General features: G+C 72.5%; 92 protein-coding genes, 3 tRNA genes and 2 pseudogenes (1 of these 97 running past the window's edge). 44 read left to right on the top strand and 53 right to left on the bottom strand.

Annotated features, from left to right (window positions below):
• The 5 genes from mreC to ACFY0D_RS19470 form a co-directional block, all read right to left on the bottom strand.
• A protein-coding gene (mreC, locus tag ACFY0D_RS19490; protein ID WP_301371167.1) for a rod shape-determining protein MreC crosses the window boundary here: on the bottom strand, positions 1-32 show its 5' end (the start). The gene continues 916 nt to the left of window position 1, outside the view; only the first 32 of its 948 coding nucleotides appear in the window; the start codon lies at positions 30-32; its stop codon lies off the left edge, out of view.
• 133 nt (positions 33-165) lie between these two features.
• A complete protein-coding gene (locus ACFY0D_RS19485; protein WP_008738981.1) occupies positions 166-1185 on the bottom strand; it encodes a rod shape-determining protein in 1020 nt (339 codons plus the stop codon).
• Positions 1186-1481: 296 nt separating this feature from the next.
• On the bottom strand, positions 1482-1892 hold the full coding sequence (gene ndk / locus ACFY0D_RS19480) for a nucleoside-diphosphate kinase (protein ID WP_390799431.1): 411 nt from the start codon (positions 1890-1892) through the stop codon (positions 1482-1484).
• A 64-nt stretch (positions 1893-1956) separates the two neighbouring features.
• Positions 1957-2325 (bottom strand): DUF4233 domain-containing protein, encoded by a 369-nt coding sequence (locus ACFY0D_RS19475; RefSeq protein ID WP_390799430.1) that lies wholly within the window; start codon positions 2323-2325, stop codon positions 1957-1959.
• Between the two features lie 3 nt (positions 2326-2328).
• Complete coding sequence (locus ACFY0D_RS19470) at positions 2329-3867, bottom strand: bifunctional folylpolyglutamate synthase/dihydrofolate synthase (protein WP_390799429.1); 1539 nt, start codon at positions 3865-3867, stop codon at positions 2329-2331.
• 116 nt (positions 3868-3983) lie between these two features.
• On the opposite strand from ACFY0D_RS19470, the gene ACFY0D_RS19465 reads away from it, so the two are divergent.
• The gene (locus ACFY0D_RS19465) at positions 3984-5033 is read left to right on the top strand and encodes a rod shape-determining protein (RefSeq protein WP_390799428.1); all 1050 of its coding nucleotides are present in this window, start codon (positions 3984-3986) and stop codon (positions 5031-5033) included.
• Here the strand turns inward: ACFY0D_RS19465 and ACFY0D_RS19460 are convergent.
• Together ACFY0D_RS19460 and ACFY0D_RS19455 are read right to left on the bottom strand one after the other, a co-directional pair.
• Positions 5030-6178 carry a sensor histidine kinase gene (locus ACFY0D_RS19460; RefSeq protein WP_390799427.1) on the bottom strand — a complete coding sequence of 383 codons (1149 nt, stop codon included), beginning with the start codon at positions 6176-6178 and terminating at the stop codon, positions 5030-5032. The genes ACFY0D_RS19465 and ACFY0D_RS19460 overlap by 4 nt on opposite strands.
• 183 nt (positions 6179-6361) lie before the next feature.
• Positions 6362-8983 carry a valine--tRNA ligase gene (locus ACFY0D_RS19455; RefSeq protein ID WP_390799426.1) on the bottom strand — a complete coding sequence of 874 codons (2622 nt, stop codon included), beginning with the start codon at positions 8981-8983 and terminating at the stop codon, positions 6362-6364.
• 127 nt (positions 8984-9110) lie between these two features.
• On the opposite strand from ACFY0D_RS19455, the gene ACFY0D_RS19450 reads away from it, so the two are divergent.
• Entirely contained in the window at positions 9111-10046 is a 936-nt protein-coding gene (locus ACFY0D_RS19450) for a hypothetical protein (RefSeq protein WP_390799425.1), read from the top strand.
• 75 nt (positions 10047-10121) lie between these two features.
• Here the strand turns inward: ACFY0D_RS19450 and clpX are convergent, their stop codons facing one another.
• The 5 genes from clpX to ACFY0D_RS19425 all read right to left on the bottom strand — a co-directional run bounded on the left by clpX (position 10122) and on the right by ACFY0D_RS19425 (position 14809).
• Complete coding sequence (gene clpX / locus ACFY0D_RS19445) at positions 10122-11408, bottom strand: ATP-dependent Clp protease ATP-binding subunit ClpX (RefSeq protein WP_301371147.1); 1287 nt, start codon at positions 11406-11408, stop codon at positions 10122-10124.
• A 153-nt stretch (positions 11409-11561) separates the two neighbouring features.
• Positions 11562-12230 (bottom strand): ATP-dependent Clp protease proteolytic subunit, encoded by a 669-nt coding sequence (locus ACFY0D_RS19440; RefSeq protein ID WP_390799424.1) that lies wholly within the window; start codon positions 12228-12230, stop codon positions 11562-11564.
• A 55-nt stretch (positions 12231-12285) separates the two neighbouring features.
• Positions 12286-12903, bottom strand: a complete 618-nt coding sequence (locus tag ACFY0D_RS19435; RefSeq protein ID WP_390799423.1) for an ATP-dependent Clp protease proteolytic subunit — start codon at positions 12901-12903, stop codon at positions 12286-12288.
• A 276-nt stretch (positions 12904-13179) separates the two neighbouring features.
• Positions 13180-14568: a trigger factor gene (tig, locus tag ACFY0D_RS19430; protein WP_390799422.1), complete on the bottom strand. Its 1389-nt coding sequence runs from the start codon at positions 14566-14568 to the stop codon at positions 13180-13182.
• A gap of 164 nt (positions 14569-14732) precedes the next feature.
• A tRNA-Pro gene (locus ACFY0D_RS19425) sits at positions 14733-14809 on the bottom strand.
• Positions 14810-14977: 168 nt separating this feature from the next.
• Here ACFY0D_RS19425 and ACFY0D_RS19420 point away from each other — a divergent pair.
• A tRNA-Gly gene (locus ACFY0D_RS19420) sits at positions 14978-15048 on the top strand.
• Between the two features lie 150 nt (positions 15049-15198).
• The gene (locus ACFY0D_RS19415) at positions 15199-15327 is read left to right on the top strand and encodes a hypothetical protein (RefSeq protein WP_390799421.1); all 129 of its coding nucleotides are present in this window, start codon (positions 15199-15201) and stop codon (positions 15325-15327) included.
• A gap of 342 nt (positions 15328-15669) precedes the next feature.
• On the opposite strand, the gene ACFY0D_RS19410 is transcribed toward ACFY0D_RS19415, so the two are convergent.
• The 3 genes from ACFY0D_RS19410 to ACFY0D_RS19400 form a co-directional block, all read right to left on the bottom strand.
• On the bottom strand, positions 15670-15864 hold the full coding sequence (locus ACFY0D_RS19410; protein WP_030008564.1) for a membrane protein: 195 nt from the start codon (positions 15862-15864) through the stop codon (positions 15670-15672).
• Positions 15865-16040: 176 nt separating this feature from the next.
• Entirely contained in the window at positions 16041-16496 is a 456-nt protein-coding gene (locus ACFY0D_RS19405; RefSeq protein WP_390799420.1) for an HD domain-containing protein, read from the bottom strand.
• Positions 16493-17881 carry a pyridoxal phosphate-dependent decarboxylase family protein gene (locus ACFY0D_RS19400; protein WP_390799419.1) on the bottom strand — a complete coding sequence of 463 codons (1389 nt, stop codon included), beginning with the start codon at positions 17879-17881 and terminating at the stop codon, positions 16493-16495. Before ACFY0D_RS19400 ends, ACFY0D_RS19405 begins: the two co-directional genes overlap by 4 nt.
• A 134-nt stretch (positions 17882-18015) precedes the next feature.
• Between ACFY0D_RS19400 and ACFY0D_RS19395 the strand changes: the two genes are divergently transcribed.
• Entirely contained in the window at positions 18016-18153 is a 138-nt protein-coding gene (locus ACFY0D_RS19395) for a hypothetical protein (RefSeq protein ID WP_390799418.1), read from the top strand.
• A gap of 42 nt (positions 18154-18195) precedes the next feature.
• Here ACFY0D_RS19395 and ACFY0D_RS19390 read toward each other — a convergent pair whose 3' ends face one another.
• Together ACFY0D_RS19390 and ACFY0D_RS19385 are read right to left on the bottom strand one after the other, a co-directional pair.
• Entirely contained in the window at positions 18196-19041 is an 846-nt protein-coding gene (locus ACFY0D_RS19390) for an ABC transporter ATP-binding protein (RefSeq protein ID WP_390799417.1), read from the bottom strand.
• A 115-nt stretch (positions 19042-19156) separates the two neighbouring features.
• On the bottom strand, positions 19157-20299 hold the full coding sequence (locus ACFY0D_RS19385) for a PP2C family protein-serine/threonine phosphatase (RefSeq protein WP_390799416.1): 1143 nt from the start codon (positions 20297-20299) through the stop codon (positions 19157-19159).
• A 117-nt stretch (positions 20300-20416) separates the two neighbouring features.
• On the opposite strand from ACFY0D_RS19385, the gene ACFY0D_RS19380 reads away from it, so the two are divergent.
• A complete protein-coding gene (locus ACFY0D_RS19380; protein WP_390799415.1) occupies positions 20417-21652 on the top strand; it encodes a GNAT family N-acetyltransferase in 1236 nt (411 codons plus the stop codon).
• A gap of 67 nt (positions 21653-21719) precedes the next feature.
• Here the strand turns inward: ACFY0D_RS19380 and ACFY0D_RS19375 are convergent, their stop codons facing one another.
• Positions 21720-22526, bottom strand: a complete 807-nt coding sequence (locus tag ACFY0D_RS19375) for an Fpg/Nei family DNA glycosylase (RefSeq protein WP_390799414.1) — start codon at positions 22524-22526, stop codon at positions 21720-21722.
• A gap of 70 nt (positions 22527-22596) precedes the next feature.
• On the bottom strand, positions 22597-23082 hold the full coding sequence (locus ACFY0D_RS19370) for a ribose-5-phosphate isomerase (protein ID WP_030010996.1): 486 nt from the start codon (positions 23080-23082) through the stop codon (positions 22597-22599).
• Positions 23083-23301: 219 nt separating this feature from the next.
• Between ACFY0D_RS19370 and ACFY0D_RS19365 the strand changes: the two genes are divergently transcribed.
• Positions 23302-24735 (top strand): amino acid permease, encoded by a 1434-nt coding sequence (locus ACFY0D_RS19365; RefSeq protein ID WP_390799413.1) that lies wholly within the window; start codon positions 23302-23304, stop codon positions 24733-24735.
• Positions 24736-24810: 75 nt separating this feature from the next.
• On the opposite strand, the gene ACFY0D_RS19360 is transcribed toward ACFY0D_RS19365, so the two are convergent.
• Complete coding sequence (locus tag ACFY0D_RS19360) at positions 24811-25395, bottom strand: biotin transporter BioY (RefSeq protein ID WP_383575724.1); 585 nt, start codon at positions 25393-25395, stop codon at positions 24811-24813.
• A 286-nt stretch (positions 25396-25681) separates the two neighbouring features.
• Here ACFY0D_RS19360 and ACFY0D_RS19355 point away from each other — a divergent pair, with 286 nt between their 5' ends.
• Positions 25682-27079 (top strand): amino acid permease, encoded by a 1398-nt coding sequence (locus ACFY0D_RS19355; RefSeq protein ID WP_390799412.1) that lies wholly within the window; start codon positions 25682-25684, stop codon positions 27077-27079.
• 54 nt (positions 27080-27133) lie between these two features.
• Here the strand turns inward: ACFY0D_RS19355 and ACFY0D_RS19350 are convergent, their stop codons facing one another.
• Positions 27134-27916: an SDR family NAD(P)-dependent oxidoreductase gene (locus ACFY0D_RS19350; protein WP_390799411.1), complete on the bottom strand. Its 783-nt coding sequence runs from the start codon at positions 27914-27916 to the stop codon at positions 27134-27136.
• 193 nt (positions 27917-28109) lie between these two features.
• Between ACFY0D_RS19350 and ACFY0D_RS19345 the strand changes: the two genes are divergently transcribed.
• Both ACFY0D_RS19345 and ACFY0D_RS19340 read left to right on the top strand, forming a co-directional pair.
• Positions 28110-29519: an amino acid permease gene (locus ACFY0D_RS19345; protein ID WP_390799410.1), complete on the top strand. Its 1410-nt coding sequence runs from the start codon at positions 28110-28112 to the stop codon at positions 29517-29519.
• A gap of 185 nt (positions 29520-29704) precedes the next feature.
• On the top strand, positions 29705-30361 hold the full coding sequence (locus tag ACFY0D_RS19340) for a superoxide dismutase (protein WP_390799409.1): 657 nt from the start codon (positions 29705-29707) through the stop codon (positions 30359-30361).
• A 126-nt stretch (positions 30362-30487) separates the two neighbouring features.
• Here the strand turns inward: ACFY0D_RS19340 and ACFY0D_RS19335 are convergent, their stop codons facing one another.
• Positions 30488-31132, bottom strand: coding sequence for a DsbA family protein (locus tag ACFY0D_RS19335; RefSeq protein ID WP_390799408.1), 645 nt, complete (start codon positions 31130-31132; stop codon positions 30488-30490).
• A gap of 139 nt (positions 31133-31271) precedes the next feature.
• Here ACFY0D_RS19335 and pepN (ACFY0D_RS19330) point away from each other — a divergent pair, with 139 nt between their 5' ends.
• Both pepN (ACFY0D_RS19330) and ACFY0D_RS19325 read left to right on the top strand, forming a co-directional pair.
• Positions 31272-33827 carry an aminopeptidase N gene (pepN, locus tag ACFY0D_RS19330; protein WP_390799407.1) on the top strand — a complete coding sequence of 852 codons (2556 nt, stop codon included), beginning with the start codon at positions 31272-31274 and terminating at the stop codon, positions 33825-33827.
• A 237-nt stretch (positions 33828-34064) separates the two neighbouring features.
• Entirely contained in the window at positions 34065-35027 is a 963-nt protein-coding gene (locus ACFY0D_RS19325) for a hypothetical protein (RefSeq protein WP_390799406.1), read from the top strand.
• Here the strand turns inward: ACFY0D_RS19325 and ACFY0D_RS19320 are convergent.
• Positions 35003-35890 (bottom strand): pyridoxamine 5'-phosphate oxidase family protein, encoded by an 888-nt coding sequence (locus ACFY0D_RS19320; RefSeq protein ID WP_390799405.1) that lies wholly within the window; start codon positions 35888-35890, stop codon positions 35003-35005. The genes ACFY0D_RS19325 and ACFY0D_RS19320 overlap by 25 nt on opposite strands.
• 30 nt (positions 35891-35920) lie before the next feature.
• Positions 35921-36379 (bottom strand): VOC family protein, encoded by a 459-nt coding sequence (locus ACFY0D_RS19315; protein WP_390799404.1) that lies wholly within the window; start codon positions 36377-36379, stop codon positions 35921-35923.
• Between the two features lie 135 nt (positions 36380-36514).
• On the opposite strand from ACFY0D_RS19315, the gene ACFY0D_RS19310 reads away from it, so the two are divergent.
• The 5 genes and pseudogenes from ACFY0D_RS19310 to pepN (ACFY0D_RS19290) all read left to right on the top strand — a co-directional run bounded on the left by ACFY0D_RS19310 (position 36515) and on the right by pepN (ACFY0D_RS19290) (position 45421).
• On the top strand, positions 36515-37075 hold the full coding sequence (locus tag ACFY0D_RS19310; protein ID WP_390799403.1) for a CGNR zinc finger domain-containing protein: 561 nt from the start codon (positions 36515-36517) through the stop codon (positions 37073-37075).
• Between the two features lie 273 nt (positions 37076-37348).
• Positions 37349-40672, top strand: a complete 3324-nt coding sequence (locus ACFY0D_RS19305) for a S8 family serine peptidase (protein ID WP_390799402.1) — start codon at positions 37349-37351, stop codon at positions 40670-40672.
• 403 nt (positions 40673-41075) lie between these two features.
• Positions 41076-41336, top strand: a pseudogene (locus tag ACFY0D_RS19300) (zinc ribbon domain-containing protein); the annotation flags it as partial.
• A 323-nt stretch (positions 41337-41659) separates the two neighbouring features.
• Positions 41660-42688, top strand: coding sequence for an aspartate-semialdehyde dehydrogenase (locus ACFY0D_RS19295; RefSeq protein ID WP_390799401.1), 1029 nt, complete (start codon positions 41660-41662; stop codon positions 42686-42688).
• A gap of 141 nt (positions 42689-42829) precedes the next feature.
• Positions 42830-45421, top strand: a complete 2592-nt coding sequence (gene pepN, locus ACFY0D_RS19290) for an aminopeptidase N (protein WP_390799400.1) — start codon at positions 42830-42832, stop codon at positions 45419-45421.
• A gap of 140 nt (positions 45422-45561) precedes the next feature.
• Here the strand turns inward: pepN (ACFY0D_RS19290) and ACFY0D_RS19285 are convergent, their stop codons facing one another.
• The 4 genes from ACFY0D_RS19285 to ACFY0D_RS19270 all read right to left on the bottom strand — a co-directional run bounded on the left by ACFY0D_RS19285 (position 45562) and on the right by ACFY0D_RS19270 (position 49801).
• Positions 45562-46464, bottom strand: a complete 903-nt coding sequence (locus tag ACFY0D_RS19285) for a LysR family transcriptional regulator (RefSeq protein ID WP_390799399.1) — start codon at positions 46462-46464, stop codon at positions 45562-45564.
• Positions 46465-46474: 10 nt separating this feature from the next.
• The gene (locus ACFY0D_RS19280; RefSeq protein ID WP_390799398.1) at positions 46475-47395 is read right to left on the bottom strand and encodes a DMT family transporter; all 921 of its coding nucleotides are present in this window, start codon (positions 47393-47395) and stop codon (positions 46475-46477) included.
• Between the two features lie 50 nt (positions 47396-47445).
• Positions 47446-48378: an EamA family transporter gene (locus ACFY0D_RS19275; RefSeq protein WP_390799397.1), complete on the bottom strand. Its 933-nt coding sequence runs from the start codon at positions 48376-48378 to the stop codon at positions 47446-47448.
• A gap of 103 nt (positions 48379-48481) precedes the next feature.
• The gene (locus tag ACFY0D_RS19270) at positions 48482-49801 is read right to left on the bottom strand and encodes an MFS transporter (protein WP_390799396.1); all 1320 of its coding nucleotides are present in this window, start codon (positions 49799-49801) and stop codon (positions 48482-48484) included.
• Between the two features lie 117 nt (positions 49802-49918).
• On the opposite strand from ACFY0D_RS19270, the gene ACFY0D_RS19265 reads away from it, so the two are divergent.
• Entirely contained in the window at positions 49919-50410 is a 492-nt protein-coding gene (locus ACFY0D_RS19265; RefSeq protein WP_382544416.1) for a MarR family winged helix-turn-helix transcriptional regulator, read from the top strand.
• 145 nt (positions 50411-50555) lie between these two features.
• Here ACFY0D_RS19265 and ACFY0D_RS19260 read toward each other — a convergent pair whose 3' ends face one another.
• Together ACFY0D_RS19260 and ACFY0D_RS19255 are read right to left on the bottom strand one after the other, a co-directional pair.
• Positions 50556-50798, bottom strand: coding sequence for a hypothetical protein (locus tag ACFY0D_RS19260; RefSeq protein ID WP_390799395.1), 243 nt, complete (start codon positions 50796-50798; stop codon positions 50556-50558).
• A 20-nt stretch (positions 50799-50818) separates the two neighbouring features.
• Positions 50819-52846, bottom strand: coding sequence for a 4-alpha-glucanotransferase (locus ACFY0D_RS19255; RefSeq protein WP_390799394.1), 2028 nt, complete (start codon positions 52844-52846; stop codon positions 50819-50821).
• A gap of 214 nt (positions 52847-53060) precedes the next feature.
• On the opposite strand from ACFY0D_RS19255, the gene ACFY0D_RS19250 reads away from it, so the two are divergent.
• A complete protein-coding gene (locus ACFY0D_RS19250) occupies positions 53061-56063 on the top strand; it encodes a beta-N-acetylglucosaminidase domain-containing protein (RefSeq protein ID WP_390799393.1) in 3003 nt (1000 codons plus the stop codon).
• Positions 56064-56298: 235 nt separating this feature from the next.
• Here ACFY0D_RS19250 and ACFY0D_RS19245 read toward each other — a convergent pair whose 3' ends face one another.
• Positions 56299-56835 carry an HNH endonuclease gene (locus tag ACFY0D_RS19245; RefSeq protein WP_373041730.1) on the bottom strand — a complete coding sequence of 179 codons (537 nt, stop codon included), beginning with the start codon at positions 56833-56835 and terminating at the stop codon, positions 56299-56301.
• A 285-nt stretch (positions 56836-57120) separates the two neighbouring features.
• On the opposite strand from ACFY0D_RS19245, the gene ACFY0D_RS19240 reads away from it, so the two are divergent.
• The 14 genes from ACFY0D_RS19240 to ACFY0D_RS19175 all read left to right on the top strand — a co-directional run bounded on the left by ACFY0D_RS19240 (position 57121) and on the right by ACFY0D_RS19175 (position 76141).
• Positions 57121-58203 (top strand): mechanosensitive ion channel family protein, encoded by a 1083-nt coding sequence (locus ACFY0D_RS19240; protein ID WP_390799392.1) that lies wholly within the window; start codon positions 57121-57123, stop codon positions 58201-58203.
• A gap of 173 nt (positions 58204-58376) precedes the next feature.
• Positions 58377-59606: an ROK family protein gene (locus ACFY0D_RS19235; protein WP_390799391.1), complete on the top strand. Its 1230-nt coding sequence runs from the start codon at positions 58377-58379 to the stop codon at positions 59604-59606.
• A gap of 161 nt (positions 59607-59767) precedes the next feature.
• Positions 59768-61102, top strand: a complete 1335-nt coding sequence (locus tag ACFY0D_RS19230) for an ABC transporter substrate-binding protein (RefSeq protein WP_390799390.1) — start codon at positions 59768-59770, stop codon at positions 61100-61102.
• A 4-nt stretch (positions 61103-61106) separates the two neighbouring features.
• Entirely contained in the window at positions 61107-62051 is a 945-nt protein-coding gene (locus ACFY0D_RS19225) for a carbohydrate ABC transporter permease (RefSeq protein ID WP_390799389.1), read from the top strand.
• Positions 62048-62902, top strand: coding sequence for a carbohydrate ABC transporter permease (locus tag ACFY0D_RS19220; protein WP_390799388.1), 855 nt, complete (start codon positions 62048-62050; stop codon positions 62900-62902). Before ACFY0D_RS19225 ends, ACFY0D_RS19220 begins: the two co-directional genes overlap by 4 nt.
• Before the next feature lie 5 nt (positions 62903-62907).
• Positions 62908-64173, top strand: coding sequence for a 6-phospho-beta-glucosidase (locus ACFY0D_RS19215; protein ID WP_390799387.1), 1266 nt, complete (start codon positions 62908-62910; stop codon positions 64171-64173).
• Positions 64164-65153: an N-acetylglucosamine kinase gene (locus ACFY0D_RS19210; protein WP_390799386.1), complete on the top strand. Its 990-nt coding sequence runs from the start codon at positions 64164-64166 to the stop codon at positions 65151-65153. The genes ACFY0D_RS19215 and ACFY0D_RS19210 overlap by 10 nt, the downstream gene beginning before the upstream one ends.
• A gap of 207 nt (positions 65154-65360) precedes the next feature.
• Entirely contained in the window at positions 65361-66770 is a 1410-nt protein-coding gene (locus ACFY0D_RS19205; RefSeq protein WP_390799385.1) for a hypothetical protein, read from the top strand.
• Positions 66771-66949: 179 nt separating this feature from the next.
• Entirely contained in the window at positions 66950-67900 is a 951-nt protein-coding gene (locus tag ACFY0D_RS19200; RefSeq protein WP_390799574.1) for a glutamate ABC transporter substrate-binding protein, read from the top strand.
• Between the two features lie 110 nt (positions 67901-68010).
• Positions 68011-69300: a hypothetical protein gene (locus tag ACFY0D_RS19195; protein WP_390799384.1), complete on the top strand. Its 1290-nt coding sequence runs from the start codon at positions 68011-68013 to the stop codon at positions 69298-69300.
• Positions 69297-72125 carry a tetratricopeptide repeat protein gene (locus tag ACFY0D_RS19190; protein ID WP_390799383.1) on the top strand — a complete coding sequence of 943 codons (2829 nt, stop codon included), beginning with the start codon at positions 69297-69299 and terminating at the stop codon, positions 72123-72125. The genes ACFY0D_RS19195 and ACFY0D_RS19190 overlap by 4 nt, the downstream gene beginning before the upstream one ends.
• A gap of 3 nt (positions 72126-72128) precedes the next feature.
• Positions 72129-73652 carry a protein phosphatase 2C domain-containing protein gene (locus ACFY0D_RS19185; protein WP_390799382.1) on the top strand — a complete coding sequence of 508 codons (1524 nt, stop codon included), beginning with the start codon at positions 72129-72131 and terminating at the stop codon, positions 73650-73652.
• Between the two features lie 60 nt (positions 73653-73712).
• The gene (locus tag ACFY0D_RS19180) at positions 73713-75047 is read left to right on the top strand and encodes a VWA domain-containing protein (RefSeq protein WP_390799381.1); all 1335 of its coding nucleotides are present in this window, start codon (positions 73713-73715) and stop codon (positions 75045-75047) included.
• 47 nt (positions 75048-75094) lie between these two features.
• On the top strand, positions 75095-76141 hold the full coding sequence (locus ACFY0D_RS19175; protein WP_390799380.1) for an FHA domain-containing protein: 1047 nt from the start codon (positions 75095-75097) through the stop codon (positions 76139-76141).
• A 1-nt stretch (position 76142) separates the two neighbouring features.
• Here the strand turns inward: ACFY0D_RS19175 and ACFY0D_RS19170 are convergent, their stop codons facing one another.
• The gene (locus ACFY0D_RS19170; protein WP_390799379.1) at positions 76143-77132 is read right to left on the bottom strand and encodes a methyltransferase domain-containing protein; all 990 of its coding nucleotides are present in this window, start codon (positions 77130-77132) and stop codon (positions 76143-76145) included.
• A 134-nt stretch (positions 77133-77266) separates the two neighbouring features.
• On the opposite strand from ACFY0D_RS19170, the gene ACFY0D_RS19165 reads away from it, so the two are divergent.
• Entirely contained in the window at positions 77267-77671 is a 405-nt protein-coding gene (locus ACFY0D_RS19165) for a globin (RefSeq protein WP_390799378.1), read from the top strand.
• Between the two features lie 78 nt (positions 77672-77749).
• On the opposite strand, the gene ACFY0D_RS19160 is transcribed toward ACFY0D_RS19165, so the two are convergent.
• Genes ACFY0D_RS19160 through ettA form a run of 3 tightly spaced genes read right to left on the bottom strand, consistent with a single transcriptional unit; the run spans position 77750 to position 80623 of the window.
• Positions 77750-78475, bottom strand: coding sequence for a hypothetical protein (locus tag ACFY0D_RS19160; RefSeq protein ID WP_390799377.1), 726 nt, complete (start codon positions 78473-78475; stop codon positions 77750-77752).
• A complete protein-coding gene (locus tag ACFY0D_RS19155; protein ID WP_351161461.1) occupies positions 78472-78948 on the bottom strand; it encodes a thioesterase family protein in 477 nt (158 codons plus the stop codon). The genes ACFY0D_RS19160 and ACFY0D_RS19155 overlap by 4 nt, the downstream gene beginning before the upstream one ends.
• A 10-nt stretch (positions 78949-78958) precedes the next feature.
• Positions 78959-80623 (bottom strand): energy-dependent translational throttle protein EttA, encoded by a 1665-nt coding sequence (gene ettA, locus ACFY0D_RS19150; RefSeq protein WP_351161459.1) that lies wholly within the window; start codon positions 80621-80623, stop codon positions 78959-78961.
• A gap of 536 nt (positions 80624-81159) precedes the next feature.
• Between ettA and ACFY0D_RS19145 the strand changes: the two genes are divergently transcribed.
• Positions 81160-81726, top strand: coding sequence for a hypothetical protein (locus tag ACFY0D_RS19145; protein WP_390799376.1), 567 nt, complete (start codon positions 81160-81162; stop codon positions 81724-81726).
• 4 nt (positions 81727-81730) lie between these two features.
• Here the strand turns inward: ACFY0D_RS19145 and ACFY0D_RS19140 are convergent, their stop codons facing one another.
• The 5 genes from ACFY0D_RS19140 to ACFY0D_RS19120 all read right to left on the bottom strand — a co-directional run bounded on the left by ACFY0D_RS19140 (position 81731) and on the right by ACFY0D_RS19120 (position 88694).
• On the bottom strand, positions 81731-83206 hold the full coding sequence (locus ACFY0D_RS19140; protein WP_390799375.1) for a bifunctional phosphatase PAP2/diacylglycerol kinase family protein: 1476 nt from the start codon (positions 83204-83206) through the stop codon (positions 81731-81733).
• Positions 83207-83319: 113 nt separating this feature from the next.
• Entirely contained in the window at positions 83320-84471 is a 1152-nt protein-coding gene (locus tag ACFY0D_RS19135; RefSeq protein ID WP_390799374.1) for a thioester domain-containing protein, read from the bottom strand.
• 227 nt (positions 84472-84698) lie between these two features.
• The gene (locus ACFY0D_RS19130) at positions 84699-85106 is read right to left on the bottom strand and encodes a single-stranded DNA-binding protein (RefSeq protein WP_390799373.1); all 408 of its coding nucleotides are present in this window, start codon (positions 85104-85106) and stop codon (positions 84699-84701) included.
• 122 nt (positions 85107-85228) lie between these two features.
• The gene (locus tag ACFY0D_RS19125) at positions 85229-87073 is read right to left on the bottom strand and encodes a GTPase (protein ID WP_390799372.1); all 1845 of its coding nucleotides are present in this window, start codon (positions 87071-87073) and stop codon (positions 85229-85231) included.
• 4 nt (positions 87074-87077) lie between these two features.
• A complete protein-coding gene (locus tag ACFY0D_RS19120; RefSeq protein ID WP_390799371.1) occupies positions 87078-88694 on the bottom strand; it encodes a dynamin family protein in 1617 nt (538 codons plus the stop codon).
• Positions 88695-89026: 332 nt separating this feature from the next.
• On the opposite strand from ACFY0D_RS19120, the gene ACFY0D_RS19115 reads away from it, so the two are divergent.
• A tRNA-Arg gene (locus ACFY0D_RS19115) sits at positions 89027-89099 on the top strand.
• 91 nt (positions 89100-89190) lie between these two features.
• On the opposite strand, the gene ACFY0D_RS19110 is transcribed toward ACFY0D_RS19115, so the two are convergent.
• Positions 89191-89838, bottom strand: coding sequence for a TetR/AcrR family transcriptional regulator (locus ACFY0D_RS19110; protein ID WP_390799370.1), 648 nt, complete (start codon positions 89836-89838; stop codon positions 89191-89193).
• A gap of 239 nt (positions 89839-90077) precedes the next feature.
• Here ACFY0D_RS19110 and ACFY0D_RS19105 point away from each other — a divergent pair.
• The 3 genes and pseudogenes from ACFY0D_RS19105 to ACFY0D_RS19095 form a co-directional block, all read left to right on the top strand.
• Positions 90078-90836 (top strand): annotated as a pseudogene (locus ACFY0D_RS19105) (serine hydrolase domain-containing protein); the annotation flags it as partial.
• Positions 90837-90966: 130 nt separating this feature from the next.
• Entirely contained in the window at positions 90967-92250 is a 1284-nt protein-coding gene (locus ACFY0D_RS19100; protein WP_390799369.1) for a phosphoribosyltransferase family protein, read from the top strand.
• A 95-nt stretch (positions 92251-92345) separates the two neighbouring features.
• The gene (locus ACFY0D_RS19095; protein WP_390799368.1) at positions 92346-93467 is read left to right on the top strand and encodes a sulfite oxidase; all 1122 of its coding nucleotides are present in this window, start codon (positions 92346-92348) and stop codon (positions 93465-93467) included.
• 39 nt (positions 93468-93506) lie between these two features.
• On the opposite strand, the gene ACFY0D_RS19090 is transcribed toward ACFY0D_RS19095, so the two are convergent.
• The 11 genes from ACFY0D_RS19090 to ACFY0D_RS19040 all read right to left on the bottom strand — a co-directional run bounded on the left by ACFY0D_RS19090 (position 93507) and on the right by ACFY0D_RS19040 (position 108409).
• Positions 93507-94322, bottom strand: coding sequence for a phosphate ABC transporter ATP-binding protein (locus tag ACFY0D_RS19090; protein ID WP_390799367.1), 816 nt, complete (start codon positions 94320-94322; stop codon positions 93507-93509).
• Between the two features lie 11 nt (positions 94323-94333).
• Complete coding sequence (locus tag ACFY0D_RS19085) at positions 94334-95245, bottom strand: sortase (RefSeq protein WP_390799366.1); 912 nt, start codon at positions 95243-95245, stop codon at positions 94334-94336.
• Positions 95246-95325: 80 nt separating this feature from the next.
• Positions 95326-97320, bottom strand: coding sequence for a WxL protein peptidoglycan domain-containing protein (locus ACFY0D_RS19080; protein WP_390799365.1), 1995 nt, complete (start codon positions 97318-97320; stop codon positions 95326-95328).
• Positions 97321-97456: 136 nt separating this feature from the next.
• Positions 97457-99031: an Ig-like domain repeat protein gene (locus tag ACFY0D_RS19075; RefSeq protein WP_390799364.1), complete on the bottom strand. Its 1575-nt coding sequence runs from the start codon at positions 99029-99031 to the stop codon at positions 97457-97459.
• Between the two features lie 107 nt (positions 99032-99138).
• Positions 99139-100134, bottom strand: a complete 996-nt coding sequence (locus ACFY0D_RS19070) for a hypothetical protein (protein WP_390799363.1) — start codon at positions 100132-100134, stop codon at positions 99139-99141.
• Positions 100135-100234: 100 nt separating this feature from the next.
• Positions 100235-102922 (bottom strand): hypothetical protein, encoded by a 2688-nt coding sequence (locus ACFY0D_RS19065; RefSeq protein WP_390799362.1) that lies wholly within the window; start codon positions 102920-102922, stop codon positions 100235-100237.
• Positions 102923-102927: 5 nt separating this feature from the next.
• Positions 102928-104667, bottom strand: coding sequence for a phosphate ABC transporter substrate-binding protein PstS (locus tag ACFY0D_RS19060; RefSeq protein WP_390799361.1), 1740 nt, complete (start codon positions 104665-104667; stop codon positions 102928-102930).
• 71 nt (positions 104668-104738) lie between these two features.
• Complete coding sequence (gene pstA, locus ACFY0D_RS19055) at positions 104739-106157, bottom strand: phosphate ABC transporter permease PstA (protein ID WP_390799360.1); 1419 nt, start codon at positions 106155-106157, stop codon at positions 104739-104741.
• Positions 106154-107182, bottom strand: coding sequence for a phosphate ABC transporter permease subunit PstC (gene pstC / locus ACFY0D_RS19050; RefSeq protein ID WP_390799359.1), 1029 nt, complete (start codon positions 107180-107182; stop codon positions 106154-106156). The genes pstA and pstC overlap by 4 nt, the downstream gene beginning before the upstream one ends.
• Positions 107179-107670, bottom strand: coding sequence for a hypothetical protein (locus tag ACFY0D_RS19045; RefSeq protein ID WP_390799358.1), 492 nt, complete (start codon positions 107668-107670; stop codon positions 107179-107181). The genes pstC and ACFY0D_RS19045 overlap by 4 nt, the downstream gene beginning before the upstream one ends.
• A 274-nt stretch (positions 107671-107944) precedes the next feature.
• Positions 107945-108409 carry a phospholipase gene (locus ACFY0D_RS19040; protein WP_390799357.1) on the bottom strand — a complete coding sequence of 155 codons (465 nt, stop codon included), beginning with the start codon at positions 108407-108409 and terminating at the stop codon, positions 107945-107947.
• Between the two features lie 191 nt (positions 108410-108600).
• Between ACFY0D_RS19040 and ACFY0D_RS19035 the strand changes: the two genes are divergently transcribed.
• Entirely contained in the window at positions 108601-109125 is a 525-nt protein-coding gene (locus ACFY0D_RS19035) for a hypothetical protein (RefSeq protein WP_390799356.1), read from the top strand.
• Between the two features lie 95 nt (positions 109126-109220).
• Here ACFY0D_RS19035 and ACFY0D_RS19030 read toward each other — a convergent pair whose 3' ends face one another.
• On the bottom strand, positions 109221-109991 hold the full coding sequence (locus tag ACFY0D_RS19030) for an alpha/beta fold hydrolase (RefSeq protein WP_390799355.1): 771 nt from the start codon (positions 109989-109991) through the stop codon (positions 109221-109223).
• 114 nt (positions 109992-110105) lie between these two features.
• Between ACFY0D_RS19030 and ACFY0D_RS19025 the strand changes: the two genes are divergently transcribed.
• The 4 genes from ACFY0D_RS19025 (at position 110106) to ACFY0D_RS19010 (ending at position 115185) form a co-directional block, all read left to right on the top strand.
• Complete coding sequence (locus ACFY0D_RS19025; RefSeq protein WP_390799573.1) at positions 110106-110549, top strand: GNAT family N-acetyltransferase; 444 nt, start codon at positions 110106-110108, stop codon at positions 110547-110549.
• 156 nt (positions 110550-110705) lie between these two features.
• The gene (locus tag ACFY0D_RS19020; protein ID WP_390799354.1) at positions 110706-112343 is read left to right on the top strand and encodes a serine/threonine-protein kinase; all 1638 of its coding nucleotides are present in this window, start codon (positions 110706-110708) and stop codon (positions 112341-112343) included.
• 131 nt (positions 112344-112474) lie between these two features.
• On the top strand, positions 112475-113677 hold the full coding sequence (locus tag ACFY0D_RS19015; protein WP_390799353.1) for a S8 family peptidase: 1203 nt from the start codon (positions 112475-112477) through the stop codon (positions 113675-113677).
• A 212-nt stretch (positions 113678-113889) separates the two neighbouring features.
• On the top strand, positions 113890-115185 hold the full coding sequence (locus tag ACFY0D_RS19010) for a hypothetical protein (RefSeq protein WP_301371030.1): 1296 nt from the start codon (positions 113890-113892) through the stop codon (positions 115183-115185).
• The last annotated feature ends 158 nt before the right edge of the window (positions 115186-115343 follow it).

The following is a 115343-nucleotide window of genomic DNA, read 5'->3' as shown; positions in this document are numbered from 1 at the left end:
AGGAGCAGCCGGCTTTCTCGTGTGTCCCTCACGTGCGGCGGCCGTGCCTTCCTCGTCGGATTTCTCTTTTGCCTGTATATCAACGATCCGCCGCACGGGCCCGGTAGCACCCGTACGGCGGATCCTTGTGTTCCGCATGGCCCCTCCGGCAGGGAGGGGCATCTGTCAGCGACGGGGCTGGGCGTCCAGGACCTGCTGGAGGGCCTCGAACTCCTCGACGCACTTGCCGGAGCCGAGCGCGACGGAGTCGAGGGGGTCCTCCGCGATGTGGATCGGCATGCCGGTCTCCCGGCGCAGCCGCTCGTCGAGGCCGCGCAGCAGGGCGCCGCCGCCGGTCAGGACGATGCCGCGGTCCATGATGTCGCCGGAGAGCTCCGGCGGGCACTTGTCGAGCGTGGTCTTGACCGCGTCGACGATGGCGTTGACCGGCTCCTCGATGGCCTTGCGCACCTCGGCGGCCGAGATGACGACCGTCTTGGGCAGACCGGAGACCAGGTCGCGCCCGCGGATCTCGGTGTGCTCGTCCTTGTCGAGGTCGTAGGCCGACCCGATGGTGATCTTGATCTGCTCGGCCGTGCGCTCACCCAGGAGGAGCGAGTACTCCTTCTTGATGTGCTGGATGATCGCGTTGTCGAGCTCGTCGCCGGCCACCCGGATGGACTGTGCCGTGACGATTCCGCCGAGGGAGATGACGGCGACCTCGGTGGTGCCGCCGCCGATGTCCACGACCATGTTGCCGGTGGCCTCGTGGACGGGCAGGCCCGAGCCGATGGCGGCGGCCATGGGCTCTTCGATGATGTGCACCTGGCGGGCGCCGGCCTGCGTGGACGCCTCGATGACGGCGCGTCGCTCCACTCCCGTGATGCCGGAGGGAACGCAGACCACCACGCGCGGTCGGGCCAGGTAGCGGCGCTTGTGGATCTTGAGGATGAAGTACCGGAGCATGCGCTCGGTGATCTCGAAGTCGGCGATGACGCCGTCCTTGAGGGGCCGTACGGCGACGATGTTGCCGGGCGTGCGCCCGATCATCTTCTTCGCCTCCGAGCCGACCGCCAGGATGCCACCGGTGTTCGTGTTGATGGCGACCACGGACGGCTCGTTCAGGACGATCCCCCGGCCCCTCACGTACACCAGCGTGTTGGCGGTCCCGAGGTCGATCGCCATGTCACGGCCGATGAACGACATTTTGTTCCCCTTGTTCCCCATGAGGAGCGTCTGGCCTTCCAGTTGATAGCGGCTGCTGTCAGGTCGGCGAGGTGGGTGTGTGGGTGGAGGCCCCATCGTAGTGCCGCAAGTACGAAGACCGCGCGACGGGACTCCGGCAATCCCGCCGGAATGGATACCCGCCCCCTCAGTGGTGACGACGTGTCCTGCCCAGGCGTTCCCGCTTCGGCCCGGAAATACCGGAGGGCGACCGAAATTACTTCGGTCGCCCCAGGTCATGAGCGCTATTCGGCTGATGTTCCGTCAGGAAAGCGTGCTCAGAGCGCCGGGAAGAACAGCTTCAGCTCACGTTCGGCGGACTCCTCGGAGTCCGAGGCGTGGATCAGGTTCTCACGCGTGATCGCGCCGAAATCACCCCGGATGGAGCCCGGCGCTGCGGCGATCGGGTCAGTGGGTCCGGCCAGCTGGCGGACGCCCTCGATCACCCGCTCGCCTTCGACCACCAGGGCGACGATCGGGCCGCTCGCCATGAAGCCCATGAGGGGCTCGTAGAACGGCTTGCCCTTGTGCTCGCCGTAGTGCGCCTCCAGGGTCTCCTGGTCCAGCGTACGCAGCTCCAGCGCGGGGATGGTCCAGCCGGCCTTCCGCTCGATGCGGCCGATGATCTCGCCGACCAGACCACGACGAACGGCGTCGGGCTTGAGCAGGACGAGGGTGCGCTGGGTCATGTTGCGGCTCCTTGCGGCAAACGGGTGCGGTAGGGCGAATCTACAGGGCCGATCAGGGGACCCGTCACGCAGCGTCAGGCGCCCCGGGGGCCGCCTGCGCCTCCTGAGCGGCCGCCCAGCGCGCCTTGATCGTGTCGATCTTGCGGCCGTAGTGCACGGAGCACCACCACAGTCCGGCGAACACGGCGCCGAGGAAGAACATCGTGGGTACGACGAACCCGCTCACGATCAGGCCGATCTGCAGGGCCCAGCCCAGCTGGACGGCCCCGGGACGCGACAGCATCCCGCACAGCAGCACCGACAGCAGCATGGTGACCCCGCACACCGTCCAGACCGCGGCCTGGGTCAGATCGGGGTCCTTCATCGCCACCAGCCCCGCGAAGCCGATCACGAAGAACTCGCCGATCAGCGTGCTCGCACACAGCGTGCGCATCCCTCAGCCCCTCTTCAGCAGCAGGCGGGCCTCGCCCACCGTGATCACGGAACCGGTCACCAGGACCCCGGCCCCACCGTATTCGGCCTCTTCCTCCGCCAGGGTGATCGCCGCCTCCAGGGCGTCGTCCAGCCGCGGCTCCACCTGCACCCGGTCCGCGCCGAAGACCTCGACCGCGACGCCCGCCAGCTCGTCCGCGCCCAGCGCCCGGTGGCTGGAGTTCTCCGTCACCACCACCTCCGCGAAGATCGGCTCGAAGGCCTCCAGCACCCCGCGGACGTCCTTGCCCTCGCTCGCGGCCACGACCCCGATCAGCCGGCTGAAGCCGAAGGACTCGGTGACCGCCTCCGCGGTGGCCACCGCGCCCGCCGGGTTGTGCGCCGCGTCCAGGACCACCGTCGGGCTGCGCCGCACGACCTCCATGCGGCCCGGCGAGGACACCGAGGCGAAGGCCTTGCGCACGGTGTCCAGGTCCAGGACCCGGGCGTGCTCCTGGCCGATCCCGAAGAAGGCCTCGACGGCGGCCAGCGCCACCGCCGCGTTGTGCGCCATGTGCGCGCCGTACAGCGGCAGGAAGATGCCGTCGTACTCGCCGCCCACACCGCGCAGCGTCAGCTGCTGGCCGCCGACCGCGACCTCGCGCGAGACGACGCCGAACTCCATGCCCTCGCGGGCCACCGTGGCGTCCACCTCGACGGCCTTCTTCAGCAGCACCTGCGCCGCGTCCACCGGCTGCTGGGCCAGGATCACGGTCGCGTCCTGCTTGACGATGCCGCCCTTCTCCACGGCGATCTCACCGGGCGTGGAGCCGAGCCGGTCGGTGTGGTCCAGGCTGATCGGGGTGACCACGGCGACGGACGCGTCGATGACGTTGGTCGCGTCCCAGCTGCCGCCCATGCCGACCTCGACCACGGCCACGTCCACCGGGGCGTCCGCGAAGGCCGCGTAGGCCATCCCGGTGAGCACCTCGAAGAAGGACAGCCGGTACTCCTCGGAGGCGTCGACCATCTCCACGTACGGCTTGATGTCGTGGTACGTCTCGACGAACCGCTCGGCGGTGATCGGCGCCCCGTCGAGGCTGATCCGCTCGGTGATCGACTGCACGTGCGGGCTGGTGTAGCGCCCGGTGCGCAGCTCGAAGGCGTTCAGCAGGGCCTCGATCATGCGGGCCGTGCTCGTCTTGCCGTTGGTGCCGGTGATGTGGATGGACGGGTACGCGCGCTGTGGCTCGCCCAGCACGTCCATCAGCGCCGCGATCCGCGACACCGAGGGCTCCAGCTTGGTCTCGCCCCAGCGGGTGGCGAGCTCCTGCTCCACCTCCAGCAACGCCTTGGCGGCCTCCGGGTCGACGGGCCTGGCGGGTACCGGGTCGCCCTGGGGCGGTCCGGCCTGGGCGCGCAGGGTGCGGCTACCGGCCTCGATCACCGCCAGGTCGGGGTCGCGGTCGGACTCTTCCGCCACGATCTGGTCGAACTCGTCGAAGGTTCCGGCGAGGTCGTCGTTGTCGTCGCGGTCGTGGCTCTCGGGCTGCTGGTCACTCACAGGGCCAGTCTACGGACGGGGACCCGGGGGACTTTCGGCCCGGCCGTTTCGGGACCTCCGGCGCCCGGAGCGACCGGATCGTTATGCAAGCCTTGCGGCAGGAGATAGGGGAATAAATGCCGCAGGCCAGCAGCAAAAAGACAGCATCCAGCCGCGACATAGGGATCGACCTGGGCACCGCCAACACCCTCGTCTACGCACGGGGGCACGGGATCGTCCTCAATGAGCCGTCCGTGGTCGCCGTGAAGGCGGGCACCACCACCGCCCTGGCCGTCGGTACGGACGCCAAGGAGACCATCGGCCGCACCCCCGGCTCCATCACCGCGATCCGCCCGCTCAGGGGCGGTGTGATCTGCGACTACGAGGCCGCTGAGGAGATGATCCGGCACTTCGTCCGCAAGGCCGTACCGGGTCGGCGGCCCCGCACCCGGATGGTGATCTGCGTGCCCTCCGGCGTCACCCCGGTCGAGCGGCGGGCGATCGTCCAGGCGTCCACCCGGGCCGGAGCCAAGGTCGTGCACCTGATCGAGGAGCCGATGGCCGCGGCGATCGGCGCCGGGCTGCCCGTGGCCGAACCCCGCGGCTCCATGGTCGTGGACATCGGCGGCGGCACCTCCGAGGTCGCCGTCATCTCCCTGGGCGGCATCGTCACGTCCAGGTCGCTGCGCGTCGGCGGGGACCGGCTCGACGCGGCGGTCATGGACCACGTACGCAAGGAACACGCGCTGCTCATCGGGGAGCGCACCGCCGAGGACGTCAAGCTCGGCATCGGATCGGCCTGGCCGGTCCCGGACCGGCCGGAGCTGGAGACGCGCACCTTCACCGTGCGCGGCCGCGAGAAGGTCGGCGGCATGCCCAAGGCCCTCCGGCTGACCGCCCGGGACGTCCGGGCCGCGCTCGACGAGCCGGTCGAGGCGATCATCGCCGCCGTGCGCACCACCCTGGAGGAGTGCCCGCCGGAGCTGTCCGGTGACGTGATGGAGCACGGCATCGTGCTGACCGGCGGCGGCGCGCTGCTGCCCGGCCTGGACCTGCGGATGGCTTCCGCCACGGGCATCCCGGTCTTCGTCGCGGACAACCCGCTGGACTGCGTGGCGCTGGGCTCCGGCCGGTGCGTGGAGGACCTGGACACCCTGGGCGGCCTGCCGGCCTCGGCGCGGGGCTAACCCCGCGGGAGGGTGGCGACCACCTCGTACGAGTCCCGCGTGCGCCTCGCCGTCAGGGTCCCGCCCAGGCTGCGTACGCGCTCGGACATGCTCGCCGTGCCCGAGCCCGCCGAGACGGGGGCCCGGCCCGGGGTCCGGGCCGGCAGCGCGTTGCTGACCGCTATCCGCAGCCGCGGGCCGTCCGCCGTGATCGACACGTCGATGGTCTCCCCGTGCGCGTGCTTGGCGGCATTGGTCAGACACTCCTGCACCACCCGGTAGACCGCCGCCTGCCGCAGCGGGGAGAGCCCGTGCACGTCCCGGTCCATGGCGAGCCGGACGGGCGAACCGGCCCGCCCGCTCTCCTCGGCGAGCGCCGGCAGCCCGTCCACGCCCGGGGTCGAGGCCCGCTCCCCGCGCTGCACGATGATCTCGTTGAGCACCAGATGGGCCCGCCGCGCGGTGTCGGCGAGCTCCTCGAAGTCCGGCCCGTACGCCGTCTCGCGCGCCCGCATCGACAGCACCTCGGAGCGGACCGTGAGCAGGGTCAGCTCGCGCCCGACGAAGTCGTGGACGTCGCGGGCCACGGAGGTGCGCTCCTGCTGGACGGCGTGGAGCACGGCGGACTCGGCCCGCCGTGCCGTCAGCTCCCCCACCAGGTCGTGCCGGTAGGCGGCGATGCCCACCGCGGAGGCGAGCACCCCGATGGGCACGACCACGCTCAGGAACCCGCTGAGGGTCTGCCCCGCGGGCTCGGGCCAGCCCGGCAGGACGAACATGACCAGCGCGAAGGCGACGTAGCCGAGCGTGGCGAGGATCCCGGCCCGGCGCCCGCGGTACCGGCCCACCGAGTAGAGGGCGAACTGGATCAGGGTGAGCTCGTGCAGCCACCCGATGAAGAGCAGCGCGGCCAGGTACGAGATCCAGGGCTGCCGGCGGCGCACCAGCAGGGTGGTGCAGCCGAGGGCGAGGACGACGGCGGCGGTGGGCCCGGTCAGCGAGTTGTCGGCCGCGGCGAGACCCGGGAGGTCGAGGGCCATCAGGCCGAGGCAGCCGAGTGCGGTGAGCACGTCCACGGCCCGCGGCGACCCGGCCCAGCTCTCGGTGAGCCGGCGGCCGGAAGCCACCAGCCGGTCGAAGGCCGGGACGACGGGCTTGACGCGCATGCCCTCCATCATCCGTGGTCAGCGCTTCGGTTCGGATCACCCAGAACTGAAAACGGAGTGATTTAGGGCACTTCGGACAGTCGTCCGCCGTGACACCGGCCCCCGCACGGGGAAGGGATACGGCGAAGGCCCCCGCGTCGACCGACGGTGCGGGGGCCTTCTCCCATGCGTACGTACCGGGTGCTAGGCGGCCGGCAGGCCGTCCAGCTGCGCCTGGAGCCGGGCGATGTCCGCCTCGGCCTTGGCGAGCCGGCCCTTGATCTTGTCCACGACGTTGTCCGGGGCCTTGGCGATGAACGCCTCGTTCCCGAGCTTCGCCTCGGCCTGCTGCTTCTCCTTCTCCGCGGCGCCCAGGTCCTTCGTCAGGCGCTTGCGCTCGGCCGCCACGTCGATGGTGCCCGACAGGTCGAGCGCGACGGTGCCGCCGGCGACCGGGAGGGTCGCGGTGGCGCTGAAGGAGTCGCCCTCCGGCTGGAGGCGCAGCAGCTGCCGGATGGCCGCCTCGTGCGCGCCCAGCGCGGTGGCGCCCAGCTCCAGACGGGCCGGAACCTTCTGGCCGTCCTGCAGACCCTGCTCCTTGCGGAAGCGGCGGACCTCGGTGATCACCGACTGGACGGAGGCGATCTCCGCCTCGGCGGCCTCGTCGCGGAAGCCGCTGTCCTTCGGCCAGTCGGCGATGACGAGGGACTCGCCGCCGGTCAGCGTGGTCCACAGCGTCTCGGTGACGAAGGGGACGACCGGGTGCAGCAGCCGCAGCATGACGTCGATGACCTCGCCGAGGACCCGGCCGGAGACCTTGGCCTGCTCGCCGCCCGCGAAGAAGGTCGTCTTGGACAGCTCGACGTACCAGTCGAAGACCTCGTCCCACGCGAAGTGGTAGAGCGCCTCGCTGAGCTTCGAGAACTGGTAGTCCTCGTAGTAGGCGTCGACCTGCGCGACCGTCTTGTTCAGCCGGGACAGGATCCAGCGGTCGGTGGCCGACAGCCGCTCGACGGGCGGCAGCTCGCCCTCGATCGTGGCGCCGTTCATCAGCGCGAAGCGGGTGGCGTTCCAGATCTTGTTGGCGAACTTGCTGGACGCCTGGACCCAGTCCTCGCCGATCGGGACGTCCGCGCCCGGGTTGGCGCCCTTGGCCAGGGTGAAGCGGACGGCGTCGGAGCCGTACTTGTCCATCCAGTCCAGCGGGTCGACCGCGTTCGGGTTCGACTTCGACATCTTCTTGCCGAACTCGTCGCGGACCAGGCCGGTCAGCGCGATGGTGTGGAACGGGGCCACGCCGTCCATGGCGTACAGGCCGAACATCATCATCCGGGCGACCCAGAAGAAGATGATGTCGTGGCCGGTGAGCAGGACGTCGGTGGCGTAGAACTTCTCCAGGTCCGGGGTCCGCTCCGGCCAGCCGAGGGTGGAGAAGGGCCACAGACCGGAGGAGAACCAGGTGTCCAGGACGTCGGGGTCCTGCCGCCAGCCCTCGCCGGCGGGCGGCTGCTCGTCGGGTCCGACGCAGACGACCTGGCCCTCGGGGCCGTACCAGATCGGGATGCGGTGGCCCCACCACAGCTGGCGCGAGATGCACCAGTCGTGCATGTTGTCGACCCAGTCGAAGTAGCGCTTCGACATGTCCTCGGGGTGGATCTTGACGCGGCCGTCGCGGACGGCGTCGCCGGCCGCCTGGGCCAGCGGGCCGACCTTGACCCACCACTGCATCGACAGGCGCGGCTCGACGGTGGTCTTGCAGCGCGAGCAGTGCCCGACGGAGTGCATGTACGGGCGCTTCTCGGCGACGATGCGGCCCTGCTCGCGCAGTGCGCCGACGATCGCCGAACGGGCCTCGAAACGGTCCAGGCCGAGGAAGGGGCCGTGGACGGTGATCACGCCGTGCTCGTCCATGACCGTCAGCGACTGCAGGTCGTGGCGCTGGCCGATCGCGAAGTCGTTCGGGTCGTGCGCCGGGGTCACCTTGACGGCGCCGGTGCCGAACTCCGGGTCGACGTGCGTGTCCGCGACGACCGGGATCGTGCGGTCGGTCAGCGGCAGCTTGATCTGCTTGCCGATGAGGTGGGCGTAGCGCTCGTCGTCGGGGTGGACGGCGACCGCCGTGTCACCGAGCATCGTCTCGGCGCGGGTGGTGGCGACGACCAGGCTGTCCTCGCCCTCGCCGTAGCGGATGGAGACGAGCTCACCGGCGTCGTCCTGGTACTCCACCTCGATGTCGGAGATGGCGGTCAGACAGCGCGGGCACCAGTTGATGATGCGCTCGGCACGGTAGATGAGTTCGTCGTCGTAGAGCCGCTTGAAGATCGTCTGGACGGCCTTGGACAGGCCCTCGTCCATGGTGAAGCGCTCACGCGACCAGTCGACGCCGTCGCCGAGGCGGCGCATCTGGCCGAGGATCTTGCCGCCGTACTCTTCCTTCCACTTCCAGACCCGGTCGGTGAACTCCTCGCGGCCCAGGTCGTGGCGGGACTTGCCCTCCTCGGCGAGCTGCTGCTCGACCTTGTTCTGGGTGGCGATACCGGCGTGGTCCATCCCGGGCAGCCAGAGCGACTCGTAGCCCTGCATCCGCTTGCGGCGGGTCAGGGCGTCCATGAGCGTGTGCTGGAAGGCGTGCCCCAGGTGCAGGGAGCCGGTGACGTTCGGGGGCGGAATGACGATCGTGTACGCAGGCTTCTCGCTCTTGGCGTCCGCCTCGAAGTAACCGCGCTCTACCCAGCGCTCGTAGAGCTTCCCTTCTACCTCGGCCGGCGCGTACGTGGTCGGCAGTTCGGAGGTGGGGCTGCTGGGTGTCTGCGTGTTCTCGGTCACGGGGCACAGTTTAGAGCGGTAACAGTCCAGTCATGAAACCGGTATTCCCGGGGCCCGGCGCCCTGCCCGCCGCCGGCTTCCGTCAGGATGTGTGAAACGAATAAGCAACCTCATTGGGGGACGCGGGATGAGCTACAACCAGCCAGGGCCCTACGGGCAGCAGCCCCAGCAGCCGGGACCGTACGGGCAGCAGCCCCCGCCGCCGCCGGGGCCGTACGGCCAGCCCGCCCCCCAGCCCAACCCCTACGGCCAGCCCGCGGCCCCGCAGCCGGGCTACGGCTATCCGCAGCAGCCGGGTGTCCCCCCGCAGGGCTACCCCCAGCAGCCCCCGACGCCGGCGTACGGCCACCCGCAGCAGCAGGCCCCGTACGGCGGCCAGCCCCCGAAGAAGTCCAAGGCCGGTGTGATCATCGGCGCGGTCGTCGCGGTCGCGGTGATCGCGGGCGGCGGCTGGTACCTCCTGGGCGGCGGCGCGGGCGGCAACATCTCCGCGGACACCAAGGGCTACAAGCTGGTCGCCCCGGAGTCGGTGGACGACTTCAAGAAGGACTCGAAGTACAAGGAGAAGCCCTTCACCGACGAGGACAAGAAGGAGACCGAGGCAGCGGGCGTCAAGAATCCGACCCAGGTGGGCATGGACTACCTGGCCGGCGACCCGAAGAACCCGCTGACGGCCAAGGGCCTCAAATTCTCGGGCGTCTACGGCGAGATCGCCGACCCGGAGAAGTCGGTGGACGGCTACTTCGCGAAGCTCCGGGTGGAGGCCGCCAAGGACGGCAAGTCCGACGTGCAGCTCGTCGGCAGCCCGAAGACGATGTCCCCGGCCAACTTCAAGGGCGCCGTCATGAAGTGCCAGGACATCAAGTTCGTCTCGAAGGACGCGACCGCCAAGGGGCCCAAGGAGGCCACGCTCCCCTTCTGCGTCTGGGGTGACTACAGCACCCTGAGCATGATCAGCGCCTCGGACGTGGCCTCCATCCTGGCGGGCAAGCCCGGTTACACCCAGGAGCAGGCCGCCGAGCTGGCCGCGAAGCTCTACAACACCGCCCGCGTCAAGAAGTAACGGCGCGCACGGCACACGCAGAAGGGGCGCCCCGGCCGGGGCGCCCCTTCTGCGTACGGCTTGTCCGCGTGTCGGCTACGCCGACTTCTCGTGCGGGCCCTGGTCCTTCGGGACGATCCGGGGGACCAGCGTCGGGTTGACGTTGGAGCGGACCACGTCCGAGGTGATGACCACGCGGGCCACGTCCTTGCGGGACGGGACCTCGTACATCACCGACATCAGGACCTCTTCCATGATGGCGCGCAGGCCGCGCGCGCCCGTCTGGCGGAGGATCGCCTGGTCCGCGATGGCCTCCAGCGCCTCGCGCTCGAAGTCCAGCTCCACACCGTCGAGTTCGAACAGCCGCTGGTACTGCTTCACCAGCGCGTTGCGCGGCTCGATCAGGATCTGGAGCAGGGCCTCACGGTCCAGGTTGTGCACGGAGGTCAGCACGGGGAGGCGGCCGATGAACTCGGGGATCATCCCGAACTTCACCAGGTCCTCCGGCATGACCTCCTGGAACTGGTCGCTGGCCTCGATCTCGCGCTTCGAGCGGATCGTCGCCCCGAAGCCGATGCCCTTGGCACCCGCACGCGACTCGATGATCTTCTCCAGGCCGGCGAAGGCGCCGCCCACGATGAAGAGCACGTTCGTCGTGTCGATCTGGATGAACTCCTGGTGCGGGTGCTTCCGGCCGCCCTGCGGCGGTACGGAGGCGGTCGTGCCTTCCAGGATCTTCAGGAGGGCCTGCTGCACGCCCTCGCCGCTCACGTCGCGCGTGATCGACGGGTTCTCGCTCTTGCGGGCCACCTTGTCGATCTCGTCGATGTAGATGATCCCGGTCTCGGCCTTCTTGACGTCGTAGTCGGCGGCCTGGATCAGCTTCAGCAGGATGTTCTCGACGTCCTCGCCGACGTACCCGGCCTCCGTCAGCGCCGTCGCGTCGGCGATGGCGAAGGGGACGTTCAGCATGCGGGCGAGGGTCTGCGCGAGCAGCGTCTTGCCCGAGCCCGTGGGGCCCAGCAGCAGGATGTTGGACTTCGCGAGCTCGATCGCGTCGTCCCGGCCCTGCGCGCCGCCGTTCTCGCCGGCCTGCACCCGCTTGTAGTGGTTGTAGACCGCTACCGAGAGGGCCTTCTTCGCCGGCTCCTGGCCGACGACGTAGCTCTCCAGGAACTCGTAGATCTCACGGGGCTTGGGGAGTTCCTCCCACCGGACCTCGGAGGTCTCCGCGAGCTCCTCTTCGATGATCTCGTTGCAGAGGTCGATGCACTCGTCGCAGATGTACACACCGGGTCCTGCGATGAGCTTCTTCACCTGCTTCTGGCTCTTTCCGCAGAACGAGCACTTGAGCAGATCGCCGCCGTCACCGATGCGTGCCACGAGGTGCTTCCCCTTCGCCTGGGAGACGCCTGGTTCAGCGCTCCTGGTGCCTCATATCCGACGGTACCTTGCCGGGGGCCCCGTGCGGGGCCCCCTTGACGTGGTTCACATCGCCGAATCCGACGACGTGCTCACGCCAACTGGTGGCAAGGATCAGGTCTTGCTGCTCTTACGGGTGGAGATGATCTGGTCGATCAGCCCGTATGCGAGCGCGTCCTCGGCCGTGAGGATCTTGTCGCGCTCGATGTCGTCGCGGATCTTCTCGATCGGCGTCGTCGAGTGCTTGGCCAGCATGGTCTCCAGCTGGTCACGCATGCGCAGGATCTCGTTGGCCGCGATCTCCAGGTCGGAGAGCTGCTCGCGGCCGGTGCCACCGGAGGGCTGGTGGATCAGCACGCGGGCGTTCGGCAGGGCCATGCGCTTGCCGGGGGTACCGGCGGCCAGCAGGACCGCGGCGGCGGAGGCCGCCTGGCCCATGCAGACCGTCTGGATGTCCGGCTTCACGAACTGCATCGTGTCGTAGATCGCCGTCAGCGCGGTGAAGGAGCCACCGGGGCTGTTGATGTAGATGGAGATGTCGCGGTCCGGGTCCATCGACTCAAGGCACAGCAGCTGCGCCATGACGTCGTTGGCGGACGCGTCGTCGATCTGCACGCCGAGGAAGATCACGCGCTCCTCGAAGAGCTTCGCGTACGGGTCGTACTCGCGCACGCCCTGCGAGGTGCGCTCGACGAAGCGCGGGATGACGTAGCGATTGTCCACCTGCGGGCCGGTGTAGAGGCCGCTCGCGGAGAAGTTGTTCTGCATCTGGGTGTTCACCATCCTGGTGGCGTTCTGCGGGCTGTCGGCTGACGGGTACTGACGGTGGGAGCCTGGATCAGGCCCCGGTGCCGCCGCCGCCCGGCGCGTTGGACGCGGCCGAGATGATCTCGTCGATGAGGCCGTAGTCCCTGGCCTCCTCGGCCGTGAACCAGCGGTCACGGTCACCGTCGCGGATGATCGCCTCGACGGTCTGGCCCGAGTGGAACGCGGTGATCTCGGCCATCCGCTGCTTGGTGCGCAGCAGGTACTGGGCCTGGATCTTGATGTCCGACGCGGTGCCGCCGATGCCGGCGGAGCCCTGGTGCATCAGGATGTCGGTGTTCGGCAGGGCGAAGCGCTTGCCCTTGGCGCCACCGGTGAGCAGGAACTGCCCCATCGAGGCGGCCATGCCCATACCGATGGTGACGACGTCGTTCGGGATGAACTGCATGGTGTCGTAGACGGCCATACCGGCCGTCACGGAGCCACCGGGGCTGTTGATGTAGAGGTAGATGTCCTTCTCCGGCTCGGCGGCCAGGAGCAGGAGCTGCGCGGTGATCTTGTTGGCGATGTCGTCGTCGACCTGCTGGCCGAGGAAGATGATCCGCTCGCCGAGCAGCCGGTTGTAGACATGGTCGCCGAGGCCGCCACCGATGGACGGCTCACCCGCGGCGTAAGGCTTCAGATTCGTCACGTATCCACCTGCTCGTCTCCGACGGCCATGTGCCGTCTCAGCGTCTCGTTCTGGGGTCCGGTCCGGCCGGAGCGGACGAGTCCGCCGGCGCCCGGGTACTCACGTGCCCTCGTATTCATGGACCCTAACGCGCAGGTAGGACAACGCCATCCCGCTTCCCGAACTGTTCGCTCGGAGCGCAAGGTCGGGGGGCCTTACGAGGCCCATGCCGAAGGGCCCGGACACGACTGTGTCCGGGCCCTTCGGGGCACTGCTCAGTGGGCTTCGCCCGGGGTGTTACTTGGCCTCTTCGGCCTTGACCTCGTCGTCACCGTCGACGGCGGCCTCGACGGTCTCGGCGGCCTGCTCCTCGTCCTCGTCGGACAGGTCCACGACCTCACCGTTGGTGTCGACGACCTTGGCGGCCTCGACGACGACCGCGAGGGCCTTGCCGCGGGCGACCTCGCCGACCAGCATCGGAACCTGGCCACCCTCGACCACGGCCTGGGCGAACTGGTCGGGGGACATGCCGGAGGACTGGGCGCGGCGCATGAGGTGCTCGGTGAGCTCCTCCTGGTTGACGCCCAGCTTCTCCTTGTTGACCAGCGCGTCGAGGACGAACTGGGTCTTGATGCCCTTGATCGCCTGCTCGGAGGTCTCGGCGTCGAACTCCTCGACCGTCTTGCCCTGGAACTCCAGGTACTTCTCGATGGTCAGACCCATCTGGCCGAGCTGGTGGTGCTCCAGGTTGTGCTTGCGGGTCTGGACCTCGTCCGCGAGCAGCTTCTCGGGGATCGGGACCTCGACGAGCTCCAGCAGCTTCTCCAGGACGCGCTCCTGGGCCTGCGTGGCCTGGTCGTACTGCTTCATGTTCTCGAGGCGCTTGCGGCTGTCCGCCTTGAGGTCCTCGATGGTGTCGAACTCGCTCGCGAGCTGCGCGAACTCGTCGTCCAGTGCCGGGAGCTCCTTGGCGGAGACCTTGGTGACCTTGACGGTGACCTCGGCGTCCTTGCCCTCGGCGGAGCCGCCCTTCAGCTGCGAGGTGAAGGTGGCCTCGCCGCCGGCCTCCAGGCCGGTGACGGCCTCGTCGATGCCCTCAAGGAGCTCGCCCGAGCCGATGGTGTAGGAGACGTCGGAGGCGACGCCGTCGGGCAGCACCTCGCCGTCGACCTTGGCCTCAAGGTCGATGGTGACGACGTCACCCTCGGCGGCGGCGCGCTCGACGTCCGTGGTGGACGCGAAGCGGCCGCGCAGCTGCTCGACGGACTTCTCGACGTCCTCGTCGGAGACCTCGATGGCGTCGACCTCGACCTCGATGCCGGAGAAGTCCGGGATCTCGATCTCGGGACGGACGTCGACCTCGGCGGTGAAGGCGAGGACCTCGCCGTCCTTCAGCTCGGTGATGTCCACGTCGGGCTGACCCAGCGGGTTCAGGTCGGCCTCGTTGACGGCCTCGGTGTAGAACTTCGGGAGCGCGTCGTTGACGGCCTCCTCCAGCACCGCACCGCGGCCGAAGCGCTGGTCGATGACGCGGGCCGGGATCTTGCCCTTACGGAAGCCCTTCACCGTGACCTGCTGGTTGATCTTCTTGTACGCCGCGTCGAGGCTGTCCTTGAGCTCCTCGAAGGGCACCTCAACAGTGAGCCGAACCCGAGTCGGGTTCAGGGTCTCCACGGCGCTCTTCACGGTTCGGTCTCCTTGTGGCTGACTGCTGGGGATTCTGCCGTCGCGCTGTGATTCAGCGGTTCGGCGGACTTCGGCCCGGTACATCAGACACACGGGCACGCAGCTTGCATAGTAACCGCAAGCGGCAATCAGCCCACAACGCGATCTTGTGGAGACACTGCTGATGGTCGGGGTGGCCGGATTCGAACCGACGACCTTCCGCTCCCAAAGCGGACGCGCTACCAAGCTGCGCCACACCCCGTCGGTGCGACACGTAGGGTACATGCCTGGAGACACTCTGATGCGCGGGGTTTCCCGAGGTATTTCGGGCGGACCTCCGCCACGGCGCCGAATGTGGTGTGCACCGACCGGGAGCGACCCGCTAGGATGCTGTCCGTGCCAAGGTCCCCGGACCTGCGGCGCGCGCGTTGCGGGTGTAGCTCAATGGTAGAGCACTAGTCTTCCAAACTAGCTACGCGGGTTCGATTCCCGTCACCCGCTCTGAAGTACGAAGGGCCAGGTCAGAGGAGGTTTCCTCCACCTGGCCCTTCGTCATTCCCGGGGATCCGGAAGGCGGCCCTGGTGCACAACGTCGCCATGGGTGCGCGGCGAGAATCCCGGTGGAGGTTCCGGCACAGGCAGACGCGCCCCATGGCCTGGACCTGGAGGGTGGCGGGCCCGGCCGGCCAGGCATGGATCCTGGCGACGCTTGCCGAGAACGGGCTGGAGTGGACCCCACCTCCGCTGCTCCCCGGCCTGCCCGGTGACATCCCCGCCTGACATCGACGACACATCTGACGGCGGGATACGTGCACAGCGCTCTCCGGTCGCCATGGCGAAGGCATCGACGAGGCGTCGGTGACTGATCGCGCGTGGCACGATCGAGCGATGTTGACCGAAGAGGACGACGCGGGGCTCACGCCCTGGACGCGGCAGCGAAGAGGTCGGTGACGCGGCTCGGGACCATGACGCCCGACGACCGTCCCCGTGCACTCGCGTCCCGGAAGGACCTCATAGCAGCCGTCTTCCAAACCAGCTACGCGGGTTCGATTCCCCCGGTCCGCCTTCCGCCGAGCGGTCAACTGCGCGCGGCAGCAGGTGCTTCGGCGCGCCCGGAGGGGGTCAGAGCTTGATGTTCGCGATCATCGTCGCGAGGGAGTTCAGGAAGCGGTTCACGTCGTCCGCGATCGAGCTGGACGCGAGGAAGAAGCCGAAGAGCGCCGCGACGATGGCGGGGCCCGTCTTGATGTGGTTGCCGCGGATCAGCACCACCAGGATGACCGCCAACAGAACCACCACTGACAGCGAAATGGCCACTACTGATCACACCTTCGGTCGTCCCCTGGTCGGCCCGGGGCGCACGGCCAGGCACACCCCCACATGGACCATCCTCCCACCAACGGGCCTCGGCTATACGCCCCGTGACGAATAGCCGTGGTTCCGTTTCCGCCAACCACATGTGCGACAGGAATATTTCGGGCGCGGGGCACGCGTCACGGGGTGGTGAGGCCGAGGAGGGAACGGATATTCGCATACTTTACGGACAGCCTCTCGCGCGTGGGACCGTCCAGCACGGAGAGGCGTACGGGGTCCGCGTTGTGCGCGAGGTCGGCTTCCTTGACGAGCAGGGCGCCCGGGGTGGCCAGGATGCGGGCCGCGTACTGCTCGACCCTTTCGTCCGGGCGCTTGGTGACCGCGAGGACCATGTCCTTCACCGTCTGCGGGAGGGCCGCCGAATCCAGCCAGGTGAGGCTGAGGGCCTCGTCCTCGATGGCGTCGTGGAGCCAGGCCGCCGCCTGCTGTTCGGCGCTGCCGCCGCGCAGCCGCACGCCCTCGGCCACGGCCGCCAGGTGTTCGGCGTACGGCCGGCCGGCCTTGTCGGTCTGGCCCTCGTGCGCGCTGCGCGCCAGGGACTCGACCTCGATCAGAGTCAGGGGGCTGTTCGTCATGCGATCTCCCTTGCTGCCGCGCCGAGGGCCTCCGCTGCCCGGCGTACGTCCGCCTGCGTGGTACGCCAGTTGGAGAACGCGGCGCGCAGGGCTGCGGTTCCCTCGTAGACGGTGGGAGTGACGAACACCTCGGCGGCCACCGCCTCCCGCAGGGCGGCGAGGCGCTCCGGGGCGGGGGCCTCGGCGAGGGTGAAGCAGACGACGTTCAGGCGGACCGGGGCGAGGAGGGTGAAGGCGGGGTCCTCCTCCAGGGCGGCGCCGAGCGCGCGGGCGCAGGCGATGTCGCGTTCGACGATCTCCCGGTGGCCCTGGCGGCCGTACGCGCGGAGCGTGAACCAGGCGGCGAGGGCGCGCAGCCGGTGGGAGTTCTCGGGGGTGAGGTGGACGAGGTCGGGGTGGTCGCCGAGGGGGCCGAGGTAGGCGGCGGAGTTCTGGAAGACGCGGGCCTGCAGGTCGCGCCGGCGGGTGAACTGGACGGCGCTGTCGTAGGGGACGTTGAGCCATTTGTGCAGGTCGACGCAGACGGAGTCGGAGGCGTCGAGGCCTTCGGCGAGGTGCGCGTGCTCCGGGGAGAGGGCGGCGAAGGCTCCGAACGCGGCGTCGGTGTGGAGCCAGAAGTCGTGGCGCTCGCGCAGGGCTTCGATCGCCCGGAGGTCGTCGAAGTCGACGGTGTTGACGGTGCCCGCGTTGGCGACGACCACGGCGGGTCCGGGCGTGTCGGCCAGTGCCCGCTCCAGGGCGGCGGGGTCGACGGCCTCGCGGCCGGGCAGGGTGGGCACCCGGACCAGGGAGTTGCGGCCGAGGCCCAGGACCGAGAGGGCCTTGGCGATCGAGGAGTGCGGGGCGCCGGAGAGCACGCGGACCGGGCCGAGGGCCGCGGCGCCGTCCTCGGCCGGGCAGACGCCGAGGCGTTCGCCGAGCCATTCGCGGGCGATGGCGAGGCCGGTGGTGTTGGACATGGTGGCGCCGGAGACGAAGGTGCCGGAGTGGGCGGCGGTCAGGCCGAAGAGGTCGCGGAGCCAGCCGACGGTCTCGCGTTCGAGGTCCTGGCCGCCGCCGTCGAGGGCGGAGTTGGAGTTCTGGTCGTGGACGGCGGTGAGCCAGTCCCCGGCGAGGGCGGCGGGGGTGGCGCCTCCCGTGACGAAGCCCAGGTAGCGCGGTCCCGCGGAGGCCGACAGGCGCGGCTCCCAGCGGTCATGGAAGGCGGCGAGGGCGGCGTCCGTGCCGGTGGCGTGCTCCGGGAGGGGCTCGGGGTCGTACGGCTTTCCGGCGGGCGGTACGACGGGACGCGCGTCCAGGGAGGCGAGCGCGTCGGCGGCGGCGCCGCGGGTGGCGTCGAGGAGTTCGGGGAGCCGGGCCAGGTCGGCGGCGAGCGTGCGGTCCATGGGGGCACGGTAGGCCCGGGCGGGTGCCGTGCGGGCGGGCCAATCCGGGGCGAGTGGCCCGCCCCGGCCCCGCCCGGTCCCGCCCCGGTCCCGCGGCCGACCGTCGTGGGCTCGACGGATGATCACGAACCGACGTGACCGCGCCGCCGGTGGAGGGCTGGGTGCTGGAGGTGACGCCGAAGCCGGGCGCGCCCCGGCTGGGCCTGCGCCTGACCCGGCCCGTTGACCTCGGGAACACCGGGCAGCTGGGGGCCGGTCCCTGGAAGCGGTGACCCTGCGACCGTTGCGGATCAGCGGGTCAGCGGATCGGTTGATCAGGCGGCTGCCCCCGTGTACGCCCGGGCCGGGGCGGTGAGTGCGGTCATCCGGGCCGCGACGGCCGCCGCGGAGCTGCGCGGCAGCCGGTCCGCGATCAGGCCGTCGGCGAGGAAGAGCACCTGGTCGGCGTGGGCGGCGGCGGCCGGGTCGTGGGTGACCATGACGACGGTGGCGCGCAGGGAGTCGACGGCGTCCCGGAGCAGCCCGAGGACCTCCGCCGCGGTGGTGGTGTCGAGCGCGCCGGTGGGTTCGTCGGCGAAGACCACGTCGGGCCGGGTGACGAGGGCCCGGGCGATGGCCACGCGCTGCTGCTGGCCGCCGGAGAGCTCGGCCGGGCGGCGGCCGCCCTTGCCCTCCAGGCCGACGCGGGCGAGCAGCTCGGCGGCGTGGGTCCGGCCCTCGTGCGCGGAGCGGCCGCCGGCCAGCCGCATCGGGAGCAGTACGTTCTGCTCGACGGTGAGGGACGGCAGCAGGTTGAAGGCCTGGAAGACGAAGCCGAGGCGGCTGCGGCGGAGTTCGGTGAGCTCGTTCTCGTTCATCGCGGTGATCTCGGTGCCGCCGAGCCGGACGGATCCCTCGGTGGGCAGGTCGAGTCCGGCGGCGCACTGCAGGAAGGTCGATTTGCCGGAGCCGGAAGGTCCCATGACGGCGGTGAAGCTGCCGCGCGGCAGGCTGAGGTCGATCCCGCGCAGCGCGTGCACGGTGGAGCCCCCGCGCCCGTAGGCCCGCCGTACGCCGCGCAGCTCGACGGCGGCCGTGGTGTCGTACCCGTATCCGTCCTCCGAGGTCTGCCCGTGCTGCCCTTGCTGCCCGCGCTGCCGCTCGCTCCGTCGGAGCCTCATGGTGTGCCGCCTCTCGCCGCCGTCCTGATCGTGGCTCCGACGCTACGGATCATGGTGGGCCGGCGGCCATGACGCCGCCCGGCGGACCGGTGGTGGGGCAGACCCCACCCCGTGGTCAGGCGGAGCGGCGGATGAGCAGCAGTGCGCGGTCGTCGTTGACGTCCTTGGCGACCTTCTCGATCAGGTGCCAGGCCGCGCCGTCCCATCCGGCGGCGACGTAGCGGTCGGCCTCGCCGGTGAGGCGGTCGATGCCCTCGCTGATCTCCCGGTCGGAGGTCTCGACGAGGCCGTCGGTGAAGAGCATCAGGACGTCGCCGGGGCGCAGGTTGCCGCGGGCGGGGGTGAATTCGGCGCCGTCGTAGACGCCGAGGAGCGGGCCCTCGCCTGACTTCTCCTGCCAGCGGCCGGTGCCCGCCGAGAGCTGGAGGGCGGGGAGGTGGCCGGCCGAGAGGAGTTCGTAGTCGCCGGTCTCCAGGTCCAGGACGAGGTGGATGGAGGTGGCGAAGCCCTCGTCCCAGTCCTGGCGGAGCAGGTAGCCGTTGGCGGCGGGCAGGAAGCCGTGGGCGGGCAGCGCGCCGAGCAGTCCGCCGAAGGCGCCGGAGAGCAGCAGGGCCCGGGAGCCGGCCTCCATGCCCTTGCCGGAGACGTCGGTCAGGACGATCTCCAGGGTCCGGCCGCCGTTGGTGCGGGCCGCGACCACGAAGTCGCCGGAGAAGGACTGGCCGCCGGCCGGGCGCAGGGCCATCTCGCGGTGCCAGCCGCGCGGCAGGGCGGGCAGTTTGCTCTGCACGCGGATGCGTTCGCGCAGGTCGAAGAGCATGGTGCCGCCGCGCCGCCAGGGCACGCCGACGCGGCTGCGGAACTGGGCGATGACCAGGCCGAAGAACCCGCACGCCGCGACCACCAACACGGTGCCGGGGGTGACGCGGGCCGGGCCCTGGGTATAGGGGCCGAGTACGAGGGCCTCGACGATCAGTGCGGCCGCGGAGGCGGCGTACAGGGCGAGGAGGCTGGCGGGGCGCAGCAGCAGGCCGCCGGCCACGATCGGCAGGACGAGCGCCGACGGCGAGAACCAGACGGGCAGCATCAGCGTGCCGCAGGCGATGGCGGGGATGGTGAGCAGCAGGCCGCCGAAGGCGAGCCAGTCGGAGGCGTCGCCGCGGAAGTAGTCGACGGCTGATTTGCGCAGGGCTGTGCGGCCCCGGTGCGACAGCATGCGCATCCGGGCCATGAGGGATTCCACGCGTGCTCCGGCCATTGATTCGGGACCTTATCCATCCTGGCTGTGGATGCGCAGGGGTACCCCCGGACCGAGGGTCCACAGGCGCCCGAAAACGGGTCGACTGGGCCGGAATGCCCTGATAGGGATGGCCACATGACTCTGGAGATGCGCGCATTGAAGGCTGATGAGTGGGATGTCTGGTACGACCACCTGGAACTGGCATTCGGGGGCGTGCCCGAGTCCCCCGAGGAGCGGGAGCTCTACAGGTCGCTGACGGAGGCCGACCGCTCGCTGGGCGTCTGGGACGGCGACACCTGCGTCGGCGCGGCCGGCTCGTACACCTTCCGGCTCTCCGTGCCGGGCGGGGCGGCCGTCCCGGCGGCCGGCGTCACGATGGTGGGGGTCTCCCCCACCCACCGTCGGCGCGGGGTGCTCACCTCCTTGATGCGGCGCCAGCTCGACGACATCCGGGCGGGTGACGAACCGCTCGCCGTGCTGACGGCCTCGGATCCGGCGATCTACGGGCGCTTCGGCTACGGCACGGCGACGTACGCCCTGGCGGTCGACATCGACACGACCCGCGTACGGCTGTCCGTGCCGCCGGGTACGGACGGGGTGCGGCTGCGCCTCGTGGACCCGCGGCGGGCGCTGGCCGACTGCGAGCGGGTCTACGCGGCGCTGGTCCCCACCCGGCCGGGCATGCCGGCGCGGCAGCCGGGCTGGGAGCGGCTGCCGCTGCTGGACCCGGATGCGATGCGCGGCGGCGGGTCACCGCTGAAGTGCGTGGTCGCCGAGCGGGAGGACGGCGAGGTGGTCGGGTACGCCCGCTACCGGGTCAAGCCCGACTGGGACCCGACGGGTTCGGACGGCAAGGTCGAGGTGCGCGATCTCGACGCACTGGATCCGGCGGCGTGCGCGGCGCTGTGGCGCTACCTGTTCTCCATCGACCTGACCTGGACGGTACGGGCGCAGCGGCGGCCGGTGGACGACCCGGTGCTGCACCTGGTCAGCGACGTCCGGCGGTCGCGGCCGCGGACGCGGGACTCGCTGCACGTACGGCTGGTGGACCTGGCGGCGGCGCTGGAGGCGCGGGCGTACGGGGCGCCGGTGGACGTGGTCCTGGAGGTCCGGGACGCGTTCTGCCCCTGGAACGAGGGGCGGTGGCGGCTGGTCGTGGACGCCGAGGGCGCCGCGCGCTGTACCCGGACCGCGGAGCCGGCGGACCTGGAGCTGTCGGTCCGGGAGCTGGGATCGGCGTACCTGGGCGGGATCACCCTCACCTCACTGGCCGGGGCCGGGCTGGTGCGCGAGCTGCGCCCGGGGGCGCTGACACCGGCCTCGCGCGCCTTCGCCGGGGACGTGGCGCCCTGGCTGCCGCACGGCTTCTAGAGGCGGGGCGACGAACCGGGCGGCAGCCAGGGGCGACGAAGCGCGGCGGCGGAGCGGGGCGGCCGCGTCAGCGGGACTGGCAGCCGGGGCACCAGAAGAGGTTGCGGGCGGCGAGGTCGGCGGTGCGGATCTCGCCGGCGCAGATGTGGCAGGGCATGTTCGCCCGCCGGTAGACGTACACCTCGCCGCCGTGGTCGTCGACGCGCGGCGGCCGGCCCATGGCCTCGGGCAGGTGCTCGTCGCGGACGGTGTCGATGCGGTTGTTGCGCACGCCCTCGCGCATCAGGGCGACCAGGTCGGTCCACATGGCGTCCCACTCACCGCGGGTGAGGTCCCGGCCCAGGCGGTACGGGTCGATGCCGTGCCGGAAGAGGACCTCGGCGCGGTAGACGTTGCCGATGCCCGCGACGATCTTCTGGTCCATGAGCAGGGCGGCGACGGTGGTGCGGGAGCGGGAGATCCGGGCCCAGGCCCGGTCGGGGTCGTCGTCGGCGCGCAGCGGGTCCGGGCCGAGCCGGTCGTGTATCGCCTTCTTCTCGCCCTCGCCGATGAGTGCGCAGGCGGTGGGGCCGCGCAGGTCGGCGTAGTGGTCCTCGTTCAGCAGGCGCAGCCGGACCGTGTCCGTGGCGGGCGGGGCCGGGGCGGGGCCGAAGCCGAGCTTGCCGAACAGGCCGAGGTGGATGTGGATCCAGGCGTCGCCGAGTTCCAGGAAGAGGTGCTTGCCGTGCGCCTCGGCGCCGTCCAGCTCGCGCCCGTCGAGCACGGCCGCGCTCTGCTCGAAGCGGCCCTGGGGGCTGCTGACGCGGACCGGCCGGCCCGCGAACCGCTCGGCGTGGTCCTGGGCGAGGCGGTGGATCGTATGCCCCTCGGGCACGGCGGAGCTCCTCGGAAAGAGAAACCGGCCGTACCGCCCCCGGAAGGGGGAGGCACGGCCGGAAGCGGGATCAGCCCTGCGGGTGGTGGGCCGGGATCGGGGGGAGCTCGCCGGTGGTCTCGTACGCGGAGAGCATGTCGATGCGGCGGGTGTGGCGCTCCTCGTCGGAGTACGGGGTCGCCAGGAAGGCCTCGATGAAGCTGACGGCCTCGTCCTGCGTGTGCATCCGGCCACCGACGGAGATGACGTTGGCGTTGTTGTGCTCACGGCCGAGCTGGGCGGTCTGGACGCTCCAGGCCAGGATGGCGCGGACGCCCTTGACCTTGTTCGCGGCGATCTGCTCGCCGTTGCCGGAGCCGCCGATCACGATGCCGAGGCTGCCGGCGTCGGCGGCGGTCTTCTCCGCGGCGCGGAGGCAGAACGGCGGGTAGTCGTCCACCGCGTCGTAGATGTGGGGCCCACAGTCGACGGGCTCGTGGCCGTTGTTCTTGAGCCAGTCCACCAGGTGGTTCTTGAGCTCAAAGCCGGCATGGTCGGATCCGAGGTACACGCGCATGGGACGAGTGTGGCACGAGGAGGCCCGACAGCCCGCAGCGGGTGTCGCGTAAATCACTTCTAAAGCTCAAGTAAACCCAAAGAACGCAGATGGGACAGGGCGGGGGCCTCCCTCTGGACGTTCACACCAAGGCAACGATCCGGATTGAGGCCTTCCGTCCTGCGTTCATCTCAGGTTTGAATGCCGGGGCTCGCAACCCGAGAACCTAAGGATCCGTCCATGAGCTCCACGACGACCCTTCAGAAGGAAGGCGGCCCCACCGGCAACCCCGGTGACGGCCAGCCCTCCGACGGTCTGAAGGCCGGTCTCAAGAACCGCCACCTGTCCATGATCGCCATCGGCGGCGTCATCGGCGCCGGCCTCTTCGTCGGTTCCGGTGGCGGCATCGCCAAGGCCGGCCCCGCCATCCTGATCTCCTACGCGCTGGTCGGCGCGATGGTGGTCTTCGTGATGCGGATGCTGGGCGAGATGGCCGCCGCCAGCCCGAACTCGGGCTCCTTCTCGGCCTACGCCGACCGCGCGCTCGGCCGCTGGGCGGGCTTCTCCATCGGCTGGCTCTACTGGTTCTTCTGGGTCGTCGTGCTCGCGGTGGAGGCCACCGCCGGTGCCGCCATCCTGGAGAGCTGGATCCCGGCCGTCCCGCAGTGGGCCTGGGCGCTGATCGTGATGGCGGTCCTGACCGCCACCAACCTCGGCTCGGTCGCCTCCTACGGTGAGTTCGAGTTCTGGTTCGCGGGCATCAAGGTCGTCGCCATCGGCGCGTTCGTCATCGTCGGCATGCTGGCCGTGTTCGGCGTGCTGCCGGGCTCGGACAACCCGGGCGCGGGCTTCGCACACCTCACCGACGCCGGCGGGTTCTTCCCCAACGGCTACGGCGCCGTCCTGACCGGTGTGCTGATGGTCGTCTTCTCCTTCATGGGCAGCGAGATCGTCACCCTGGCGGCCGGCGAGTCGGAGAACCCCCGCAAGGCGGTCACCCGGGCCACCAACTCCGTCATCTGGCGGATCGGCGTCTTCTACCTCGGCTCGATCTTCATCGTGCTGACCCTGCTCCCGTGGAACGACAAGTCGATCACCGAGAAGGGCTCGTACGTCGCCGCCCTGGACTCGATCGGCATCGCGCACGCCGGCACGATCATGGAGGTCATCGTCCTGACCGCCGTGCTGTCCTGCCTGAACTCGGGCCTCTACACCGCCTCCCGCATGGCCTTCTCGCTCGGTGAGCGCGGCGACGCCCCCAAGGCGTTCGCCAAGGTCAACAAGAACGGTGTGCCGGTCGCCGCGATCCTGGGCTCCACGGTCTTCGGCTTCGTCGCCGTCTACTTCAACTACGCCTTCAAGGACACGGTCTTCAACTTCCTCCTCAACTCCTCGGGTGCCATCGCGCTCTTCGTCTGGCTGGTGATCTGCTTCACCCAGCTGAAGATGCGCGGGATCCTGGTCCGCGAGGCCCCGGAGAAGCTGACCGTGAAGATGTGGCTCTTCCCGTGGCTGACCTGGGCCACCGCCGCCCTGATCATGTTCGTGATCGGCTACATGTTCGTGGACGACGCCAACCGCGAGGTCGTCACCCTGTCCACCCTCGTCGCCGGCCTCGTCGTGCTCGTCGGTGTGGTCCTGGACTTCCGCCGCAAGCGGGCCCTGCAGGGCTGACCGCTCGTGCACGTACGCCGGAGCCCGGCCCGCCTTCGGAAGGCGGGCCGGGCTCCGGCGCGTATCGGGGGCCGCTCAGCCGCGGCGGCCGGCCAGCTTCCAGGCGGCCGGCAGGGCGCCCATGGCCAGCGCGGCCTTGAGCGCGTCGCCGATCAGGAACGGGACCACGCCCTTCGCGACGGCCACGCCGAGGGACATCCCGGTGGCGGCCATCAGGTACGGCACGCCCACCGCGTAGATCACGGCCGAACCCAGCACCATCAGGCCGGCCGTGCGCAGGACCGAGCGGTCGCCGCCGCGCCGCGCGAGGGCGCCGACGACGGTGGCGGCGAGCAGCATGCCGAGCACGTAGCCGAAGGAAGCGCCGCCCGCGCCGGAGGTCCCGCCCGCGAACCACGGCACGCCCGCCATGCCGACGAGCGCGTACAGCGCCAGCGAGAGGAAGCCGCGGCGGGCACCGAACGCGGTACCGACGAGCAGCGCGGCGAAGGTCTGGCCGGTGACGGGGACCGGGGAGCCGGGAACGGGAACCGCGATCTGGGCGGCCAGCCCGGTGAGCGCGGCGCCGCCGACGACGAGCGCGATGTCGCGGACGCGGCTCGCGGGCAGCAGATCGGCGAGGACGGCGCCGGGCCGGAGGGAGACGGAGGCAGTGCTCATCGGGAGGCTCCACGGGGTGGGGGTGGCAGGACGATCACCGACGCTAGTGCGCGCTCCCCCGCCGCCCCACCGCCGCCCGGGACAAAGCCGCACTCCCCGCTTTGGTGGGGATTTCACAAACCCGATGCCCCACACCCGAGTCGGCGTGATCCTCATCACGAGGAACATCGGACAGCACGTCCGTTTTGCACGAAAGACCGCCGCTCAGCGAGACTGTAGGATCCCGCCAATTCTGACGCGGGGCTCCCACCGCCACTGGGCCCGAACGAGAGTACGAGCACCCTTCATGCGTGAGCGCCTGGAAGAAGCACCTCCCTCCACGGGCGACCTGCCCGCGGAACCCCTCAGCCACAGCCTCAAGCAGCGCCACCTGACCATGCTGGGCCTCGGCGGCGTCATCGGCGCCGGGCTCTTCGTCGGCTCCGGCGCCGGCATCGGCATCGCCGGTCCCGCGATCATCTGCTCCTATCTGCTCGCGGGCGTGCTCGCGATGCTGGTGATGCGGGCGCTGGGCGAGATGTCGGCCGCGATGCCCGCCTCGGGCTCGTTCTCCGTGTACGCGGAGCGGGCGCTCGGGCGCTGGGCCGGCTTCTCGGCGGGCTGGCTGTACTGGTTCCTGCTGGTCGTGGTGCTGGCCGTGGAGGCCACCGGCGCGGCGAAGATCGCGAACGGCTGGGTGCCCTCGGTCGACCAGTGGGTCTGGGTGCTGCTGTTCATGGTGGTCTTCACCGTGACCAACCTGGCCGCCGTGAAGAACTTCGGCGAGTTCGAGTTCTGGTTCGCCGCGCTCAAGGTCGGCGCGATCGTGCTCTTCCTGATCCTCGGCACCCTCGCGGTCTTCGGTCTGCTCCCGGACACGGAACCGGTCGGCATGGCCAACCTCACGGGCAAGGGCGGCTTCTTCCCCGAGGGCTTCGGCGGAGTGGTCGCGGGCATGCTCGCCGTCATCTTCGCCTTCGGCGGCCTGGAGGTCGTCACCATCGCCGCCGCCGAGTCGGACGACCCGGCGCGGTCGGTGTCCCGGGCGGTGCGCAGCGCGGTGTGGCGCATCCTCTTCTTCTACGTCGGCTCGATGGTGGTCATCGTGACCCTGCTGCCGTGGGACTCGCTGAAGCCGGGCGAGAGCCCCTACGTCGCGGTGCTCGACTCGATCGGCATCCCGGCGGCCGGCCAGATCATGAACATCGTGGTGTTCGTGGCGCTGCTGTCGGCGCTGAACGCGAACCTGTACGGGTCCTCGCGCATGGTGTTCTCGCTGGCCGAGCGCCGGGAGGCGCCGCAGGCGCTGCTGAAGGTCTCGCGCGGCGGGGTGCCGCGCCGGGCGGTGTTCGCCTCGGTGGCCTTCGGCTTCGTGTCGGTGGTGCTCAACCTGCTGTGGCCGGACACGATCTTCCTGTACATGCTCAACGCGGTCGGCGCGGTGCTGCTGTTCGTGTGGGCGCTGATCGCCGTCTCGCAGCTGAAGCTGCGCCGCCGGATCGAGCGGGACATGCCCGAGCGGCTGACCCTGCCGATGTGGCTGTTCCCGTACGCGACCTGGGCGGCGCTGCTCGGCATGGCGGCGGTGCTGGTCCTGATGCTGTTCGACGATTCCGCGCGGCCCCAGCTGCTGTGGTCCTCGGGTGCGGCCGCGCTGGTGCTCGCCGTGGCGGGGATCCGCGAGCTGAGGGCCCGCAAGGCCTGACGGGAGAGCCGGAGAAGGGGCCCTCCGTGCCGCGGCACGGAGGGCCCGCTCTTCTCAGGTGCGCAGGTAGGAGGCCCCGTTGACATCGAGGACCGTGCCCGAGCTCCAGGCCGCCTCGGGGGAGGCCAGGTAGAGCACGGCGGAGGCGATCTCGTCCGGGTCCGCGACGCGGCCGAAGGGGCTCTGCGCCCGGATGCCGGCACCCTCGGGCCCCTCCAGCCGGCCGGCGACCCGCTCGGTCGCGACGAAGCCGGGTGCGACGGAGGCGACGGCGATGCCGTGCGGGGCGAGGGACACGGCGAGGGACTGGCCCAGGGCGTGGACCGCGGCCTTGGTCGCGCCGTAGGCGGGGTGGTCGGGCTCGCCCCGGAAGGCGCCGCGCGAGCCGATGTTGACGATGCGTCCCTCGCGTCCCGCTTCGATCATGCGGCGTGCGACGCAGTAGCTCAGGTTGGCGGAGCCGAAGAGGTTCACGTCGGCGGTCCGCCGCCAGGCCTCCTGCCAGCCCTCGTACGAGGTGTCCGGCAGCGGGTGGGGGACCATGACGGCGGCGTTGTTGACCAGGACGTCCACGCCGCCGAGCGCTTCCTCCGCCTCGGCCGCCAGGGCCTCGACGCGGGCCGGGTCACCGAGGTCCGCAGCGACCAGTACGTGCCCCTCCCCCTCCAGCGAGGCGAGGGTCTCCTCCGCGTCCGCCCGCCGGGCGGAGCAGTGGACGGCGACCCGGTCGCCCTGCCGGGCGAAGGCGGCCGCGATCGCCCGGCCGATCCCCCGGGAGGCGCCGGTGACGAGTACGCCCCGGCCGGTGCTGCGAAGTCCTGTCACGGTCCGGCCCATCGACTGCCCCCTCGATCCGGTACGTCCGCCGTATCCGGTGCATCCGGTGCATCCGGTGCTTCCGGTGCTTCCGGTGCTTCCGACGGCTGCGGCGTCGCCGTGAGCGTACGGGGATGATCACGAACCGTGAAGCCGTCGTCCGAATATCGGACAGCAAACGTCCGGCGATCGGACACTCGGCAGACTGGCGCAAATGAGCCAGAGCACCCTCACACCCCCCGAAGCACCGCAGACCGGCGCCGGATCACCCCTCGGCAACGGACTCAAGCAGCGCCACCTCTCGATGATCGCCCTCGGCGGTGTCATCGGCGCCGGACTCTTCGTCGGCTCGGGCGCCGGCATCGCCGCCGCCGGTCCCTCGATCGTGCTCGCGTACGCCGCGTCCGGGCTGCTCGTGATGTTCGTGATGCGGATGCTCGGCGAGATGTCCGCCGCCAACCCCGCCTCGGGCTCCTTCTCCGTGCACGCGGAGCGGGCGATCGGCCCCTGGGCCGGATTCACCGCCGGCTGGATGTTCTGGACCCTGCTCTGCGTGGGCGTGGCCATCGAGGCCATCGGCGCGGCGCACATCATGACCGGCTGGTTCCCGGGCACCCCCTCCTGGATGTGGGTGCTGGTCTTCATGGCGGTGTTCTGCGGCTCCAACCTCGCCGCCGTCTCGAACTTCGGCGAGTTCGAGTTCTGGTTCGCCGCCCTCAAGATCGGCGCGATCGCGCTCTTCCTTGGCCTGGGCGTGCTGGCCGTGCTCGGTCTGCTGCCCGGCACCGACTCCCCCGGCTCCGCCAACCTGCTGCACGACGGCGGCTTCCTGCCCCATGGTGTGGACGGCCTGCTGGTCGGACTGCTGGCCTCCGTCGTCGCGTACGGCGGACTGGAGACGGTGACCATCGCGGCCGCCGAGTCCGAGGACCCGGTCAGGGGCGTGGCCAAGGCCGTGCGGACCACCATGTGGCGGATCGCGATCGTCTACGTGGGCTCCATGCTGGTCATCGTCACCCTCCTGCCGTGGAACGACCCGGCCGTCACGGCGGACGGCCCGTACGCCGCGACCCTCGACCGCCTGGGCATCCCGGCCGCCGGCGAGATCATGAACGTGGTCATCCTGATCGCCCTGATGTCCGCGATGAACGCCAACATCTACGGCTCCTCGCGCATGGCCTACTCCCTCGTCTCCCGCGGCCAGGGCCCCAAGGCGCTGGGCAAGGTCGGCGGCGGGGTGCCGCGCCGGGCGGTCCTCGCCTCCTGCGGCTTCGGCTTCGTCACCGTGCTGCTGTCCTACTGGTACCCGGACACCCTGTTCGCCTGGCTGCTGAACATGGTGGGCGGGGTCATCCTGATCGTCTGGGGCTTCATCGCCGTCTCGCAGTTCGTGCTGCGCCGCCGGCTGGAGCGCGAGGCCCCCGGGAAGCTGGTCGTGAAGATGTGGGGCTTCCCCTATCTGACCTGGGTGGCGCTGGCCGGGGTGGCCGGGGTCCTGGTGCTGATGGCCCTGGGCGAGGACACGCGGGTCCAGGTGGTCTTCACCGGCGGGCTGACCGTCGCCCTCGCGGCGACCGGCTACGTCATGCAACGCCGGGCCGCGGCGGCGCGCACAGCGGCGTAACACCCGCACCGAACGGCACGTCAGGGGCCGGGCCCATGCGATCGCATGGGCCCGGCCTCCGGCGTTCCGGAGGTCCCGACAAGAGAGGCAACCCTTACGTGAGGAGAGGAATAGATACTGCTAGCGTGCAGTTGCGCATTAATTGCAATAAGCGATTGGCACGCTGAGGGGACCGGATAACACGCATGGCCATCTACACGCTTCCTGAGCTTCCGTACGACTACGCGGCGCTGGAGCCGGTGATCAACCCGCAGATCGTCGAGCTGCACCACGACAAGCACCACGCGGCCTACGTCACGGGCGCCAACAACACGCTGGAGCAGCTGGCGGAGGCGCGCGACAAGGAGAACTGGGGCGCCCTCAACGGCTTGGAGAAGAACCTCGCGTTCCACCTCTCCGGCCACATCCTGCACAGCATCTACTGGCACAACATGGCCAGCCCGAAGACCGGCGAGGGCGGCGGCGAGCCCACCGCGGCCGACGGCCTGGGCGACCTGGCCGACGCGATCACCGAGTCCTTCGGCTCCTTCGCGAAGTTCAAGAAGCAGCTGACCTTCGCGTCCTCCGCCACCCAGGGCTCCGGCTGGGGCGTGCTCGCGTACGAGCCGGTCAGCGGCCGCCTGGTCGTCGAGCAGGTCTACGACCACCAGGGCAACGTGGGCGTCGCCAGCACGCCGATCCTGGTCTTCGACGCCTGGGAGCACGCCTTCTACCTTCAGTACAAGAACCAGAAGGTGGACTTCATCGAGGCGATGTGGAATGTCGTCAACTGGCAGGACGTGTCCAAGCGCTACGCCGACGCCAAGGCGAACACCCCGCTGCTGATCCCCGCCAAGGGCTGATCGCAGCGCCACCAGCCCGTCCGCCTCGTGATCGTCTTCTCAGCCTTCACCGGCGGGCGTGTCGAACGGAAGACCCCCGTGAGGACGTGACTCACGGGGGTCTTCTGTGTGGTGCGCCGGCCGGTCCTACTCGAAGGACGGGCCCTGGGTACGGGTGCGCTTGATCTCGTAGAAGCCCGGGGTCGAGGCGACGAGCAGGGTGCCGTCCCAGAGCCGGGCGGCCGCGTCGCCGCGCGGGGTCGGGGTGACGACCGGACCGAAGAAGGCCACATCGCCCTCGGCGCCCGGAACGGAGATCACCGGGGTGCCGACCTCCTGGCCCACCCGGTCTATCCCGTCGTTGTGCGAGGCCCTCAGCACCTCGTCGTACTCGTCCGAGTCGGCGTACGCGAGCAGCTCGGCCGGCAGGCCGACCTCGGCCAGCGCCTCGGCTATCACCTCGCGGGTCGGGCCCTTCTCGTCGTTGTGGATGCGGGTGCCGAGCGCGGTGTAGAGCTTGCCGGTGACTTCCTCACCGTGCTTCTGCTGGGCAGCTGTCACCACGCGCACCGGGGCCCAGCCCTTGGGGCCGAGCAGCTCGCGGTAGGTCTCGGGCAGCTCGTCGAGCTTGTTCTCGTTGAGCACCGCGAGGCTCATCACGTGCCAGCGGACCTCGACGTCGCGGACCTTCTCGACCTCGACCATCCAGCGGGACGTCATCCAGGCCCAAGGGCAGAGCGGGTCGAACCAGAAGTCGACCGGGGTCTTCTCGCGCACCTGGGTGTCGGTCATGTCTCTCCTCAGTCTCGGCATGGGGCACAAAAGGGCATCACTGGGCTCACGTTCCCCGTCACCAACCAGTACCGGGTGGCGCGCATTCCCTCGTGCGAGGATTCGACACAAGAACGCGATCACGCACGAAGGAGTGCACGTGCCCGGAGAGAATCTGTCCCGCGACGAGGCCCGCGAGCGGGCCGAGCTGCTGTCCGTCGACGGGTACGAGGTGGTCCTCGACATCCGGTCCGCGGTGGACGAGGCCGAACCGGCCGAGGGTCCGCGGACCTTCCGCTCGGTGACGACGATCCGCTTCCGGGCGGCGGGTGAGCGCGCTTCCACCTTCGCGGACCTGATCGCACCCTCGGTGAACGCCGTGACCCTGAACGGGCGCGCGCTGGACGTGGCCGCCGTCTTCGACGGCGCCCGGATCTCCCTCGACGGCCTGGCCGCCGAGAACGTCCTCGTGGTGGACGCGAACTGCGCGTACAGCCGGACCGGCGAGGGCCTGCACCGCTTCGTGGACCCGGAGGACGGCGAGGTCTACCTCTACACCCAGTACGAGCCGGCCGACGCGCGGCGGGTGTACGCGAACTTCGAGCAGCCCGACCTGAAGGCTCCCTACCGCGTCGAGGTGACGGCTCCCGAGGGCTGGCAGGTGTGGAGCAACGGCGCGGAGGAGTCCCGCGAGGCGGGCGTCTGGCGGTTCGCGGAGACCGCGCCGATCTCCACGTACATCACGTGCGTGGTCGCGGGTCCCTACCACTACGTGACGGACTCTTATACGCGCGGGGACCTGACCATCCCGCTGGGCGCGATGTGCCGCAAGGGGCTGGCGAAGCACTTCGACGCGGATGACGTCTTCCTCGTCACCAAGCAGGGCTTCGACCTGTTCCACGAGATCTTCGACTACCCGTACCCCTTCGGGAAGTACGACCAGGCCTTCGTGCCGGAGTACAACCTGGGCGCGATGGAGAACCCGGGGATGGTGACCTTCCGCGAGGAGTACATCTTCCGCGGCAAGGTCACGCAGGCCTCCTACGAGCGGCGCGCGAACGTCATCCTGCACGAGATGGCGCACATGTGGTTCGGCGACCTGGTCACCATGAAGTGGTGGGACGACCTGTGGCTGAAGGAGTCCTTCGCGGACTTCATGGGCTCCTTCGGGCTGGTCGAGGCCACCCGCTTCGACCAGGCGTGGGTCACCTTCGCCAACAGCCGCAAGTCGTGGGCCTACCGGGCCGACCAGCTGCCGTCCACCCACCCGATCACGGCCGACATCCGTGACCTGGAGGACGCCAAGCTGAACTTCGACGGCATCACCTACGCCAAGGGCGCGGCGGTGCTCAAGCAGCTGGTCGCCTACGTGGGCCGGGAGGCCTTCCTGGAGGGCGCGCGGCGCTACTTCAAGGCCAACGCGTACGGGAACACCACCCTCGACGACCTGCTGTCGGTGCTCGCCGAGGTCTCCGGGCGGGACATGGCGACCTGGTCGCGGGCCTGGCTGCAGACCGCCGGGGTGAACGCGCTGACCCCGGTGATCACCTACGACGCGGGCGGCCGCGTGACGGAACTGGCCGTCGTGCAGGAGGGCGACGAGCTGCGCCCGCACCGGGTCGCGGTGGGCCTGTACCGGCTGGAGTCCGACGGGGCGCTGGTCCGCTACGCGCGGGCCGACGCGGACGTGTCGGGCGCGCGGACGGTGGTCACGGAGCTCGCGGGCACGGAGCGGCCCGACCTGGTCCTGGTCAACGACGAGGACCTCACCTACTGCAAGATCCGCTTCGACGAGGGCTCCCTGGAGACCCTGCGGGCCCACCTCGGCGACCTGACGGACCCGCTCGCACGGGCGTTGAGCTGGTCGGCGCTGTGGAACCTGACGCGTGACGGCCTGATGCCGGCGCGCGACTTCGTCTCGCTGGTCCTCGCGCACGCGGGCCGGGAGACGGACGTCGGCGTCCTGCAGATGCTGCACGCGCAGGCCCTGACCTCGGTCACCCACTACGCGGCGCCCGCCTGGCGCGAGCAGGGCGGCCGGGAGCTGGCGGCGGGCGCGCTGCACGAGCTGCGCGTCGCGGCGCCGGGGTCGGAGCACCAGCTGACGTGGGCCCGCTTCTTCGCGGCGAGCGCGGCGACGGAGGGCGACTTCCAGCTGCTGCTGGGGCTGCTGGAGGGCTCGGCGCGGATCGACGGTCTGGACGTGGACCAGGAACTGCGCTGGGACTTCCTGCTGCCGCTGGCCGCGCACGGGGCGGTGGACGAGGGCGTGCTCGCCGCCGAACTGGCGCGCGACGACACGGCCTCGGGCAAGCGGCACCAGGTGCGGTGCCTGGCGGCGCGGCCCTCGCAGGTGGTGAAGGACCAGGCGTGGGCGGCGGTGGTCGAATCGGACGCGCTGTCCAACGCGCTGGTCGAGGCGACGATCGCGGGCATGCAGCAGTCCTCGCAGCGGGGCCTGCTGGCGGCCTACGCGGGGCGCTACTTCGAGGTGATCGAACGGGTGTGGGCGGACCGGTCGATCCAGATCGGCATGGACGTGGTGAAGGGGCTGTACCCGTCGCTGCAGGGTGACTCCGCCACGCTCGACGCCACTGACGTGTGGCTCGCCGCGCACGTCTCGGCTCCGCCTGCGCTGCGCCGTCTGGTCGTCGAAGCCCGCGACGACCTGGCCAGGGCCCTTGCCGCCCAGCGGTGCGACGCGGCGGCGGGCTGACCGGGCTCTGCCCGGACCCGGTCCTCGAACGCCGGACGGGCTGGAAAATCCAGCCTCGCCGGCGTTCGAGGCGCGGGGTCTGGGGCGGAGCCCCAGCTACGGCGCCGCGCCGGTCCCCCACACGGGCGCACCCCATCGGCAGTCGAACGTCCGTACTTTAGCCCCAGCTTGTCCGGATTTGTCGACGAGCGTGTAACAGGGGTTAGCAAGGCCATGGCCTGAGGGAATCACCGCGTCATGAACCACAACGCACCCCTCCCCCTCGCCCACCTCACCGGCAGCCGCCCCCGCGTGCTGACCCTCGCCCAGCTGCGCGAGCACGGCGTCACCGCCTCCGACGCGGCCGAGCGGCCCTGGCAGCAGATCCTGCCCGGGGTGTTCCTGCTCCACCCGGGTCCCGCGACCAGCGAGGAGCGGCTGCACGCGGCGCTGCTGTACGCGGGACGGCGCGGCGGCGGCGAGGCCATGATCACCGGGCTGGCGGCGCTCGCCCTGTACCGGTTCAGCTCCGCGCCCCCGCTGCTCGCCCTCTCGCACATCGACGTCCTCGTGCCCGGCACCCGGCGGCTGCGCTCCACCGGGGACGTGCGGATCGTGCGGACGCACACCCCGCCGAGGTCCCAGGAGGTGACCGGACTGCCGGTGGCGCCCGTCGCGCGGGCCGTCGCCGACGCGGTCACCCAGCTCTCCGACGCCGGCACCGTACGCCGCCTGCTGAGCGAGGCCGTCCGCGGCGGCCACTGCGAACCGGCTGCCGTCGTACGGGAGCTGACGGTCGCCCGGCTGCTGAACCGGCCGCACGTGGTCGACGCGGTCGAGTCGCTGCTCGCGGAGGGCCGGGCCATCGCCGAGGACCGGCTGTACCACGTCGTACGCGGCTACGAGCTCCCCGACCCGGTGTGGAACGTCGACCTGCGGCTGCCCGGCGGCCCGCACCTCGGCGGGGTCGACGCGTACTGGCCCGAGCAGGCCGTCGCCGTGGAGATCGACACCCGCGCCCCGCGCCAGGGCGAGGACGAGCAGTGGTCCGAGTCCGTGCGCAAGCGCGAGACGCTGGAGCGGCTCGGGGTGACCGTCATCCACATCACCCCGCGCAAGCTCCGCGACTGGCCCGAGCAGCAGGCCGCGGTCATCCGGACCGCCCTCACGGCCTCCGACGACCGGGAACCCGCCGCCTACCTGGTGGTACTGCCCAGGTGAGGCGAGTACTCCGGGGTGCTCCAGAGCAGCCGCCCCGGATGCACGCTCTCCACCACCGACTCCACCCGGAAGCGGGTGCGGCGGCTTCCGTCGGCCCCGAACTCCGTCCGGGCCCGGCCGCTGAGCTGAAGGACCGCCCCGCTCTCCCAGTCCGGGAAGAGCAGCCCGGCCCGCGGATCGGCCGTCAGGTTCCCCAGCGTGAGGAACATGGCGTTGCCCGCGTAGTCCGGCCAGGCCAGCTCGACCGGCGAGAGGACCTCCACGAAGCCCGGCAGCCCGCCCCGGTGGCTGGCGTCGGCCCCGTCCGCCTCCGCCGTGGTGGCGACGAAGAAGGTGTCGGCGCCGCGCACGGTCCGCTGCTGGCCGGGGGTCAGCGCCTCCCCGCGCCGCACCACGCCCGCCCCCTGCCGGGCGAGCTCCAGCGGCTGCCGCTTCTGCAGGTACTTCGGGCAGTTGGCGAAGACCTGCTCGGCCTCGACGGCGAAGCCTCCCCGCGTCACCTCCAGGGTCCCGTTCAGCCGCATCCGGCGCCGGGTGCGCGGGTCGAGCGCGATCGTCCCGACCCGGGTCCCGGCCGTGGCCAGCGCCTCGGCGAGCGGGTCGCCCGCCGGTGGACCGCCGGCGACCGCGATCCGGTCCGGCCCGGTGGCCCGCACGAAACCGGGCGCGCCGGTGAGCAGGGTGGCCCACATCCGCCCCGTGCCGTCGGCGGCGCCGACGACCAGGTGCGGCTGGAGCCCGAGGAAGGCCGCGGCGACGTCCCGGATGCCCGTGCCGATCGAGCGGCCGACGTGCTCGGCCAGGTCGCGTACGCCGACCCGCTCCTGCACGGCCAGCGCGCCCCAGTGGTATGCCCCGGACATGAGAAGCACCTCCGTCGCTAGAAGCCGCGGCTAGAAGAAGCCGCAGGTGGGGGCGGATTCGGTGGGGGCGGTTGCGCCTTCCGCGCCGGTCGGGACCGAGATCTCCAGGCGGGTCCCGTCGGGGTCGTGGAAGAAGATGCCGCCCGAGGCCGCGCCCTCCCTGTGGGCGACGACGCCCTCGTAGGCGAACTCGACGCCCAGGTCGCGCAGCCGCGCCTCGTACTCCCGCACCTCTTCGATGGCGCCGGCGGAGAACGCCAGGTGGTGCAGACCCGCCGCAGTGGGGGCGTACGCACCCTCGGCCTGCTGCCAGAGGGTCAGGACGAGCTCACCGTCCTGGCCGAGGAAGGCGAAGCGGCGGCCCTCCTCCTTGCCCTCGCCCAGCACCTCGAAGCCGAGCGCGCCCCGGTAGAAGGCGAGCGAGCGCTCCAGATCGGTGACGTTCAGGCCCACGTGCCCGGTGCGGAGCTTGCTGACGGCAGTCGTCATGACGGGTTCCTTCCCCAGAGGACTTCACGGCGCTCTCATGCATTTCTAACCTTCTAAAGTGAGATTAAAGGTTAGCCACGCCCCTGTCAACCGGTCACGTACCCTTCAGGGGTTAGCGAGGCCCGAGGAGACGAAATGACGGCGGCGGACCCACGACCCCTGACCGGTGAACCGGTCGCGCTCGACCTGCTGAACACGCGGTGGATGCGGGAGGGCGAGCTCACCGACCTGTTCGCCGGCGCCTTCGGGCTCGGCCGGGTCGAGGGGCTGCGGATCTGGCTGGAGTCCACCGGCCTGGCCGGCCGCTTCCGCGCGGACGCGGCCACCCTCGTCCACCTGCTGACCGCCCGCGAGGCCCTGGCCCGCGCGGTCGCGGACCCGGCCGACGAGAGCGCCCGCACCCTGGTCGACGCCGTGCTGGAGCACGGCCGCATCCGCGCCACCCTGACCGCCGAAGGCCCGGGCGAGCGCGCCGAGTTCGCCGATCCGGCCTGGGGGCCCGCCTGGACGGCCGCCCGGAACTACCTGGAACTGCTGAGCACCGCGCCCGACCGGATCCGCAAGTGCGCCTCCGAGACCTGCGTCCTGCACTTCCACGACACCTCGCGCAACGGCACGCGGCGCTGGTGCTCGATGGCCGCCTGCGGAAACCGGGCGAAAGCCTCGCGTCATTACGCGCGCACGCGCGAGCGCTGAGCGCACGAAATCTGTCACACCCGCACCGGGGCGCGATCGCGTCCCGGTGCCGGCGTAGGGCCGCCAAGTCGATAAATCGACCGATCAGCCCCTGAGGTTCGCACCACTGTGCCCTGGTAAGGCCGTGCTGGCGCATTCTTCGCACTGGCGAGAGTCCGCCATGACAGGTCTCGGTCAATGACAACTCTCCCCAAAGAGCTGTCGCTTAGGCCAAGCTGACCGGTCATCCGGCACCGAAATCCGGACCGTATCTTTCACTTACCAGGGATGCTGATGACCCTCGAATCCCCCAGCTCCATATCCGGGGCCAGACGCGTCGCGCGCGTCGCGGCCGCGGCCGGTCTGGTCGCCGCTCTCGCGGCCACCGGCGCCGGGCCCGTGTTCGCGGCGACCGGCGCGGACACCCCGGGCACCTCGCCCGCGGTCAAGTCCGCCGACCAGAAGCTCGGTTCGGCCGACGCCGAACTCCTGCAGGAGGCCAAGGCCAAGGGTGACGCGAACGTCACCGTCATGGTTGCGACCGCCCCCGGCCAGACCAAGCAGGTGGCGGACCAGCTCGGCTCGGTCCAGGGCGCCTCGGTGGGCCAGACGTACGACAACCTCGGTTACGTGCGCGCCACCCTGCCCACCGGCAAGGCCGAGGCCGCGCTGAAGGCGGCCACCAAGCTGTCCTCGGTGCACGGCATCGACCTGCGGCACGAGATCCAGCTGCCGGACCCGCGCCCCGACGCGGACCGCGAGACCGGCACGGTGAAGAAGACCGCGGCCGAGACCTACGCGGCGCCGGACAAGAACACCCCCGCGAAGAACCCGTACAACCCGTCCTTCGAGACCGGTGCGGTCGACTTCGTGAAGGACAACCCGCAGGCCGACGGCCGCGGCGTGACCATCGGCATCATGGACTCGGGCATCGACCTCGGTCACCCGGCCCTGCAGAAGACCACCACCGGCGAGCGCAAGATCGTCGACTGGGTGACAGCCACCGACCCGATCACCGACAACGACGCCACCTGGCGCCCGCAGATCACCCCGGTCACCTCCAGCGGCGGCAGCTTCACCGCGGGCGGCCAGAGCTGGAAGGCCCCGGAGGGCAGCTTCCAGTGGAGCCGCTTCACCGAGTCGATCACCGCCACCGGTGACATGGCGGGCGACGTCAACCGCGACGGTGACACCACCGACCGGTTCGGCCTGCTCTACGACGCTGCCGCCGGCACCGTCCGCGTCGACACCGACCAGGACGGCGACTTCACGAACAACGAGCCGATGAAGCCGTACAAGGACGGCTATCAGATCGGCTACTTCGGCACGGACAACCCGGCGACCGACGTCGCCGAGCGCATCCCGTTCGTGATCGAGATCCGCAAGGACGTCCCGATGGACCCGCTCGGCGGCGACTGGGTCGGCAAGAAGGCCGACTTCGTCAACGTCGGCATCATCGAGTCCGAGCACGGCACGCACGTCGCCGGCATCACCGCCGCCAACAGCCTCTTCGGCGGCAAGATGAACGGCGAGGCGCCCGGCGCCAAGCTCGTCTCCTCGCGCGCCTGCTCCTGGTCCGGCGGCTGCACCAACATCGCGCTGACCGAGGGCATGATCGACCTCGTCGTCAACCGCGGCGTGGACATCGTCAACATGTCCATCGGCGGTCTGCCGGCCCTGAACGACGGCAACAACGCGCGCTCCGAGCTCTACAAGAACCTCATCGACACCTACGGCGTCCAGCTGGTCATCTCGGCCGGCAACTCGGGCCCGGGCGTCAACACCATCGGCGACCCCGCCCTCGCGGACAAGGTCATCTCCGTGGGCGCGTCGGTCTCCAAGGAGACCTGGGCGGCCAACTACGGCTCCGGTGTGAGCACGAAGTACAACATGTTCCCCTTCTCCTCGCGCGGTCCGCGTGAGGACGGCGGCTTCACGCCGACCATCAGCGCCCCCGGCGCGGCCATCAACACCATCCAGACCTGGCTGCCCGGCGCCCCGGTGAAGGAGGCCGGCTACACCCTGCCGGCCGGTTACGGCATGCTCCAGGGCACCTCGATGGCCTCGCCGCAGGCGGCGGGCGCGAGCGCGCTGCTGATCTCGGCCGCCAAGCAGCACAACATCAAGCTGACTCCGTCCTCCCTGCGGGTCGCGCTCACCACCGCCGCCAAGAAGATCGACAACGTCCCCGCGCACGCGCAGGGTTCGGGTCTGATCGACATCCCCGGCGCGTGGGAGTCCGTCCAGCGCGACGCGAAGGCCAACGAGTTCACGGTCAAGGCGCCGGTCGACACCGCGATCGACCAGTTCCTGAAGACCCCGGGCTTCGGCACCGGCCTGTACGACCGTGAGGGTGGCCTCAAGGTCAACCAGAAGAAGGTCTACAACGTCGTCGTCACCCGCACCACGGGCGTCAAGTACGGCACCCGGCACGACCTGAGCTGGCGCAACAACGACGGCACCTTCAAGGTCATCGGCGGCTACGACTACGTCACCCTGCCGCTGAACAAGCCCGTCACCATCAAGGTCGAGGCCAACGCCAAGTCGGCCGGCGTCCACAGCGGCATCCTGCAGCTGGACGACGAGACCACCGAGGGCATCGACAAGCAGATCCTGACGACCGTCGTGGCTTCCGCCCCCCTGGCCGCGCCGTCGTTCGCCCTGTCGCAGAGCTCCTCGGTGCAGCGCAACAGCCACCAGTCGTACTTCGTGACCGTGCCGGCGGGTGCCAAGAGCCTGGAGGTCGCCCTCGGCGGTCTCGCGGCCGGCAGCCAGACGCGCTTCATCGCGATCCACCCGTACGGCGTGCCGGTCGACCCGACGGCCACGACCAACTGCTACCCGAACTACGACAACCCGGCCAACACCTGCCGCCCCGACGTGCGCTCGTACCCCGAGCCGACGCCGGGTGTCTGGGAGATCGAGGTCGAGGCCCGTCGTACGTCGCCGGTGCTCGACAACCCGTTCAAGCTGGACGTCTCCGTGCTCGGCGCGGTCTTCGACCCCGCGGTCAAGGTCCTGCCCGAGGTGAAGCAGGGCACCCCCGCCCCGGTCCAGTGGAGCGTCAAGAACTCCGGCGCGGCCATCTCCGGCGGCAAGCTCGTCGGCGGTCCGCTCGGTTCCGCGAAGGTCGCCAAGCCGACCATCGCGCCCGGTGAGACCCACTCCACCGAGATCGCGGTCCCCGCGGGCACCTCGCGCCTCGACGTCGCGATCGGCAAGGTGTCCGACACCGCCGCCGACCTCGACCTTGAGGTCTACAAGGACGGCGTCAAGGTCGGCTCGGCCGCCGACGGCGACTCCGAGGAGGCCGTGAGCCTGGTGAACCCGGCCGCGGGCACCTACACCGTCAAGGTGATCGGCTACGCGATCCCGTCCGGTTCCACCACGTACGACTACCGTGACGTGTTCTTCTCGGCCGCCCTGGGCTCCGTCCAGGTCGACGAGGCCGCCGCGGTGAACCTCGCCACCGGCGCCACCGCGCAGGTCTCGGCGAACGTCCTGGTCACCAGCCCGGCCCCCGAGGGCCGGCAGTTCTTCGGCCAGGTCCAGCTGCTCAACGCCCGCGGCACCGCCGCCGGCACCGGCAGCGTGCAGATCGAGAAGGTCCTCCCGTAGGACCCAGTAAGTCAGCGAGAGGCGGAGGGGGTGCTCTGACGAGCACCCCCTCCTGTTTCCGGTGTCACCCACGATCGGCCAACCCTGCAGGAAGCTCAGGTCCTGGGCATACATACGACATCGGCGGCGCAGTGAATCGATTGCATGCACGAACATTCGCCGCTTGGAGTGACGAACAGGAGCTCGTGCAGCAGATGACTGTGCGAGCCGTTAGGTTCGCTGTTCGTGAAGCTGGTGGTGCAGGTCAAGCTGCTGCCGACGCCTGATCAGGCGGCGGCGCTCAAGGTGATTCCGGGCGGACGCGGGACAGCCGTACGACGACCGGATGCTGTCCTGGCAGATTGACGCAGCAAGCCGCAACGCAAGGGGACCAAGTCGGCCAGACGCCGTGCCCAGCGGCGGCGGTGTGCCGGTGGTGTACGTAGATCCGGCGTACACCTCCCGCACCTGCTCCCAGTGCGGGCACCTCGACAAAGCGAACCGGACCTCACAAGCCCGCTTCGCCTGCCGGTCCTGCGGATTCGTTGATCACGCAGACCTCAACAGCTCCCACAACATCCGCGCACGCGCGCGGACGATGTGGCGACGCGGGGCCCCGTCACCGGCCCCAGCCGTCCCGCACCAGCAAGACGGCCGGACGCGGACAGCGCATCACAGCCAGTGATGCGCCGCAACGCAAACTGGGTCGCGTCGGCGACCAGTAGTTGACATAGAGCGCGATGACCGCGCCAGGGCGATCCTCCCAGCACACCCTTCCGGGATACCCGGCGCGTGGATCACCCAACACGACAGACCGGACGCTAACCGGCTCCGACCAGGCAAAACGGGTGTTCAGGGGCTCCGCAACACGCCCGCCACGAACTCGCCACAGGGGTTCACATTCAGGACACCGTCCGTACCTCGGACAATGGATTGGACAAGGCTCGTGGGGTCGAACGCATGATGGCTCCACGCGCGCCCGCGTCGTACGTACCAAAAGGAGTCACCGTGAGGGTCGGAATCGTCGGAGCCACCGGACAGGTCGGCGGAGTCATGCGCGGCATCCTCGCCGAGCGGAAGTTCCCGGTGGACGAGCTGCGGCTGTTCGCCTCGGCCCGTTCCGCGGGCTCCACCCTCGAATGGGAGGGCCAGGAGATCACCATCGAGGACGCCTCCACGGCCGACTACGCGGGCCTGGACATCGTGCTCTTCTCCGCGGGCGGCTCGACCTCCCGCGCGCTGGCCGAGAAGGTCGCCTCCCAGGGCGCCGTCGTGATCGACAACTCCTCCGCCTGGCGCAGCCACCCGGAGGTCCCCCTCGTGGTCTCCGAGGTCAACCCGCACGCGATCAAGAACCGCCCCAAGGGCATCATCGCGAACCCGAACTGCACCACCATGGCCGCGATGCCGGTGCTGCGCCCGCTGCACGACGAGGCCGGCCTGACCGCGCTGATCGCCACCACCTACCAGGCCGTCTCCGGCTCGGGCCTGGCCGGTGTGGCCGAGCTCAAGGGCCAGGCCTGCGCGGTCTCCGAGACGGCCGACCAGCTGACCTTCGACGGTGGCGCGGTGGACTTCCCCGAGCCCGCCGTCTACAAGCGCCCGATCGCCTACAACGTGATCCCGCTCGCGGGCAACCTGGTCGACGACGGCTCCTTCGAGACCGACGAGGAGCAGAAGCTCCGCAACGAGTCCCGCAAGATCCTGGAGATCCCGGAGCTCAAGGTCTCCGGTACCTGCGTGCGCGTGCCGGTCTTCTCCGGCCACTCCCTCCAGGTCAACGCCCGTTTCGCGAACCCGATCAGCATCGAGCGCGCCTACGAGCTGCTCAAGGACGCTCCGGGCGTCGAGCTCTCGGAGATCCCGACCCCCCTGCAGGCGGCGGGCAAGGACGCCTCGTACGTGGGCCGCATCCGCTCCGACGAGACGGTGGAGAACGGCCTCGCGCTGTTCCTCTCCAACGACAACCTGCGCAAGGGCGCGGCCCTGAACGCGGTGCAGATCGCCGAGCTCGTGGCCGAGGAGCTGCGCGGCTGATCCCGCTCACCCGACGCGAGGGCGGCACCGTCACGGTGCCGCCCTCGCGCGCGTTTTTTCGCCCATGGATTACTCCGAGGCGGTGGCGCTGTCCGAATGGCAGGATGGCCGGGCAACGTCACCATCGAAGGAGATGAACGCGTGCCAGGCACGAATCTCACCCGTGAAGAGGCTCAGCAGCGCGCCAAGCTGCTGACCGTCGACTCCTACGAGATCGAACTCGATCTCAGCGGCGCACAGGAGGGTGGCACCTACCCGTCCGTGACCACCGTGCGCTTCCAGTCGGCCGAGGCCGGGGGCGAGACTTTCATCGACCTGGTCGCTCCGGCCGTGCACGAGGTCGTCCTCAACGGCAAGTCCCTGGACGTCGCGGCGGTCTTCCACGACTCCCGGATCGCCCTGAGCCACCTGGCGGCCGGGGCCAACGAGCTCCGTGTCGTCGCGGACTGCGCGTACACGAACACCGGTGAGGGCCTCCACCGCTTCGTCGACCCGGTCGACCAGCAGGCTTATCTCTACACCCAGTTCGAGGTACCGGACGCGCGGCGGGTCTTCGCCAGCTTCGAGCAGCCCGACCTGAAGGCCACGTTCCAGTTCACCGTGACGGCCCCCGAGGGCTGGACGGTCATCTCGAACTCTCCGACGCCCGAGGCCGCGGACGTCAAGGACAACGTCTGGCGCTTCGAGCCGACCCCGCGCATCTCCTCGTACATCACCGCGCTGATCGTCGGCCCGTACCACGCGGTGCACAGCTCCTACGAGGGCCCGGACGGCCAGTCCGTACCGCTCGGCATCTACTGCCGCCCCTCGCTCGCCGAGTTCCTCGACGCGGACGCGATCTTCGACGTCACCCGGCAGGGCTTCGACTGGTTCCAGGAGAAGTTCGCCTACGACTACCCCTTCGCCAAGTACGACCAGCTCTTCGTCCCGGAGTTCAACGCGGGCGCCATGGAGAACGCGGGCGCGGTCACCATCCGCGACCAGTACGTCTTCCGCTCCAAGGTGACGGACGCGGCGTACGAGGTGCGCGCGGAGACGATCCTCCACGAGCTCGCGCACATGTGGTTCGGCGACCTGGTCACCATGGAGTGGTGGAACGACCTGTGGCTGAACGAGTCCTTCGCGACGTACACGTCGATCGCCTGCCAGGCTTACGCCGAGGGCTCGAAGTGGCCGCACGCGTGGACCACCTTCGCCAACTCCATGAAGACCTGGGCGTACCGGCAGGACCAGCTGCCGTCCACGCACCCGATCATGGCCGACATCCGTGACCTCGACGACGTCATGGTCAACTTCGACGGCATCACGTACGCCAAGGGCGCCTCGGTGCTCAAGCAGCTCGTCGCCTACGTCGGCACGGACGCCTTCTTCAAGGGCGTGCAGGCGTACTTCAAGGCGCACGCGTTCGGGAACACGCGCCTGTCGGACCTGCTGGGCGCCCTGGAGGAGACCTCGGGCCGCGACCTGGCCGCCTGGTCGAAGGCGTGGCTGGAGACGGCCGGCATCAACATCCTGCGCCCGGAGGTCACCACCGACGCGAACGGTGTGATCACCGCCTTCGGCATCCGCCAGGAGGCGCCCGCGCTGCCCGCCGGCGCCAAGGGCGAGTCCACCCTGCGCCCGCACCGCATCGCGGTCGGCCTGTACGAGCTCCAGGACGGCGCGCTCGTGCGCACCGACCGGATCGAGCTGGACATCGACGGCGCGCTGACCACGGTGCCGGAGCTGGTCGGCCGCACCCGTCCGGCGGTCTTCCTGCTGAACGACGACGACCTGTCCTACGCGAAGGTCCGCCTGGACGAGCAGTCCCTCGCCACCGTCACCGCGCACATCGGCGACTTCACCGAGTCCCTGCCGCGCGCCCTGTGCTGGGCCTCCGCCTGGGACATGACGCGTGACGGCGAGCTCGCCACCCGCGACTACCTCGCGCTGGTCCTCTCGGGCATCGGCAAGGAGTCCGACATCGGCGTGGTCCAGTCGCTGCACCGCCAGGTGAAGCTGGCCATCGACCTGTACGCCGACCCGGCGTGGCGGGAGCAGGGCCTGGCGGCCTGGACCGAGGCCGCCCTGGAGCACCTGCGCGGCGCCGAGCCGGCGGGCGACCACCAGCTGGCGTGGGCGCGGGCCTTCGCGGCCAGTGCCCGCACCGAGGGGCAGCTGACCTACCTGTCGGCGCTGCTGGACGGTGCGGCGGAGATCGAGGGCCTGGCCGTCGACACCGAGCTGCGCTGGACGTTCCTGGAGCGGCTCGCCGCGACGGGCGTCGCCGGGGAGCCGGCCATCGCCGCGGAGCTGGAGCGGGACGCCACGGCGGCCGGCGAGCGCCACGCGGCGACCGCCCGGGCGGCGCGCCCGACGGCGGAGGCCAAGGCCGAGGCGTGGGCCTCGGTGGTGGAGTCCGGCGACCTGCCGAACGCGGTGCAGGAGGCGGTGATCGGCGGCTTCGTCCAGACCGACCAGCGCGAGCTGCTGGCCCCGTACACCGGGAAGTTCTTCTCGGCGGTCAAGGAGGTCTGGGAGACCCGCAGCCACGAGATCGCCCAGCAGATCGCGGTGGGCCTCTACCCGGCGCTGCAGGTCTCGCAGGAGACGCTGGACGCGACGGACGCGTGGCTGGCCTCGGCCGAGCCGAGCGCGGCCCTGCGCCGGCTGGTCTCGGAGTCCCGCGCGGGCGTCGAGCGCGCGCTGAAGGCCCAGGCCGCGGACGCCGCTGCCGCCGCCGCTCAGGTCTGACGGCTCGCGCCGTAGCCGGGGCTCCGCCCCGGACCCCGCGCCTCAAACGCCGGCGGGGCTGAACTTCAGCCCCGCCCGGCGTTTGAGGGCGCGGGCGCGGGTCCGGGGGCAGCGCCCCCGGCAGCCGTGCCGCGCAGGCACTACCGCCGGGCCGAAGCCACGGCGCGCAACGCCGCCAGGACGTGGGACAGCGCGGGCGCGGATTCGGCGCCGCGGCGGACCGCGGCGAGCACGTGCCGCGTCGGGCGGTCCCGGGACAGCACGCGGACGGCCACGCCCGAGGCGCGGCTCGACACCATCCGGGGAACCAGCGCCACCCCCATCCCGGCCTCCACCATCGCCAGGATCGCGGTCCAGCCGGACGCCGAGTGCGCCTGTTCCGGGACGAAGCCCGCCGCCTCGCACGCGGACCGGGCGATCTCCGACCAGGGGCCGCTGCCCCCGTAGATCCACGGGTCGCCGGACAGGTCCGCCAGCCGCAGGCCGGGCGCGGCCGCCAGCGGGTGACCCGGCGGGAGCGCCACGTCCAGCGGGTCCTCCAGGAGCGCCACCCGGGTGAACCGGGGATCGCGCGCGGTCGGTGCGTGGGCCGTGAGGGACAGCGCCAGGTCCACGCCCCCGGCCGACAGGAGTTCGTAGGCCTCCGCGGCCTCGGTCTCCCGGACCCGGACCTCCACCCCGGGGTGGGTCCGCCGCAGCGCGGCCACCGCCGGGACCACGAGCGCCGGTACGGCGGTGGAGAAGGCGCCCACCCGTACCTCGCCCGTGTCCCCGGCGAGGTATCCGGCCAGTTCCGCGTCGGCCCGCTCCAGCTGCGCGAAGACCGCCTCCGTGTGCCGCAGGACGAGGTGGGCCGCGTCCGTGAGCCGCACCCGGCGGCCCTCGGCCTCCAGCAGCACCACGCCCAGTTGCCGGGCGAGGTTGGTCAGTTGCTGCGAGACGGCCGAGGGCGTCATGTGGAGCGCCTCGGCCGTCCTGGTCACGGTCCCCTGTTCGGCGAGGGTCCGCAGGATCCGCAGCTTCTTGATGTCCCACTCGGTCATGGGCCCGAACCTACCGCCGGGCACTCCCCAGCCCGACTCCGCCGAGGATGAGCGCCATGCAGAGCAGCTGCGCCGGTCCGGTGTGCTCGCCCAGCAGCAGGAAGCCGAGCCCGGCCACGCACACCGGCTGGAGGTAGTAGACGACTCCGGCGCGGGCCGCCCCGATCATCGAGACGGCCTTGTTCCAGGCGAAGAAGGCGACGGCCGAGGAGAACACCCCGACGTAGAGCAGCGGTCCGACCGTCCCGGTGGTGACCTCGAAGCCGCCCTGGACGGAGACGGAGACGGCGTAGGCGGGTGCCAGCATCAGCGCGCCGAGCACGAAGGTGGTGATCAGGAAGGCCGGTCCGCCGAGTTCGGCGGGCCGCCGCCGCAGCAGGGCGCTGTACGTGGCGAAGGAGAGGGCGGCGGCGAACATCCACAGGTCTCCGGCGCCGAAGTCGAAGCCGACCGAGCCGTCCCCGACGAGCAGCAGCACCCCGGAGGCGGCGAGCAGGAGGCCGAAGGTCCGCCGCTTGCCGAGCCGTTCGCCGCCGAGACGGGCGTAGAGAGCCATGATGACGGGCGAAGCGGCCATGATCATGCCCATGTTGGAGGCGGAGGTGGTCAGTCCGGCCTGGTGCACGAGCGTGTTGTAGAGGGTGACTCCGAACAGCGAGGCGAGGGCGATGAAGCCGAGGTGCCGCCGGATCAGGGCCCGCTGCCGCCAGGCCTGGCGGGCGGCGAAGGGGGCGACGGCGAGCAGGGCGATGATCCAGCGCCAGAAGACCGCCTGGACGGGTGGGACGGTCTCGGCCATGCCCCGGGTGGCGACGAAGCTGCCGGACCAGACGACCGTCGCGAGCAGGGCGAGGAGCACGCCGAGCCCGGCGGCACCTTTCTTCCCCGTGCTGCCGGGCTTGGCTTGCGAGACGGTACGGACGCGGTCCATGACGGCCACTGTGGGTCTGCTCCTCGGGGTGGGCTGGTGGTGCGTGGGGACTACCGTCGCACCGCCTCATCCGTCAGGTCCATCGAAATGTTCTGATCGTTCTTTTCAGCAGAACTGAACGATTTGGGCTTACGGGCGGCCGCCAGCTGGCCGGCGACGGTGGCCCCGAAGGCGATCGCCATCCCGACGAGCTGGACGGGCGACAGCGCCTGCCCGAGGGCGGCCCAGCCGATGACGGCGGCGGTGAGCGGGGAGAGCGGGCCGAGCAGGGTGACCGAGGTGGCGCTGAGGGCTCCGATGCCGCGGAACCAGAGCCAGTACGCGATCCCGGTGTTGATCAGCATCATGTAGCCGTAGCCGAGGAAGGCCTTGCCGTCGAGCGCGGGCGGGGCACCCTCGACGAGGGCGGCGACGGGAATGATGAACAGTCCGCCCGCGGTGAGCTGCCAGCCGGTCATCGCCAGCGGGCCCACGCCCTCGGGGCGGCCCCAGCGCTTGGTCATCACGGTGCCGGCGCCCATGGAGGCGGAGGAGATCACACCGGCGACGACGCCGACCGCGTCGAGCCGGGCCTCGGCGGTCAGGACGACCATGCTCACGCCGAACGCCCCGACGACGGCGGCGAGCACGGTACGCAGGCTCGCCCGCTCCCCGAGGACCAGCGCGGCCAGCCCTACGACGAACAGCGGGCCGGCGGCGCCCAGTACGGCCGCGACCCCGCCGGGGAGCCGGTAGGCGGAGAGGAACAGCAGCGGGAAGAAGGCGCCGATGTTGAGGATGCCGAGGACGGCGGACTTCCACCACCACTGCCCCTTGGGCAGGGTGCGGGCCAGCGCGGTCAGCAGCAGTCCGGCGGGCAGGGCCCGCATGACCCCGGTGAACAGCGGCCGGTCGGGCGGCAGCAGCTCGGTGGCCACGGCGTAGGTGGAGCCCCAGGAGATGGGGGCGAGTGCGGTCAGGGCGACGGTGGCCGAACGCTTCATGGCGGGTGACTCCTGGATCGGGCGGGGGGAACGGGTGGGAGGACCGGCGGGGCTCACCCGGCGGCGGTCACGGGGACCGGCGCTGCGGCGGAGGCCTTGCCGATCAGGCCGGGCTCGCGGGGGTCGGCACCGTGCCTCGCCGCGTCGTCCTCGGCCGGCGACGCACCACCGGGGGCTCGGCGTGCACGGCCTCGGCCGGCAGGTGCCGCTCCAGCCGGAGCAGCGCCAGCGCGGCGCCGAGGGCGGCGACGGCCAGGACGGCCCAGGGCAGGCGGCCGTCGACGGCGAGCAGGGCGGTGAAGAGGGAGGGGGCGAGCGCACCGGCCAGCGAGTAGGACAGCTGGTAGGTGGCCAGGTAGCGGCCACGGACGGCCTCGGGGGCGGCGGAGACCGACAGGGCGCCGCCGGAGGGGCTGTGGACGAGCTCGCCGAGGGTGTAGACGACGACGATGGCCAGCAGGGCGATCAGGGTGGCGGTCCGGCCGGGCCGCAGGGTGCCGAGCACGATCTGCCCGACGAAGGCGGCGGCGAAGAGCAGGGCGCCGAGCGCGGCCGAGCGGGTGCGGCGGGCACCGGAGCGGCGGACCCGGCCCGCGACCAGTACGCCGATCCCGGCGCACAGCACGGTGTTGACGGTGAAGGCGGCTCCGGTCAGGGAGTCGGGGGCCGTCAGCCAGGTCGAGAGGTAGAGGGGGAAGAGGACGGAGAGGGCGGAGTAGCCCAGCGCGGTGAGGAAGTTGGCGGCGGTGAGCCCGAGGAAGGGGCGGTCGCGCAGGACCGTCCGGTACCCGGCGTCCGGCGGCCCGGCGGTGGCGGCGGCCTCCCCGGCGCGGACCGCCCGGACCGCCCGGACCCGGCTGACGAGCAGTCCGGCGAGGGCGAAGGCCAGCGAGTTGCCCCAGGCGGTGTACGTGAACCCGCCGGTGCCCCACAGGGCGAGCACCCCGGATACGAGCAGGGCTCCCGCGCCCATCCCGGCGTTCTGCAGGGCCCGGATGGACGCCTGGAGCCGGTCGCGGGCGGCGCCCCGCGCCACCTCGCCGATCAGGGACTGCTGGACGACGGAGAACGAGCGGTCGGCGAACGCGGTGACGAGGGCGACGGCCGCGAAGGCGGCCAGGGAGCTCGCGAAGGGGTAGAGGGCGAAGCCGAGCGCCCGTATCCCGTAGAGCACCAGGTTGACCCGCTTGGCGCCGTACCGGTCGACGGCCGCGCCGGCCAGCGGCATGAATGCCAGCCCGGCCAGCCCGGTGACGGTCATGACCAGGCCGACGACGGTGAGGGAGAGGCCGGTGACGTGGTGGAAGAAGACCAGCGAGAAGGGGATGTACATACCGATCCCGACCGAGCTGATACCGATTCCGAGGAGCAGCGACCGCTCCCCCGCGACCTTCGCTTCCCCTGACGCGGCTGTCTTCCTCATGAACACGGCCATGACCTCTCCCCCGGACTCGATTGCTGGTAAGTAGCTTACCGCTAAGCTACTTACCGTCAAGCAACTTTCTTGCGAACGATCTCGGGGAGGCCGGATACTGCGCACATGAGTGACGACAAGGACGCAGTGGACGCGATCACGGCCCAGTGGTTCGCCGTGCGCCCCGACCTGGAAACGGCTCCCATGGCCGTCTTCGGACGCATCTACCGGATCGCCAAGGGCATGGGCGACGCGATGGAGCAGTGCTACGCGCGCTTCGGCATCTCACGCGGCGAGTTCGACGTCGTGGCCACGCTGCGCCGGTCGGGCGACCCGTACACGCTCTCGCCCCGGCAGCTCTCGGCCACCCTCATGCTCACCACGGGCGGCATGACCGGGCGTCTGGACAAGCTGGAGAAGGCCGGGCTGCTCTGCCGCAAGCCCGATCCGCACGACCGGCGGGGGCTCCAGGTGACGATCACCGACCGCGGCCTCGCGCTCATCGACGAGGCCGTCAGCGCCGGTCTGGAAGTACAGCGCGCCGCGCTCACCGGGCTGACCGACGACGAGATCGCCGTGCTCACCGGCCTGCTCCGTCGGCTCCTGGCCGCCGTCTGAGGGCCCTGAGGGCTCTGAGGGCTGCCAGGGCACCGAGGGCACGACAAGGCGCCGGGGGTCGTCGCACGGCCGAATCGAATCGGCGGTGCGGACCCCCGGCGCCCGGGAAAGTCCGCTGGTCCCGGCCCCGTGGGGCCGGACCGGCTCAGGCCTGCTTCGGCTTCCGGTCCGACGACTTGTCGAGGACCATCACGAGACCGACGATCGCCAGGAAAATAGCGATGGGCAGGGCCACGTACAGGCCGACCGTCTCGCCGACGCTCAGGCCCGGACCCGGGTCGTCACCGTCGTCGCGGGTGAGCGCGAGGGCGGGAGACGTCATCAGCAGCATCATCAGCGCGGTTCCGGCCGTGACGGCGCCGGCGCGCAGAGCGTTCTTCTTGTCCACGGTGCAAACGTAGCGAACACCTAAACGGGGCGCGCGCCCGGGGGTGCCGTACGAGGCCGTGCGCCCTCCCCCACCGCGCTCAGCAGGGCGTTCGCCCGGGGTGAGGACACCAGCTCCTCCAGGGTCAGCGGCCGCCCCGCGGCATCGGCGACCGGCAGCCGCCAATTGGGGTACTGGTCCCAGGTGCCCGGCAGGTTCTGCGGCCGCCGGTCCCCCACCGCGTCCGGCAGCCATACGCCGACCAGCCGCGCGGGGGTGCGCAGCAGGAAGGCGTACAGGGCCCGTACGGCGGCCTCCTCGCCCTTGGTGTCCAGCCCCAGCCCGTCCAGCAGCTCCAGCCACTCGGCGGTGTCGGCGGCGTCCTGGGCTCGTTCCAGCTCGGCCGGACGGGTCAGCAGGCCGAGCCGGTCGCGCAGTTCCACATGGCCCCCGGCGAGTTTGGCGGCCGTGGGCGGCAGGTCGTGGGTGGTGACGGTGGCCAGGCAGTCGGCCCGCCAGGCCTGCGGGGCCAGCGGGTCCCCGGCGCCGTCCCAGTCCCGCTCGAACCAGAGCACCGAGGTGCCGAGCACCCCGCGCCGGGCCAGTTCCTGACGGACCCGCGGCTCCACCGTCCCGAGGTCCTCGCCGATGACCAGCGCGCCCGCGCGGTGGGCCTCCAGGACCAGGATCGCCAGCATGGCCTCGCCGTCGTAGCTGACGTACGCGCCCTCCGCGGGCGGGGTCCCCTCCGGGATCCACCAGAGCCGGAACAGACCCATCACGTGGTCGATCCGCAGGGCGCCCGCGTAGCGGAACACCCCGCGCAGCAGGGACCGGAAGGGGGCGTAGCGGGTGGCGGCCAGCACGTCCGGGCGCCACGGCGGCAGCCCCCAGTCCTGGCCGCGCGCGTTGAAGGCGTCCGGCGGTGCCCCGACCGAGATGTGCCGGGCGTAGCAGGGTGACCCGAAGACGTCGGAACCCTGCGGGTGCACCCCGACGGCGAGGTCGTGGACGATGCCGACCGTCATGCCGGCCTCGCGGGCGGCCCGCTGCGCGGCGGCGAGCTGGCCGTCCGTCAGCCAGACCAGCCAGCGGTGGAAGTCGGCCCGCTCCTTCGGGTCCTCCGCTCCCGCGTGCCCGGCGCACCAGGTGGCGTGCACGTCCAGCGGGACTCCCTGTTCGGCGCAGAACGCCCGGTAGGCGGCTTCACGCTCGGGGGTGCGGGGGACGGCGTACAGCAGTTCCAGGGCGGACCGCTTGAGTTCCCAGACCGCGTCCCGGTCGATGAGCGCGCCCTTCTCCAGGACCTGGCGGCGCAGCTCCCCGCCGCGGGCGGCGAGGTCGGCGAGGGCCTGGCGGTCGGGGCAGTCGGCGTATTCGGGGACGTCCTCGATCCGCAGGTGGACCGGGTCCGGGAAGCGCCGCGAGGACGGCCGGTACGGGGAGGGGTCGGTCGGGACCCCGGGCACGGCCGCGTGCAGCGGATTGACCTGGATGAACCCGGCGCCATGGGTACGGCCCGCCCAGCGGGCGAGTTCCGCCAGGTCGCCGAGGTCGCCCATGCCCCAGGAGCGCTCGGAGAGCAGGGAGTAGAGCTGGACGAGCAGCCCGTGGGCCCGCTCGGGCGCGGCCGGGGCCCGCTCCGGGGCCACGACCAGGGTGGCCTCGGCGCTGCGTCCGTCGGGTGCCTCGGCGATGAGCCGGTGGATGCCCAGCGGCAGTGCGGGGCCCCACGCGAGCACCTCCCCCGTCTCCTCCGCCACCACCCGCACCCGGGTGCCCGGGGGCAGCCCGGCGGGCTCCGGAGCCACCCGTTCCCCCTGCCAGAGCACCACCGTGGGCGGCAGCAGCCGCCCGGCCGCCTCCTGCGCGGCGGACTCGGCGAACACCCGGATGCTCGCCGCGTCGTCGGTGACCACCCCCAGCAGTGCGAGGACCGCCTTGACGGTGGCCTCCGGTACCGGGACGGTGACGTCCGCGGCGGGCCGGTAGTCGGTGGCGACTCCGTACTGGGCAGCGAGCCGGGCCAGGTCGTCCATCTGCGGGCGCTCCTTCGTGCGTGCGGGCATCAGGGCATGAGGATGAGTCAGATGATGGGGGCACAAGGGTGGTTCACAAGGGTGGGACGCCGCCGGGGAACACCGCGTCCATACCCACTCGGAGGCACCGCATTCCTGCCACATCCGGGGCAGATCACCCACCCACATTGACACTCCAGCCGCACGGATGGTGGGCTCAGGCTCATTCGTACGAGTGGGGGACGTTTCGGGACGAGGAGGCTCCGTGCAGCTCAGGGGTAGGAGGCGGAACACCGCCGCCGCTGTGGCGGTGATCGGCACGCTGCTGGGCGGTGCCGTGTCCTCCGCGCCACCCGGGACCTTCGCGGCGCCCACCACACCGGACAGACCGGCGCCCGGAGCGGGCCCCGGAGCCGCCCCCGCGTCCAACGCGGCCGGGCCGATGCTCGACCCGGGAGCCGACATCCCCCGGGCGGCCTCCGAGGGGCCCGCCGTGTGGCCCCGGCCGCAGTCGATGGCCGCCGATCCGGCGCGCGAGCTGCCGCTGGGCACCGAGGCCGTACTCGTCGCGGCGGCCGACGCCGATCCGTACGCCGTCCGTGTGGTGCGGGACGCCCTGCGCGCGGCGGGTGTGAAGACCGTCCACGAGCCGGCCCCCGGCGCCCCGCTGCCCGCACGGGGCACCGTCGTACGGCTCCAGGACGCGGACGCGGAGCAGGCACTGCGGGCGCTGGGCGCGGCCGCGCCGTCGGACCTGCCTGCCGGGGGTTACCGGCTGGCCGCTGGCCGCCACGCCGGCCGGGACACGATCGCGCTGGCCGGCATAGGCGCGGAAGGACTCTTCCACGCGGCGCAGACACTGCGCCAACTCCTGGCCGCGGGCGGCGGGAAGATGCCCGGAGTGCTGGTGCGGGACTGGCCGGCCGCACCGGTGCGCGGGATCACCGAGGGCTTCTACGGGCAGCCGTGGACCCAGGAACAGCGCCTAGCGCAGCTGGACTTCATGGGGCGCACCAAGCAGAACCGGATGCTCGTCGCACCCGGCGACGACCCGTACCGCACGACGGGCTGGCGCCAGGACTACCCGCTGGAGCAGCAGGCGGAATTCCGCGCGCTGGCCGAACGGGCCCGCGCCAACCAGGTCGTCCTGGCCTGGGCGGTGACCCCCGGGCAGTCGATGTGCCTGTCCTCGGAGGCGGACCGGGCGGCGCTCGCGCGCAAGCTGGACGCGATGTGGGACCTCGGCTTCCGCGCCTTCCAGGTGCAGTTCCAGGACGTCAGCTACACCGAGTGGGGCTGCAAGGCCGACCGGGAGCGGTACGGGAAGGGCCCGGCGGCGGCCGCGAAGGCGCACGCTGAGGTCGCGGGCGGACTGGCCGCACACCTGGCCGCCCGGTACCCGGGAGCGCCCGCGCTGTCGCTGCTGCCGACGGAGTACTACCAGGAAGGCGCCACCACCTACCGGACGGCCCTGGCGGGCGCACTCGACCCGCGGGTGGAGGTGGCCTGGACGGGCGTGGGCGTGGTGCCGCGCACGATCACGGGCAAGGAGCTGGCCGGCGCGCGCGCCGCCCTCGGGCATCCGCTGATCACCATGGACAACTACCCGGTGAACGACTGGGATCCGGGCCGGATCTTCCTCGGCCCGTACGCGGGCCGCGAGCCGGCGGTCGCGGGCGGTTCGGCGGCGCTGCTGGCCAACGCGATGCCGCAGGGCACCCTGTCGCGGATCCCGCTGTTCACGGCGGCGGACTTCGCGTGGAACCCGCGCGGCTACCGGGCCGGCGAGTCGTGGGCCGCGGCGGTACGGGAGCTGACGGGCACCGACCCGCGCACGCGTCAGGCGGTGGCGGCGCTCGCCGGGAACACCGCGTCGTCCGGCCTCAAGCAGGAGGAGTCGGCGTATCTGAAGCCGCTCGTCGAGCAGTTCTGGAAGGCCCGCGCCGCGGGCGATCCGGCGGCCGGGACCGAGCTGCGCAAGGCGTTCACGGTCCTGCGCGAGGCCAAGGACCGGCTGCCGGCCCTGTCGGGCGAGGCGGGTCCCTGGCTGGATCGCCTGGCGCGCTACGGGGCGGCGGGCGAGCTGGCGGTGGACGTCCTGCAGGCCCAGGCCCGCGGGGACGGAACGGCCGCTTGGCAGGCCTCCCGGGCCCTGACCGAGGTCCGGGCGGCGCTGGCGCAGCCGGGATCGGCCCGGGTGGACAAGGCCGTCCTGGACCCCTTCCTGACGAAGGCGGTGGCCGAGGCCGACGCCTGGACCGGCGCCACCCGCGAGACCGGCACGGTGACGAAGGAGGCCGAGGCCTGGACCGTACGGCTGGACGCCCCGCGCCCGGTGTCGGCGGTGACCGTGATGACCGACCCGCTCCCCGCCGGGGCGCGGGGAGCCGTGGTGGAGGCGCACGTACCCGGCGAGGGCTGGCGCAAGGTCGCCGACGCCGCGGCCTCGGGCTGGACCCAGGTGGAGACGGCGGGGCTGAGCGCGGACGCGGTGCGCCTGTCCTGGGCCGGGGCCGGGTCCGCGCCCGCGGTGCACCAGGTGGTGCCGTGGTTCGGGGACGGCCCGCGGGCCCGCTTCGAGCTGACGGACGGGGCCTCGGCCGACGCCGAGATCGGCGGCGCCGCGCAGCGGGTCTCGGCGCAGCTGTCCGCGCTGGGTCCCGGCGAGGTCCGCGGACCGCTGTCGGCGCGGCCGCCGGCGGGCATCGAGGTCCGCCTTCCGCAGACGGCGGTGGCCCCGCGGGGCGGCCAGGTGTCGATCCCGCTGGAGGTCAGCGTCGCCGCGGGCACCCGGCCGGGCACCTACCAGGTGCCGGTGACCTTCGACGGGGAGTCACGCACCCTGACGGTGCGTGCGGTGGCCCGTACCGGCGGTCCCGATCTGCTGCGGAACGCGCGGGCGACCTCCTCGGCGAACGAGACCCCCGACTTCCCGGCCTCGGCGGCCGTGGACGGCTCCGCGGCCACGCGCTGGTCGTCACCGGCGGTGGACGGCGCGTGGTGGCGGGCGGAGCTGCCCGCCCCGGCGCGGGTGGGCCGGCTGGAACTGCACTGGCAGGACGCGTACCCGTCGGCGTACCGGGTGGAGACCTCCGCGGACGGGGTGACCTGGCGCCCGGCGGCAGCCGTGACGGCCTCCCGGGGCGGCCACGAGTCGCTCCGGATGGACGCCCCGGACACCCGTTTCCTGCGGATCACGTGCGAGACCCGCGCGACGCGGTACGGCTGCTCCCTCTGGTCGGCGGAGGCCTACGCGGTCACCCCGTAACCCGGCGCTCCCGGCCCCGCCCGTCCAGCCCCGCCGGCGTTTGAGGCGCCCTTCCAGCCCCGCCGGCGTTTGAGGCGCTCCTCCAGCCCCGCCGGCGTTTGAGGCGCTCCTCCAGCCCCGCCGGCGTTTGAGGCGCGGGGTCCGGGGCGGAGCCCCGGGAGGCCGGGCCGCAGGTCACCGGCGGGCGCGACCCCACACGGAACCGGCGGCCCCACGGCAAGCAACCCGGCGGGAGCTAACTGGCCGCGACCCCGATCCGGTCCAGCGCATCCTCGGCCCCGTACGGCTGGAGGTACGGCATCCACCGCGGATCCCGGTGCCCCGTGCCGATGATCCGCCACGCCAGCCCGGACGGCGGCGCCGGCTGGTGGCGCAGCCGCCAGCCGAGCTCCAGCAGGTGCCGGTCGGCCTTGACGTGGTTGCACCGGCGGCACGCGGCGACGACGTTGTCCCAGGCGTGCTGGCCGCCCCGGCTGCGCGGAATGACGTGGTCGACGCTGGTGGCGACGGCGCCGCAGTACATGCAGCGACCGCCGTCCCGCGCGAACAGGGCGCGCCGGGTGAGTGGAACGGGCCCCCGGTAGGGGACCCGCACGAAGCGCTTGAGCCGTACCACGCTGGGCGCGGGGACGACCCTTGTCGCGCTGTGCAGAAAGGCGCCGGATTCCTCCAGGGAGACTGCTTTGTTCTCCAGGACGAGGACGAGCGCGCGGCGGAGCGGTACGACGCCGAGGGGCTCGTACGACGCGTTGAGGACCAGGACGTGCGGCACGGACTGCCTCCTTGTACGTCGGCGGCGCGTGGCTCGCGCCGGGACGATCTGCTCTCCAGTCTCTCCTTACGGCTGGTCGAAACGCCACCACTCGCCCGTAACGGGTCCGAGGTGTTTTCAACCACAGTCAGTCATCCCCAGGTGAGTCTGGTCTCTCCCTCGAACACGGCACCAAGGTGAAGGGATTGCCCCGTTAGTGTGGTTGGTCTGTCCCGCATATCCCCGGATCCGTCCGGGGGTCCCCCCGGTTCCGCGGGCAGACCGCTACACCTGGAGGTTCCCGTCGTGCCCTGGCCCGCCGCCCTGCTGCCGCTGGCAGCCGACGTTCCGGACGCGCCCGCATCGGTCAAGGAGGCGCAGGAGAGCGTCACCGAGGCCGCCAGCTTCATCGAGCAGAACTGGGCCACCTGGCTGAGCATCGGCCTGCGGATCCTGCTGATCGTCGTGATAGCGGCGGTGATCCGCTCGGCGGTCCGCAAGGCGCTGACCAAGCTCATAACCCGGATGAACACCAGCGCCGAGGCCGTGGAGGGCACCGCTCTGGGCGGGCTGCTGGTCAATGCGGAGCGGCGGCGCCAGCGTTCGGAGGCGATCGGCTCGGTGCTCCGGTCGGTGGCCTCGTTCCTGATCCTCGGTACGGCCGCGCTGATGGTCCTGGCCGCGCTGAAGATCGACCTGGCCCCGCTGCTGGCGAGTGCCGGTGTGGCCGGTGTGGCGATCGGTTTCGGAGCCCGGAACCTGGTGACGGACTTCCTGTCCGGCGTCTTCATGATCATGGAGGACCAGTACGGCGTCGGCGACAAGATCGACGCGGGTGTGGCCTCGGGCGAGGTCATAGAGGTCGGACTGCGCGTGACCAAGCTCCGCGGGGACAACGGCGAGATCTGGTACGTGCGCAACGGCGAGATCAAGCGGATCGGCAACCTCAGCCAGGGCTGGGCGACCGCGGGCGTGGACGTCCAGGTCAAGCCCTCCGAGAACCTGTCCCGGATCCGTGCCGTGGTCAAGGAGGTCGCCGACTCCATGGCCAAGGAGTCCCCGTGGGACGAGCGCCTGTGGGGTCCGGTGGAGGTCCTGGGCCTGGACGAGGTGCTGCTCGCCTCGATGACCGTGAAGGTGTCCGCCAAGACCATGCCCGGCCAGCAGTTCGCGGTGGAGCGGGAGCTGCGCTGGCGGATCAAGGAGGCCTTCGACGCCGCCGGCATCCGGATCATCGGCGGTATGCCGGCTGCCGACGAGGACGAGGAGGCCCCGGCGGATCCGTCGGCCTCGGTCGCCGCGCCGTCCGCCCTCTCGAACCCGGCCTCCCCCCAGTCGCTGGCCACCGCCCCGATCCCGCCGCCGGCCGGCCCGCGGATCACGAAGTAGCCGCATAGCGGGTACCCGTACGTCGCACGAGCCCCGCTCACCCCACTGCCCCGCAGGTCATCCGTGAAATGACACGTGAAATGACACAGCCTGCGGGGCAGCGGCATTGACACACTTCAACAGGTGATAGGAAACTTACCTAACAGATCACCTCGGTGAGGGAGAGCCGCTCGATGCCCGCCGCCACGCCCGGAACGCCCAGCCTGTTGCGCGCCATGAACGACCGGGCCGCACTCGAACTCCTGCTGACGCACGGCCCGCTGTCCCGGACCCGCATCGGGCACCTGACCGGGCTGTCCAAGCCCACCGCCTCCCAGCTGCTCGCCCGCCTCGAAGCGGTCGGACTCGTCGTGGCCACCGGCACGGACGGGGGACGCCCGGGCCCCAGCGCCCAGCTCTACGCGATCAACCCGCGGGCCGCCTACGTCGGCGGTCTCGACGTCACCCCGGAGCGGGTACTGGCGGCCGTCGCCGACCTCACCGGCACGGTGGTCGCCACCCACGAGGTCCCCTACACCGAGGGCGCGGAGGCCGTCGACCAGGTGACCGAGGCCCTCGGCGGGGCCGTGAAGGCCGCCGGACTGCACCGCACCGACCTGCGCCGGGTGGTCATCGGCACACCGGGCGCCTTCGACCCCCAGACGGGCCGCCTGCGCTACGCCAGCCACCTCCCCGGCTGGCACTCCCCCACCCTCCTGGAGGAGCTGGCGGCGGCCCTGCCGATGCCCGTCGAGTACGAGAACGACGTCAACCTCGCCGCCGTCGCCGAACAGCGGCTCGGCGCCGCCCGCGGCCACGAGGACTTCGTCCTGCTGTGGAACGAGGAGGGCCTCGGCGCCGCACTGGTCCTGGGCGGCCGGCTGCACCGCGGCTGGACCGGCGGCGCCGGCGAGGTGGGCTTCCTGCCCGTGCCGGGCCGCCCCCTGGTCCGGCAGGTCACCCGGGCCAACTCCGGCGGGTACCAGGAGCTGGCCGGTGTGGAGGGACTGCCCCGGCTCGCCGCGGAACTGGGCATGGAGCCGGCGGACGCCCCCGGTGCGCCCGAGATCCCCGGAGCACCCCACGGACCGGAGGTCGCCGCGGCCGTCGCCCTGCTCACCCGGGCCGCCGCCGCCCCCGAGGGGGCGCACCTGCGGTTCCTCCAGTCGTACGCCACCGCGCTGGCCACCGGTCTCGCCTCGGTCGTCGCCGTGCTGGACCCGGAGATCGTGGTCCTGTCCGGGGCGGCGATCAGCGCGGGCGGCGAGCCGCTGCGCGCGCTGCTGGAGGCCGAACTCGCCGAACTGGCCCCCTCCCGGCCCCGGCTGGTCCCCGGCGAGGTGCGGGAACGGCCCGTCCTGCACGGCGCGCTGGAGAGCGCGCTGGCCGCCACCCGGGACGAAGTGTTCGACACCTCGGGCTGAACCGCCCGGCGCCCGCCGTCCCCGCCTTCCCCCCTGCACCCCGTACCCCGGCACCCCGCACCCCGCACCCCGCACCCCGGCGCACCCACACCCCCAGACCCCACCGCCATCCCCACCGGCACCCCCCACGGAAGTTCCTCCTGCAGAGAGCGAGCCCCGCCATGCCCAGAACCGGACGCCTGACCACCGCGACCGCCGTCCTCGCGGCGATATCCGCCCTCGCCACGGCCTGTACGGGCCAGGGCGCGGACACCGCCTCCGACGATCCCAAGGCGGACGTCACCCTCAACTTCTGGCACGGCTGGTCCGCGCCGAGCGAGGCCAAGGCGATCGAGGAGAACATCGCCCGGTTCGAGAAGGCGCACCCGAACATCAAGGTCCAGGTCACCGGCAACATGACCGACGACAAGATCAACCAGGCGCTGCGGGCGGGCGGGGACAAGGCCCCCGACGTGGTCTCCTCCTTCACCACCGACAGCGTGGGCAAGTTCTGCAACTCCCGCGCCTTCGCCGACCTGAACCCCTTCCTCGCGAAGTCCGGGGTGGACAAGACGAAGGTCTTCCCCAAGACCCTGCTGGAGTACACGCAGTTCGACGGCAACCAGTGCACGCTGCCGCTGCTGCACGACGCGTACGGACTCGTCTACAACAAGACCGCCTTCGCGGCCGCCGGCATCACCGAACCCCCGAAGACCTGGAGCCAGTTCACCGAGGTCGCGCAGAAGCTCACCAAGCTCAAGGGCGACTCGTACGAGCAGGTCGGCCTGATGCCCACCTTCCACGGCTACGAGACCACCCCCATGCGGCTCGCCGCCCAGTGGAGCCCCACCTACTTCGCCGCCGACGGCAGCTCCGGACTGGCCGCGGACCCGGCCTTCGCGAAGATGCTGACCGCGCAGAAGGACCTGGTGGCGAAGCTCGGCGGCTACGAGAAGCTGGAGCGGTTCCGCAACACCTTCGGGGACGAGTGGAGCTCCGAACACCCCTTCCACACCGGCCAGGTGGCCATGCAGATCGACGGCGAGTGGCGGGCCTCGATGGCGAAGGAGGCCGGCGTCGCCTTCGAGATCGGCACCGCCCCGCTGCCCGTCCCCGACGAGCAGGCCGCCGACTACGGCAAGGGCTACCTCTCCGGCACGATCATGGGCATCGCCGCGGGCGGCAAGAAGCAGAACGCCGCCTGGGAGCTGGTCAAGTACATGACGACCGACACCGAGGCGGTGGTGGCGTTCGCCAACGCCATCCACAACATCCCGTCCACGCTCGCCGCCCTGGACTCCCCGAACCTCCAGGTGACCCCGGAGTTCAAGACCTTCCTCGACATCGCCCGGCACCCGAAGTCCAGCACCACCCCGGCCAAGGCCGACGGCGGCACCTACCAGCTGACGTTCACGGACTTCGCGTACGCCGTCGAGAAGGGCGACTTCGGCGACATCCCGGCCGGTCTCGCCAAGACCGACCGGCAGATCGACACGGACATCGCGAAGGCGAAGTAGACCGATGACCGGCGTCCACCCCCTGCGGTCGAAGCGGCGGCGCTCCGCCCTTCGGACCGCGGCCTTCCTGTCCCCGTGGCTGATCGGCTTCGCCGTCTTCTTCGTCTACCCGCTGCTGTCCACCCTGTACTTCTCCTTCACGCGGTACGACGGCTTCCGGCAGCCCGCCTTCAACGGCCTGGACAACTGGAGCTACGTCTTCACGGACTATCCGCTCTTCTGGCCGGCCATGCGCAACACGCTGTGGCTGGTCCTGGTGATGGTCACCTGCCGGGTCGCCTTCGGCCTCGGCATCGGCCTGCTCATCACGAAGATCAAGACGGGGACCGGGATCTTCCGGACCCTGTTCTACCTGCCCTACCTGGCCCCGCCGGTCGCCGCGACCCTGGCCTTCGTCTTCCTGCTCAACCCCGGCACCGGACCCGTCAACACCCTGCTGGACGCGGTGGGACTGCCCACCCCCGGCTGGTTCACCGACGCCGACTGGTCCAAGCCGGCCCTGACCGCCCTCGCCCTGTGGGGGGTCGGCGACCTGATGGTCATCTTCATGGCCGCGCTGCTCGACGTACCCAAGGAGCAGTACGAGGCCGCGGAGCTGGACGGGGCCGGCGCCTGGGCGCGGTTCCGCCACATCACCCTGCCCAACATCTCGCCGATCATCATGTTCGCCGTCGTCACCGGGGTCATCCAGGCCATGCAGTACTACGCCCAGCCGCTGGTGGCGGGGAAGGTCGCGGCCGGCGTGATCGGCGGCTCGGGCCAGCAGTTCGAGCCGGGCTATCCCGACAAGTCCACCCTGACGCTGCCCCAGCTCGTCTACAACCTCGGGTTCCAGCGCTTCGACTACGGCACCGCGTGTGTCGTCGCGCTCGTCCTGTTCGCCCTCTCCATGGCCTTCACCGCGCTCCTGATGCGGCGCCGTGGCGGTCTGATCGGAGCAGGTCGATGAGCAGCGCGCACACCGGCAGGAGATCCTCCAAGGCGGTACTGCACTGGGTCGGGGTGCACTCGCTCGGCGTGGCCGCCGCCCTCTTCTTCGTCCTTCCCTTCGTCTTCCTCCTCCTCACCTCCCTGATGGGCGACCGGCAGGCACTGACCCGCGACCTGTGGCCCGACACCTGGGAATGGGGCAACTACGCGAAGGTGTGGCACACCCCGGGCTTCCTGACCTGGTGGCGCAACACGCTCCTGTACGCCGGACTCGGCACCCTGTTGACCGTGGTCTCCTCCGTACCCGTCGCGTACGCGCTCGCCAAGTTCCGCTTCCGCGGACAACGGCTCGCGCTGCTCCTCGTGATCGCCATGATGATGCTGCCGCCGCAGGTGGTGGTCATCCCCATGTACCTCTTCTGGGCCAAGCAGCTCGACCTGTCGGGCACCCTGTGGCCGCTGATCATCCCGATGGCGTTCGGCGACGCCTTCTCCATCTTCCTGCTCCGCCAGTTCCTGCTGACCATCCCCGACGAGTACCTGGACGCGGCCCGCGTCGACGGCTGCGGCGAGGTGCGCACCCTGCTGCGCGTGGTCCTGCCGATGGCCCGGCCCGGGATCGCCGCCGTCGCGCTCTTCCAGTTCTTCTGTGCCTGGAACGACTACTTCGGCCCGCAGATCTACGCCTCCGACAACCCGGCCGCCTGGACCCTCAGTTACGGACTGGAGTCCTTCAAGGGGGCGCACCACACCAACTGGAACCTGACCATGGCCGCGACCGTACTGGTCATGGCACCGGTGATCGTCCTCTTCTTCTTCGCCCAGAAGGCGTTCGTCGAGGGAGTCACCCTGACCGGCGTGAAAGGCTGACGACGATGAAACTCGCAGTGGTGGGCGGCGGTTCCACCTACACCCCCGAGCTGATCGACGGGTTCGCACGGCTGCGCGACACCCTGCCCGTCGGCGAGCTCGTGCTGATCGACCCGGCCACCGAACGGCTGGAGCTGATCGGCGGCCTGGCCCGGCGGATCTTCGCCCGGCAGGGCCACCCGGGCCGCGTCACCACCACCACCGACCTCGATGCGGGCATCGACGGGGCCGACGCGGTCCTGCTCCAGCTGCGCGTGGGCGGACAGGCCGCCCGGCTGCAGGACGAGACCTGGCCCCTGGAGTGCGGCTGCGTCGGCCAGGAGACCACGGGCGCGGGCGGGCTCGCCAAGGCGCTGCGCACGGTCCCGGTGGTCCTCGACATCGCCGAGCGGGTCCGGCGGACCAGCCCGGACGCGTGGATCATCGACTTCACCAACCCGGTCGGGATCGTCACCCGGGCCCTCCTGCAGGCCGGGCACAAGGCCGTGGGGCTGTGCAACGTCGCCATCGGCCTCCAGCGGAAGTTCGCGGCCCTGCTGGACCTGGCGCCGGCCGACATCCACCTGGACCACGTGGGCCTCAACCACCTCACCTGGGAGCTCGGCGTGCGCCGGGGCGGCCCGGACGGCGAGGACCTGCTGGGGGCCCTGCTCGCCACGCACGGCGAGGCCGTCGCCGGGGACCTGCGGCTGCCGCGGGCGGTGCTGGACCGGCTCGGCGTCGTGCCCTCGTACTACCTGCGCTACTTCTACGCCCACGACGAGGTCGTCCGGGAGCTCGGGACCAAACCCTCGCGGGCCGCCGAGGTCGCGGCGATGGAACGCGAACTGCTCGCCCTGTACGGGGATCCCGCGCTCGACGAGAAGCCGGCGCTGCTGGCGAAACGGGGCGGCGCCTTCTACTCCGAGGCCGCCGTGGACCTGGCCTCCTCCCTGCTGGGCGACGGCGGGCCGGCCGTGCAGGTGGTCAACACGTACAACAACGGCACGCTGCCCTTCCTGCCGGACGACGCGGTGATCGAGGTGCAGGCCCGCGTCGACGGGTCCGGCCCCGTCCCGCTCGCGGTGCCCCGGCTGGACCCGCTGTTCTCCGGGCTGATCGCGCACGTGAGCGCCTACGAGGACCTCGCGCTGGACGCGGCCCTGCGCGGCGGGCGCGAGCGGGTCTTCAAGGCACTGCTGGCGCACCCCCTCATCGGGCAGTTCGACCTGGCCGAAGGGCTGACCGACCGGCTCCTCGCGCACAACAAGGAGCACCTGCCATGGGCGTGACCCTCCCCTCGGTGCTGGCGATCGACGCGGGCAACAGCAAGACGGACGTGGCGCTCCTCGCCCCGGACGGCTCGGTGCTGTGCTCCGGCCAGGCCGGGGGCTTCCAGCCGCCGCGCACGGGGGTGGCCGCGGCCGTCGACGTGCTGGCCGAGGCGATGGCCGACGCCGGGCTGCGCCCCGACCCGGCGGCCGGGCCGTTGGCCGAGCGGGTGTCGGCGTGCCTGGCCAACGCCGATTTCGCGGTGGAGGAGCGGGAGCTGGCGCGGGAGATCGAGCGCCGCGGCTGGGGCCGTGCGACGGCGGTGCACAACGACACCTTCGCGCTGCTGCGCTCCGGGCTGCCGACGGGCGCCGGCCCGTGCGGGGTCGCGGTGGTGTGCGGGGCGGGCATCAACTGTGTCGGGATGACCCCGGACGGTCGGACCGCGCGCTTCCCCGCGGTCGGGCGGATCTCCGGCGACTGGGGCGGCGGGGGCGGACTGGCCGAGGAGGCCCTGTGGTTCGCGGCCCGGGCCGAGGACGGGCGGGGCGGGCCGACGGAGCTGGCCCGGGCGCTGCCCGCGTACCTCGGCCACGCGTCGATGGCGTCGCTGATCGAGGCGATGCACCTGGGCCGGGTGCCGCACGCGCGGCGGCACGAGCTGACACCGGTGCTGTTCGCGGTGGCGGCCGCCGGGGACCCGGTGGCGCTGTCGCTGGTGCACCGGCAGGCGGACGAGGTGGTGGCCATGGCGTCGGTGGCGCTGGGTCGCCTGGGTCTGCTGGAGCGGGAGGTACCGGTGGTGCTGGGCGGCAGTGTGCTGGCGGCCGGGCACCCGCAGCTCAACGACCGGATCGCGGCGGGACTCGCCGAACGGGCCCCGCGCGCCCGGATCTCCGTGATCACGGCGCCGCCGGTGCTCGGCGCCGGCCTGCTGGGCCTCGACGCCCTCGGTTCCCCGCCCGAGGCATACGAAAAACTCCGTGCCCATTTCGGGTGAACCCGCCCCGGAAGTCCTCCGGTCTGGAACCGTGGCGCCCGTACGGACGTATTGACGGTGAAGGGGCGACGAAGGGGGCCCTCAGGGACGGATCGCCCTGGATCCAGCACCGGGTGCTGTGGTCGACCGGCACTACGGCCATACTGCTGCGCAGGGGGTACCTCCCAGCGTCGGCTGGAGGACGACAGGACCGAGGGGGAGGTCACGGTGGCGATCACATCACGCGCGCCCGCGCCCGGGGGCGGTGCTTCCGTGCCGTCCGCCGGGCCGACGGCGCCGCCGCCCGACGGGCCGCCCGGGCGGGGCACCGCCTGGGCCGAGGGCGTGGAGCGGCTGCGCGAGGCGGCGACCACCGAGCCGGGCCGGCTGCGGATCATCGGCGCGGTACTGGCCGCCCTGATCATGCTGTTCGGCACGGTGAGCGTCTGGGAGATCTCCGACCGGGCCGCGGCCGCCGACGACGTGGTGGGCCGCAGCCAGCCGCTGAGCGCGGACGCGGCGAGCATCTACCGCTCCCTGGCGGACGCCGACACGACCTCCTCCAGCGGGTTCCTGCTGGGGGCCCAGGAGCCGCGCGAGGTCCGCCAACGGTACGAGAAGGACATCGCCAACGCCTCCAAGCTACTGGTGAGCGCGGCCGCCAACACCGGCGGCAACGAGGACTCCCGCCGGCAGATCACCGTGCTGAGCGAGCAGCTCCCGCGCTACACCGGTCTGATCGAGCAGGCCCGGGCCACCAACCGGCAGGGCCTGCCGCTGGGCGGCGCCTACCTGCGCTACGCCAACGAGCAGATGACCACCCAGCTGCTGCCCGCCGCCCAGCGGCTGTACGAGTCGGAGACCAAGCGGCTCTACACGGACCACGACGACGCCCGGTCCTGGCCGCTGGCCTCGATCGGGCTGGGCCTGCTCGCGGTCGCCGCCCTGGTCTGGGCGCAGCGGCGCAACTACCGGCACACGAACCGGGTCCTCAACCACGGACTGGTGGCCGCCACGGCCGCGTCGGTGGTGGTCCTGCTGTGGCTGACCGTGGGACACACGGTGGCGCGCTCCTCCCTGAGCGAGGCCCGGGCGGACGGGCAGGAGTCGATGAAGGTGCTCAACGACGCGCGGATCGCCTCCCTGCAGGCGCGGGCCGGTGAGAACCTGACCCTGATCGCGCGGGGCGCCGTACTGGCCGAAGACAAGAAGTCCGACAAGTACGACGTGGACTTCACGAACAACATGAAGCAGTTGGACGCCGGACTGGCGACCGCGCTGCGGCTCGCCGACGACGCGGCCGGCCGGGACCCCGTCAGCCGGGCCGCGGACGGCGTGAAGCAGTGGAAGCAGCGGCACACGGCGGCCCGGGAGGCGGACTTGAAGGGGGACTACGAGGCCGCGCTGCCCCAGGTCGTCGGGGACGAGAAGCACAAGGAGAGCAGCGGCGCCGCCTTCGACACGGTGGACGCCTCCCTGGAACAGGCCGTCGCCCACGAGCAGCGGGAGTTCACACGGTCCGCCCAGGACGGGCTCGGCGCGCTGGGCGGTCTGGTGACGGGGGCCGCGGTCCTGGTGGTCATCGGTGCGGCAGCGGCCCTGCTCGGCATCGGCCGCAGGCTTTCGGAGTACAGGTGAGCGCGATGCGGATACGGGCGAGGCGGGCCGCCGAAGGTCACGAGAACCACGAGAGCCACGAGAACCACGCGGCCCGGGAGAGCCGGGCGGGCCGGGTAGGGCGGGCGGCGACCGCGGGCGCGGCCTCCGGCATCCGCCGCGCCGCGGGCCGGCTGCGCGGCTGGGGCGGGGTGAGCGCGATGGCCGTCGCCTGCGCGACGACCGCCGCCGTCGTGCTGCTGCCGCTGGCCCACGCGACGCCCGACACCGGACGGCCGGTGGTCCGCCGGCCCGCGTCGATGGCGGCGGCCCCGGCCGCGCCCTGGGCCCTCACCGACACCTGCCAGGACCCCGAGGCCAGCCTGCGCCCCTCCGACGTGGACGGCGCGGCCATCGCGCGGATCAAGGCGGCCGGCAAGCTCGTCGCCGGAGTGGACCAGAACAGCTTCCGCTGGGGCTACCGCAACCAGACCGCCGAGGGCAGCCGCCTCGACGGCTTCGACATCGACCTGGTCAAGGCCATCGCCAAGGACATCCTGGGCGACGAGAACGCGGTCATCTACCGGGCCATCCCCACCAGTCAGCGCGTCCCCGCCCTCCAGGAGGGGCGCGTCGACATCGTCGTACGGACCATGACCATCAACTGCAAGCGGCTGGAGGACGTCGCCTTCTCGACGGCCTACTTCGAGGCCGGGCAGCAGGTGCTGGCGCCCAAGGGATCGCCGATCACCGGGTACGACCCCTCGCTGAAGGACCGGCGGATCTGTTTCGCGGCCGGTTCCACGGCGGAGGCGGCCCTGAAGGCCCAGTCGTACGGCTCGGTGCCGGTCACCGTCGCCAACCAGCTGGACTGCCTGGTCCGGCTGCAGCTGGGCGAGGTCGACGGCATCATCACGGACAACGCCCTCGCGGCCGGTCAGGCCGCGCAGGACCCGTCGGTGCAGCTGGTGGGCTCGCCCTTCACCCGCGAGTTCTACGGGGTGGCGATGAACAAGGACGCCTCGGACCTGGTCCGCCGGGTCAACAGGGTGCTGGAGAACTACCGCGCGGGCGGCGGTGACAGCCCGTGGATGAGGGCGTACCTCAAGCACCTGCAGCCCGTACTGCCCGGCGTGACGGCGCCCCCCGCACCCAAGTACCGGGACGGCTGAGGCCCGTGACGGTTTCGGACACGGGACCGGGCGCGGGGCAGGATACGAGGACGGACACGGAGGCGGCGGCGGAAGCGGAGGCACAGTCGGTGGAGGCGGGGTCTGCAGTGATGGACCGGGACGACGTCGACCGCGCCCTGGCCCGGCTGGGCGCGGAGCACGAGGCCGTCGAGACCTCGCTGCTCGCCCTCCAGGACCACGCCGGGCGCCGGCTGCTGGAGGGCGCCGCGCTGAGCGGGGCCACCAAGGAGCGGTGGACGGCCGCCGACGCGGACATCACGCGGCTGTGGACGTACTTCGACGCCTACAGCGGGGCCCTGACCGCCGCCCGGGAGGTGCGGGAGCGGCGCCGCTGGCCGAACCGCGAGGACCTGATCGAGCTGACCGAGCGGCTGCGCGGGCCCGGAGTGCTGATCGCCGGGGCCGGCGCCGAGGGCGTCGCGCTGGCGGAGCGGCTCTCGCTCGCCGAGCTGGTGGCCAGGATGAACGGCCTGTACGCGCGCTCGCTCGACGTGGTGGTCGCCGCCGACGCCGTGTGGTCGGCGCTGCCCGCCCGGATCGACCTGCTCGCCGCCGAGCTGCACCGCACCCGCTCGCTGGCCCACTCGGTGGGCGTGCGGCCGGGCGAGCACCCCTCCGGCGACGACCTGGAGGACATCACCGCCGAGCTGACGGAGCTGCGCACCCAGGTGATCGCGGACCCGCTGGCCTTCTGGCTGCCGGCGACGGGCAGCTCCGCGCCCGGCGGCGGCCGTCCGGACACGGGGCGCTACGACCGGGCCGCACTCGCGCTGGAGGACGTACGCCGCGAGATCGAGGCGGTGCTGGACGTACGGCAGGACGCCGAACAGCGGCTGATCGCCCTGCGGGACGTGCTCTCGCGGGCCGACCGGACCCTGGCGGAGGCGCGGACCGCACGCGGCGAGGTGCTGGCGAAGATCGCCGCGTCCGAGGTGCCCGCGGTGAGCGGCCCGCCCACGGTGCTCCAGGAGCAGCTCGCGGCGGCGGCCGAGCACCGGCGCCAGGCGCGCTGGCACCGGCTCTCGCCGCTGCTGGAATCCCTTGAGGATCGCGCCGAGGAGGAACTGCGGCGGGCCCGTGAATCGTTGACCGCGGTGACGGCGCCCCTGGCCGTACGGGCCGAGCTGCGCGGGCGGCTCGACGCGTACAAGGCGAAGGTGGCCCGTCACGGAATGGCGGAGGACCCCTTGCTGATCGAGCGGTACGACACCGCCCGGCGGATGCTGTGGAGCGCGCCCTGCGACCTGCGGGCCGCCGAGCAGGCCGTGCTGCGCTACCAGCAGGCGACGGCGGAGTCGCTGATGGCGCCCCAGGACCGGCCCGGGCAACCACGACACCAGGAACAGCGGCCCGACGGGGCCGGGGAGGAGGACGCATGAGCCTGATCGGAACCGCCTGCGTTCGTCCCGGCTGTCCGGGGGCGTACGAGGACATGGGCGGCGGCGAGGTCTACTGCGACACGTGCGGGCTGGCGCCGATCGGCTCGATCGCGGCGGGCGCGGACGAGCTGGTGTCGCCGCCGACGGGGATGACGAGCGCGGCCCGGGGCTCCCTGGGCTCCGGCGGGTCCCGTGGCTCGATGGGCTCTCAGGGCTCCCACGGCTCGGCGCGGTCCTCGGCCTCGGCACGGTCCTCCCGGTCCTCCTCCTCGCGCCGCTCGGTGTCCGGGCGGCTGTCGCGCTCGGTGTCGGGGACGACCTCCACCCGTTCGGTGTCGGTGCGCAGTTCGGGCTCGGCGGCCTCGGGCCGCAGCCGGCTGGGCGCCGGTCTGGTCAACGTGCCGGAGGTGCCGCGTCCCAATCCCTCGACCGCGGTCCTGGAGAACCCGGAGGTGCCGGAGCGCAAGCGGTTCTGCTCGCGCTCGGACTGCGGGGCCCCGGTGGGCCGCTCCCGGGGCGACCGGCCGGGCCGGACGGAAGGGTTCTGCACCAAGTGCGGGCACCCGTACTCCTTCGTGCCCAAGCTGCGCTCCGGTGATGTGGTGCGCGGCCAGTACGAGGTGGCGGGCTGCCTCGCGCACGGCGGCCTCGGCTGGGTGTACCTGGCGGTGGACCGGGCGGTCGCGGACCGGTGGGTGGTGCTCAAGGGCCTGCTGGACACCGGGGACCAGGACGCGATGGAGGCCGCGATCTCGGAGCGGCGCTTCCTCGCGGAGATCGAGCACTCCAACATCGTGCGGATCTACAACTTCGTGGAGCACCTGGACCAGCGGACCGGTTCGCTGGACGGGTACATCGTCATGGAGTACGTCGGCGGCAAATCGCTGAAGGAGATCGCGAACGAGCGGCGCCGGCCGGACGGGCGGCGCGACCCGCTGCCGGTGGAGCAGGCGTGCGCCTACGGCATCGAGGCGCTGGAGGCGCTCGGCCACCTGCACAGCAGGAACCTCCTGTACTGCGACTTCAAGGTCGACAACGCGATCCAGCAGCAGGACCAGCTGAAGCTGATCGACATGGGCGCGGTACGGCGGATGGACGACGCCGAGTCGGCCATCTACGGCACGGTGGGCTACCAGGCCCCCGAGGTCGCGGAGCTGGGCCCCTCGGTCGCCTCCGACCTGTACACGGTGGCGCGGACGCTGGCCGTGCTGACCTTCGACTTCCAGGGCTACACCAATGTGTTCGTGGATTCGCTGCCGGATCCCGAGCACATCGAGGTGTTCCGGCGGTACGAGTCCTTCTACCGGCTGCTGGTCCGGGCCACCGATCCGGACCCGGGGCGGCGGTTCTCGTCCGCGCAGGAGATGGCGGACCAGCTGACGGGCGTGCTGCGGGAGGTGGTCGCCCTGCAGACGGGCCGGCCGCGGCCGCAGCTGTCGACCCTCTTCGGCCCGGAGCTGCGGGTTCCGGACACCCGGCTGTTCGCCGACGCGGCCGACACCGTCGTCTCCCGGCTCGGCTACCGGCCGATCGCGTCCCGGCGGGGCGGCGCGCTGTTCGGGCGCGCCGGGCGCGGCCGGGCCGTGGCCGGAGCGCACGCGGCCGGTGGCACCGCACTGCCCGGGGCGGCGGCCGCCGGGGCGCTCGGCCCGCAGGGCCGTACCCCCGCCGGCGGCGCCCCGCCCGGCGGCACGCCCGTGCCCGGGGCGTCCGGCGGTGGCGCGGCGGGTACGTGGGCGCCCGCGACCGGCGGATCGGGGGCGGGTGTGGCCGGGCTCGGGACCACCGCCACGCGGGTGACGGGCGTGCCGGGTCCGCGACCCGCGCCGCCCGCCGCGGTCCAGGGCGCGGGGGCCGCACCCGTACCCGTACTCCTGTCCCCGGAGCCGGCTGCCGCGAGAGCGACGACCCTCGACGCGCGCGACACCGCGCTGGCCCTGCCCGTACCGCTGGTGGACGCGGCCGACCCGAACGCCGGTTTCCTGACGGGTCTGCTGGCCTCCGCGCCGGGCGACCTGCTGGGCGCCCTGAGCGCGGCGCCGGCCGATTCGGCCGAGTTGCGGCTGCGGGAGCTGCGGGCCCGCCTGGAGCTGGGCGAACTGCCCGAGGCCGGACACACCCTGGCGGATCTGGAGGCCCGGCATCCGGACGACTGGCGGGTGGTGTGGGCCCGTGGCATCGCCTCGCTGGCCACCGGTGACGACGAGATAGCGGCCCTGTCCTTCGACGCGATCTACGACGCCTTCCCGGGCGAGCCCGCGCCGAAGCTGGCGCTGGGGCTGTGCGCGGAGGTGCTGGGCCAGCTGGACAACGCCGCCGAGTACTACCGCCTCGTGTGGATCACCGACCCGGGATTCGTGAGCGCGGCCTTCGGGCTGGCCCGCGTCCAGCTGGCCGCCGGGGACCGGGACGCGGCCGTGCGCACGCTGGAATCCGTGCCCGAGGCGTCCATCCACTACACCGCCGCGCGGGTGGCGGCCGTACGCGCACGTCTGCGCGACCGGTCCCCGCAGGAGCCGCTGCTGGCCGACCTGGCGGCCGCCGCGGACCAGGTGGAAGCCCTGCGGCGGTTCGGACTGGACCCGGAGCGGCAGGAGCGGCTGGCGACGGAGGTTCTGGGCTCGGCCCTGGACTGGGTACTGTCGGGTAGCCGGGGTTCCGACCCCGGTCGGACCTCGCTGCTCGGCAGTCAACTGGACGAGCGGGGCCTGCGCTTCGGACTGGAGCGCTCGTACCGCGTCCTCGCACGGCTGGCGCGGCGTGGCGAGGAGAGGATCGAACTGGTGGAGCGGGCAAACCGTTTCCGTCCCCGGACGTGGGTGTGAGTGATGTCGATGCATCGGCTGTCGGGCTGCCCCAGCTGCGCGGAACCCCTGGAGGAGGGTGACCGTTTCTGCGGCGTCTGCGGCTACGCCGTGAGCGCGCCTCCCCCGGCCGCCGTGGACCACCCGACCATCCCCATCCCACCGGCACCGCCGGCGCCACCGGCCCGGCCGGCCGCCGCGGCGGGCGGTTACGGGAGCCCGGGCCCGGCCCCCGGCGTCCCGGCCCCCGGCGTCCCGCGCGCCGCCGCCGAGCCCGCCCCCGGCTGGGGCAGCGTGGCCGCGGCCGCGCCGACGCTGGTCGGCGATCCGGCCGCCTGGGTCACCGCCCCGGCGGAACCGGAGCCGGAACCGGAGCCGCGGCAGGGTCCGGCCGGGGTCACCTACGCGGCCTCCGGCCACGGGAACCCGTACGGCAACGGCACCCCGCCGGAAGGCACCGCGTGGGGCGCGGCCGAGCACCCGTACGGCGCCGCGGACGGTCCCGAGACCCGCCACGACCGGCCCGGGGGCGACCCCGGCACGCCTGCGGAGGGGACGCCCTGGGGCGCGGGCGAGGCCCCGTACGAGAATCCGGCCCAGCCCGGCGGCGCGGCCGGCGGGAAGACCTGCGTCGCCTGCCGCGCCGGGCACGTCGACACCGACGGGTACTGCGAGCACTGCGGGCACGCGCAGCCCCGCGAGCGCGACCACATCGAGGAGGAGCTCGGGAGCGTCGCCGCCGTCACCGACCGGGGACTGCGCCACCACCGCAACGAGGACTCGTTCGCCGTGTCGGCCACCGCCCTGCCCGACGGCTCCGCCGCCACCGTCGCCATCGTCTGCGACGGCGTCTCCTCCGCCAGCCGCCCCGACGAGGCGTCGGCCGCCGCGGCCGTCGCCGCCAACGAGGCGCTGCTCGAAGCGCTCCCGCGCGGCGCCCACCCCCAGGAGGCCATGCACGAGGCGATCCTGGCCGCCGCGGAAGCGGTGAACGCCCTGGCCCCGGAGACCCCCGGCGCGCAGAACGCCCCCGCCTGCACGCTGGTCGGCGCCGTCGTCAGCGGCGGCCTGCTGACCATCGGCTGGGTGGGCGACAGCCGTGCCTACTGGGTCCCCGACGACCGCGCCGCCCTGCCCCGCCGCCTCACCGAGGACGACTCCTGGGCCGCCCAGATGGTCGCCGCCGGTCTGATGGGCGAGGCCGAGGCCTACGCGGACGTCCGCGCGCACGCCATCACCGGCTGGCTGGGGGCCGACGCGTACGACCTCGAACCGCACACCGCGACCTTCAAGCCCGACCACCCCGGGGTGGTGGTGGTCTGCACCGACGGACTGTGGAACTACGCGGAATCCGCGCGGGAGATGGCCCAGGTGGTACCCGCCGACGCCGCGACCCGCCCGCTGCACAGCGCCCAGGTACTGGTGGGGTACGCACTCGACGGCGGCGGCCACGACAACGTCACCGTGGCGGTCGTGCCGTTCGCCACGCACCCCGAGCAGGAACCGGGACCGGATGCGGAGCCGGGCCCGGCGGCAGGACCGGAATAGGAAGTGGAAGCGCGCCCGCAGGTCTGACCCGCCTGCCCGAGCCCCCTAGGAGTCCAACCGATGGCGAATTTCGCCAAGCCGAGTGCCCCGCGGTTCAGCGTGGAGGTGTACCAGAACGAGTTTCTCCCCGAGGGCGGACGGGACGTCCACGCGATCGTCACGGTGACCGCCAGCGGCGGTGCCGCCGCGACGCGCGCGCCGGTCACCGACGGCACGGCGGCCGTGGTGCTCATGGTCGACTGCTCGGGGTCCATGGAGTACCCGCCGGAGAAGATGCGCGGCGCCCGTGAGGCCACGGCGGCCGCCGTCGACACCCTGCGCGACGGCACCGCCTTCGCCGTGATCGCCGGTACGCACGTGGCCAAGGAGGTCTACCCCGGCCAGGGCCGCCTCGCGGTCGCGGACGCGACCACCCGCGCCCAGGCCAAGGAGGCCCTGCGCGGGCTGAGCTCGGGCGGCGGCACCGCCATCGGCACCTGGCTGCGCCTCGCCGACGGCCTGCTGCGCGGCTCCACCGCCGCCATCCGGCACGGCGTCCTGCTCACCGACGGCCGCAACGAGCACGAGGAGCCGGCCGTGCTCCGCGCCACCCTCGACGCGTGCGCGGGCCGCTTCACCTGCGACGCCCGCGGGGTGGGCACCGACTGGGACGTCAAGGAGGTCACCGGGATCGCGAACGCGCTGCTCGGCTCCGCCGACATCGTGGCCGACCCGGCCCATCTCGCCGAGGACTTCACGCGCATGATGGAGAACGTCATGGGCAAGGAGGTCGCGGATGTCGCGCTGCGCCTGTGGACCCCGGTCGGCGTGGAGATCCAGTACGTCAAGCAGGTGGCTCCCGTCCTCCAGGACCTGACCGACCGCCGCACCGAGGCGGGCCCGCGCGCCGGCGACTACCCGACCGGGTCGTGGGGCGACGAGTCCCGCGAGTACCACGTGTGCGTGCGCGTCCCGACGGCCACCGTGGGCCAGGAGATGCTCGCCGCCCGCGCCACGCTCGTGCTCCCGGCCACGGCGGGCGGGCCGGACGGGAAACCGGCCGTCCTGGCCCAGGGCCTGGTGCGCGCGGTGTGGACGGACGATCTGGCGGCGTCCACCGCCATCAACGCGCAGGTCGCCCACTACACCGGACAGGCGGAGCTGGCGGAGGCTATCCAGCAAGGTTTGGAAGCCCGCAAAATGGGCGATGTCGGTGGTGCCACGGCCAAGCTGGGGCGTGCGGTACAACTGGCGAGTTCCTCCGGGAACGCCGACACAGCACGACTCCTGGCGAAGGTGGTGGATGTGGTGGACGCGGTGGCGGGTACTGTGCGGCTGAAAGCGAAGGTCGCCGATGCCGACGAGATGACTCTTGACACGCGTTCGACACAGACCGTCCGAGTGAAGAAGACCTGAGAAGACCTGACGTGATGACGCAGGGAGAAGAAGGGGGAAGCGCCGCCATGCCGACCTGCCCGAACGGGCACCAGTCCGCGTCCGACGACTGGTGCGAGGTCTGCGGCCACCGCATGGCTGCCTCGGAGGGCCCGCCCCCGGTGCCGTCCTACGGCTACGGCTTCCCCCCGACCGCCGGTGAACCGACCGCCCAGGCCGAGCTCTGCCCGCAGTGCCGGACCCCGCGCGAGGCCATGGCCCCGTTCTGCGAGGAATGCCGCTACAACTTCCTCACCCGTACCCCGACTTCGTATGCCCCGCCGGCCCCGGAACCGGGACCCCAGGCGACGGGTGCCGGCATCGGTGCCGGCGTGGGTGGCGGTGCCGGAGGCCGCGGTACGCCCCCGCCGCCCGTGCCCGCTCCCGGGACCTACTCCCAGGACCACTTCGAGTACCAGGGCTCGCGGCCGTCCCGGGTCAACCGTCCGGCCGAGCCGCTGCAGCGCGAGGACGACTGGCTGCTGCCGCCGCCCGCGCACGAGTCGCCGCTGGAGTACCAGCGGGCCCCGCAGCCGCAGTACCAGCAGCAGCCCCCGCCGCAGCACCAGCGGGAGTACCAGCAGGAGTACCAGCAGCAGGGACCGCCGCCCCAGCAGCAGTACCAGCAGCAGCCTCCGCCGCAGCACCAGCCCTTCCCGCCCCAGGGCGGGGGCGCCTGGAGCGCGACGATCGCCCCCGACCGCTCGTACTTCATGGCGATGATGCAGCGCAGCGGTCCCGAGGCCGCCGGGCTGAACCTGCCCGCGTACTCCCCGGAGCAGCACCTTCCGCTGTCCGGCGGCCAGATCACCATCGGCCGCCGCCGCGCCTCCACGGGCGAGTCCCCCGACATCGACCTGTCGGTGCCCCCGGAGGACCCGGGCGTGTCCCACCAGCACGCGGTGCTCGTCCAGCAGCCCGACCTCAGCTGGGCGGTGGTGGACCAGAACTCCACCAACGGCACCACGATCAACGGCGGCGAGGAGCCGATCCAGCCCTACGTCCCCGTCCCCCTCGCCGACGGCGACCGGGTCCACGTGGGTGCCTGGACGACGATCACGATCCGCCGCGGCTGATTCACCCCTCCCCCAGGGGCCACACGTACGGCCCCTGGGGATCGTCGAGCCACGACCACTGGCCCTCGGTGCTGACCGAGACCCCGAAGCGTTCCCGGGCCGGGCGGCCCTCGCTGCGCCACAGGTCCAGGGCCTCGCGGGGGTGCAGGACGCCCGCGGTCAGCACGAGCATGAACTGGAAGCGCTCGTTCTCCACCAGCTCGTACGGAACCCCGTACCCCGTACCGGCCGGGTCGGGCGGCGGGGCGGCCGTGGCGCCGCGCAGCGGGACGAAGTACGCCGAGGTGTGCAGGAAGTTGCCCTCGGCGAAGCCGGCGTCCCGGACGGTCAGCGCGATCAGGCCGGTCGACAGCGGCGCCAGGATCCGTGCCCCCGGCCGGCACTGGCCGAGCCAGGCGTGCGGGATCAGCGGCAGCGTGCAGGTCACGATGATCCGGTCGAACGGGGCCCGGGCGGGGCAGCCGCGCGCCCCGTCCCCGGTGACCACCACCGGGTGGTAGCCGAGCCCGGCCAGGTGCGCCCGTGCGGACTCGGTGATCTCCTCGTCCAGGTCCACGGTGGTGACGTGCTCCTCGCCGAGCCGGTGGCAGAGCAGGGCCGCGTTGTAGCCGGTGCCCGCGCCGATCTCCAGGACGTCGTCGCCGTCGCTCACGTCCAGGGCGGCCAGCATCTTCGCCATCAGCGAGGGCTGGCTGCTGGAGGAGACCTGCAGGCCGTCGCGCATCCGCGTGGCCAGCGGGGTGTCGACGTAGACCCCGCGCAGCCAGCGGGCCCGGCGTTCGGGGTCGGGGTCCTGCGCCCAGAGCCGCTCGTGACCGGCGCCGCGGCCGGTCCAGAAGTACGGGACGAACACGTGCCGGGGCACTGCGGCGAAGGCCGCCCGCCAGCGCGGGTCCTCCAGCACCCCGGCGGCGGTCAGCTCCCGCACCTGGGCGGCGTGCGCGGTCTCCCGCAGGTCCCGTGTCTCGGTGTGCCCGGTGTGTGCGGCCATGCCTCCACTGTCCTGCGCCGGGCCGCCGCGTGCGAGCGCGAGGGGGCTCGGGGGCCTCAAGGGGGCCTGCGAGGGCTTCGGGGGATGGTCCTAGGACCTCGGTCCTCGATCCGGGCGTCTGAGACGATGGTCGGGTGAATGAGATTCCGCGGGGCACGCTTCAGGCGCAGACCTTCTACGAGCAGGTGGGCGGCGAGGACACCTTCCGCCGTCTCGTCCGGCGCTTCTACCAGGGGGTCGCGGAGGACCCGTTGCTGCGCCCGATGTACCCGGAGGAGGACCTGGGCCCCGCCGAGGAACGGTTCGCGCTGTTCCTGATGCAGTACTGGGGTGGTCCGACCACCTACAGCCAGCACCGCGGCCACCCGCGCCTGCGGATGCGGCACGCGCCGTTCCAGGTGGACGCGGCCGCCCACGACGCGTGGCTGAGGCACATGCGGGTCGCGCTGGACGAGCTGGGCCTGGCGCCGGAGCACGAGGCGCAGCTGTGGAAGTACCTGACGTACGCCGCCGCCTCGATGATCAACACGGCGGGCTAGCGGACTGCCGGGGGACCGGACCGGTCGGACTGGTCGGACCGGTCCGACCTGTGAGACCTGTGAGACCTGTGAGACCTGTCAGACCGGTCGGACCTGGAGGGCGCCCAGGCCGCCGGTGCCGCCGGGGCGGCGCATGGCGACGGATCCGTACGGGGTGCGCAGCCGCAGCCAGGTCCCGGCGGCGAGCAGCGCCACGGGGGCGGAGGCGGGGGCGCCGGGCAGCGGGGCTGCTGCGGCGGCGGGCACTGCGGCCCGTACCGGCCGCAGGAAGCCCAGGGACTGCGCGGCGTGCACGGCCCGCAGCGGAAGCTCGGTGTCACCCAGGGTGCGGGACCAGATCTCGCGGCCGATGCGGTCGCGCTCGGACCGGGTCCGGTGCTGCGCGGGCAGGGCCTCGTCCCGGGCCCGGAACTCGGCGACGGCGGCGGCCACGGCCGCTCCCATCGCCTCGGGGCCGGGCAGCCCCGGAACCTGCCGCCAGCCGCCGCGCGGCGGGAGCACGCCGGCCCAGGGCGGTCCGGTGACCGGCCCGGGCACGGTGGCCTCGGCCGAGGCCTCGTCCACGGACTCCAGCAGCTCACCGGCTGACACCGTCAGGTCCAGTGGCATCGCGACGGGCGCGGCGAGCCGCACCGTACGGATGGCCAGGATGTCGAAGGACGGCGGCCGTCCGAAGACGGCGAGCGCGCCGCCGCCGGCCTGCAGGCGTACGGCGGCGGCGCGGTCGTAGTGCACCAGCCGGCCCAGGAAGGCGGCGAGGTCCGCCGCCTCCCCGGAATCGGCGAAGCGCAGCTGGTCGTTCATGCCGCGAGGGGCCCTTCCCGGCCGGTGCCGGACTCGGACCCGGTCGCGGGTGCGTCGAGGTACTCCTCAAGGAAGTGCCTCTCCTCGGCCGTGATGCGGCGGGGCCGCCCCGCGGCGAGGTTGTAGGGCACGACCACGGTCTCGGCGCGCACGTAGACCGTCTCGGGCGCGTCCTCGGTCGCCTCGTCCTTGACCTCGTAGCGGATGGTCAGGGACGCGGCGCCTATCCGGGTCACCCAGGACTCGATGAGGACCGGCTCGTGGCGGTGCACGAGGGGCAGCTTGTAGTCGATCTCGTGACGGGCCACGACGGACCCGCCCGTGAAGGACTCACTGCCCTCCCCCGGCGCGAGGCGGAACATGAAGTCGATCCGCGCCTCCTCCAGATAGCGGAGGAAGACGACGTTGTTGACGTGCCCGAAGGCATCCATGTCCGCCCAGCGCAGGGGGCACCGGTAGTGGTGTCTGGCCATGACCGCGACCTCAGCCTCGGGTGAGCTTCTTGTAGGTGGCACGGTGCGGACGGGTCGCGTCCGCACCGAGCCGCTCGACCTTGTTCTTCTCGTACGACTCGAAGTTGCCCTCGAACCAGTACCACTTGGACTCGCCCTCGTACGCCAGGATGTGCGTGGCGACCCGGTCGAGGAACCAGCGGTCGTGGGAGATGACCACGGCCGCACCGGGGAACTCCAGCAGCGCGTTCTCGAGCGAGGACAGGGTCTCGACGTCGAGGTCGTTGGTGGGCTCGTCGAGGAGCAGCAGGTTGCCGCCCTCCTTGAGCGTCAGCGCCAGGTTGAGGCGGTTGCGCTCACCACCGGACAGGACGCCGGCCGGCTTCTGCTGGTCCGGGCCCTTGAAGCCGAAGGCGCTGACGTACGCGCGGGACGGCATCTCGACCTGGCCCACGTTGATGTAGTCGAGCTCGTCCGACACGACCGCCCAGAGGGTCTTCTTGGGGTCGATGTTGGCGCGGGACTGGTCGACGTAGCTGATCTTGACGGTCTCGCCGACCTTGACGGAGCCGGAGTCCGGCGCCTCCAGGCCCTGGATCATCTTGAAGAGCGTGGTCTTGCCGGCACCGTTCGGGCCGATGATGCCGACGATGCCGTTGCGCGGCAGCGTGAAGGACAGGTCGTCGATGAGGACCTTGTCGCCGAACGCCTTGGAGAGGTTGTTGACCTCGACCACGATCGAGCCCAGACGCGGGCCCGGCGGGATCTGGATCTCCTCGAAGTCCAGCTTCCGCATCTTGTCCGCCTCGGCGGCCATCTCCTCGTAGCGGGCGAGGCGGGCCTTGGACTTGGTCTGGCGGCCCTTGGCGTTGGAGCGGACCCACTCCAGCTCTTCCTTGAGGCGCTTCTGGCGCTTCTCGTCCTTGCGGCCCTCGACCTTGAGGCGGGTGGCCTTCTTCTCCAGGTAGGTGGAGTAGTTGCCCTCGTAGGGGTGCGCGCGGCCGCGGTCGAGCTCAAGGATCCACTCGGCGACGTTGTTCAGGAAGTACCGGTCGTGGGTGACGGCCACGACGGCGCCCTTGTACTGCGAGAGGTGCTGCTCCAGCCAGTTCACCGACTCGGCGTCGAGGTGGTTGGTGGGCTCGTCGAGGAGGAGCAGGTCCGGGGCCTCGATCAGCAGCTTGCAGAGCGCCACGCGGCGCTTCTCGCCACCGGAGAGGGTGGTGACCGGCCAGTCGCCGGGCGGGCAGCCCAGGGCGTCCATGGCCTGCTCCAGCTGGGCGTCCAGGTCCCACGCGTTGGCGTGGTCCAGGTCCTCCTGGAGCTTGCCCATCTCGTCCATGAGGGCGTCGGTGTACTCGACGCCCATCAGCTCGGCGACCTCGTTGAAGCGCTTGAGCTTCTTCATGACGTCGGCGGCGCCGTCCTGGACGTTCTCCAGGACCGTCTTCGACTCGTCGAGCTTGGGCTCCTGCATGAGGATGCCGACGGTGAAGCCGGGCGACAGGAAGGCGTCACCGTTGGACGGCTGCTCCAGGCCCGCCATGATCTTCAGAACGGTGGACTTACCGGCGCCGTTGGGGCCGACCACACCGATCTTCGCGCCGGGCAGGAAGTTCAAGGAGACGTCATCAAGAATCACCTTGTCGCCGTGCGCCTTGCGCGTCTTGCGCATGGTGTAGATGAACTCAGCCAAGAGAAACCGTCCGGCAGATCGATGGTGGGCAGATACACCCCATCTTGCCGTACGTCCATACCCTCGGGCGAATGGGTAGGTCAGGCGCCCCTGACCTGCGGCGCGACCGGAGGGGGAGCCTCCACATTCGGTCACTGTCGGTCATCGCCGGTGCGCGAGCCCGGGACGCACGCCCCCGCGGGGTGCGGCGGCGCCGATCCGCCCGGACGGCACCCGCCGCCGCTTCGCCGCGGGGCAGGACGCCTCTGGCAGGGCGAACGGACGTGGATACCCGGGGGGTTCAGTGGGGAACACACTGATTGCGTTGGCCGTGGCCGTGGCCGTGGTGGGTGTCGCGGGCACTCGGCGGGGAGAGCAGCAGGCAGGACGGCGAGCGGGGACAGCCGCCGGCCGAGGTGCATGAGGACGGCCCCCGCGGGACGGCCCCCGCGGGACGGGCCCCGGGCCGTCCCTGGCCGTCCCTGGCCGTCCCTGGCCGGGCAGGATGGCGGGGAGTGCGGGGGCGCGGCCTCCGTCAGCCGTACACGGAGGTACATGTGAACAACGCGCTGCTGGCGCTCGCCGGCGCGATCGTCGCGGTGACCGGCACCCTGCTCGCGCCGATCCTCTCCCAGCGCGTGCTCGCACGCGTGCAGACGCAGCAGTTCGAACGGCAGGAGCGGGCGGCCGACGCCCAGTGGGTGCGCGAGCAGCGCGTGGCGGGGGTGGAGAAGCGGCGGGCCTGCTACGTCACGGCGAACTCCGGCTACCGCCGCTACCGCATCGAGCTCATGAAGTACCTGTGGCTCGTCCACAAGGGCGAGGTCACCGCGCAGGCGCGGACCGATCTGGAGGAGACGCGGCTGGCCATGCACACCGCCTTCGCGGAGGCCCAGATGGTCGCCTCGGACGCGGTGCTGCAGGAGCTGGACGCGATGACGGCGACCCTGGCCGGCGCGTACAGCCGCACCCTGCACCTGGAGGACGGCGACCCGCACCCCGGCTGGTCGTTCGAGGAGATACAGACCGAGCTGCTGCAGCTGGGGGACCACTGGAAGAACATGCGCGGCCTCATGCGGGCCGACCTGGGGGTGAGTCCGGGCCCGACCGCCGCGGACGCCTGACCCGTCAGCGGGGGCGGTAGACGGTCAGGGCGTCGGGGAGCTCGTCGAGGACGAGGTCGGTCGGGGCCTCGGCGTACTCGCCGTCGTAGGCGAGCGGGGTGCCCGCGGGGATGTCCCCGATACGCAGGCTGCGCAGGCGGGTGGCCACGTGGATCGGGGAGCGGCTCAGCGGCCCCGTGAAGGCGGCGGCCAGGAGCCGCGGGCCGGGGCGGCCACCGCCGTGGACGAGGCGCAGGTCCAGCAGGCCCTCGCCGAGATGGTCACGGCGGCGCGGGGTGGGGCCGGTGCCGTGGTAGGTGCCGTTGCCCGCGAAGAGCAGCCATACGCTCCGGGGCCGCCCGGCCAGCCGCAGCCGCACGGGCCGCTGGGAGCGCAGCACCCGCCAGGCCGCGAGCAGCGCGGCCGGGCCGCCGCCGATGCGCGGGGCCCAGCGCAGCCGGTGGCCGAGCAGCTCCGGATAGGCGCCGATGCTGAAGTTGTTCAGGAAGTAGCCGGGCTCTCCCCCGGGCCCCGGGGAGAAACGGCCCACGCCGACGCGGACGGCCTGCCCCTGCGCCACGGCCTCGCAGGTCGCCTCGGCTCCGGCGAGGCCGAAGTCCATCGCGAAGTGGTTGAGGGTGCCGCCGGGGAACAGGGCCAGCGGCACCCCGGCCCGCAGTGCGGCGGTGGCGGCCGCGTTGACCGTGCCGTCGCCGCCGCACACCCCGAGCACGGTGGCCCGCGAGGCCGCCTTCGCGAGGGCGGCGGACAGCTCCTGGCCCTCGCACTCGATCACCTCCGCCGCGGGCAGACGGGTGCGCAGGATGTCGAGACCCGCGGCGGCGGCCGTCCCCGACCCGGTGTTGACCACCACGGTGAGCCCGGCCCCGTCGGGGAGTGCGGGGGCCCCGGCGGCCGGCCGCTCGTCGCCCGGCACGACCCGGGCCTCCTGCGCGTCGCGCGCGAGGCGGCGTACGACGAATCCGGCGGCCACCCCCAGTGACGCGCCCACGAGCACGTCGGAGGGGTAGTGCACCCCGGTGTAGACCCGGGAGAACGCCACGGACGCGGCGACCGGGGCGAGGACGGCCCCCCAGCCCGGGGAGGCCAGCGCCACCCCGGTGGCGAAGGCGAAGGCCGACGCGGAGTGCCCGGACGGGAAGGAGGTGGTCTGCGGCTGTGTGGCCAGCTGCCGGGTCAGGGGTACGCCTTCCAGCAGCGGCCGGGGACGGCGTACGGACCACTTGCCGACGGTGTTGATGGTCGCGGAGGCCAGCGCCAGCGAGGCGACCCCGCGCACGGCGGCCTTGCGGGCACCGTTCGACCCGAAGACCGCGATCGCCGCGGCGGCCCCGCCCCACAGCACCCCGTGGTTCGCGGCCCGGCCGAGCCGCGGCAGCACCCGGTCGGCCCCGGGCCAGTGCCGCTGCGCCACCGCGTCGAACAGCCGACGGTCCCACCGGGCGAAGGCGCCGGACCAGGTCAGTTCTTGATCAGCCATCTTCTGCCCTTACCCCGGGCGGCGGATCCGAACCGGTCCGCGCGGCCACCCGGCCCATCGGGCCCATCCGGTCGGGCCGCGCGGCCCCGATCGTCAGGTCACCCCGCAGGACCTCAGGGCGTGTCCTCCTCGTCCAGCGGGCGCTTGCGGAGCAGCAGCACCACCAGACCGCCCAGGACCACCAGGCCCACCGCCAGGGAGGCGATGACCGGGGTGGCCGCCGAGCTGCCGCTGGTCGCCAGCCGCTCGTCGTCCGGGGAGGTCGTCGCGAGGGCCGCGGACCGCTCGCCCAGCGCCTCGGCCGCCGAGCCGGAACCGGCTCCCGAGACATCGCCCGAGGTGCCTCCCGGCGCCGGGGCCGGGGGCTGCGGCCAGACCGCCGTGGCCGTGGCGGCGGCCGCGGACTCGCTGGAGCCGGCCACGATCTGGGCGTGGGTCGGCAGTTCACCGGTGAAGACCCGCCCGACCGGCACCTTGGTCGCGCCCTGGACGGTGACCGAGGCCGTCCCGTCGGGGGTGCCCGCGGGCACCTCGAAGTACAGCCGGCTGCCGTTGACGGCGGTGGTCAGCGGCTGCCCCTCGGCGTCCACCACCCGCACCCCCATCGCGACGGCCGCCGCGTCCGGGATGACCGACACGCTCGGCGCCCCGGTCCGCACGGTCACCGGGCCGAGCCGGGTGCCCACGGCCCCCGACACCTCGCCCGGGTCCAGCCCGAGCGAGGCCGGTGGCTCCGGCAGCTGCCCGGCGGCCCGCTGCAGGTAGTCGGCCAGCTTCTCGGCCGCCGGGTCCGCGGCCTCGACCTGTGCCCCCTCCGCCAGCCGCCAGATCGCCACCTGGGTTCCGGCGGCCGCGCTCTGCGCCGTGAGGGCCCCGGCCCCGGCCGCCTTGGCGAGCCCGGCCAGATCGTTGTGCTGCGGGTAGGAGTGCTCCAGGACCCAGCGGATCCGGCCCGCCTCCCGGTTCCCGGCGAGCGGGCTGCCGCTCCAGCCGCTCTCGGTGTACCGGGCCTGCGGCTGGGCGTTGCCCGTCACGCCGACCCCGTACGTCTGGAGCATCCCGCCGCCGTCGACCCGCATCTCGTAGAGCCCGGCCGGGATCTGCCGGACCGAGCCGTCCCCGGACCGCAGGACCGCCTGCCCGAACGTCTTCAGCCCGTCCAGCACGGCGCTCGCACCCTCGGGTGACCTGGGCGCCACCGGTCCGGAGTCGGCGGCCGCCCGCGCCGCGGGCGCGGTGGCGAGGGCCGCGGCCAGCAGGGCCACCGCCAGCGGCCGGCGCGCGGAGCCCCGTACCGCGGCGGGAGGTTCGAGAGGAACCGGGGCAGGAGCAGCAGCTGGAGCTGGAGCTGGAACAGGCGCAGACGCAGGCGCAGACGCAGGAGTGGGATCAGGAGCGGAGAATGCGGGAACGGCAATCGACACAGTCTTCCCCTTCGGGCCAAAGACCCAGGTGCCCGTGAGTACCGGGGAATCCTATCCGCCTCGAACACTCAGACCACCGCCGCCTTCTGAGTGACCATCAGCGGTGTATCCGTCCGTACCACGCGCCGGAAGGCGGCGGTACCGCGATTCAGGTCATGACCGATGGCCGTCGCGTCGATCTCCGCGGAGAACCACCGGTTGCCCTCTCCGTCGGGCGGGTCCTCCCGCACCCGTAGCCTTCCGTGCACCACCAGCGGCTCGCCGACGGATACGGAACCGGCGAGGTTCACGGCGAGCGTCCGCCGCGCCCACACCGTGTAGAAGCTGGTGGTCCCGTCCGTCCAGGCGTCCTTGCGCCGGTCGAAGTACCTCGGCGTCACGGCGAAGCGGAACCGCGCCGCCGGACCGTTCACCGTCTCCTTGTAGTCGATCTGCGTCGCCACATAGCCCACCAGCGTCACCTGGGTGTCGTACATCCCGGTCGCCCTCCCCCATGGTTCCGGTCCGTACGGATCCGTACGGACCATCCGCACGGACCATCCGTACGGGGTACGAACCATGCTGGGGCAGGCCGCCGATCCCCGCTCCGGCCTGTGGATTACTGCCGGGTTGTGGACAACCTGCTCCCCCCTGCGGCCACCGTGGCGTACTGCTCCCGCACCTCCCGGTAGCGCAGCAGCTCCGCCGCCACCGGCTCCAGCACCCGGGCCCGGCCGCACCCGGCCGCCGCCTGCCGCAGTCTGCGCTCCGCGTCCTGCCCGTACCTGCGCGCCGGGCCCCGGGCCGCGATCGAGCAGGACCATTCCACCAGCGGGCCGCCGATGATGCCCGCCACCATCAGCAGTACCGGCGGCAGCAGCCTCGGCTCCAGGACCCCGACGATCTGCCCGACCAGCCACAGCCCGCCGTAGATCTGCAGCAGGGTCATGGCCGCCTGCGCCAGCACCGCCGCCGGCCACCATGTGGGCCGCGGCGGTTTGACGCTCGGCACCGCGACCGCCGCCCCGAGGGTCACCGCGATCTCGTCCAGCGCCTCCGGCAGCCGCTCCGCGCCGCGCACCGCGGTCTCGCGGACCGCCTGCGCCCACGGGTCCGGCAGTCCGGACACGGCCTCGTCGGCGACCGCCCGCACCGCCTGCTCCACCCGCTGACGCGCGGTCACCTCCTCCTCGGCCGGGGCCTCGGCGACCGCCGGGCCGCGCCCGCCGATCGCCGCGAGGGCGGCCAGACCCGCCAGGCTGCGGGGCGCACGGCGGCCCTCGTACCAGCGCCACAGCCGCAGCCACGGCGTCCCGCACGCCTTCCCGGCGTTGCGCCGCCACGCGCGCTCGGCGGCGAGCCCGGCCGCGTACGCCCCGACCGCCTCGGCGAGCCGGTCCTCGAACTCGGCGCGCGCCGCCTCCCCGATCTCCGGCCCGGGGTGCCCGTCGGCCACGTACAGCGGTCGCAGACGCACGGCCGCGCGGTCGACGTCGGCGGAGATCCGCCGGGTGGCCGCGCCCTTCTCCTGGGTGAACTGTCCGAGGAGCTCGCGCAGTTCCCCGACGCCCTCCCCGGTGAGTGCGGACAGCCCGAGGACGGTGGCGCCGGGCTCGCCGTGCTCGCCGAGGGCGATGCCGTCGTCGTCGAGGAGCCGGCGCAGATCGTCCAGTACGAGGTCGGCGGCCTCCCCGGGCAGCCGGTCCACCTGGTTCAGGACGACGAAGGTCACCTCCGCGTGCCCGGCGAGCGGCCGCAGGTAGCGCTCGTGCAGCACGGCGTCCGCGTACTTCTCCGGATCCACCACCCACACCACGGCATCGACCAGCGCCAGCACCCGGTCCACGTGGTCCCGGTGCGCGCCGACCGCCGAGTCCAGGTCGGGCAGGTCGACGAGGACCATCCCGCGCAGCGCCTCCGCTTCCGAGGTCTCGCGGGGCCGGCGCCGCAGCCGCCCCGGGATCTCCAGGCGGTCCAGCAGTCCGGCGGCTCCGTCCGACCAGCTGCATGCGATGGGCGCGGCGGTGGTCGGGCGGCGCAGCCCCATCTCGGAGATCTGCACACCGGCGAGTGAATTGAAGAGAGTGGACTTGCCGCTTCCGGTGGCTCCGGCGATCGCGACGACCGTGTGCTGGGGCGACAGCCCACGGCGCGCGGCCGCCTCGTCCAGTACCCGCCCGGCCTCGGCGAGGGTCTTTCCGTCGAGCCTGGTCCGGGACAGCCCGACCAGCTGGCGCAGCGCGTCGAGGCGCAGCCGCAGGGCCTGTCCCTCGGGGCTGAGCGGGGGCGCGGTCGACTTGCCGCCGTCACTGCCCGCGCCGGAGACGGCCCGTACGAGGGCCTCGTCGCCCTCGTACCCGTCGCCCCCCTCCTCGTCCTCGTTCCCGTCCACGGGCCGGGGGCGCGAGCGCGCGATGAGTCCGTCGTCCCAGCGGTCGTCGGTGCGGTCGGTCAGGGCGGTCACCGCGTCACCTCTCCTTCTGCAGTACGGACAGCGCGGCAATCAGCTCGGCCTGTGGTTCCGGGGTCACTTCGAGCGCCTCCAGCGGGGCGAGCCGGCGGTCGCGTTCGGCGCGCAGCACCTGGTCGAGGTGGTCGCCGACCAGTTCCCCGCCCCGGTCGCGCAGCCGCAGGGCGGCCTGCGCGCCGATCCGTTCGGCGAGCTTCTCCCCTGCGGGCCGGGCCCGTTTGCCGCCGAGGAGGGCGGCGACGAGCAGGGCGGCCACGCCGTCGGGGTCGGGTGCGGGCTGCCGGTCGCTCTTGGCCACCTCCTCCTCGGCGAGTTCCTCCAGGACCCGTCGCCAGCGGCGTACGGCCATGCCGATGCGCTCGCCCGCCTCCCGGTCGGGCGCGGGCAGCGAGACCGCGCCGGCGGCCGGCTCGCGCCGCCAGGCCTCGGCGATTCGCTCGTCGGCGGCGGCGACGGCGCACTGGAGGAGCGCGGCGAGGGATTCGGCGAGCGAGTCCAGCAGTTCGTCGGCGCTCGTGTCGAGCGGGTAGCCGCGCCACCGGGTCAGCGCGTCCCCGGCCAGTACGGCGCCGTGGTCGAGACGGCCCCGGACCCGCTTGCCCTCCCGTTTGTACGCGTCCTCGACGGCCGAGGTCAGCCGTACGGCGGCGGCGTGCTGGGCGGCGACGGCGGAGGCGAGCTCCGGCATCCGGCGCCTCAGGGAATCCAGCGCGCCGAGCGCGGTGCGCCCGACGGCGTACTGCCGGGCGGCCGGGTCCTGCGCGTGGTGGGCGAGCCAGGCGAACAGCGGGGCGACGGCACTGGCCGGCAGCAGGCCGCCCCCGCCGGTGGACTCGGGCAGCTCCGGGACGGTGAACCGCGGTACGTCGCCCAGCCCGGCCTTGGTGAGCAGGGCCCCGTACTGCCGCGAGACCTCGGCGAGCACCTGGTGCGGGACCCGGTCGAGGACGGTGATGAGGGTGGCTCTGTACTGCTTGGCGGTGCGCAGCAGGTGCCAGGGGACGGCGTCGGCGTACCGCGAGGCGGTGGTGACCATCACCCAGACGTCGGCGGCGCAGATGAGCTGGGCGGCGAGGGTCCGGTTCTCGACCACCAGGGAGTCGATGTCGGGGGCGTCGAGGATGGCGAGCCCGCGCGGCAGGCTGGAAACGGTCTCGATCCGCATCTCGCGGGTCGCGTGGGTGTCGGCCGGTCCGCGGTCGCGGGCCCGGGTTCTGGCGGCGGGGGGCACCTCCTCCTCCCCGTGCGGCACCCAGACCCGCATCAGGTCGGGCAGTACGCGCATTCCGGCGAACCAGTGGTGGTCATCCGGATGGCAGACGAGCACCGGTGTGCGCGTGGTCGGGCGCAGCACCCCGGCTTCGCTGACCTGTCGGCCGACGAGGGAGTTGACGAGGGTGGACTTGCCGGCCCCGGTGGACCCGCCGACGACGGCGAGCATCGGCGCCTCGGGCGCCTTCAGCCGGGGTACGAGGTAGTCGTCGAGCTGCGCGAGCAGCTCGGCTCTGGTCTGGCGGGCGCGCGGAGCGCCGGGCAGGGGCAGCGGCAGACGCACGGACGCGACCCGGTCGCGCAGGGCGGACAGGGCATCGAGCAGCTGAGGCCGAACATCCAAGGTCACCACATGCGAAGAATGCCCAATTTGGGACCATTTTTGAAGCTTATACGTCCTCTGCGCGCCGACCGCGACTCCAGTGGGACATTCTGGGCACGACGGACGAGTGGGGCACAGGCATAACGAGTGCACAACACCAGGGGCGCCGCGGCGCAAAAGCGATGCGAGAATCGCACCTGCCTGCGATTATCGGGACCGCTTCACCGAACCTCCACATCGTGGCTCGCGGGTGAAGCAACCGGGACAAGGCGACCGGAGCCCTATCCTTGATCCGGCACGGACCTCAGCCCCACCCCCACCGGGGGCTCCAGGCCCACCAAGGCCGCCTTCCGGCCCCCGTAGCTCAGTGGATAGAGCAGGTGCCTTCTAAGCACTTGGCCGCAGGTTCGAGTCCTGCCGGGGGCACTCCTCACGTCCCGCCTCAAGCCCTCCCCCCGGGGAGGGTTTTCGTGTGGGCCGGCTCCGCCGGACCTGCCCCGGAGCCCGGCGACTCGCCCTAGATGTCCCGCGCCGGGCGGTACTTGTAGTACGTCAGGAACATGTCCACCCCGGTCTCGCTCAGGGCTGTGGTGGTCTCCTGGGGCAGACCCACCCCGTAGGCGCTGTGGATCAGGTGCGGGTAGAGCACCAGCGAGTAGAACTGGATGATGGCGACCTCGACGTCCGGCATGTCGAGGCGGCCCTCCGCGATGAGCCGCTCGAAGGTGTCGAGCAGGGCCGGACGGACCCGGTCGGGGCCGCTCCGCTTCCAGGCCAGGCCCAGTTCGGGGAAACGGATGGTCTCGTTGACCACCAGGTGACGCAGCGCCATCACGTCGGGCCGGATCATGCCCTTCACCCAGGCCTCGGCGGTCCACACCAGCGCGGTGCGGAGGTCGTCGATGTCCTCCAGGCGGGCGGCGGTGCCTTCGACGGCCGCGCCCAGGGCCTCTTCGAGGGCGTCCCCGATGACGGCCAGGAAGAGCGCGTCCTTGTTCCCGAAGTGGTTGTAGACGGTCACCTTGGAGACTCCGGCCTCCGCGGCGATGGTGTCCATGCCGACCTTGAAGCCGTCCCGCACGAAGGCCGTTCGCGCGGCCCTGACGATCGCCAGCCGCTTGCGGGCGGCCCGGTCGCCCGTCGGCACCCGCGGGGTCTCTTCCATCACCGCTCCGCTCGCCTTCGCAATCCTCGACCCGTCCCCCACCGGTCGGGCGCCAGCCTAGCAGCCCCTGAACTGATCAGTTGAGTTCATATGAACCGACCTGTACAGTTCAAGCGCGCCGAGTCCCACGGGGGTGGGCTGGGCGCCCCACCTCGGCCGGAGGGATCCCGGCGCGCGTCGCTCCGCTCGGGCCGTTCGAGGCCGCAGCGGGCCACCGGCTGCCGCTCCGCGCCGAGGACATGGACGCGGACGTGGACATGGACGCGCGCCGGTTCGGGCAACCGGCCGCCCGCGAGCGGCCGGCCGATCTCTGGACGCGCGCGCCGCGCCCCCTCGTCCGAGCCACCGTGCATCCATCTCGCGCTGTTCCGCCGCGAGTTCGACCGGACACCGCGGCCGCGGACCGGTGTCAGCGGGCCGTCAGCCGGTCGTCAGCGGGTGGCCGCACCGTCCTCCTGTCGGGCAGGACCGGGCCACACCCCCAGGAGACACCTGAGATGAGCATCGAAAGCAACGGCATGCGGCGGGACGAGCTGTCCGCGTTCGTCGAGGCGACCGCCGAGGAGTTCGGCATTCCCGGGGTCTGCGTCGGGGTGCTGATGGACGGTCAGGAGGCCTGCGTCTCCTACGGGGTGACCCATCTCGACCACCCGCAGCCGGTCGACGACAACACGCTCTTCCACCTGGCGTCGGTGACCAAGACCTTCACCGCCACCGCGCTGATGCGCCTGGTCGCCGAGGGCCGGGTGGAGCTCGACGCTCCGGTGCGCCGGTACGTTCCCGGGCTGGAGCTCGCCGACGAGCGCGCGCCGGAGCGGATCACCGTGCTGAACCTCCTCCACCACACCGCGGGCCTGGAGTGGAACCTGATCTTCACCGGCGACGAGGCCGGCACCCTGGCCGGCTTCGTGGCACACCTGCCCGAGCTCCCGCTGATCGCCCCGCCCGGTACCCGCGCCTCCTACGGCCAGGCCGGCTGCAACCTGCTCGGCCGGATCATCGAGACGGCTCTTCGGCCGGGCCCCGACCTCCGTACCCCGACCGACTTGCGGGAAGGCCGGGGATGCGGTTGCGTCGAAGGAGATGGGTACGTGGTTTCCGTCTCCCCTGGGTTGGGGGTGAGCCATCGTGCTGTTCACCCATCGCGCGGAGGCCGGCGAGAAGCTCGCCGAGGCACTCCGGCACCTGAAGGGGGAAGATCCCGTCGTACTGGGCCTGCCCCGCGGCGGAGTACCGGTCGCCTACCGGGTGGCCCGCGCGCTCGGCGCCCCGCTCGATGTGATCGTGGTGCGCAAGCTCGGCGTCCCCCACCACCGTGAGCTGGGCTTCGGCGCCATCGGCGAGGGCGGCGTACGCGTCATCAGCGAGGACATCGTCCGCGGCAGCCGCCTGGGACCGCAGGACATCGAGGCGGTCGAGCACGCCGAGGAGGCGGAGCTCACCCGGCGGGCCAGGAGGTTCCGCGGGGACCGGCCGCGGGTGCCCCTGGACGGCCGGACCGTGATCGTCGTGGACGACGGGATCGCGACCGGGGCCACGGCCGCCGCCGCGTGCGAGGTCGTACGGGCGCAGGGCGCGGCGCGCGTGGTGCTGGCCGTTCCGGTGGCCCCGCCGGACGCGGTCGCCCGGCTGGGCTCGGCGGCCGACGAGGTGGTGTGCCTGGCCACACCGCACGCCTTCCGTGCCGTCGGCGAGTGGTACCAGGACTTCACCCAGACCCCCGACGAGGAGGTCGTCTTCCTGCTGGCGCGGGCGGCCGCCGACCCTGTCACCCGCCCGCCCGTCCGGGCCGCCGAGGTCGAGGTGGACGCCGGTGGCATCGTCCTGGCCGGGGACCTCGCCCTGCCGGAGGGCGCCGGGGCGGTCGTCGTGTTCGCGCACGGCTCCGGCAGCAGCCGCCACAGCCCGCGCAACCGGTCGGTGGCGGCGGACCTCAACCGGGCGGGCCTGGCCACGCTGCTCCTCGACCTGCTCACGCCCGACGAGGAGGCCGACCGGGCCAACGTCTTCGACATAGAGACCCTGGCCGGGCGGCTCGCGGACGCCACCGCCTGGCTGCGCCGCCGCGAGGCCCTCCCGACGGGCTGGTTCGGGGCGAGCACCGGGGCCGCGGCGGCGCTGTGGGCGGCCGGGGAGACGGGCGCGGAGATCGGCGCCGTGGTGTCCCGCGGTGGCCGGCCGGACCTGGCCGGTGCGCGGCTCGCCGCCGTACGGGCTCCCACGCTGCTGATCGTGGGCGGCCGGGACTCGACGGTGCTCGACCTCAATCGCCGGGCCCAGCGCGAGCTGCGCTGCGAGAACCGACTGGAGATCGTCCCGGGGGCCACCCACCTCTTCGAGGAGCCGGGAGCCCTGGAGGAGGTGGCCGGCCTGGCCCGCGACTGGTTCACCCGCCACCTGGTGCCCTCGTAGACCGGACCGGTCGGACCGGACCGGTCGCGCCGTGACGGCAGCGGTGGTGACGGCAGCGGTGGCGCGCCGGCGGCGGCACGCGCGACCATGAGGAGATGGAGCAGGCGTCGGTGCAGGATGTCAGCACCCCGGGCCGCATCGCGTCGCCCGGTGAGGGCATCGGCCCGGACGAGCTGGCGCTCGCCGCCCGCAACCACGGGCTTCCGCTGGAGGCCCTGCGCTACGAGGTCACACCGCCCGGACTCCACTACGTCCTGGTCCACTACGACATACCCGCCGCCGACCCGGCCGGATGGTCCCTCACCGTCGGCGGCCGGGTCCGTACCCCGCTGACCCTGGACCTCGCCGCCCTGCGCGCGTTCCCCGCGGTCACCCACCGCGTCACCATGGAGTGCGCCGGCAACGGCCGGGCCCGCCTGACGCCCCGGCCGGTCAGCCAGCCGTGGCTGGTCGAGGCGGTGGGCACCGCCGACTGGACGGGCGTACCGCTGCGTCTGGTGCTCGCCGGGGCCGGGGTGCGGCCGGACGCCGTCGAGGCCGTGTTCACCGGCGCCGACCACGGGGTCGAACGCGGCGTCGAGCAGGACTACCGGCGCAGCCTGCCGGTGGCGGCCGCCACCGGGGACGACCCCGAGGTGCTGATCGCCTACGCCATGAACGGCCTGCCCCTGCCCCCGCAGCACGGGTGTCCGCTGCGGCTGGTCGTCCCCGGCTGGTACGGCATGGCGCACGTCAAATGGCTGCGCGAGATCACCCTCGTCGACGCGCCGTTCACCGGATTCCAGCAGGCCGTGGCCTACCGCTACCGGCGGGCCGCCGACGATCCGGACGACCCCGGCGAGCCGGTCACCCGGATCGCGCCGCGCGCCCTGATGGTCCCGCCCGGTTTCCCCGACTTCATGTCCCGCACCCGTGTCGTGCGCCCCGGCCCCGTACCGCTGGAGGGGCGGGCCTGGTCCGGCCACGGGGCCGTCGAACGGGTGGAGGTGAGCGCCGACGGGGGCCGCTCCTGGACCCGGGCCGAGGTCGCGCCGCCGGGGCCGCACAGGTGGGCGTGGCAGGCCTGGTCCTGTGTCTGGGCGGCGGCGCCGGGCCGCCACACGCTCACCGTCCGCGCCACGGACACCGAGGGCGGCACGCAGCCCCTCGAACAGCCCTGGAACCGGGGCGGTTTCGGCAACAACCTGGTCCAGGACGTCCCGGTCCTGTGCTGCTGAGCGGGGGGCGGGGGGACGACGGCGGACAGCGGTGCGCCGTCAGCCGAAGCGGCCTTCGACGTAGTCCGCGGTGCGCTGGTCGGAGGGGGCGGAGAACATCGCCGGGGTGGGGCCGTGCTCGACGATCCGGCCCGGGGTGCCCTGCTCGGCGAGGAAGAAGGCGCACTGGTCGGAGACGCGGGCCGCCTGCTGCATGTTGTGGGTGACGATCACGATGGTGACCTCGTCGGCCAGATCCCGGATGGTCTCCTCGATGCGGCGGGTCGAGGTGGGGTCCAGGGCGGAGCAGGGTTCGTCCATGAGGAGGATCCGGGGGCGGACCGCCAGCGAGCGGGCGATGCACAGGCGCTGCTGCTGGCCTCCGGAGAGGGCGCCGCCCGGCTGGCGCAGGCGGTCGCGGACCTCCTTCCACAGCCCCGCCTTGCTGAGGCACTCCTCCACCAGGTCGTCCCTCACGGCCCCCGAGGCGCGCACGCCGGTGAGTTTCAGGCCCGCCGTGACGTTGTCGTAGACCGACATCGCGGGGAAGGGGTTCGGCTTCTGGAAGACCATGCCGATGCGCCGGCGGGCGTCCGTCAGCCGGCGGCCGCGGGCGTAGATGTCCTCACCGTCGAGCAGGACCTCCCCGGCCAGTTCGGCGCCCGGGATCAGCTCGTGCATGCGGTTGAGGATGCGCAGGAAGGTCGACTTGCCGCAGCCCGAGGGGCCGATCAGGGCCGTCACGCGGCTGCCGGGCATCTCCAGCGAGACCCGGCTGAGGACCTTGCGGCCGCCGAACCAGGCGGAGATCCCGCGGGCGTCGAGGGAGGAGGCACCCGTGGAGGTGGCCTGGGGCAGGGTGAGCGTCTCGGTCATGGGGGCCTCGATCAAAGGAGGTTGGGCAGGAGCAGGGCGGCCTGGTCGGACACGGCGAGGCCGAGGGCGGCCAGCACGGGGAAACCCACGAGCCAGGTGTGGGCGCGGCCCCAGCGGACGCGGGCCCAGGCCAGGGCGGCCGCCGCGAGCAGCAGGGCCTGGCCCCACAGGATCAGCGGCATCCAGGCCGAGGACTGCCCGGCCATCGGAGCCTCGTCGGCGGGCAGCCGGCCGGGGGCGCGTCCGCCGGACTGCTGGGCGGGCGAGACGAGCTCGGCGTCGACCTGGAGCACACCGCCCGGCATGTACGGGGTTCCGTCGGCGGTCATCAGGGTCAGCAGGCCCGCCTCCCCCGTCGGCCTGACGGGTTGCGGGTCCCCGGCCCGGCGGACGCCGAGGACCCGGTACGCGTGCTCGCCCTGCCCGGTCGTGACGGTGAAGGTCTCGCCCCGCTCCAGGTCGCCGATGTGGCCGAACGGGCCGCCGTAGCCCGCCTGGCGGCCCATCAGGATACTGGTTCCGGGCTGGCCGGGGAGCACGGTGTCGCGCCGGTGTCCGGGGCCCGATGCCAGCACCTCGGCGGTGGTCGCCTCGCGGACGACCTCCCGTACGCCGATCTGCGGGATGGCCAGCAGCGCGACGGGGGCGCCGGCCTCGGTCGGGCCCAGCGGGGCGGTGGCGTTGGCGAGCTGGTCGCGCAGCTCGGCGTACCCGACCCGGCGGTCCCGCTCGTGGCGGAGGTGGCCGAGGGGTCCTACCTCGGCGACGAAGCCGAGGAGGAGCGCACCCAGGATGGCCAGGGCGGCGCCGGCGGCCCACAGGCCGGGGCCGGCTGCCGGGGCGGACCCCGGCCCCGCCGGAGCACGGACGGCTCCTGCGGGGTCGGGGCGCGCGTCCACCGGCTCGGTGGCGGTGGCGGTCATTTGTCCTTCTCCGTCGCTCGGTTGCTGTTCGTGCGGGCGGTACGGCCGCTGCGGCTGCTGCGGCTGCGGCTGCGGCTGCTTCAGTTGCCCGGGGTGCGGGAGGCGCCCGGGAAGCTCAGCAGCCCGCGGCGGCGGGCCCACCAGACGGCGGAGCCGCCGGTCAGCACCAGGCCCGCGGCGATCAGGGCGAGGGTGGTGGCGTCCGTACCCGTGTCGGCCAGGCCGCCGCCCGCGCGGGAGCCGCCGGAGCCGCCGGTGGCGGTGCTGCCGGCGGTGCTGCCCGCGGTGGTTCCCGTGCCGCCGGTGGTGACGTTGGTGGACAGGCCCAGTCCGGTGCCGCCGGTGGCGGTGGCCGTGGGGGTCGGCGTCGGGGTCGCGGAGGGATCCGGGGTGGAGGTCGTGGTCGGAGTCGGCGTCGGCGTCGGGCTCGGGGTCGACGTCTGCGTGGGCGTCGGGGTGGGTGTCGCCGTGGGGGTCGGGGTCGGCTGGCCGCCGCCCGGGTCCGTCGTCCGGTACTCCGTGTTCGACGTGAACCACATCGACCCGGTGAAGTCCCCGTACGTGTCGCTGCCGAAGGCCTTGCGGCACACCACCGTCAGGTCGTAGCGGCCCTCCAGGGTGGTGAAGCCGGCCTCGTTGGCGTAGTCGCGCATGGTCATCGTCAGCGGAATGACGATGCCGCCCGACGGGGCCTGCCCGTACGTGGAGATCGGGGAGTTGCCCACCACGTTCTTGCCCTCGGCCGGGAAGCCCTTGCCGGTCACCTTCACCAGGACGTTGGTGGCGGGCGCCGGGCAGGCCGCCGAGGTGGCGAGGTCGACGCTGGTGGTGTCGGTGCCCGTGGCCGGGTTGATCACCGCCGTGCCGGTCGGGGCGGCCTGGGCCGCCGCCCCGGGCAGGGCCGTTGCGGCCAGGGTCACGACGGCGGCGGCGAGCACTGCGGCTCCGGCCGCGTCGCGCCGGGTGGGACGGGTGAACTGCACGATGGGCTCCTTCTTGGCGATCTCGGGTGTGGTGCGCCGGCGGGCCGACGCGGTGGCCGCCGCCCGGGCCAGGCGCCGGCGGCGCCACAGCCGCAGCCCGCACGCGGTGATCGCGAGAACCAGGGCGAGCAGCGTCCACGGGACCGTCCACAGCGACACCGAGCGGGTCAGGGACGGGAGTTTGGGGTCCACGCCTTCGCGGGTCGCGACCGCCTGGACGGAGACGACGGCGGAGGAGCGCAGCGTCGGCACCACGCCGTCGGCCTTCGCCGTGATGGTCAGCGAGCTGCCGGGCAGCAGATCGCCGAGGTCCTTGAGTCCGCCCGCGGTGACGGAGCCGCCGAGCATGCCGTTGATCCGGACGGCCTGGCGGGCGCCGAGGCGGACGTTGCCGGTGTTGCGCAGGGTGTACGTCACGGTGGCCGAGCCGGTGCCGAAGGGGTTGAAAGTTCCCGCGTACGAGGCCTTCACGTCCTCCACGGCCAGCCGCGGGGTCAGCTCTCCGGCGAGGCGGAGGTAGACGCGGGTGCCGACGCGCTGGTCGAGGCGGACCTTGTTGCCCTGCGCGTCCTGGCCGCCGCCCGCGAGGGTCGCGACGATGCCGGCGGTGTGGTCGCCGGGGGTGGCGTCCCGGGGGACGGCGAGGGTGAAGGGCACGATGACGTTGGCCTTCGGCGGGACCGTGACCGTGTCCTTCTCCAGCTTGATCCAGCTGCCCGCGTCCTTCGGCGCCTGGCCGGCCGGGAGCAGGTCGAAGCCGCCGTCGACGGTGTTGACGGCGTCGCTGGCGTAGACGGCGACGGTCAGCGGCTCGTCGCCGTAGTTCCAGACGGCTATCTGGTCCCGCAGCCCCGCGCCGCCGGTGACCCCGTACGAGAAGTGGGCGCGGGCGTCGGGTTCCTTGGGTCCGGCCGGCTGCACGCCGAAGGTGGACTTCCGGTCCTCCGTCGGGGCCGGGGCCGCGTGCGCCGCCGGTACGGCGAACAGCACGAGCAGCAGGGCCAGCAGGGCCAGCTGGGGCAGCAGGGCCACCGGCACGGCAGCGGCGGCGGACGGGCCCGGGCGGCGCCGGGCGAGGGCGGTGGAGGTCATGGCGCGGGCGTCCGATCCGGGCGTAGGGGGACGATCGGTGCGATCGAGGCGATCGGTCCGATCGAGGCGTCAGGGGCGGGGCGGAACGGGCGGCATGCTGGGAAGGGCCCGTTCCGTCCCGGGGCTCACGCCTGGATCAGATGGCGGTGAGGGTGAGGGTGGCGCTGTAGGTGCCGGCCACCGTGGAGGTCGGAACGTTCAGCGCCAGGTCGGCGGTGACGTGCGCGGTGCCGAGACCGGCGCCGTTCGCGAGGGTGCGGGCGGACTTCAGACCCGCGGTGCCCGCGTCACCGGCGGCAGCGCCGTGCGCCGCCGCGACGACGGAGCCGGCCGTGACGGTCTGCGCGGGAGCCTTGTCGACGAGCTTCGGGGACCAGCCGAGGTTCTGGCCGTTGATGGCGTGCGTGGCGCCGTCGGAGAAGTCGGTGACCTGGCCGCTGACGGTCCAGCCCGGGTTGCCGGCACGCGTGTCCGTGAGGGTGACCGGGTTGATCGACCCGGCGGTGGTCAGCAGGTCGCCGTCGGCGTTCAGGACCGGCGAGGGCAGGGTGACCTGCGGGTTGGCGACGCTGATGACCAGCGCGCCGGCGTTGACGGTCGTGGTGATGGTCTCGGAGGCGGTGACTCCGGTGAACGCGCCGACCACGTACGGGATCGCGCCCGAGTCGGAGCCGAGGTAGGCGCCCGCGTCGGCCGGCACGAAGACGGCGGTGAAGGAGTGGGCGCCGACCGGCAGGCTGCTTGTGGTCAGTACGGCGGTGCCGTTCGCGACGGGGACGGTGCCCAGGGTGGCGGTGGCGCCGCCCACGGTGTCGGTGAACTTCACCGCGCCGGCCGCGCCCGCGGGCGTGACCGTACCGGTCAGGGTCACCGGGCTGAACTGCGGCGCGGTGGAGGCCGGGGAGACCGCGAGGGCGGTCGTGGTCGGCGCCGCCGGGACGGCCGTGACCGCGTAGGAGACGTGGGCCGAGGTCGAGCCGTTGTACGAGGCGCTCGCCGGGCTGAAGACGGCGGTCAGGTCGTGCGTGCCGGCGGCGAGGTTGCTGGTGGTGAGGGCCGCGGTGCCGCCCACGACGGTGACGGCGGTGCCGAGGTTGTTCGCGCCGTCCTTGAACTGGACGGTGCCGCCGGCGCCGGCCGGGGCGACCGTGGCGGTGAGGGTGACCGGGGTGCCGGCCTGGGCCGGGCCGGCCGGGGTGACCGCGAGCGCGGTGGTGGTGTCGGTCTTCACCGCCGGGTCGGTGTTCTGGTAGGTGGTGTTCGAGGTGAACCAGACCGCGCCGGTGTAGTCGCCGAGGCTGGTGCCGTTGAAGGCCGTCCGGCAGATGACCGTGAAGTCGTACTTGCCCTGCAGGGTGGTGAAGCCCGCCTGGCTGGCGTAGTCCCGCATGGTGGAGGTCAGCGGGATGACCATGCCGCCGTTGGGCGCGGTCGGGTATGTGGTGATCGGGGAGTTGCCGACCACGTTCAGCCCGCCGGCGGGGAAGCCGGAACCCTCCACCTTCACCAGCACGTTGGTGGCGTTCGCGGGGCAGGCGCCGGAGGTGGTGAAGGCGATGCCGGACGTGTCGGCGCCGGTCGCCGGGTTGATCTCGATGGTGCCGATCGGGGCGGCGTACGCGGCGCTCGCGCCCGCGAGGCCCGCCGCGAAGGCGGTGGTCACCGCGGCGACACCCAGGGCCAGGGCCCGTGAAACTCTGTTCTTCAGCACAGCAGTCTCCAGAATCAGAAGATCAAGGCTCGTTCAGGGATCGGTGATCAGCGATCAGAGATCAGAGATCAGAGATCAGAGATCACGAAGGGATCGGTGATCGGTGATCAGGGGGTCTGCTTGGTGGTGTCGCCGCAGTTCGGGTTCGTGGCGAAGCCGTAGGTGTTGATCACTGCGCTCTGCTTGCAGATCTCGGAGTTCGCGCCGACGAAGACCGTGCTCCAGGGCGCGGTGGCGACCTTGCCGGTCGGAATGACGTTGTAGACGTCGCGCTTCACGCCGAAGCCGCTGTTGAGCACGGTGGGCGCCAGGCCGTCTACGGTGCCGAGGATGGCGCGGCCGCGCAGGTCGGCGATGGTCTGCGAGGACTGCGACTGGTACTGCGCGATGGAGAACGGCACGATCGACTTGTCGTCGAGGACCCGGCCGTCGTGCTCCTGGACCGGGGCGCTGCCCTTCTTGTCCTTGATGCAGGGGTAGACGCCCGCGACGACGTCGGCGTCGGTGATGCCCATCTGGGACTCCCAGAAGCTGCGGGTGCCCGAACCGGCCTGCGGCAGGTAGACGGTCATGTCGTAGTTGGGGCCCGCGCCCACGTAGTTCGGGTCGCAGTGGTAGATCGCCTTCAGGTCGGTCAGCGACAGCTTGCGCGGGATCGCCGAACCGGGGGTGATCGCGTAGCTGACGCCGTCCACCGCGAACGGGACGTACGTCAGGCCCGGGGCCGCGGCCGCCAGGTTGAGGGAGGAGGAACGGGCGAAGTCCAGACAGCCGTTGCTCGCCTGGAGGGAGGTCAGCAGCGCGGAGCGGCCGGCGCCGCTGCCGTTGGGGCGGGCGATGGTGCAGTTCGGGTTGGCCGCCGGGTCCTTGGTGGTGATGTTCGCGGAACCGGTGGCGTCGTACGAGCCGATGACCTTCTGGCCGTTCACGGTGATGGCCGCGGCCAGCCCGTTCATGACGTCCTGGGTGGTGTCGGAGCCGACGCCGGACAGCTGGCGGTACGGCGGCGGGCCGGCCGGGTCGGCGAAGGCGATGCTGCCGCCGGTGGCGGCCAGCGCCAGTGCGGCCGCCGCGGCGGCGAAGGCGATCTTCTTCTTGTTCACGCGGGTTTGCCCCTCAGCTAGGCTGCGCCCCGGGTGGTGCCCGGCACGCGTTGGGTGAAGTTCCGTTGGCGCGGACGAATCAGACGGTTGTGGCCGGGTATCACCTCCCTTCGTCGCGGTGGGCGGCGCCCGCGCGCAGTGCGCGCAGGTGGGGCAGGAGACGGGGCCAGAAGCGGGGCAGCAGCGGGCCGGCGAAGGCCGCGAGCGCGCCCACGATCAGGCAGATCAGCAGCACGTGCCGGATGGCTCCGACCACCCAGCGCGGGGTGTCACCGGTGGCCCGCGCGGCGGGCGCCTGGCCCGCGGTGGCGGCGGGTGCCGCGGATGCGCCGGGTGCGGCCGGAGCCGCGGCGGCCGGAGCCGCGCCGCCCGCGGCGGATGCGGGGGCGGGGGCGGAGCCGCCGGTGGCGGTGGACCCGCCGGAGCCCGGGGCGGCTGCCGCACCGCCGGCGGAACCGCCCGCGGCGGCCGACGTACCGCCGGAGGCAGTGGCTCCGCCCGTCTCGGCGCCCGTCGGCCCGCCCGGAGCCGGCTTCTTGCCCGCCTCGGCCGTGACCTTGCGCGCGGCCTCGCGGGTCCGGGCCCGCAGGGCCTCGGGCAGCGGGGCGTAGCCGTGCGGCAGGGTTCCGGCGGCCACGCCCGGGGTCTGGCCCCGGTCGGCCGCGTAGGCGAGCAGGCTGCCGTAGTCCTTGCCCTCCGCCACCGTGAGGTCGGCGGGCACGGTGGCCGCGTAGGTGAGGACGGTGAGCGGGTAGGCCGCAGGGTCCTTGGCCGCCGGGTCGGGGGAACTGATTCCGTCCGCGCCGTCCGCGCCCTCCGCGCCCTCCGCACCCGGCTTGCGGGCGCCCGCCGCGGCGATGAGACCGGCCGGTTCCGGTGCCACGAACCGGCCCGCCGCGTTGAGGAGTTCGGCACGCACGAGGCCGTACCGGTCGGCGGTGGCGGTGTCGGTGACGGCGAGCACGGCCCGGGCGCCGGCCGGCTGCGGCGGGTCCTTCTTGTACGCGGGGGGTGTGGCGGTCGCGTCCCAGGAGGTACGGGCGAGGGTGTCGCCGCGGCTCGCGGCGCGGGCGGCCGCGTGCATGTCGCTGGCGTAGGGGTGCTTGTCCTGGATGCAGAGCGGGAAGGAGGGCCGGTCGTCGAAGGGCTGGCAGTACGGGTCGCTCTTGGGGAAGCTGTCGCTCGGCAGCGCCAGGTCCTTGTAGTGCGGGTTGACGGCCATGCCCGCGTACGCGCGGTCCCCGTAGGTGCCCGCGTTGTCGGGCACGCCGGTCAGGAACTCCCGGGCCGCCGGGTCCTGCGCCACCCACTCCCACAGCTGGCGGGTGGTGTCGGCGAGCGGCTGCGGTACGAGGGCGTCGCCGAGCCTGCCGCCGAAGTCGAGGCCGGTGTAGTCGGGGTTGTGGCGGATGAACTCCGGGTCGCGGCCCAGGTTCTCCGGGTTCTTCGCGGTGCTCTCGGCGAAGCGCGAGTTGCCGTCCTTGTACGACTCGGTCAGCAGCTTCGCGACGAGCCGCGGGGTCAGCCGCAGGGAGCCGAGGCGGGTGCCGTTGCGGGCTTTGACCTCGTCGGGGGCGCCGAAACCGGCCTGGCTCTCGATGAAGTAGCCGATGGTGATGCCGGAGAGGGCGACGGGCGCGTAGACGGGTTTGCGGGTCTCGGACCCGGGGGCGGACGCGGCGGCCGGCCGGCCGAGGAAGACCAGGCCCGGGCTGCCGGAGAGCAGTTTGACGCGGGCCGTCTCGTCCGGGACCTGGGCGTAGCCGTAGATGGCCTTGCCGCCGGTCTGGCACAGGGCCGGCTGCCAGCGGGTGACGGCCTCGGCGGCCATCTCGCTGCCGAGCGTGCCGCGCTCCTCGGCGCCGATCGGGCAGAAGCTGCCGAGCGGTTCGAAGCCGAGGGGGACGACGAGGCGGTGCTTCCAGTTCGCCGGGCTGAGCGGGGAGGACTGGAGCTGCCCGCCGGACTGGCTGGTGTACGGGGTTCCGTCGATCTCGGCGGTGCCGCGCGGGACGACCACCAGCCAGCAGCCGCGGCCGGTGGTGGCGCCCTGCGGATCGCGGACGCCGGCTCCGCAGCCGAGGCCGGGGGCCTCGATGGCGGTCTGGGTCTCGAACCAGACCTCGCCGGTGCCGCGGGCGTTGGTGCGGGCGTAGGGGACCTCGTTGGTGCTGTTGACGTCGAAGAACTCGTTCCAGTTGCCCGGGCTGACCGGGTCGTCGCCCACCGTCCGGAAGGGGGCGAAGGAGATCCCGCTCGGAGTGGGCGGCGGCAGCGGCTGGTTCTCCGCGTCCTTGAGGCGGTCGCCGTAGTTGAGCTGGCGGCTGTTGGTGTAGGCGCCGGCGGCCTGGTTGCCGGCGCCCGCGCCCAGCGCCGAGGAGCCACCGAACTGGCACTGGTCGGTAGTCGGGCCGGTGGCGGCGTCGCCCCAGCACTGCATGATCTGCAGGTAGTTGGCGGCGTAGGCGGTGTCCGAGACGGTCGGCGCCCCGCCGGTCCAGGACACCTTGACGACCTGGTCGACGAGGTTGCGGGTCTGGCTGACGGTCACCTTGAGGGTGGCGAAGTCGCCGGAGCCGGTGACCGTCGCCGCGGATCCGCCGGCGGCCGGGCCGTCGGCGGCGTACGCGTTCTGCGCGCCGGGGCCGAAGGGACCGAGGGGGCCGGTGGCGGCCACGACGGGGAGCAGGGCGAGGCAGAGCGCGCCCAGCGCGAGGCGGAGCCGCGGGGGTATGCCGAGTACGCGGGGTATGCGGGGTATGCGGGGTATCCGGGGTATGCGGAGCATGCGCATCAGGAACCGCCTCCCGTGCGTCGCCGGGCCAGCTGCCGGGTGAGCAGCGGGGGGCCCACGGTGAGGGTGAGCAGGATCAGCGCGCCCAGCACCATCAGGGCGGTCTGGAGCAGCCCGCCGATGCCGGTGGCGGTGGTGACGGGGATGCCGAACAGGTCGCCCGCCCCGGCCGCGAGGGGCCGGCCCGTCTCCGGGTCGACGGCTCCCGCGCCGCCGTCGGCGGCGCCCTCGGCGCCACCCGAGCCGGAGCCGGAGCCGCCGGTGGCGGCCGCCCCGCCGTCGGCCCCGCCCCCGCCCGTACCGGATCCGCCGGTGGCCGCGGCGCCGCCGGACGCGCCCGAGCCCGTACCACCGCCGCTGCCGCCGGACGCGGCGGCTCCGCCGGAGCCGCCCGAGCCGCCCGAGGCGCTGCCCGTCTGGGTGGGGGTCTTGTTGCCGCCGGTGCCGACCTCGCACTGGGTGGCGCCCTTCTTGTCGCACTCGGCGGGCTGGGGCGCGGTGGTGGCGAGGGTGTTGGTGCCGTCGGCGGAGAAGGTCGGGTTCTTGCAGTTCTTGATGTCGATGGTGGTCGCGGTGACGCCGGGGATGCGGCGGACCTGTTCCAGTCCGGCCTGCACGAGGTTGATCGGCAGCGGCGAGTAGCCGAGCCGGTCGACCGAGCGCTGGCCCTCGCAGAGGAAGTAGTAGGCGAAGGCGCCGAGCGCCTTGCCCTTCTGCGGGTTGAAGTTCGCTTCCTGCGCGTTCGGGATGATCATGTAGCTGTAGCTGGAGAGCGGGTAGTTGCGGCGGTCGCTGCTCTCGTCGTAGACCTGGGACAGGTCCTGGGTGAGGTCGGCCCCGATCCTGGCCTTGGTGAGCGAGACGGCGACGTTCTGGGCCGTGGGTTCGGTGTAGTAGCCCGACCCGTTGAGGATCTTGGCGACCGGGAAGCCGGTGGTGGCGACCGCGTAGGAGTACTCGACGTAGGTGATGGTGCCGACGTTGCCGTCCTGGGCGACGTAGCCGGAGACGCCGTTGGAACCGGACTGGCCGACGAAGCCCCGGCCTGCGACGACGGGGAAGTTGGAGGTCTGCCCGCAGGGGGTGGAGCGGCCGGCCTTGGCGCAGTAGGCGTCCCACAGACCGCCGTGGCGCTGGGCCAGCCAGTTGGTCAGCTGGGCCGTGGTGCCCGAGCCGTCGGAGCGGACGACGGGGACGATCCGGCGGGCGGGCAGCGAGGCGGCGAGGGCCGGGTTGTCGGCCTTGATGGCGGCGTCGTTCCAGGTGGTGATGGCACCGGTGAAGATCTTGGCGACGACCTCGCCGGAGAGGCGGAGGTTGGTGACGCGGCGGTTGCCGATCTTGAGGTTGTACATGAAGGCCGTGCCGCCCGCGACGATGGGCATGTAGCCGAACTTCCGTGAGGGCGCCGGGTCCACGACGCCGGAGTCCTTGATGCCGTAGGGGATCTCGGAGACGGCGAAGTCGACCGTTCCGTTGCGGAACTGGTTGCGGCCGTCGGACGATCCCGTGCCGCTGTAGTTGACCGTCATGCCGTACTGCTTGACGTTGGCGCGCCACTGGTCGAGAGCGTTCTGGCTCCAGGTGGAACCGGCGCCGGACACCGGTACGTAGCTCTCGGCGGCGGCGGGCGCGGCACCGGGCAGGGCGACGGCGACCGCGGCGAGGAGCAGGGCGAGCGCGCGGACGAGGACGCCCGAGGGGGCACGTCCGTGGTGGGCCGGGGGTCGTCCGGGCATCGGGAACTCTCCTGATCGGTGACGGATCGTACGAAGCGTGGTGCGGCGGGATGCGCGGAGCGCGGGCACGGCTACGCCCGGGGCGGAGGCTCGGTCCGCCGCTCGGCCGGCTGCGCGAGCGGAGCGGAACCTCCCGGAGCCGGCCCTCCCGCCCCGCCGAGGTCCACCCCCTCCGGCTCCCCGGGCCCGTGCGGTTGCCCCGGCCCGTGCGGCTCACCCGGCTTCCCCGGCCCGTGCGGTTCCCCCGGCCCCACCGGCTCCTCGGTCAGGTCCTGCTCGCGCTGCTCGGCCCTGGCCGCCATGCGCTCCGCGTCGCGCGCCGAGGCGAGGACCCGGCGGTGCTGCTGGCCGCGGCTGAGCTGTCCCGGAGCCCGGCCGCCGATGACGCGGGCGATCACGAACAGCAGCAGCACCAGGGCCATCAGCAGGGCGGCGCAGCCGAACCCGCGGGCGATCATGGTCTTGTCCGGGTAGCCGACGAGGCTGAAGGTCGCGAGCGGCAGCGACATCTGCGGCCCCTCGACGGGGTTGGCGTTCAGCCCGGCCGCGATGCCCGAGGTGAGCAGCACCGGGGAGGTTTCGCCGATGCCGCGGGCGGTGCCCAGGATCACGGCGGTGGTCAGCCCGGAGCGGGCGGTCGGCAGCACCACCGTCCACACGGTGCGCCACTGGCCGGCGCCGAGGGCGTAGGAGGCCTCCTTGAGCGAGCCCGGCACCAGCCGGATCACCACGTCGGAGGCCCGGATGATGATCGGCAGCATCATCACGGACAGGGCGAGGGCGGCGGCGAGGCCGGACTTGTCGTGGCCGAGGAGCAGGATCCAGGTGGCGTAGACGAACAGGCCGGCCACGATCGAGGGCAGCGCGGTCATGGCCTCGACGATGGTGCGGACGAACCGTGCGTAGCGGCCGGGGACTTCGTTGAGGAAGACGGCGCAGGCCAGCCCCAGCGGGACGGTGATCGCGAGGGCGATGCCGATCTGCTCCAGGGTGCCGACGATGGCGTGCAGGGCCCCGCCCTGGGTGAGCGGGTCCAGCGGGCCGGTGCCGGACATGTCCTCGGTGAAGAAGTTGAGGTGGGCCAGTGCCTCCCGGCCGCGCACGATGGCGTAGCCGACGACGAGCAGGAGGGCCGCCAGCAGCAGGGCGGCGACGCTGTGGACGAAGGCCTGGGCGAGGCGGGCGCGGACGGCCGAGCCGTTCTCGTCGAGGGAGACGAGGACCGCGTACAGCGCCATGAAGGCGAGGTAGAGGACGACGGTGAAGCCGAGCGGCGCGTCGAAGGGCAGCACCCGCCCGAAGAGGAGGGAGGTCAGACCGAGTGCGGCGGCCGCGGCCCCGAGCAGGGCGAGGACGTCGCGGGCGTGCAGGGAGGAGGTGTTGCGGCGCTGTTCGGCGGGCGCGCCGGGGCCGTCGGGGACGACCTCGGGGCAGACGGTGCGGGACACGTCGGCGGTGGCCGCGGCGGTCGGGTGCGTGGTGACGGTCATGCCTCGGCCCCCGCTCCGGACCGGCTGCGGGCGACCACGGAGGACGCGATGAAGTTGACGACGAGGGTCATGAGGAAGAGGGCGAGGCCGGCGGCCATCAGCGCGGACATCCCGAACTCGCTGGCGGACCCGTAGCGCAGGGCGATGAGGGCGGACACGGAGTTGGCGCCGTTCTGGACGACGTGCGGCTGGAGGACGAAGACCGGGGAGATGATCAGGTAGACGGCGATGGTCTCCCCCAGCGCGCGGCCGAGGCCGAGCATGGTGCCGCCGATGATCCCGCCCCTGCCGAAGGGCAGGACGACGGAGCGGATGACACCCCACTGGGTGGCGCCGAGGGCGAAGGCGCCCTCGCGTTCGCCCGGCGGGGCCTGGGCGAAGGCCTCGCGCATCACCGAGCAGGCGATCGGCGTGACCATCAGCGCGACGACCATCCCGGCGATGAAGGTGGAGGAGGTGTAGAAGGTGTTCGGGCTGAGCGGGTCGCGGGGGCTGTCCCCGTCGACGGCGAAGAGCGGGAACCATCCGAAGTAGGTGGTGAGCCAGCGGGAGAGGCCCACGACGCTCGGCTGGAACAGGAACAGCCCCCACAGGCCGTAGACCACGCTGGGCACCGCGGCCATCAGGTCGACCAGGCTGATCAGGGTCCGTTTGAGGCGGCGCGGCGCGTACTCGGTGATGTAGAGGGCGGTGCCCGCGGCGAGCGGCACGGCGAAGACGATCGCCACGGCTCCGATGAGGACGGTGCCGGTGAGGACGGTCGCGATGCCGAAGCGGTGGGAGTCGGGCTCCCACGCGGAGGTGGTGAGGAAGGCCGGGCCGGCGTCGCTCAGGGCTTCCAGGGCGCGGCCGCCGAGGAAGACGCCGACCAGGGTCATGATCAGGAGGACCGTGGCGCCGGCGCCACGGGCGGAGCCGCGGAAGATGCGGTCGGCCGGGTCGCCGCCCTTGACGAGGGGGCGGGGCGCGTCGCCCCGGTCGGCGGGCTCGGGCGCGGTGACGACGGTCGTGGTCGCGGTGGTCACAGCAGGCCTCCTCCGCGGACGGCCAGCCCCGGCGCGTCACCGGCGCCGGGCAGGCGCAGGCCGCGCAGCCGCCGGGTGTAGGTGACGCCTGAGGCGACCTGCGCCTCGGTGACGGCGGACAGGAAGAGCTGGAGGCTGTGACGGCATTCGCGCTGGCGGCGGAAGGTGCGGACGGCCACGGCCACGCAGTGCTCGTCGAGGTTGAGCTGCCAGGTCCAGGCACCGGGGCCACCCCCGGCAGGGGCCCCGGCGGTAGCCCCGGCGGTGGCCCCGGCAGCGGCCGGTGACCCGCCGCCGGTCCCGCCGCCGGTGCCGGTCCCGCCGCCTGTGCCGCCGCCGGTCCCGGGGGCCATCACCACGAGCGCGCTGACCCGGGCGGCCTCCGCGCGCAGCCGCTCCACGGCGGAGCAGCAGGCCGTGAGGCTGCTGTGCACGTGCGGACTGCGGCCGAGCTCGTGGTTGTTGGCGCCGACCAGACGCCAGGTCACCGCTGCGGGACAGCCTCCGGCACCCCCCTGGTCCGCGGCGCGCCCGGGCCCCTGACGTCGTGCGACGTCCACCCACGACACGAACAGAAAACGTGGCCGAGACACCGGTCCGCCCCCTTCCCCACAAGCCGTGCGTGGCCTGAAATCGGCCACCCACCCATGGCCGCGGGCATGACAATCCACGGGGCGTAGGGCAGTTCGGCACACGGATGGGTGAAGCAGAAACGGAGAACGTGTGAACGAGAGGAGGGGACGTGTGTGGACCCTGTGATCCCTAGGAAATTCCGAGAAGCCGCACCGCTTGGTAGTAGGTCCACGCGGTGCCGTCGCAGGAGCTCCTGCGGGAGCCCGAGTACTGCGCGCAGACCCGCTTCAGGTCCGCGTGGAACGCCAGGTCGAGCCGGGTCTTGGCGGCCGGAAACAGCCCTGCGGCGCGGTGGTTGCGGTACCCGAAGTCGTGGCGCGCGCAGGCGTCCGCGAAGGGGAAGCCGAAGGGGTTGTCGGGGGACGAGGTGCAGTGGTCCGTCGACCAGTCGAAGCCGTACGCCGCCCAGGCCGCCCGGTGCTCGCCGGCCTCGGCCCATTCGTGGTAGCTGGCGGCGCTGGTCTGCGTCCAGCGGCTCAGCACCTGCGGCTTGTCGGCCGGGACCTGCGGCGTCGCCCAGGCCGCCGGGGCGAGGGCGAGCACCGCGGTGGCGGTGGCGGCGGCGAGAGCGGGGACGAGGCGGCGACGGCGCATGGGGTTCCTCGGTGCCTGGGCGGACGGGTCACCTCCGGCCAACTCCCCCGGGCACCGGGCGGTTACTGCGCCTCGCCGGAACCGGACCCGACACCCTCCCAGGTATGAGTCCGTATGGGACCTGCGGCGCACTTCAGGTTCGTCCTGAGGAGGGACGCGCGGCGGGGGCCCGCCCGCCGAGACTGGAAGGCATGAACCGCCGCCCGCTCGTCGTCGCCGCAGCCACCGTGGGAGTCCTCGCCACCGCCGCCTTCGCGCTGCCCAATCTGCCGCCCAACCCCGTGACCGACACGATCGACAGCAAGGTGTACAAGGAGAAGGGCAAGCGCTTCGCGAGCGCCGCCGATGCCCCCACGCGGGAGAAGGCGCCCTTCGCCCTGCCGTCCTGGATACCCAAGGACGCCACCGACGTCCGCATACGGGTGCGCACCAGCGGCGAGGCCCGGCTGATCCGGTTCACCCTCGGCGCGACCCCGCTGGACGGCCCGCAGTGCGGCGCGGGCACGCCGAAGCCGGTGGGCGCCGCGCCGGATCTGCACGCCAAATGGTGGCCCGGCAGCCTGCGGGACGGTGTGCGGTCCGAGTGCCGGGGTGCCCACCAGTACCAGGTCGTGGTGCGCGGCAAGCGGGTCTACGCCTGGACGGACGGCACCCCGTCCCCGGGCTCCGTGGGCCCCCGGGACGGCGCCGCCTCCGCGCCCCGGACCCAGGGCTGACCACTCCGCCTGCCCGGCCGGGCAGGCAGGCGCGGCAGGCAGGCGGGCGGGCGGGCGGGGTAGGCAGGCGGGCGGGCAGGGCAGGGCAGGGCCGCTCAGTCGCGGGCCAGTGCCTCCGCGGTGGCCCGGGCGAAGCCGTCCGGGTTGTCGAGCATGATGTTGTGCCCGCAGTCGGGGACGGACACCACGGCCACGCCCGAGGCCTGGAGGGCTTCGGCGCCCGGGAGCGGGCCGTCCGCCTCGGGCAGCAGGTAGGTGCGCGGGATCTTCGACTCCAGCAGCAGCTCACGCATGGTGGGCGTGGTGCCGGCGGCCAGGTGGACGGCCGTGCGGTACAGGGCGGTTCGGCCGGCCAGCCGCATCGTGGACCACCAGTGCGCGCCGACCCTGTCCCGTACCTCGGCCCAGCCCCCGGCCAGGAACTCCTCCTCGGTATAGGAGGCGATCCCGCTGCTGCCCGGCATGACGGGACCGGGCTGCTGCGGATCCAGATTGGCGTCGACGAGCACCAGCCGGGACACCAGGTGGGGGTGCTGGTCCGCGAGCACGATGGCCACGGCCCCGCCCATACTGTGGGCGATCAGCTCGGCGCCCTCCACACCGGCCTCGGTGAGGGCGGCCGCCAGCGCGTCGGCATGCGCTTCGAGGGTGTAGCCGAACCCCTCGGGCCGGTCGCTGTGCCCGTGGCCCAGCAGATCGACGAGCAGCGAACGCCGCCCCGCCAGCAGCGGATGGGTGGCGCTCGCCGCGAAGTAGGCGGGCGAGGTGGACCCGAGCCCGTGCACGTACACCCGGGCCGGCTCCTCCCCCGCCAGCTCGACCCAGCGGATCCGGTCGCCCTCGGGCGTGACCACGGCGTTCCTCACGATGCTCCCCCTCAAGTGGTTCGGCAGCACTCTTCGACAGCCGGAACAGGCTAAGTGCCGGCCGGGCGCAGGGGTGCGCCGCGGCCGCCACGCCGTATCGGACATCGGCTGACCATCCGTCATGCGCGCACTATCGTGGCCGCCATGGACATCCGCCGGGCCCTCACCCCCGCCGAGCTCACGGCCGCCGAGTCCCTCTTCGACGGGCCTGCCCGCACGGAGTGGTCCGAGCGCTTCCTCGCCGCCCCGGGACACCTGATGCTCATCGCCTACGTCGACGGCGTGCCCGCCGGGATGGTCTCCGGCATCGAGATGAGCCACCCCGACAAGGGCACCGAGATGTGTCTGTACGAGCTCTCCGTGGACGAGGGGTACCGCCGTCGCGGCATCGGCCGCGATCTGACGCTGGCCCTCGCCGAGGAGGCCAAGGCCCGCGGCTGCTACGGCATGTGGGTGGGGGTCGACACCGACAACGAGGCCGCTCTGGCCACCTACGACGCCGCCGGCGCCCGCGACGAGGGTGTCTTCTCGATGCGCGGCTGGCCCCTCGCCCCGTAGCCGGGACGCCCCGACCCGGCCCGACCCGCCCCGACCCGGCCCGGCGCCCGCCCGGCGCTCCGCGCGCCGCCTCCCCGGCAACCTCCGGCTCCTGCCCGGCGCTTAGGGTGTTCGCTGGTCGGCCCTTCGGTCGACGAGGGGATCGGGGGGAGGCCCATGAACAGCGCGACCGAGGTGTTCGAGCCGCTGCGGGCGGACGATCCGTCCACCGTGGCCGGATACCGCATCGCGGCCCGGCTCGGCGCGGGCGGCATGGGCCGCGTCTACCTGTCGCACACCCAGGGCGGGCGGCCGGTGGCGATCAAGGTCGTACGCCCGGAACTGGCCGAGGATCCCGCGTTCCGACGGCGGTTCCGCCGTGAGGTGGAGGCCGCCCGGCGGGTCCGGGGCGCGTACACCGCCGAACTGGTCGACGCCGACGCCGACGGGACACCGCCCTGGCTGGCCACCCTCTACGTACCCGGGCCCTCGCTGTCGCAGGCCGTGGCCCGGCGCGGACCGCTGCCCCTGCCCGCCGTGCTGTGGCTGACGGCGGGCGTGGCCGAGGCCCTGCAGGCCATCCACGACGCGGGCATCGTGCACCGGGACTTGAAGCCGTCGAACGTGCTCCTGGCCGCCGACGGGCCCCGTGTCATCGACTTCGGCATCTCGCTGGCGTCCGACACCACCGCCCATACCGCCACGGGCGCCACCATCGGCACGCCCCAGTACATGTCCCCCGAGCAGGCGTCGGCGGGTGAGGTCACCGCAGCCGCCGACGTCTTCGCGCTGGGCCAGACGGCGGCGTTCGCCGCGCTGGGCGAGCCGCTGTACGGCACCGGCCCCTCCGCGACCGTGCTGTACCGGATCGTGCACTCCGAGCCCGACCTGTCCCGGCTGCCGCAGGAGCTGCGCCCGCTGATCGCCCGGTGCCTGGCCACCGATCCGCGGGAGCGTGCCACCCCCGCGGAGATCGTGGCGTGGTGCCGGACGCAACTGGGCGAGGACGCCGACGCGGATGGCGGCCCGGCGCTCTGGCGCGAGGTGACCGGACCGGAGCCGACGGTCCCGGAGCCCCTGCCCGAGCCCGTACCCGGCTCGGCACCGGTACCGGCACCCGCGGCGCCGCGCGCCCCGGCCGCCCTCTCCCCGGACACGATGCGCCAGGTGTGGCAGCCTCCGCAGCCGGCTCCGGAAGGACCGGAGCAAAGGCGGAGGCGCCGGCGGCGCAACGCGCTGCTCACCGTCGCGTCGGTGGCGACGGCCGCGATGTTGCTGGGCACGCTCTGGGTGGTGATCGACCAGGCGGTGGACGGAATGCGCGACCGGGCGAAGTCCCCGACGGCCGGGGGAACACCGGCGGGCGGGTCCCGTTCGGCGAGCGGCGACCCGACCCCGGGGGCCGTGAAACCCAGCCCGAGCCCGAGCGGCCCGCCAAGACCCATTCCCTACCCCTTCTTGGTCATGGGGAAGGCGGACTCGGTCAGCATCAAGGAGCCGGTCCAGCGCAAGGACCGCACGGGGGACCTCCGCCTCAACTGCGAAGGGGACGACTGCATACTGGAAAGTGACACCAGTGTGATCGTCCTGCTGCAAGGCAAAGCGCCTGGCTCGCTCGAAGCCTGCCGGACCGCGCTCGAACACGCCGACGAAAAGAGCGAGAGCCTGATCCTGGCACCGGTCGGCAGCGAGTTCTGCGTCAAACACCCGTCGGGTGACATCGCACTGCTCGTACTGACGATCAAGCAAACTTGGAAGATGGCCGGGGTGAACAGCTTTCTGTCGGTCGACATGACGGTCTGGCGCGCGGCCTGACGGAGGGGTCGGCCGCGCGGGCCCGGGTCGGGCCCGGGCCGGGCCCGGATCCGCCCGCGCGGCGGCGTGTCGTGCGCCCACCCGGCGCACCCTCCGCGCGCCCGCGCCGCCACTCGCGGAGCATCGGCCGCATGACCGCATTCGCCGCGCTCCTCCCCGCCGCCGCCCTGCTCGCCGCCACCGTCACCGGATCCCCTCCGGATCCCGGCCCCGATGCCGCCTCCCCCTACGTCGTCGTCCTCAAGGACACCACCTCCCGCGCCCCGACCCGTGCCCTGGCCGCCGCGGCCGTGGACGCCGGGGACGAGGTCGGACCCGTCTACGACGCCGCCCTGAACGGCTTCGCCGTACGCACCACCGCCGCCCGGGCCGCCGTCCTGGCCGCCGACCCCCGGGTGGCCTCGGTGGAGCCGGACGCGGAGTTCCACACCACCGACACCCCCGACACCCCCGGAGCCACCGGCACCCCCGAGCCGCAGATGGCGCCGCAGGCTCCCGCGCCCTGGTCCCTCGACCGCATCGACCAGCGCGAACTCCCGCTCGACGGTTCGTACACGTACCCCGGCAGGGCCGAGGGCGTCACCGTCTACGTCGTCGACACCGGCATCAACACCGGCCACCTGGAATTCGGCGGCCGCGCCCGCTTCGGCTACAACGCGGTCTTCCTCGGCAGCTCCCGCGACTGCAGCGGCCACGGCACGCACGTCGCGGCGACCGTGGGCGGGGAGACGTACGGGGTGGCCAAGGGGGTCTCGCTCGTCGGGGTGAAGGTGGCCGACTGCGATGGTTCCGCGTCTCTCTCGGCGATCCTGAAGGGTCTCGACTGGGTGGTGAAGGACGCCGCCAGGGCTCCCGCCACCCCGGCCGTGGCCAACATGAGCATGGGCGGCACCCGCAGCCACGCCCTCGACACGGCCGTGGTCCGGGCCGTGTCCGCCGGGATCACCTTCACCGCGGCCGCCGGGAACGACGGCAAGAACGCCTGCGGCGGATCCCCGGCCTCCGTCCCCCAGGCCATCACGGTCGCCGCGACCGACGCAGAGGACCGGCGGGCGCCGTTCTCCAACCACGGCCCCTGCGTGGACCTCTCGGCTCCGGGCGTGGGCATCACCTCGGCCTGGAAGGACTCCACCACCGCCACGGCCCGCGCCTCCGGCACCTCGATGGCCGCCCCGCACGTGGCCGGGGTCGCCGCTCTCATCCTGGCGCGCGGTACGGCGCGGACCCCGGCGCAGGTGACCGAGGAACTGCTGCACAGCGCCGTGTCCGACCGGATCACCGGGCTCCCGGCCGGCACCCCGAACCTGCTGCTCCACACCCCCACCGGGCGCTAGCCCCACCCCTTCCCAGGCACCCCGACCGGTCGGTATCCGATGGGCCATCAGACTCTCCCTGATGGCCCATCAATTTCTGTGTGCTTCGGGCGAAAGCAAGTCATTGACTTCTCATCACGGCGACGCGTCAATGTCGGCCACCGCACCGGCTCGGCCTCCCCCACACAGCGGGTGGGGGGAGGGGTTCGTCATGACGAAGGAGTCGCGACCCAGTGAGTACGAGAACGTATCGACGAAGAGTGCTGGCCGGGGCGGGAGCCCTGTCTCTGGCCCTGACGGGCGGCGTGGTGGCCCTGACGGGATCCGCGCAGGCCGCGACCAAGACCACGGCCGTCTTCGAGAACTGCGACGCCCCGGCGCCGCAGCCGGACGGCTCGGGCAACCAGAACTGGACGGTCACCCTGCCCGACGGCGCCAAGGCCGGCGACGTCGTCCCGATCACGATCGACCCGGGCGCGAGCCCGCTGATCCCCGGGTTCTCCGTCACCACGGTGAACACCTCCAAGATCACCCTCAAGGTCGGGACCACCACCCAGGTGGTCACCAGCCCGCCGGAGACCGTCTCCGTCATCGCCGGACAGCCGCTCGATCCCAAGGCGTTCTCCGGAACCATCAAGATCCCGGACGGCACCGAGGGCACGACCGTCCAGGTCGCCCTCGACCTGGCGGTCACCGACGCGGACCTCTCCGGTTCGGTCTTCACCACCACCTGCACCCCGGCTCCGCGCCCGAGCGCCTCGCTCGGCTCGGTCGCGGTCGAGGCCCTGCCCAAGGACCCGATCACCACGAAGCTGACGCCCAACAGCGGCCCGGCGGGCACCGCCGTCGCCGTGACCGGCGCCAACTTCCCGGCCGGCGCCGTCACCTGCTCCGCCCTGCTCGCGGGCGCGGTGACCGGTGACACCGGTGCGGGCACGGCCGACGCGTCCGGCGCGGCCACCTGCAACATCACGGTCACCAAGAAGGCCGACGCGATCAGGATCGACGGTTCGATCACCCCGTACAAGGCCTTCGTGTTCCTGGAGGAGCAGGCCGGTGTGAAGAACCCGGTCGACGTCGAGGTCCTGCCCGGCCCGCTGGCCCTCGGCCCGAAGGACGGCCAGCCGGCCGTCAGCTTCGGCGCGGTCACCATCAACGGCAAGGCCCAGTCGGTGGTCGGCGTCTTCAACGCCGCGACCGTCCAGGACTTCCGCGGCGGTTCGCTCGGCTGGGACGTGACGGCGACGCGTACGCCGTTCCTGAACCAGACCACCGGGCACTCGATGGCGAAGGCGCAGATCGGCATCCAGCCGTCCTGCACCGTGACCAACCCGGACAGCCCGAGCACCTGCACCGCGGGCACGCCCGGCGCGATCTCCGACGTCCCGATGAAGGTGGCCTCCCAGGCCGCCGGCGGGGACGAGCTGACCGGCGGTGAGTTCGCCGTCGGCGGCGCCGGAATGATCCAGCTCCCGCCCTTCATGTTCGCGGACACCTACCAGACGGTCGTGACCTTCTCGATCGCCTGACCCGTACGGCCGCTCGGCCCAGGGTGGTGGGGGGGGGGGGGGGGGGCGCCCCCCCCCCCCCCCGCCCCCCCCCCCCCCCCCCCCCCCCCCCCCCCCCCCCGCGCCCCCCCCACCCCCCCCCCCCCCCCCCCCGCCCCCCCCCCCCCCCGCCCCCCCCC

Origin of the sequence: Streptomyces sp. NPDC001502 (genome assembly GCF_042894785.1) — a bacterium.
GTDB lineage: Bacteria > Actinomycetota > Actinomycetes > Streptomycetales > Streptomycetaceae > Streptomyces > Streptomyces kutzneri.
This window is presented reverse-complemented; position numbering and strand designations above follow the sequence as displayed.

What these genes read in the sequence shown, in the direction of transcription:
- ACFY0D_RS19415 (WP_390799421.1), top strand. Translation starts at nt 15,199, where the DNA reads ATGGCCTGGACCTGGAGGGTGGCGGGCCCGGCCGGCCAGGCATGGATC.
- ACFY0D_RS19465 (WP_390799428.1), top strand. Translation starts at nt 3,984, where the DNA reads ATGCCGCAGGCCAGCAGCAAAAAGACAGCATCCAGCCGCGACATAGGG.
- ACFY0D_RS19220 (WP_390799388.1), top strand. Translation starts at nt 62,048, where the DNA reads ATGAGCAGCGCGCACACCGGCAGGAGATCCTCCAAGGCGGTACTGCAC.
- ACFY0D_RS19305 (WP_390799402.1), top strand. Translation starts at nt 37,349, where the DNA reads ATGACCCTCGAATCCCCCAGCTCCATATCCGGGGCCAGACGCGTCGCG.
- ACFY0D_RS19340 (WP_390799409.1), top strand. Translation starts at nt 29,705, where the DNA reads ATGGCCATCTACACGCTTCCTGAGCTTCCGTACGACTACGCGGCGCTG.
- ACFY0D_RS19230 (WP_390799390.1), top strand. Translation starts at nt 59,768, where the DNA reads ATGCCCAGAACCGGACGCCTGACCACCGCGACCGCCGTCCTCGCGGCG.
- ACFY0D_RS19170 (WP_390799379.1), bottom strand. Translation starts at nt 77,132, where the DNA reads ATGGCCGCACACACCGGGCACACCGAGACACGGGACCTGCGGGAGACC.
- ACFY0D_RS19210 (WP_390799386.1), top strand. Translation starts at nt 64,164, where the DNA reads ATGGGCGTGACCCTCCCCTCGGTGCTGGCGATCGACGCGGGCAACAGC.
- ACFY0D_RS19350 (WP_390799411.1), bottom strand. Translation starts at nt 27,916, where the DNA reads ATGGGCCGGACCGTGACAGGACTTCGCAGCACCGGCCGGGGCGTACTC.
- ACFY0D_RS19065 (WP_390799362.1), bottom strand. Translation starts at nt 102,922, where the DNA reads ATGCTCCGCATACCCCGGATACCCCGCATACCCCGCATACCCCGCGTA.
- ACFY0D_RS19155 (WP_351161461.1), bottom strand. Translation starts at nt 78,948, where the DNA reads ATGGCCAGACACCACTACCGGTGCCCCCTGCGCTGGGCGGACATGGAT.
- ndk (WP_390799431.1), bottom strand. Translation starts at nt 1,892, where the DNA reads ATGACCCAGCGCACCCTCGTCCTGCTCAAGCCCGACGCCGTTCGTCGT.
- ACFY0D_RS19215 (WP_390799387.1), top strand. Translation starts at nt 62,908, where the DNA reads ATGAAACTCGCAGTGGTGGGCGGCGGTTCCACCTACACCCCCGAGCTG.
- ACFY0D_RS19450 (WP_390799425.1), top strand. Translation starts at nt 9,111, where the DNA reads ATGAGCTACAACCAGCCAGGGCCCTACGGGCAGCAGCCCCAGCAGCCG.
- ACFY0D_RS19320 (WP_390799405.1), bottom strand. Translation starts at nt 35,890, where the DNA reads ATGTCCGGGGCATACCACTGGGGCGCGCTGGCCGTGCAGGAGCGGGTC.
- ACFY0D_RS19020 (WP_390799354.1), top strand. Translation starts at nt 110,706, where the DNA reads ATGAACAGCGCGACCGAGGTGTTCGAGCCGCTGCGGGCGGACGATCCG.
- ACFY0D_RS19365 (WP_390799413.1), top strand. Translation starts at nt 23,302, where the DNA reads ATGAGCTCCACGACGACCCTTCAGAAGGAAGGCGGCCCCACCGGCAAC.
- ACFY0D_RS19265 (WP_382544416.1), top strand. Translation starts at nt 49,919, where the DNA reads ATGAGTGACGACAAGGACGCAGTGGACGCGATCACGGCCCAGTGGTTC.
- ACFY0D_RS19380 (WP_390799415.1), top strand. Translation starts at nt 20,417, where the DNA reads ATGACTCTGGAGATGCGCGCATTGAAGGCTGATGAGTGGGATGTCTGG.
- ACFY0D_RS19090 (WP_390799367.1), bottom strand. Translation starts at nt 94,322, where the DNA reads ATGACCGAGACGCTCACCCTGCCCCAGGCCACCTCCACGGGTGCCTCC.
- ACFY0D_RS19040 (WP_390799357.1), bottom strand. Translation starts at nt 108,409, where the DNA reads ATGCGCCGTCGCCGCCTCGTCCCCGCTCTCGCCGCCGCCACCGCCACC.
- ACFY0D_RS19440 (WP_390799424.1), bottom strand. Translation starts at nt 12,230, where the DNA reads ATGGTGAACACCCAGATGCAGAACAACTTCTCCGCGAGCGGCCTCTAC.
- ACFY0D_RS19255 (WP_390799394.1), bottom strand. Translation starts at nt 52,846, where the DNA reads ATGCCCGCACGCACGAAGGAGCGCCCGCAGATGGACGACCTGGCCCGG.
- ACFY0D_RS19275 (WP_390799397.1), bottom strand. Translation starts at nt 48,378, where the DNA reads ATGAAGCGTTCGGCCACCGTCGCCCTGACCGCACTCGCCCCCATCTCC.
- ACFY0D_RS19175 (WP_390799380.1), top strand. Translation starts at nt 75,095, where the DNA reads ATGCCGACCTGCCCGAACGGGCACCAGTCCGCGTCCGACGACTGGTGC.
- ACFY0D_RS19130 (WP_390799373.1), bottom strand. Translation starts at nt 85,106, where the DNA reads ATGTACGACACCCAGGTGACGCTGGTGGGCTATGTGGCGACGCAGATC.
- ACFY0D_RS19060 (WP_390799361.1), bottom strand. Translation starts at nt 104,667, where the DNA reads ATGCCCGGACGACCCCCGGCCCACCACGGACGTGCCCCCTCGGGCGTC.
- ACFY0D_RS19015 (WP_390799353.1), top strand. Translation starts at nt 112,475, where the DNA reads ATGACCGCATTCGCCGCGCTCCTCCCCGCCGCCGCCCTGCTCGCCGCC.
- ACFY0D_RS19140 (WP_390799375.1), bottom strand. Translation starts at nt 83,206, where the DNA reads ATGGCTGATCAAGAACTGACCTGGTCCGGCGCCTTCGCCCGGTGGGAC.
- ACFY0D_RS19460 (WP_390799427.1), bottom strand. Translation starts at nt 6,178, where the DNA reads ATGCGCGTCAAGCCCGTCGTCCCGGCCTTCGACCGGCTGGTGGCTTCC.
- ACFY0D_RS19095 (WP_390799368.1), top strand. Translation starts at nt 92,346, where the DNA reads ATGGAGCAGGCGTCGGTGCAGGATGTCAGCACCCCGGGCCGCATCGCG.
- ACFY0D_RS19400 (WP_390799419.1), bottom strand. Translation starts at nt 17,881, where the DNA reads ATGGACCGCACGCTCGCCGCCGACCTGGCCCGGCTCCCCGAACTCCTC.
- ACFY0D_RS19355 (WP_390799412.1), top strand. Translation starts at nt 25,682, where the DNA reads ATGCGTGAGCGCCTGGAAGAAGCACCTCCCTCCACGGGCGACCTGCCC.
- ACFY0D_RS19325 (WP_390799406.1), top strand. Translation starts at nt 34,065, where the DNA reads ATGAACCACAACGCACCCCTCCCCCTCGCCCACCTCACCGGCAGCCGC.
- ACFY0D_RS19180 (WP_390799381.1), top strand. Translation starts at nt 73,713, where the DNA reads ATGGCGAATTTCGCCAAGCCGAGTGCCCCGCGGTTCAGCGTGGAGGTG.
- ACFY0D_RS19270 (WP_390799396.1), bottom strand. Translation starts at nt 49,801, where the DNA reads ATGAGGAAGACAGCCGCGTCAGGGGAAGCGAAGGTCGCGGGGGAGCGG.
- ACFY0D_RS19080 (WP_390799365.1), bottom strand. Translation starts at nt 97,320, where the DNA reads ATGACCTCCACCGCCCTCGCCCGGCGCCGCCCGGGCCCGTCCGCCGCC.
- ACFY0D_RS19190 (WP_390799383.1), top strand. Translation starts at nt 69,297, where the DNA reads ATGAGCCTGATCGGAACCGCCTGCGTTCGTCCCGGCTGTCCGGGGGCG.
- ACFY0D_RS19285 (WP_390799399.1), bottom strand. Translation starts at nt 46,464, where the DNA reads ATGACCGAGTGGGACATCAAGAAGCTGCGGATCCTGCGGACCCTCGCC.
- ACFY0D_RS19370 (WP_030010996.1), bottom strand. Translation starts at nt 23,082, where the DNA reads ATGCGCGTGTACCTCGGATCCGACCATGCCGGCTTTGAGCTCAAGAAC.
- ACFY0D_RS19335 (WP_390799408.1), bottom strand. Translation starts at nt 31,132, where the DNA reads ATGACCGACACCCAGGTGCGCGAGAAGACCCCGGTCGACTTCTGGTTC.
- ACFY0D_RS19385 (WP_390799416.1), bottom strand. Translation starts at nt 20,299, where the DNA reads ATGGCCGGAGCACGCGTGGAATCCCTCATGGCCCGGATGCGCATGCTG.
- ACFY0D_RS19345 (WP_390799410.1), top strand. Translation starts at nt 28,110, where the DNA reads ATGAGCCAGAGCACCCTCACACCCCCCGAAGCACCGCAGACCGGCGCC.
- ACFY0D_RS19195 (WP_390799384.1), top strand. Translation starts at nt 68,011, where the DNA reads ATGGACCGGGACGACGTCGACCGCGCCCTGGCCCGGCTGGGCGCGGAG.
- pstA (WP_390799360.1), bottom strand. Translation starts at nt 106,157, where the DNA reads ATGACCGTCACCACGCACCCGACCGCCGCGGCCACCGCCGACGTGTCC.
- ACFY0D_RS19235 (WP_390799391.1), top strand. Translation starts at nt 58,377, where the DNA reads ATGCCCGCCGCCACGCCCGGAACGCCCAGCCTGTTGCGCGCCATGAAC.
- ACFY0D_RS19475 (WP_390799430.1), bottom strand. Translation starts at nt 2,325, where the DNA reads ATGCGCACGCTGTGTGCGAGCACGCTGATCGGCGAGTTCTTCGTGATC.
- ACFY0D_RS19200 (WP_390799574.1), top strand. Translation starts at nt 66,950, where the DNA reads ATGGCCGTCGCCTGCGCGACGACCGCCGCCGTCGTGCTGCTGCCGCTG.
- ACFY0D_RS19225 (WP_390799389.1), top strand. Translation starts at nt 61,107, where the DNA reads ATGACCGGCGTCCACCCCCTGCGGTCGAAGCGGCGGCGCTCCGCCCTT.
- ACFY0D_RS19310 (WP_390799403.1), top strand. Translation starts at nt 36,515, where the DNA reads ATGACGGCGGCGGACCCACGACCCCTGACCGGTGAACCGGTCGCGCTC.
- ACFY0D_RS19035 (WP_390799356.1), top strand. Translation starts at nt 108,601, where the DNA reads ATGAACCGCCGCCCGCTCGTCGTCGCCGCAGCCACCGTGGGAGTCCTC.
- ACFY0D_RS19110 (WP_390799370.1), bottom strand. Translation starts at nt 89,838, where the DNA reads ATGGAAGAGACCCCGCGGGTGCCGACGGGCGACCGGGCCGCCCGCAAG.
- ACFY0D_RS19160 (WP_390799377.1), bottom strand. Translation starts at nt 78,475, where the DNA reads ATGAACGACCAGCTGCGCTTCGCCGATTCCGGGGAGGCGGCGGACCTC.
- ACFY0D_RS19405 (WP_390799420.1), bottom strand. Translation starts at nt 16,496, where the DNA reads ATGACGAACAGCCCCCTGACTCTGATCGAGGTCGAGTCCCTGGCGCGC.
- ACFY0D_RS19360 (WP_383575724.1), bottom strand. Translation starts at nt 25,395, where the DNA reads ATGAGCACTGCCTCCGTCTCCCTCCGGCCCGGCGCCGTCCTCGCCGAT.
- ACFY0D_RS19390 (WP_390799417.1), bottom strand. Translation starts at nt 19,041, where the DNA reads ATGAGGCTCCGACGGAGCGAGCGGCAGCGCGGGCAGCAAGGGCAGCAC.
- ACFY0D_RS19315 (WP_390799404.1), bottom strand. Translation starts at nt 36,379, where the DNA reads ATGACGACTGCCGTCAGCAAGCTCCGCACCGGGCACGTGGGCCTGAAC.
- ACFY0D_RS19085 (WP_390799366.1), bottom strand. Translation starts at nt 95,245, where the DNA reads ATGACCGCCACCGCCACCGAGCCGGTGGACGCGCGCCCCGACCCCGCA.
- ACFY0D_RS19280 (WP_390799398.1), bottom strand. Translation starts at nt 47,395, where the DNA reads ATGGACCGCGTCCGTACCGTCTCGCAAGCCAAGCCCGGCAGCACGGGG.
- ACFY0D_RS19485 (WP_008738981.1), bottom strand. Translation starts at nt 1,185, where the DNA reads ATGTCGTTCATCGGCCGTGACATGGCGATCGACCTCGGGACCGCCAAC.
- ACFY0D_RS19185 (WP_390799382.1), top strand. Translation starts at nt 72,129, where the DNA reads ATGTCGATGCATCGGCTGTCGGGCTGCCCCAGCTGCGCGGAACCCCTG.